This is a genomic window from Pseudenhygromyxa sp. WMMC2535, assembly GCF_011083025.2.
In genome coordinates this window covers 6909124-7023440 of sequence record NZ_JABJWV010000001.1, presented here as the reverse complement: position 1 = coordinate 7023440, position 114317 = coordinate 6909124, and the positions used below count along the sequence as shown (strand labels likewise).

At 69.7% G+C, this 114317-nt stretch carries 100 protein-coding genes and 1 pseudogene (2 of these 101 only partly in view); 28 read left to right on the top strand and 73 right to left on the bottom strand.

The features are described from left to right. The 15 genes from G6O69_RS27325 to rimP all read right to left on the bottom strand — a co-directional run. Window positions 1-1316, bottom strand: the 5' portion of a protein-coding gene (locus tag G6O69_RS27325; RefSeq protein ID WP_172306444.1) for an FtsX-like permease family protein. It extends 961 nt beyond the left edge of the window; 1316 of the gene's 2277 nt are visible here — the first part of the coding sequence; the start codon lies at window positions 1314-1316; the stop codon falls past the left edge of the window. A gap of 44 nt (window positions 1317-1360) precedes the next feature. Then, window positions 1361-2465 (bottom strand): peptide chain release factor 2 gene (gene prfB / locus G6O69_RS27320; protein ID WP_346017155.1). Its coding sequence is split into 2 segments (ribosomal slippage): window positions 1361-2410 and window positions 2412-2465, totalling 1104 coding nucleotides; the frame shifts between segments, so codons are not numbered across the junction. Window positions 2466-2579: 114 nt separating this feature from the next. Continuing rightward, the gene (gene purF / locus G6O69_RS27315; protein ID WP_172306442.1) at window positions 2580-4013 is read right to left on the bottom strand and encodes an amidophosphoribosyltransferase; all 1434 of its coding nucleotides are present in this window, start codon (window positions 4011-4013) and stop codon (window positions 2580-2582) included. A 113-nt stretch (window positions 4014-4126) separates the two neighbouring features. Beyond that, window positions 4127-5107 carry a phosphoribosylaminoimidazolesuccinocarboxamide synthase gene (locus G6O69_RS27310; protein WP_172306441.1) on the bottom strand — a complete coding sequence of 327 codons (981 nt, stop codon included), beginning with the start codon at window positions 5105-5107 and terminating at the stop codon, window positions 4127-4129. Window positions 5108-5137: 30 nt separating this feature from the next. Then, window positions 5138-5476: a hypothetical protein gene (locus G6O69_RS27305; RefSeq protein ID WP_172306440.1), complete on the bottom strand. Its 339-nt coding sequence runs from the start codon at window positions 5474-5476 to the stop codon at window positions 5138-5140. Between the two features lie 30 nt (window positions 5477-5506). After that, window positions 5507-6115, bottom strand: coding sequence for a 30S ribosomal protein S4 (rpsD, locus tag G6O69_RS27300; protein WP_172306439.1), 609 nt, complete (start codon window positions 6113-6115; stop codon window positions 5507-5509). 239 nt (window positions 6116-6354) lie between these two features. After that, window positions 6355-6819: a dUTP diphosphatase gene (gene dut / locus G6O69_RS27295; protein WP_172306438.1), complete on the bottom strand. Its 465-nt coding sequence runs from the start codon at window positions 6817-6819 to the stop codon at window positions 6355-6357. A gap of 33 nt (window positions 6820-6852) precedes the next feature. Further along, window positions 6853-8952 (bottom strand): polyribonucleotide nucleotidyltransferase, encoded by a 2100-nt coding sequence (gene pnp, locus G6O69_RS27290; RefSeq protein ID WP_172306437.1) that lies wholly within the window; start codon window positions 8950-8952, stop codon window positions 6853-6855. A gap of 222 nt (window positions 8953-9174) precedes the next feature. Then, complete coding sequence (gene rpsO / locus G6O69_RS27285) at window positions 9175-9444, bottom strand: 30S ribosomal protein S15 (protein ID WP_172306436.1); 270 nt, start codon at window positions 9442-9444, stop codon at window positions 9175-9177. An 85-nt stretch (window positions 9445-9529) separates the two neighbouring features. Further along, window positions 9530-10840 (bottom strand): tRNA pseudouridine(55) synthase TruB, encoded by a 1311-nt coding sequence (truB, locus tag G6O69_RS27280; RefSeq protein WP_172306435.1) that lies wholly within the window; start codon window positions 10838-10840, stop codon window positions 9530-9532. Continuing rightward, window positions 10821-11255 carry a 30S ribosome-binding factor RbfA gene (rbfA, locus tag G6O69_RS27275; protein ID WP_172306434.1) on the bottom strand — a complete coding sequence of 145 codons (435 nt, stop codon included), beginning with the start codon at window positions 11253-11255 and terminating at the stop codon, window positions 10821-10823. Before rbfA ends, truB begins: the two co-directional genes overlap by 20 nt. A 32-nt stretch (window positions 11256-11287) precedes the next feature. After that, a complete protein-coding gene (infB, locus tag G6O69_RS27270; protein ID WP_172306433.1) occupies window positions 11288-14071 on the bottom strand; it encodes a translation initiation factor IF-2 in 2784 nt (927 codons plus the stop codon). Beyond that, window positions 14064-14489: a YlxR family protein gene (locus tag G6O69_RS27265; RefSeq protein WP_172306432.1), complete on the bottom strand. Its 426-nt coding sequence runs from the start codon at window positions 14487-14489 to the stop codon at window positions 14064-14066. Before G6O69_RS27265 ends, infB begins: the two co-directional genes overlap by 8 nt. 1 nt (window position 14490) lies before the next feature. Beyond that, a complete protein-coding gene (gene nusA / locus G6O69_RS27260) occupies window positions 14491-15879 on the bottom strand; it encodes a transcription termination factor NusA (protein WP_172306431.1) in 1389 nt (462 codons plus the stop codon). A gap of 14 nt (window positions 15880-15893) precedes the next feature. Then, complete coding sequence (gene rimP, locus G6O69_RS27255; protein ID WP_176397122.1) at window positions 15894-16583, bottom strand: ribosome maturation factor RimP; 690 nt, start codon at window positions 16581-16583, stop codon at window positions 15894-15896. A 371-nt stretch (window positions 16584-16954) separates the two neighbouring features. Between rimP and G6O69_RS27250 the strand changes: the two genes are divergently transcribed. Together G6O69_RS27250 and G6O69_RS27245 are read left to right on the top strand one after the other, a co-directional pair. Continuing rightward, entirely contained in the window at window positions 16955-17632 is a 678-nt protein-coding gene (locus G6O69_RS27250) for an RNA polymerase sigma factor (RefSeq protein WP_172306429.1), read from the top strand. Beyond that, complete coding sequence (locus G6O69_RS27245; RefSeq protein ID WP_172306428.1) at window positions 17629-18405, top strand: hypothetical protein; 777 nt, start codon at window positions 17629-17631, stop codon at window positions 18403-18405. Before G6O69_RS27250 ends, G6O69_RS27245 begins: the two co-directional genes overlap by 4 nt. A gap of 74 nt (window positions 18406-18479) precedes the next feature. Here the strand turns inward: G6O69_RS27245 and G6O69_RS27240 are convergent, their stop codons facing one another. Next, entirely contained in the window at window positions 18480-18983 is a 504-nt protein-coding gene (locus G6O69_RS27240) for a hypothetical protein (RefSeq protein ID WP_172306427.1), read from the bottom strand. A gap of 49 nt (window positions 18984-19032) precedes the next feature. On the opposite strand from G6O69_RS27240, the gene G6O69_RS27235 reads away from it, so the two are divergent. After that, window positions 19033-19464: a hypothetical protein gene (locus tag G6O69_RS27235; protein WP_172306426.1), complete on the top strand. Its 432-nt coding sequence runs from the start codon at window positions 19033-19035 to the stop codon at window positions 19462-19464. Window positions 19465-19656: 192 nt separating this feature from the next. Here G6O69_RS27235 and G6O69_RS27230 read toward each other — a convergent pair whose 3' ends face one another. The 3 genes from G6O69_RS27230 to uvrA all read right to left on the bottom strand — a co-directional run bounded on the left by G6O69_RS27230 (window position 19657) and on the right by uvrA (window position 24683). Further along, window positions 19657-20670, bottom strand: a complete 1014-nt coding sequence (locus G6O69_RS27230; RefSeq protein WP_346017088.1) for a hydroxymethylglutaryl-CoA lyase — start codon at window positions 20668-20670, stop codon at window positions 19657-19659. Between the two features lie 122 nt (window positions 20671-20792). Next, complete coding sequence (locus tag G6O69_RS27225; protein ID WP_176397121.1) at window positions 20793-21473, bottom strand: flavin reductase family protein; 681 nt, start codon at window positions 21471-21473, stop codon at window positions 20793-20795. 48 nt (window positions 21474-21521) lie between these two features. Continuing rightward, window positions 21522-24683 carry an excinuclease ABC subunit UvrA gene (gene uvrA, locus G6O69_RS27220; protein ID WP_217909918.1) on the bottom strand — a complete coding sequence of 1054 codons (3162 nt, stop codon included), beginning with the start codon at window positions 24681-24683 and terminating at the stop codon, window positions 21522-21524. 89 nt (window positions 24684-24772) lie between these two features. Here uvrA and G6O69_RS27215 point away from each other — a divergent pair, with 89 nt between their 5' ends. Both G6O69_RS27215 and G6O69_RS42385 read left to right on the top strand, forming a co-directional pair. Then, complete coding sequence (locus G6O69_RS27215) at window positions 24773-25264, top strand: hypothetical protein (RefSeq protein WP_172306423.1); 492 nt, start codon at window positions 24773-24775, stop codon at window positions 25262-25264. Next, complete coding sequence (locus tag G6O69_RS42385) at window positions 25203-26663, top strand: OmpA family protein (RefSeq protein ID WP_176397120.1); 1461 nt, start codon at window positions 25203-25205, stop codon at window positions 26661-26663. The genes G6O69_RS27215 and G6O69_RS42385 overlap by 62 nt, the downstream gene beginning before the upstream one ends. Window positions 26664-26764: 101 nt before the next feature. Here the strand turns inward: G6O69_RS42385 and G6O69_RS27205 are convergent, their stop codons facing one another. The 7 genes from G6O69_RS27205 to G6O69_RS27175 form a co-directional block, all read right to left on the bottom strand. Then, window positions 26765-27916, bottom strand: a complete 1152-nt coding sequence (locus G6O69_RS27205) for an acyl-CoA dehydrogenase family protein (protein ID WP_172306421.1) — start codon at window positions 27914-27916, stop codon at window positions 26765-26767. 8 nt (window positions 27917-27924) lie between these two features. After that, window positions 27925-28485 (bottom strand): hypothetical protein, encoded by a 561-nt coding sequence (locus tag G6O69_RS27200; protein WP_172306420.1) that lies wholly within the window; start codon window positions 28483-28485, stop codon window positions 27925-27927. A 27-nt stretch (window positions 28486-28512) separates the two neighbouring features. After that, entirely contained in the window at window positions 28513-29661 is a 1149-nt protein-coding gene (locus G6O69_RS27195) for an acyl-CoA dehydrogenase family protein (RefSeq protein WP_172306419.1), read from the bottom strand. Between the two features lie 49 nt (window positions 29662-29710). Continuing rightward, entirely contained in the window at window positions 29711-30511 is an 801-nt protein-coding gene (locus G6O69_RS27190) for an enoyl-CoA hydratase-related protein (RefSeq protein ID WP_172306418.1), read from the bottom strand. Between the two features lie 8 nt (window positions 30512-30519). Next, window positions 30520-31374 carry a 3-hydroxybutyryl-CoA dehydrogenase gene (locus tag G6O69_RS27185; RefSeq protein ID WP_172306417.1) on the bottom strand — a complete coding sequence of 285 codons (855 nt, stop codon included), beginning with the start codon at window positions 31372-31374 and terminating at the stop codon, window positions 30520-30522. Window positions 31375-31411: 37 nt separating this feature from the next. Continuing rightward, complete coding sequence (locus G6O69_RS27180) at window positions 31412-32590, bottom strand: acetyl-CoA C-acyltransferase (RefSeq protein ID WP_172306416.1); 1179 nt, start codon at window positions 32588-32590, stop codon at window positions 31412-31414. A gap of 279 nt (window positions 32591-32869) precedes the next feature. Beyond that, window positions 32870-33364, bottom strand: coding sequence for a peptidylprolyl isomerase (locus G6O69_RS27175; protein ID WP_172306415.1), 495 nt, complete (start codon window positions 33362-33364; stop codon window positions 32870-32872). A 99-nt stretch (window positions 33365-33463) separates the two neighbouring features. On the opposite strand from G6O69_RS27175, the gene G6O69_RS27170 reads away from it, so the two are divergent. After that, window positions 33464-33604: a hypothetical protein gene (locus G6O69_RS27170; RefSeq protein WP_176397119.1), complete on the top strand. Its 141-nt coding sequence runs from the start codon at window positions 33464-33466 to the stop codon at window positions 33602-33604. 4 nt (window positions 33605-33608) lie between these two features. On the opposite strand, the gene G6O69_RS27165 is transcribed toward G6O69_RS27170, so the two are convergent. Then, window positions 33609-35216, bottom strand: a complete 1608-nt coding sequence (locus G6O69_RS27165) for a L,D-transpeptidase family protein (RefSeq protein WP_172306414.1) — start codon at window positions 35214-35216, stop codon at window positions 33609-33611. On the opposite strand from G6O69_RS27165, the gene G6O69_RS27160 reads away from it, so the two are divergent. Continuing rightward, the gene (locus G6O69_RS27160; RefSeq protein ID WP_176397118.1) at window positions 35209-36312 is read left to right on the top strand and encodes a hypothetical protein; all 1104 of its coding nucleotides are present in this window, start codon (window positions 35209-35211) and stop codon (window positions 36310-36312) included. The genes G6O69_RS27165 and G6O69_RS27160 overlap by 8 nt on opposite strands. 57 nt (window positions 36313-36369) lie before the next feature. Further along, the gene (locus G6O69_RS27155) at window positions 36370-36942 is read left to right on the top strand and encodes a DUF4215 domain-containing protein (protein WP_176397117.1); all 573 of its coding nucleotides are present in this window, start codon (window positions 36370-36372) and stop codon (window positions 36940-36942) included. Between the two features lie 107 nt (window positions 36943-37049). On the opposite strand, the gene G6O69_RS27150 is transcribed toward G6O69_RS27155, so the two are convergent. The 5 genes and pseudogenes from G6O69_RS27150 to G6O69_RS27130 all read right to left on the bottom strand — a co-directional run bounded on the left by G6O69_RS27150 (window position 37050) and on the right by G6O69_RS27130 (window position 41227). After that, window positions 37050-38141, bottom strand: a complete 1092-nt coding sequence (locus G6O69_RS27150) for an alpha/beta hydrolase (protein ID WP_172306411.1) — start codon at window positions 38139-38141, stop codon at window positions 37050-37052. A gap of 234 nt (window positions 38142-38375) precedes the next feature. Further along, on the bottom strand, window positions 38376-39632 hold the full coding sequence (locus tag G6O69_RS27145) for a hypothetical protein (RefSeq protein WP_172306410.1): 1257 nt from the start codon (window positions 39630-39632) through the stop codon (window positions 38376-38378). Between the two features lie 110 nt (window positions 39633-39742). Further along, window positions 39743-39892 (bottom strand): annotated as a pseudogene (locus G6O69_RS40640) (transposase); the annotation flags it as partial. A 616-nt stretch (window positions 39893-40508) separates the two neighbouring features. After that, window positions 40509-40898, bottom strand: coding sequence for an IS66 family insertion sequence element accessory protein TnpB (gene tnpB / locus G6O69_RS27135; RefSeq protein ID WP_172304584.1), 390 nt, complete (start codon window positions 40896-40898; stop codon window positions 40509-40511). Next, complete coding sequence (locus G6O69_RS27130; RefSeq protein WP_172304585.1) at window positions 40892-41227, bottom strand: hypothetical protein; 336 nt, start codon at window positions 41225-41227, stop codon at window positions 40892-40894. Before G6O69_RS27130 ends, tnpB begins: the two co-directional genes overlap by 7 nt. A gap of 82 nt (window positions 41228-41309) precedes the next feature. Here G6O69_RS27130 and G6O69_RS27125 point away from each other — a divergent pair, with 82 nt between their 5' ends. The 3 genes from G6O69_RS27125 (at window position 41310) to G6O69_RS27115 (ending at window position 43428) form a co-directional block, all read left to right on the top strand. Further along, entirely contained in the window at window positions 41310-41828 is a 519-nt protein-coding gene (locus tag G6O69_RS27125) for a Shedu immune nuclease family protein (protein WP_172306408.1), read from the top strand. 107 nt (window positions 41829-41935) lie between these two features. After that, complete coding sequence (locus G6O69_RS27120; protein ID WP_172306407.1) at window positions 41936-42148, top strand: helix-turn-helix domain-containing protein; 213 nt, start codon at window positions 41936-41938, stop codon at window positions 42146-42148. A 122-nt stretch (window positions 42149-42270) separates the two neighbouring features. After that, a complete protein-coding gene (locus G6O69_RS27115) occupies window positions 42271-43428 on the top strand; it encodes a site-specific integrase (RefSeq protein ID WP_172306406.1) in 1158 nt (385 codons plus the stop codon). 138 nt (window positions 43429-43566) lie between these two features. Here G6O69_RS27115 and G6O69_RS27110 read toward each other — a convergent pair whose 3' ends face one another. Next, the gene (locus G6O69_RS27110) at window positions 43567-44424 is read right to left on the bottom strand and encodes a protein phosphatase 2C domain-containing protein (protein ID WP_172306405.1); all 858 of its coding nucleotides are present in this window, start codon (window positions 44422-44424) and stop codon (window positions 43567-43569) included. Next, window positions 44421-46025 carry an FHA domain-containing protein gene (locus tag G6O69_RS27105; protein ID WP_176397116.1) on the bottom strand — a complete coding sequence of 535 codons (1605 nt, stop codon included), beginning with the start codon at window positions 46023-46025 and terminating at the stop codon, window positions 44421-44423. Before G6O69_RS27105 ends, G6O69_RS27110 begins: the two co-directional genes overlap by 4 nt. 279 nt (window positions 46026-46304) lie before the next feature. Here G6O69_RS27105 and G6O69_RS27100 point away from each other — a divergent pair, with 279 nt between their 5' ends. Together G6O69_RS27100 and G6O69_RS27095 are read left to right on the top strand one after the other, a co-directional pair. Continuing rightward, the gene (locus G6O69_RS27100) at window positions 46305-47660 is read left to right on the top strand and encodes a carboxypeptidase-like regulatory domain-containing protein (RefSeq protein ID WP_172306403.1); all 1356 of its coding nucleotides are present in this window, start codon (window positions 46305-46307) and stop codon (window positions 47658-47660) included. Continuing rightward, window positions 47657-49525, top strand: a complete 1869-nt coding sequence (locus G6O69_RS27095) for a hypothetical protein (protein WP_172301275.1) — start codon at window positions 47657-47659, stop codon at window positions 49523-49525. Before G6O69_RS27100 ends, G6O69_RS27095 begins: the two co-directional genes overlap by 4 nt. Before the next feature lie 205 nt (window positions 49526-49730). On the opposite strand, the gene G6O69_RS27090 is transcribed toward G6O69_RS27095, so the two are convergent. The 6 genes from G6O69_RS27090 to G6O69_RS27070 all read right to left on the bottom strand — a co-directional run bounded on the left by G6O69_RS27090 (window position 49731) and on the right by G6O69_RS27070 (window position 56187). Then, window positions 49731-50963, bottom strand: a complete 1233-nt coding sequence (locus tag G6O69_RS27090) for a hypothetical protein (RefSeq protein WP_172306402.1) — start codon at window positions 50961-50963, stop codon at window positions 49731-49733. A 15-nt stretch (window positions 50964-50978) separates the two neighbouring features. Further along, window positions 50979-52298, bottom strand: coding sequence for a serine/threonine-protein kinase (locus G6O69_RS27085; RefSeq protein WP_172306401.1), 1320 nt, complete (start codon window positions 52296-52298; stop codon window positions 50979-50981). Window positions 52299-52820: 522 nt separating this feature from the next. Beyond that, on the bottom strand, window positions 52821-54569 hold the full coding sequence (locus G6O69_RS27080; protein ID WP_172306400.1) for an FHA domain-containing protein: 1749 nt from the start codon (window positions 54567-54569) through the stop codon (window positions 52821-52823). 190 nt (window positions 54570-54759) lie between these two features. Next, window positions 54760-54867 (bottom strand): hypothetical protein, encoded by a 108-nt coding sequence (locus G6O69_RS42380; RefSeq protein WP_346017087.1) that lies wholly within the window; start codon window positions 54865-54867, stop codon window positions 54760-54762. Window positions 54868-54914: 47 nt separating this feature from the next. Then, window positions 54915-55364, bottom strand: coding sequence for a cytochrome c-type biogenesis protein CcmH (locus tag G6O69_RS40630; RefSeq protein ID WP_255215890.1), 450 nt, complete (start codon window positions 55362-55364; stop codon window positions 54915-54917). Between the two features lie 85 nt (window positions 55365-55449). Continuing rightward, entirely contained in the window at window positions 55450-56187 is a 738-nt protein-coding gene (locus tag G6O69_RS27070) for a hypothetical protein (RefSeq protein ID WP_172306398.1), read from the bottom strand. Window positions 56188-56413: 226 nt separating this feature from the next. Here G6O69_RS27070 and G6O69_RS27065 point away from each other — a divergent pair, with 226 nt between their 5' ends. Next, window positions 56414-58087: a peroxiredoxin gene (locus G6O69_RS27065; protein WP_172306397.1), complete on the top strand. Its 1674-nt coding sequence runs from the start codon at window positions 56414-56416 to the stop codon at window positions 58085-58087. A gap of 5 nt (window positions 58088-58092) precedes the next feature. Next, a complete protein-coding gene (locus G6O69_RS27060) occupies window positions 58093-59133 on the top strand; it encodes a hypothetical protein (protein ID WP_172306396.1) in 1041 nt (346 codons plus the stop codon). A 17-nt stretch (window positions 59134-59150) separates the two neighbouring features. On the opposite strand, the gene G6O69_RS27055 is transcribed toward G6O69_RS27060, so the two are convergent. Next, entirely contained in the window at window positions 59151-60437 is a 1287-nt protein-coding gene (locus G6O69_RS27055; RefSeq protein WP_176397115.1) for a PQQ-binding-like beta-propeller repeat protein, read from the bottom strand. Between the two features lie 4 nt (window positions 60438-60441). Continuing rightward, a complete protein-coding gene (locus G6O69_RS42375) occupies window positions 60442-61395 on the bottom strand; it encodes a tetratricopeptide repeat protein (protein ID WP_172306394.1) in 954 nt (317 codons plus the stop codon). A 30-nt stretch (window positions 61396-61425) separates the two neighbouring features. Between G6O69_RS42375 and G6O69_RS27045 the strand changes: the two genes are divergently transcribed. Further along, window positions 61426-62325 carry a hypothetical protein gene (locus G6O69_RS27045; protein WP_176397114.1) on the top strand — a complete coding sequence of 300 codons (900 nt, stop codon included), beginning with the start codon at window positions 61426-61428 and terminating at the stop codon, window positions 62323-62325. Window positions 62326-62404: 79 nt separating this feature from the next. Here the strand turns inward: G6O69_RS27045 and G6O69_RS27040 are convergent, their stop codons facing one another. From G6O69_RS27040 to era, 3 genes are all read right to left on the bottom strand, one after another. After that, window positions 62405-64099 (bottom strand): VWA domain-containing protein, encoded by a 1695-nt coding sequence (locus G6O69_RS27040; protein WP_172306392.1) that lies wholly within the window; start codon window positions 64097-64099, stop codon window positions 62405-62407. 238 nt (window positions 64100-64337) lie between these two features. Beyond that, window positions 64338-65789: a ribosome biogenesis GTPase Der gene (gene der / locus G6O69_RS27035; RefSeq protein ID WP_172306391.1), complete on the bottom strand. Its 1452-nt coding sequence runs from the start codon at window positions 65787-65789 to the stop codon at window positions 64338-64340. Further along, window positions 65789-66835, bottom strand: a complete 1047-nt coding sequence (gene era, locus G6O69_RS27030; RefSeq protein ID WP_172306390.1) for a GTPase Era — start codon at window positions 66833-66835, stop codon at window positions 65789-65791. Before era ends, der begins: the two co-directional genes overlap by 1 nt. A 78-nt stretch (window positions 66836-66913) precedes the next feature. Between era and G6O69_RS27025 the strand changes: the two genes are divergently transcribed. The 3 genes from G6O69_RS27025 (at window position 66914) to G6O69_RS27015 (ending at window position 69814) form a co-directional block, all read left to right on the top strand. Further along, window positions 66914-67300 carry a hypothetical protein gene (locus tag G6O69_RS27025; protein ID WP_172306389.1) on the top strand — a complete coding sequence of 129 codons (387 nt, stop codon included), beginning with the start codon at window positions 66914-66916 and terminating at the stop codon, window positions 67298-67300. 95 nt (window positions 67301-67395) lie between these two features. Further along, window positions 67396-67734, top strand: coding sequence for a PilZ domain-containing protein (locus G6O69_RS27020; RefSeq protein ID WP_172306388.1), 339 nt, complete (start codon window positions 67396-67398; stop codon window positions 67732-67734). A 229-nt stretch (window positions 67735-67963) separates the two neighbouring features. Further along, window positions 67964-69814, top strand: a complete 1851-nt coding sequence (locus tag G6O69_RS27015) for a hypothetical protein (protein WP_172306387.1) — start codon at window positions 67964-67966, stop codon at window positions 69812-69814. Between the two features lie 73 nt (window positions 69815-69887). Here G6O69_RS27015 and G6O69_RS27010 read toward each other — a convergent pair whose 3' ends face one another. Beyond that, on the bottom strand, window positions 69888-71024 hold the full coding sequence (locus G6O69_RS27010) for a hypothetical protein (protein WP_176397113.1): 1137 nt from the start codon (window positions 71022-71024) through the stop codon (window positions 69888-69890). 104 nt (window positions 71025-71128) lie between these two features. Here G6O69_RS27010 and tmk point away from each other — a divergent pair, with 104 nt between their 5' ends. Beyond that, on the top strand, window positions 71129-71770 hold the full coding sequence (gene tmk / locus G6O69_RS27005) for a dTMP kinase (RefSeq protein ID WP_172306386.1): 642 nt from the start codon (window positions 71129-71131) through the stop codon (window positions 71768-71770). Window positions 71771-71809: 39 nt separating this feature from the next. Further along, entirely contained in the window at window positions 71810-72400 is a 591-nt protein-coding gene (locus G6O69_RS27000) for a PDZ domain-containing protein (RefSeq protein WP_176397112.1), read from the top strand. On the opposite strand, the gene G6O69_RS26995 is transcribed toward G6O69_RS27000, so the two are convergent. From G6O69_RS26995 to G6O69_RS26960, 8 genes are all read right to left on the bottom strand, one after another. Continuing rightward, window positions 72373-73599 carry an oxygenase MpaB family protein gene (locus G6O69_RS26995; protein WP_176397111.1) on the bottom strand — a complete coding sequence of 409 codons (1227 nt, stop codon included), beginning with the start codon at window positions 73597-73599 and terminating at the stop codon, window positions 72373-72375. The two genes, G6O69_RS27000 and G6O69_RS26995, sit on opposite strands and share 28 nt — an antisense overlap. A gap of 174 nt (window positions 73600-73773) precedes the next feature. Further along, a complete protein-coding gene (locus G6O69_RS26990) occupies window positions 73774-76254 on the bottom strand; it encodes a carbohydrate-binding protein (protein ID WP_172306383.1) in 2481 nt (826 codons plus the stop codon). Between the two features lie 513 nt (window positions 76255-76767). Beyond that, window positions 76768-77379, bottom strand: coding sequence for a hypothetical protein (locus G6O69_RS26985; RefSeq protein ID WP_172306382.1), 612 nt, complete (start codon window positions 77377-77379; stop codon window positions 76768-76770). A gap of 85 nt (window positions 77380-77464) precedes the next feature. Further along, complete coding sequence (locus tag G6O69_RS26980; RefSeq protein ID WP_172306381.1) at window positions 77465-79741, bottom strand: hypothetical protein; 2277 nt, start codon at window positions 79739-79741, stop codon at window positions 77465-77467. A gap of 196 nt (window positions 79742-79937) precedes the next feature. Then, window positions 79938-80078: a hypothetical protein gene (locus tag G6O69_RS26975; RefSeq protein ID WP_176397110.1), complete on the bottom strand. Its 141-nt coding sequence runs from the start codon at window positions 80076-80078 to the stop codon at window positions 79938-79940. A gap of 93 nt (window positions 80079-80171) precedes the next feature. After that, window positions 80172-82658 carry an HD domain-containing protein gene (locus G6O69_RS26970; RefSeq protein WP_176397109.1) on the bottom strand — a complete coding sequence of 829 codons (2487 nt, stop codon included), beginning with the start codon at window positions 82656-82658 and terminating at the stop codon, window positions 80172-80174. Then, window positions 82655-83293, bottom strand: coding sequence for a guanylate kinase (gene gmk / locus G6O69_RS26965; protein ID WP_172306378.1), 639 nt, complete (start codon window positions 83291-83293; stop codon window positions 82655-82657). The genes G6O69_RS26970 and gmk overlap by 4 nt, the downstream gene beginning before the upstream one ends. Continuing rightward, window positions 83283-84194: a DUF1732 domain-containing protein gene (locus tag G6O69_RS26960; RefSeq protein ID WP_172306377.1), complete on the bottom strand. Its 912-nt coding sequence runs from the start codon at window positions 84192-84194 to the stop codon at window positions 83283-83285. The genes gmk and G6O69_RS26960 overlap by 11 nt, the downstream gene beginning before the upstream one ends. 336 nt (window positions 84195-84530) lie before the next feature. Here G6O69_RS26960 and G6O69_RS26955 point away from each other — a divergent pair, with 336 nt between their 5' ends. Continuing rightward, window positions 84531-84704: a hypothetical protein gene (locus G6O69_RS26955; RefSeq protein WP_172306376.1), complete on the top strand. Its 174-nt coding sequence runs from the start codon at window positions 84531-84533 to the stop codon at window positions 84702-84704. 111 nt (window positions 84705-84815) lie between these two features. Here the strand turns inward: G6O69_RS26955 and G6O69_RS26950 are convergent, their stop codons facing one another. Then, window positions 84816-86666, bottom strand: coding sequence for an ABC transporter substrate-binding protein (locus G6O69_RS26950; protein ID WP_172306375.1), 1851 nt, complete (start codon window positions 86664-86666; stop codon window positions 84816-84818). Between the two features lie 95 nt (window positions 86667-86761). Between G6O69_RS26950 and G6O69_RS26945 the strand changes: the two genes are divergently transcribed. Next, window positions 86762-87505, top strand: coding sequence for a hypothetical protein (locus G6O69_RS26945; protein ID WP_172306374.1), 744 nt, complete (start codon window positions 86762-86764; stop codon window positions 87503-87505). 106 nt (window positions 87506-87611) lie between these two features. Here the strand turns inward: G6O69_RS26945 and G6O69_RS26940 are convergent, their stop codons facing one another. From G6O69_RS26940 to G6O69_RS26925, 4 genes are all read right to left on the bottom strand, one after another. Next, window positions 87612-89987, bottom strand: coding sequence for a hypothetical protein (locus G6O69_RS26940; protein WP_172306373.1), 2376 nt, complete (start codon window positions 89985-89987; stop codon window positions 87612-87614). After that, window positions 89984-92212, bottom strand: a complete 2229-nt coding sequence (locus tag G6O69_RS26935; protein ID WP_255216596.1) for a Gldg family protein — start codon at window positions 92210-92212, stop codon at window positions 89984-89986. The genes G6O69_RS26940 and G6O69_RS26935 overlap by 4 nt, the downstream gene beginning before the upstream one ends. Before the next feature lie 5 nt (window positions 92213-92217). After that, window positions 92218-93246, bottom strand: coding sequence for an ATP-binding cassette domain-containing protein (locus tag G6O69_RS26930; RefSeq protein WP_172306371.1), 1029 nt, complete (start codon window positions 93244-93246; stop codon window positions 92218-92220). 72 nt (window positions 93247-93318) lie between these two features. Continuing rightward, window positions 93319-94350 carry a HEAT repeat domain-containing protein gene (locus tag G6O69_RS26925; RefSeq protein ID WP_172306370.1) on the bottom strand — a complete coding sequence of 344 codons (1032 nt, stop codon included), beginning with the start codon at window positions 94348-94350 and terminating at the stop codon, window positions 93319-93321. A 183-nt stretch (window positions 94351-94533) separates the two neighbouring features. On the opposite strand from G6O69_RS26925, the gene G6O69_RS26920 reads away from it, so the two are divergent. After that, window positions 94534-96291: a hypothetical protein gene (locus G6O69_RS26920; RefSeq protein ID WP_172306369.1), complete on the top strand. Its 1758-nt coding sequence runs from the start codon at window positions 94534-94536 to the stop codon at window positions 96289-96291. 177 nt (window positions 96292-96468) lie between these two features. Next, window positions 96469-98382, top strand: coding sequence for a hypothetical protein (locus G6O69_RS26915; RefSeq protein ID WP_172306368.1), 1914 nt, complete (start codon window positions 96469-96471; stop codon window positions 98380-98382). A gap of 977 nt (window positions 98383-99359) precedes the next feature. On the opposite strand, the gene G6O69_RS26910 is transcribed toward G6O69_RS26915, so the two are convergent. From G6O69_RS26910 to G6O69_RS26880, 7 genes are all read right to left on the bottom strand, one after another. Next, complete coding sequence (locus G6O69_RS26910; protein WP_172306367.1) at window positions 99360-100955, bottom strand: NAD(P)H-hydrate dehydratase; 1596 nt, start codon at window positions 100953-100955, stop codon at window positions 99360-99362. 59 nt (window positions 100956-101014) lie between these two features. Next, window positions 101015-102376: a phosphoglucosamine mutase gene (gene glmM, locus G6O69_RS26905; RefSeq protein WP_172306366.1), complete on the bottom strand. Its 1362-nt coding sequence runs from the start codon at window positions 102374-102376 to the stop codon at window positions 101015-101017. A gap of 44 nt (window positions 102377-102420) precedes the next feature. Beyond that, window positions 102421-103440, bottom strand: coding sequence for a CdaR family protein (locus G6O69_RS26900; RefSeq protein WP_172306365.1), 1020 nt, complete (start codon window positions 103438-103440; stop codon window positions 102421-102423). Then, entirely contained in the window at window positions 103437-104366 is a 930-nt protein-coding gene (locus G6O69_RS26895) for a diadenylate cyclase (protein WP_217909917.1), read from the bottom strand. The genes G6O69_RS26900 and G6O69_RS26895 overlap by 4 nt, the downstream gene beginning before the upstream one ends. Further along, window positions 104330-105343, bottom strand: a complete 1014-nt coding sequence (gene folP, locus G6O69_RS26890) for a dihydropteroate synthase (protein WP_255215888.1) — start codon at window positions 105341-105343, stop codon at window positions 104330-104332. The genes G6O69_RS26895 and folP overlap by 37 nt, the downstream gene beginning before the upstream one ends. A 13-nt stretch (window positions 105344-105356) precedes the next feature. Then, entirely contained in the window at window positions 105357-106691 is a 1335-nt protein-coding gene (locus tag G6O69_RS26885; protein WP_346017086.1) for a sigma 54-interacting transcriptional regulator, read from the bottom strand. A gap of 226 nt (window positions 106692-106917) precedes the next feature. Continuing rightward, window positions 106918-107100: a hypothetical protein gene (locus G6O69_RS26880; protein ID WP_176397108.1), complete on the bottom strand. Its 183-nt coding sequence runs from the start codon at window positions 107098-107100 to the stop codon at window positions 106918-106920. Here G6O69_RS26880 and G6O69_RS26875 point away from each other — a divergent pair. After that, on the top strand, window positions 107099-107350 hold the full coding sequence (locus G6O69_RS26875; protein WP_176397107.1) for a hypothetical protein: 252 nt from the start codon (window positions 107099-107101) through the stop codon (window positions 107348-107350). The two genes, G6O69_RS26880 and G6O69_RS26875, sit on opposite strands and share 2 nt — an antisense overlap. A gap of 83 nt (window positions 107351-107433) precedes the next feature. Here G6O69_RS26875 and G6O69_RS26870 read toward each other — a convergent pair whose 3' ends face one another. From G6O69_RS26870 to G6O69_RS26850, 5 genes are all read right to left on the bottom strand, one after another. After that, window positions 107434-108072 (bottom strand): hypothetical protein, encoded by a 639-nt coding sequence (locus G6O69_RS26870; RefSeq protein ID WP_176397106.1) that lies wholly within the window; start codon window positions 108070-108072, stop codon window positions 107434-107436. A gap of 19 nt (window positions 108073-108091) precedes the next feature. Next, the gene (fabZ, locus tag G6O69_RS26865; RefSeq protein WP_172306360.1) at window positions 108092-108556 is read right to left on the bottom strand and encodes a 3-hydroxyacyl-ACP dehydratase FabZ; all 465 of its coding nucleotides are present in this window, start codon (window positions 108554-108556) and stop codon (window positions 108092-108094) included. 22 nt (window positions 108557-108578) lie between these two features. Continuing rightward, window positions 108579-109136 carry an OmpH family outer membrane protein gene (locus G6O69_RS26860; protein WP_172306359.1) on the bottom strand — a complete coding sequence of 186 codons (558 nt, stop codon included), beginning with the start codon at window positions 109134-109136 and terminating at the stop codon, window positions 108579-108581. Then, window positions 109133-109693 carry an OmpH family outer membrane protein gene (locus G6O69_RS26855; RefSeq protein ID WP_172306358.1) on the bottom strand — a complete coding sequence of 187 codons (561 nt, stop codon included), beginning with the start codon at window positions 109691-109693 and terminating at the stop codon, window positions 109133-109135. The genes G6O69_RS26860 and G6O69_RS26855 overlap by 4 nt, the downstream gene beginning before the upstream one ends. Before the next feature lie 172 nt (window positions 109694-109865). Continuing rightward, window positions 109866-111371 (bottom strand): replication-associated recombination protein A, encoded by a 1506-nt coding sequence (locus G6O69_RS26850; RefSeq protein ID WP_172306357.1) that lies wholly within the window; start codon window positions 111369-111371, stop codon window positions 109866-109868. Between the two features lie 100 nt (window positions 111372-111471). Between G6O69_RS26850 and G6O69_RS26845 the strand changes: the two genes are divergently transcribed. Next, a complete protein-coding gene (locus tag G6O69_RS26845) occupies window positions 111472-112626 on the top strand; it encodes a hypothetical protein (protein WP_172306356.1) in 1155 nt (384 codons plus the stop codon). 64 nt (window positions 112627-112690) lie between these two features. Here the strand turns inward: G6O69_RS26845 and G6O69_RS26840 are convergent, their stop codons facing one another. Both G6O69_RS26840 and G6O69_RS26835 read right to left on the bottom strand, forming a co-directional pair. Next, the gene (locus tag G6O69_RS26840; protein WP_172306355.1) at window positions 112691-113698 is read right to left on the bottom strand and encodes an alpha/beta hydrolase; all 1008 of its coding nucleotides are present in this window, start codon (window positions 113696-113698) and stop codon (window positions 112691-112693) included. A gap of 17 nt (window positions 113699-113715) precedes the next feature. After that, the gene (locus tag G6O69_RS26835; protein ID WP_172306354.1) at window positions 113716-113928 is read right to left on the bottom strand and encodes a TIGR04563 family protein; all 213 of its coding nucleotides are present in this window, start codon (window positions 113926-113928) and stop codon (window positions 113716-113718) included. A gap of 331 nt (window positions 113929-114259) precedes the next feature. On the opposite strand from G6O69_RS26835, the gene G6O69_RS26830 reads away from it, so the two are divergent. Further along, window positions 114260-114317, top strand: partial view of a TraR/DksA C4-type zinc finger protein gene (locus G6O69_RS26830; protein ID WP_172308336.1) — the beginning only. It continues 308 nt past the right edge of the window; 58 of the gene's 366 nt are visible here — the first part of the coding sequence; the start codon lies at window positions 114260-114262; its stop codon lies off the right edge, out of view.

Below are 114317 nucleotides of genomic sequence, written 5' to 3'. Positions count from 1 at the left end.
TCGTCTTCGCCGGACTCGTCCCCCCCTGCCTCGGAGTCGGCGCCGTCCCCCTGGCCGTCCGGGAGCTCGAGGACATCGCTGGGGTCCTCCCAGCCGTCGCCCCCCTCGCCCCAGTCGTCCTCTCCCTGGGGATCGCCGGCCCGAGCCTTCGTGCCGCTCCCATTCTCGATCCCGAGGGCCTCGACCGGGTCCTCCCAGCCCTCGTCGTCCCCGTCGTCGTCGTCGTTGTCCTTCAGTGAGGGCAGACCGCTGGGGCCGAAGGGACCCGGGAGGCCGCCGCCGGGGCGACCGAAGAGCTCGGCCGGCGGAGGCGGCGGCAAGCTGACACCCGAGAGGCCCTTTGCCTCGCTGCCACCAACATCGCCATCGCTGTCACCGGCGTCGCCGTCCTCGTCCTCGTCCTCGTCACTGTCACTGTCACTGTCGAGGTCGAGCGAAGGAGAGAGCCCGCGGCGCTGGCCGAGCGAAGAGCCCGATCCCGTGGTCTCGGTCTTCTTCGTCTCGGTCTTCTTCGTCTCGGTCTTCTTCGTCTCGGGCTGCGTCTTGGCCGGGGTCTTGTCGTCCGCGCTGTCCGATCCCTTATCCAGATGGCGCAGGCGCCACGGCGTCTCGGTGTTCGACAGCCCAAAGGGGTCGGGATCGGGGATGTCCTCGGGGTGCTCGAGGGACTCGAAGCTGCCCTCGCGCATGATCTCGGCCAGGCTCGAGACCGAGAGCAGGCGCTCGGGCTGGACGCCGAGGAGCACCGCGCCCTGACGGTTGATCCCGCTGCGGACCATGATCTCGGCCTCGAGGTAGGGGTTGGCCCCCGCGACCTCGTCGAGGGCCGAGATGGCCTCGACGAGCTCCTCGTAGTCCGTGAAGCGGTTGCCCGTGGCCCCGGAGACCCGCATGTGGGCCTTTTGGGCGAGGATCTTGTCGCGCAGGTCGACCTCGAGGCCGCTCATCAGCGAGAGCACCACGACCAGGGCCATGCAGCCCAGGAGCACGGACATCGTGATGAGCGTGGCCAGGAGGTTGAAGAAGCGGGCCAGGGCCGCGAGCACCAGGAGCATGCCCCCCAGCGCGATGCTCGCTCCGCCAAACACGCCAAACTGGCGCTGCTGCGCGGTGGCGACCGCCGCGGAGAAGAGCTGCTCCCCCGGCTCGGGCGCGGGGCCGAGGTGCGCGGCCCAGAACACGAAGCCCAGGCCGATGAGGATGATGAACACGGCGACCCCGGTGAGCGCGTCGACCCAGGCAGGGTGACGCTCGCCAGCACGTAGGTGCCGCCAGGCGATGCGCCACTCGAGGGCGTGCATACGTGGGCCGGCCATGATCTGCTGTTCCTTGAGGGGGGGTGACCGAGAGTTGGGGGCCGCTAGTTGGCCGACCCCTTGCCCCCCTGCATCAGCAAGAAGGCCTCCATGAACGAGTCCAGGTCACCGTCGAGCACGGCGTCGACGTTGGACTGCTTGAGCTCCGTGCGGTGGTCGTTGACCTGCTGATAGGGGTGGATGACGTAGGAGCGAATCTGGCTGCCCCACTCGATGGCCTTCTTGTCGCCCTCGAGCGCCGAGATCTCTTGCTCGCGCTTTTGCTGCTCGAGGTCCCAGAGCTTGGCCTTGAGCATGCGCATGGCCGTGGCCATGTTCTTGTGCTGCGAGCGCTCCATCTGGCAGGCGACGACGATGTTGGTGGGCAGGTGGGTCAGGCGAACGGCCGACTCCGTCTTGTTGACGTGCTGGCCGCCGGCGCCCGACGAGCGGTACTTGTCGATGCGCAGGTCCGCCGGGTTGACCTCGATGTCGAAGTCCGAGTCCTCGCCGAGGTCCGGGAGGACCATGACGCTGGCGAAGCTGGTCTGGCGCCGGGCCTGGGAGTCGAAGGGCGAGATCCGGACCAGGCGGTGCACGCCGATCTCGGAGCGCAGCCAGCCGTAGGCGTACTCGCCCTCGATCGACAGATCCGCGCCGCGGATGCCCGCCTGCTCGCCCTCTTGCACGTCGAGGATCTTGACCTCGAAGCCGTGGCGCTCACCCCAGCGCTGGTACATGCGCAGGAGCATCTCGGCCCAGTCCTGGCTGTCGACGCCGCCAGCGCCGGCGTTGATCGACAGCAGCGCGCTGTCCTGATCGTGGGCGCCGCCCAGCATGCGCCGGAACTCGAGCTTGCCGACCAGCGCGTCGGCCTGCTCCAGGCCCGTCCACGCCTCGCGCAGGCTCTCGTCGTCGCTCTCCTCGCGGGCGAGCTCGTAGAGGTCCCGGCTATCGCTCAGGGCGGACTGGGCCTCGTCGATCTGCTCGACGAGCTTCTTGAGCGTGGCCTGCTCGCGAAGGATCTTTTGGGCGCGATCGTTGTCGCCCCAAAACTCCGGATCCGCCGTGGCGATCTCGTACTCCTCGAGGAGCTCTAGCTTCGCTTCGTAGTCAAAGATGCCTCCGCAACTCGCCGATGCGGTCGTCCAGCCGGGAGACCAGATCCATCACCTTGGCGTGCTCGGGGGTATGTAGGTCGCTCATGGCCGGCGAACGCTAGCCGCAACCGCGGTCGTGTGCAATCCGGCCCGTGTCCACGTGGCGGGCCGGACATGCACCCTCTCAGACCTCGATCAGCCGCAGCTGCCGCCGACCCGCGGAGGCCGGAAGCTCGACGGGGTAGCGACCCGTGAAGCAGGCCGAGCAGTAGCCCTCGTCGACGTCGCCGCTCTCTGCTTCGCCCGACTCGCGGCGCACGGCATCCAGCAGGCCCTCGGGGCTGAGGTAGCCGAGGCTGTCGGCCTCGATGAAGCGCGCGGTCTCGTCCACGGAGTAGCTCGAGGCGATCAGCTCGGCGCGCGTCGGCGTGTCGATGCCGTAGTAGCAGGGCCCCGAGACCGGCGGCGAGGAGATGCGCACGTGGACCTCGCTGGCTCCGGCGGCGCGGATCATCTTGACGATCTTGCGCGAGGTCGTGCCGCGAACGATGGAGTCGTCGACGACGACCACGCGCTTGCCCGCGAGCAGCGCAGGCAAGGCGTTGAGCTTGAGCTTGACCCCGAAGTGGCGGATCGAGTCCTTGGGCTCGATGAAGGTCCGGCCCACGTAGTGGTTGCGGATCAGCCCCATCTCGAAGGGCAGCCCGGCCTCCTTGGCGTAGCCCAGGGCCGCGACCACGCCCGAGTCGGGCACGGGGATGACCACGTCGGCCTCGGCCGGGGCCTCGCGGGCCAGCGCGCGACCCATGGCCACGCGGGCCTCGTAGACGGCGACGTCGTCGAGGGCGCTGTCGGGTCGGGCGAAGTAGACGTGCTCGAACACGCAAAAGCGCCGCGGCTGCGGCTTGAGCCGGCTGCTGTGCAGGCCGTCGCCGTCGATCACCAGGAGCTCGCCGGGCTCGATGTCGCGGACCTTCTCGGCGTCGATCAGATCGAAGGCACAGGTCTCCGAGGCGACCACCCAGGCGTCCTTGCCGTAGCGCGGGTGCGAGTGCTGGCCGCGGATCCGCCCGAGGATCAGCGGGCGAAAGCCGTGGGGGTCGCGGGCGGCGACCAGGCGATCGCCGGCGCTCACGACCAAACTGAACGCCCCCCGCAGCTGCGCCAGCGCGGCGAAGAGGTTGTCGACCCAGTCGCGCTCGTGGCTGCGAGCCATGAGCTGGAGGATCACCTCGGTGTCCGAGTTCGTGTAGAAGATCGAGCCTTCGTGCTCGAGGCGATCGCGGATCTCGTCAGCGTTGACGAGGTTGCCGTTGTGCGCGATGGCGACCGATCCGCTGTGATACTCGACCGTCAGCGGCTGGATGTTCTTGGGCAGCGAGCCGCCCGCCGTGGTGTAGCGGACGTGGCCGACGGCGATCCGCCCGGGCAGCAGCGCCAGGCGCCGAGCGTCGAAGACGTCCGCCACCAGGCCCATCTGACGCACGGCGTGCAGGGTGCCGCTGTCGTTGCTGACCACCCCGGCCGACTCCTGCCCGCGGTGTTGGAGGGCGTGGAGCCCGAGGTAGGCGAGGTTCGCGGCCTCGGCGTGGTTGAAGATGCCAAAGACGCCACACATGGGCGACACGGGGGTAGCACGATTCCGCTGCCGCCGGACGCGCGGGACCCCTAGCGTGCAGGGCGTGCGCTCACAGCCGACACGCTTGCCCGCGGCGAGCGCGAGCCGGCGCCTCAGCCCAGCTTCAGCGCCTCGCGCAGCCGCGGCAGCGGCGGGCGGAGGTCGGGCTCGAAGGTCTTCCCGGTCACGCGCTCGTAGGCCTCCACGTAGCGCATCGCCGCCTCGATGCGGACCTCGTCGGGCAGGCTCGGCGGCACGCCCTCGCCGTCGAAGCCCTGCTCGATCAGCCAGGTGCGCACGTACTCCTTGTCGAGGGCGCGCGGGCTCTCACCGCGTGACATCGCCCGCTCGTAGCTCTCGGCGTACCAGTAGCGCGAGCTGTCGGGGGTGTGGATCTCGTCGATGAGTACGATCTCGCCGTCGGGGCGGCGGCCGAGCTCGTACTTGGTGTCGGCGAGGATCAGCCCGCGCTCGGCCGCGAGGCGCTGGCCCTCGGCGAAGAGCGCCAGGCAGCGGCGCTCGAGCTCGTTGTAGAGCTCGAGCTCGATCACCTTGGTCCTGACCAGCGCCTGCTTGCTGGTGTTGAGGTCGTGCTCGCCCTTCCTGGCCTTGGTCGTGGGTGTGACGATGTTGAAGCGCAGCTTCTCGTGGCGGCGCATCCTCCCGGGGAGCTCGTGACCGCAAAACTCGCGATACCCGCGCTCGTAGGCCCGCCAGATGCTCGTCGAGCTCGAGCCGGTGAGGTAGCCGCGGACCACCATCTCGATGGGGATCGGGCGGCACTCCACAGCCCTGATCGCTGCCGGGTCGGCGACCTCGATCAGGTGGTTGGGGAAGAGCGCCGCGGTGGCCTCGAACCAGTGCGCGGCGAGGGCGTTGAGCACCTGGCCCTTGAAGGGGATCGTCCCCAGCACGCAGTCGAAGGCGCTGACGCGATCGCTGACCACGATGATCCGCTCGCCGCCGTGGGTGCTGAAGTTCTCGCGGACCTTGCCGCTGTAGCGCTCGCCGAGGCGATCGAAGTCTTCGGGGAGCGCGTCGAGGACCAGGCCCTCGTCGATGACGTGTTGCAGGAGCTCGCGGGTGACGGGCATGGCGGACGCGACGCTAGCAAAAGCGCGACCTCAGGCCCACTCCTGCCGGGGTGTCACGCTCTCGACGCCCGCCCGGTAGCCGTCCTGATAGGCCTCCCAGATCACGCCGGCGATCCGGAAGCTGTCGAGGACCACGTAGCGGACCACCTGCTCGTCGATGCCCGAGTCGATCAGCTCTCGAACCAGATCATAGAGGGTCTTCGACGCCCTCCCCTGCCCCCGTAGCGGCTGGCCGTCGAGCGCCGAGAGCATCGCCCGCTGAAGCCTCGGCGTCGGCCCAAAGCGCGCCACTGTCGCCCACATCGCCTGCTCAGCCCGCTCGAGGCGCTCGCGCGCTCCCGCGTCGATGTTCCACATGGTCTCGTTCATCGCTGCGACCTCACCTTCATCCAGCAACCCTCAACGGGAGTAAAATTCGACCACCAGCTGCACGTCGACGTCGAGCGGGCTCGAGCTCGCTCGTGGCTCGCCGACCACCGTGGCGCTCGGCTTTTGTGTGTCGACGGTCAACCACTCGGGCGCCGGCAAGCTCGGCGACGCCAGGTTCTCACGCACCAGCGCGAGGATCTTTCGCCGGTCACGCGGCGCGATGATCTGACCAGGCGACACTCGGTAGGACGCGATATCCACCCAGTCCCCGTCCACGGTGATGTGCCGATGGTTCACCAGTTGGCGCGCCGCGGGGATCGTGGGCGCGAAGCCGGCGCGGAAGACCACGTTGTCCAGGCGACTCTCGAGCAGCTCCAGCAAGCGCTCCCCCGTGACCTTGCGGCTGCGCTTGGCCTCCTCGACCAGGCGCGCCAGCTGCCGCTCTCGCAGCCCGTAGTTGAACAGCAGCTTCTGCTTCTCGTTGAGCTGGTGGGCGAATTCGCTTGGCCGCCTCCGGCGCTTTTGGCCGTGCTGCCCCGGCGGATAGGGTCGACGCTCATAGGACTTCCGGGTGAGCCCCGGAAGTTCGGCGTCGACGCGGCGGCATTTACGGAGCCTGGGACCTCGATAGCGACTCATTTGGCGTTCTCGAGACCAATCTAAGGAAATTGATAATTAAAATCAATTTCATAAACAGAGATATTTTTCACGCCTTTCACCGCAGCGGCCCCACTGCGGCACCACGACACCGAGCGACACGAATCAACCAATATCAGACGCTCGATCCAGCGGTGCACCTCGGCTGGCACACCATCGGAAGCGTCGTCGGCCTCGGCCGCAGAGACTATCGTTCGATATGGGCGTCGCGCGGCGGCGACTCAGACCCCGGTGCTCCCGAAGCCAGCGGCGCCCCGCTCCCCACCATCCGGCAGCGCCTCGACCTCCTCGACCCCGCACATCGAGACCGCGGCGATCACCAGCTGCGCCACCCGATCTTCGTGGGAGAGCACCACGGGCTCCTGGCCGAAGTTGACCAGCAGCACCCGCAGCTCCCCGCGGTAGTCGGCGTCGATGGTCCCGGGTGCGTTGAGCACCGTGAGCCCCTGACGCAGGGCGAGGCCCGAGCGCGGGCGGACCTGGCCCTCGTAGCCCATGGGGATCGCCAGCGCCCAGCCCGTGGGCACCAGGCCGCGCTCCCCCGGCTCGAGGCGCAGCGGGCCCTCGGGCAGGCAGGCGAAAAGATCGAGGCCCGCCGCCCCGGCGCTCATGCGGCGAGGCAGGCGGGCCTGCGGGTGCAAGCGGCGAAGCTGCACCGGCGGGGCGTGGTCACCGTGGTGGGTCATGGTGGTGCGCCCCTCGTTGCTCGAGCCCGTGGCTCAGCGCAGGTTCAGGACCTCGTCGGGGTCGACCCCGAAGGCCTGCTTGCGACTCAGGCGGATGCGCCCGGTGTCGTCGACGTTGATGACCTTGACGACCACGTCATCGCCCTCGGAGAGGACGTCGGTGACCTGGTCGACGCGGCGGTTCTCGAGCTCCGAGATGTGCACGAGGCCGTCGGTCCCGGGCATGATCTCCACGAAGGCGCCGAAGTCGACGATCCGCTTGACCACGCCGTTGTAGAACTGGCCGGGCTCGGCCTCGAAGGTCAGACCCTCGATGATCGCCTTGGCGCGCTCGATGGCGTCGATGTCGGCGGAGGCCAGGGTCACCCGGCCGTCGTCGTTGATGTTGATGACGACGCCGGTCTGCTCCGTGATCCCACGGATGACCTTGCCGCCGGGGCCGATGATCGAGCGGATCTTGTCGATCTTGACCCACATGCTCTCGACGCGCGGGGCGTAGCGACTGATCTCCTCGCGGGGCTTCTCGATCTTGGCGAGCATGGCCTCGAGGATGTGCAGGCGGCCGAGGCGAGCCTGCTCGAGGGCGCGCTCGAGGATCTCGCGGGTCAGCCCGTGGATCTTGATGTCCATCTGCAGGGCGGTGATGCCCTTGGCGGTGCCGCAGCACTTGAAGTCCATGTCGCCGAGGTGGTCCTCGTCGCCCAGGATGTCCGAGAGCACGACGATGTCCTCGCCCTCCTGGATCAGGCCCATGGCGATGCCCGCGACCGGGGCCTCGATGGGCACACCGGCGTCCATCAGGCTCAGGCAGCCGCCGCAGACGGCGGCCATGGAGCTCGAGCCGTTGGACTCGGTCGTGTCCGAGACCACGCGGATCGTGTAGGGGAACGCCTCGCTGTCGGGCAGCAGCGTCTCGATGGCGCGATGCGCCAGGGCGCCGTGGCCGATCTCGCGGCGCGACGTGCCGCGCATCGGGCGGGCCTCGCCGACGCTGTAGGGCGGGAAGTTGTAGTGCAGCAAGAAGGTGTTGTTGATGTCGCCACGGATGGTGTCGAGGCGCTGTGCGTCGCGCTCGGTGCCCAAGGTAGTGGTGACGATCGCCTGGGTCTCGCCGCGCTGGAAGAGCGCCGAGCCGTGGGGGCGCTCGAAGGGGTGGATCTCGATGAAGAGATCGCGGATGTCCGCGGGGCCGCGGCCGCCGAGGCGCTTGCCAGCGACGATGTTCTTGCGGACGATCTGCTTCTCGAGCTTGCCGAGAGCGGCGCCGACCTCATCGCGGCGGGCGATCCCGTCCTCGCCGAGCTCGGCGATGATCGTGCCCTTGAGGGCGCTGATCGCCTCGTGGCGCTCGTGCTTCCCGAAGATCTCGAGGGCCGCGACCATGCGCTCGCGGGCCTTGCCCATGACGGCGTCGCGGAAGGCCGTGTCGACCTCGGGCTCGACCCACTCGAGCTTGGTCTTGCCGGCGCGCTCGCGCAGGCGCTCCTGGGCCTCGATCAGCGGCAGCGACTGCTCCTTGGCGAACATCAGCGCGTCGATCATCTCGGCCTCGGAGACCTGCTCGGCCCCGGCCTCGACCATCACGATGGCGTCGCGGCTGCAGGAGACGATCAAGTTGAGGTCCGAGCGGCCGATCTCGTCGAAGGTCGGGAAGGCGATCAGCTCGCCGTCGACGCGGGCGACGCGGATGCCCGCGACCGGCCCGGCCCAGGGCGCGGGGCTGAGCATCAGGCCCGCGGAGGCGCCGGTCATCGCCAGCACGTCGGGCTCGTTTTGCAGGTCGTGGCTGAGCACGTGGGCGATGACCTGCGTGTCGTAGCGGTAGCCCTTGGGGAAGAGCGGGCGGATCGGCCGGTCGGTGAGCCGACAGGTCAGGATCTCCTTCTCGGTCGGACGACCCTCGCGCTTGAAGTAGCCCCCGGGGATCTTGCCCGCGGCCGCGTTCGCCTCGCGGAACTCCACGGTCAGGGGCATGAAGGGAAGATCCTTGGGCTCGCGGCTCATCGTCACCGCGACGAGCACCGCCGTATCACCCAAGGTCAGGATGACGGAGTTGGCCTGCTTGGCGATCTTGCCGGTCTCGAGGGTGATCTCGCGATCGCCGATCTTTGCGACTTCTCGAATGACTTCCATTTTTCTAGCTCCAACGCTGCCGGTGCCTGGCACGGACGCAGCGCGGGCCTCGACAGCGGTCGGCCCGGGCGCCCGTCAGCCTCGACTTGGCGCGCTCGGGCCCTCGCGTGCGTGTGCGCTCCAGGCTCCGCAGAGCCGAGCGTGCACATGCACCGAAACGCTGCCGGCTTCCACGATTGATTCGGGAGCCGACAGCGTCCGAGGCCGAACGACGCCTCGTGGCTACTTGCGGATGTTGAGCTCCCCGATCAGCGACCGGTAGCGATCGAAGTCGCGCGAGCGAAGATAATCGAGCAGGCGCCGGCGCTGGCCGACGAGTTTGAGCAGACCGCGGCGACCGTGGTGGTCTTTCTTGTGCGTGCGGAAGTGCTCCGTCAGGTGGTTGATGCGCTCGGTCAGCAGGGCGATCTGAACCTCGGGGGAGGCAGTGTCGCCGTCATGCCGCTTGAACTTACCGATGATCTCGGACTTGCGATCAGCTGAAAGGGACATTTTCGTTCTCTCTTCCGGGGACCTCCCCCGGCAAAATTCGTTCGGTCGATTCGAATGCGGAGCATCGTGGCCCCGCGTTGCGCTGTCAACTGTCGTCGACGACGCGGCTAGGAGGTGAATCACGCTTGGGGAGGGCGTCGAGGCGGAGCAGCCGGCGGGGGGTGAGCTGGCCATGGGACGCCTCGACGAGGATCATTCGCGCCACCGAGGGCTCCACGAGGGCACAGGGCCCCTCGGGCGCGCAGGAGCTCTGAGCGGCGTCATCTGGCCGCGAGAGGCCCAGGCGCCCGCACAGCGCGTCGTCGAGGTCGAGGGCCTGACCGCGAGTGAGGCGCTCGAAGTCCGCCAGGTGCGCGCCGCCGCGCAACACGACGGCGGGAAATGGCAGCCAGACCCAGGGGGCCTCGAGGTGAGCCAGGATTGCCGCAGCCGCCCGAGATCGCGCGTCGTGGCCCGAACCGCGGCTGGCGCCCTGCTCGGGATCTCCAACAATCTGCGCCCCGACAATCTGAGCCCCGACAATCTGTGCCCCGACAGCGGGCTCACCGGGCTCGCTCGCCGAGTCGAACATCGACTCCGAGCGGCCTTCATGTCCGGCTCCCTGCTCGGGGCCGGATTCGGGACGGTCCTCGGCGTTGTCCCCGGATCCCTCCTGGCGCTCGTCCCTGGCGATCTCGACGCGCCAGCGCGGGCGCCCGCCCACTTCCGGGTCGTCGAGGCGGCGCCCGGTGAGACCACCGAGGGCGTCCTCGACCCGCAGCGCGCCGCAGCTGAGCCGTCGAAGGGCCCCCAAGTGCGCGGGGACCCCCAGGCGACGCCCGAGCTCCTCGGCCAGCGAGCGCACGTAGGTGCCCTTGGAGACCTCGAGCTCGGCCTCGATCCACCCGCGCTCCTCGTCGAGGCCGCTGTCCCCCACGCGCACCTGGCGGATCGCCATGGGCCGCGGCGCGAGCTTGGGGTCCTCCCCTGCCCTGGCCATGGTGTGGGCGCGCCGGCCGTCGACGCGCACGGCCGAGTAGGCCGGCGGGGGCAGCTCGAGCTCGCCGCACATCTCCTCGAGGACCTCGGCGGCCCGCTCGAGGGTGCCCGCGGGGAGCGGAGCCTCTGCGAGGATCTCGCCCACGGCGTCGGCGGTGGTCGTGGAGCAGCCGAGCACGAAGCGGGCGTGGTAGCGCTTGTCGACCCCGGTGAAATTCTCGACCAGCTTGGTCGCCTCGCCCACGCACAGGATCAGCAGGCCGCTGGCCGCTGGATCCAGGGTCCCGCAGTGTCCGACCGCGCGCTCGCGCAGCGCCCAACGCACCCAGCTGACGACGTCGTGGGAGGTCGGACCCAGGGGCTTGTCGACGAGCAGGACCCCCGTGAAGCGCGGGCTCCTAGCCTTGCCCCTGCCCATTGTCTTCGCCGCCCTCCCCTTCGCCTGCGGCCTCCACTGCCCCCTCCGAAACGGGGACGGCGGCAGAGTCACGCAGCTCGCTGAGGATGGCCTCTACCCGGTTGCCGCGCTCGATGCTCTGATCGTGGAGGAAGCGCAGCTCGGGCATGCGCCGCAGCTGCACGCGATCGGCGAGCTTGCTGCGGATCAACCCCGCCCCCGACTGTAGCGCCGAGATGACGGCGTCGATGCGCAGCGCCTCGGTGAGCACGTCGACGTAGATCTTGGCCACGCCGAGGTCACCGCTGACCTCGACGCCGGTGATCCCGACCGCGCTGGTCGGGTGCAGCCGAGGGTCACGCAGCTCGCCGTGGATCAGCATCTGAGCGAGCTCGCGGCGGAGCAGCTCCTCGACTCGATGTTGACGACGAGACATGCGTGTCCTCGCTGTGCCTGGTCAGCCCGAGCTCAGAGCTCCGGGCGGATGGTCTCCAGCTCGAAGGCCTCGAGCACGTCCTCGGGCTGCACGTCGCCGAAGTCGTCGACCACGATGCCGCACTCCTGGCCTTCCTTGACCTCGCGGACGTCGTCCTTGAACACGCGCAGCGAGCCGATCTTGCCGACGTGGATGATCTTCTTCTCGCGGCGCACGCGGACGTGGCTGTTGCGGGTGACCTTGCCCTTGATCACGCGGCAACCGGCGACGACGCCGAGACGCGGGATGGGGAAGAGCGCCCGGACCTCGGCCTCGCCGAGCTCGACCTCGCGGTACTCCGGCTCGAGCAGGTCGATCATCCGCTCGCGGATGCGATCGGTGGCCTCGTAGATGACCGAGAAGGTCTCGATTGGGATCTTCTCGTGCTCGGCCAGCGGCGCGGCCTTGCCCACGGTCTTGACGTTGAAGCCGATGATCAGCGGGTTGTCGGCGGCGATCGCCAGCTTGACGTCGGTCTCGTTGATGGCGCCGACGCCCGCGTGGATGACCTCGACGCGGACCTTGTCCACGGACAGGGTCTCGAGGGTCTCCTTGAGCGCCTCGGCCGAGCCCTGGACGTCGGCCTTGAGCACGATCTTGAGCGCGGGGACCTTCTTGCTCTTGATGCGCTCGAGCAGCGAGGGCCCGGAGAGCACGCTCTCCTTGCGGCGTCGGACCTCGCGGCGGTGGGCCACGAGCTGACGAGCGTCGCGCTCCGACTCGACCACGTGGAAGCGCTCACCGGCCGGTGGCGCCCCGTCGAGGCCGAGGATCTCCACCGGGGTGGAGGGCGTGGCCGACTTGACCTTCTTGCCCGTGGGCGTGAACAGGCTGCGGACCTTGCCGCTGCACTCGTTGGCGACGACGATGTCGCCCTTCTTGAGCTTGCCGGCCTGGACCAGCACGGTGGCCACGGTGCCGCGCCCCTTGTCGACGCGAGACTCGATCACCGTACCGGCGGCGGCGCCATCGTAGGGCGCGCGCAGCTCGAGGACCTCGGCCTGCACCGCGAGCAGCTCGAGCAGGGCCTCGACGCCGTCACCCTTCTTGGCGGAGATGTGGCAGATCGCCGTCTCGCCGCCGTAGTTCTCACCGACGAGGCCCTCCTTCATGAGCATCTGCTCGACGCGGCCGACGTTGGCCTCGGGCTTGTCGATCTTGTTGATGGCCACGATGATCGGCACGCCGGCTTCGTTGGCGTGCTTGATGGCCTCCTGAGTCGTGGGCATCACGCCGTCGTCGGCGGCGACGATCAACACGATGATGTCGGTGACGGCCGCGCCGCGCTCACGCATGGCGGTGAAGGCCTCGTGACCGGGGGTGTCGATGAACACCACCGGACCCTGGTCGGTCTCGACCCGGTAGGCCCCGATGTGCTGGGTGATGCCGCCAGCCTCGCCCGAGGCCACGCTGGCGTCGCGCACGTAGTCGAGCAGCGTCGTCTTACCGTGGTCGACGTGGCCCATGATGGTGACCACCGGCGCACGCAGCTCGCCCTCGCCCTCGCCGTAGTCGGCGAGCAGGTCGTCCTCCTGGAAGGAGACGTTCTCGATGGTGTAGCCGAACTCGGCCGCGACCAGCTCGGCCATCTCGACGTCGATGGCGGAGTTGATGGTCACGTTGCGCATGCCCATCCCCCACAGGGTCCGGACCAGGCGCGAGGCCTTGGCGCCCATCTGGTGGGCCATGTCGGACAGCTGGATGACCTCGTCGACGCGGATGCGCTTCTTGGCCTCGCTCATCTCGACGGTCGAGACTTGCTTGACCCCGCCGCGATCACGGCGCGGACGCGCCCGCGAGCGGCGGCCGCGAGCCTGAGCCCGCTCCTCGCGCATCTTGCGAGCCGTGGCCCGGCCCGCGGTGCGGCCCTTGTTGGCCTCGGTGATGATCACTTCGCGGCGACGCGAGGTGTTCTGAAGCGGGATGAAGCCGAGGATCTTCGGCTCCGAGCGCTTGGGCGCGGCGGCGACGATGACCCCGTCCTCGTTGCGGACCACGGCGCCAGAGCGACCATCGTCACGCGTGGCCGCGGCCTCGCGCTTCTTGGCCTCGGCGTCGGCGCGCTTCTTGGCCTCGGCCTCCTCGCGGGCGCGATGGCGGGCGGCCTCTTCCTCCACGCGCCGACGCTGCTCCTCGGCCTCCTCGCGGGCCTCGATCTTGGCAGCGAGGCCGTCGCGGAAGCGGCGGGTCCCCGGCGGAAGCGCGATGCGCTGACCGACCTGCGGCACCGCGCGCTTCTCCTCGACGGGCTCCTCCTCGGACGCGGCGGTGTCCGCGTCCTCGCGCTGCGTCATCGGCTGTGTCCCCGCGTCGCGGGCCGCGGGGTCGCGGCGCTCGCCCTGGCTCGACTCGCCCTGGGCGGCCTCGGCCTCGTCGGCGCGACGCGTCCGACGGATCACGGGCGTGGACGCGGGGGTCGGAGCGGGCGCAGGCTCGGCGGCCCGCTGGGCCTCCTCGCGCTCGCGCTCTTTCTCGCGCTCCTTGACCGCCGGTCGCGGACCTGCGGCCTTGCGACGGATGACCTTGGGTCCCCTCCGCTTGCCTGGGGCCTCGCCACCGCCACCGCCACCGCTGCTGGCGCTGTTAGCGCTGCCAGCGCTGTTGCTGCCACCGCCGGACTGGCCGTGGTGACGACGGACGCGATCGGCCTGCTCGTCGGTGAGCGTGCTCATCACGCTCTTGCACTCGATGCCGAGGCCACGAACCTCGGCCACGAGGTCTTTGTTGTTTTCGATGCCCAGCTCGCGGGCGAGCTCGTAGATACGGATCTTAGCCATGGTTGGGGCCTCCCTCCGTCACCGCGGACCCAGCTTCGAGGCCGTCGGCGGAAAGGTTGTCCAGGAGCGCTTCGAGTCGTCGCCGCCGTGGATGCGTGGCGGGCTCGGGGGTTGTGCGCGCGAGCAACTCGAGCTCGCTACGCAACTCGTCGGCGGCCGCCGACCACAAAACCTCCCAGACAGCGTCGGCCTGGGGATCGAGGCGCACCGCGCCACTACGGGCGAAGGCACGCGGGAATGCTCGGCGCTTGCGAGCCTGCGAGAGGCAGGCACGGCTCGGGCACAGGTAGGCGCTACGGCCCCGACGCCGGCGATCGATGGTCGACGGGACGATGTCGCCGTCATCCCGGCGACGAAAGCGGAGCATGTCCACCTGCGCACGACGTGCGCGACAGCCAATGCAGGTTCGCTCCGGCATATCAGGCGTCACCCCCCTGTTCGAGCTCCTCGTCCTCTTCCTCCTCCGCGTCGTAGACCACCTCGAGCTCGATGTTGCCCGACGCCGCGTCGTTCGCGGTGTCGATGATCCGCTCGGCCTCGTCGCCCGAGCCGACCACCTGGGCGAGCTCGTCGATGTTGGCGACGGCGAGGTCACGCAAGGACCGCCAGCCGAGTTCGAATAGTTGCAGGGCCATGTCCCGACCGACGCCGGGGATCGCGGCCATCTCGGCGCGGCTGCGCCGCTCCATCTCGCGGATCTTGCTCTGCGAGTGGATGTCGATGCGCCAGCCGGTCAGCCGCGAGGCCAGGCGCACGTTCTGGCCCTTTTTGCCGATGGCCAGGCTGAGCTTGTCGTCGGGGACGACCAGCTCCATGGTGTGGCGCTCGGCGTCGATCAGCACGCGCGAGACCTGGGCCGGCTGGATCGCGTTGCACACGAAGCGGGCCGGGTCGTCGTCGAAGGGCACGATGTCGATCTTCTCGCCGCGCAGCTCCTGGACCACGGCCTGGACCCGGCTGCCGCGCATACCCACGCAGGCGCCGACCGGGTCGACGTCGCGGTCGCGGCTGGACACGGCGATCTTCGAGCGCGCCCCGGGCTCGCGGGCGCAGGCCTCGATGCGCACGATGCCCTCGAAGATCTCGGGGACCTCGTGCTCGAAGAGCTTCTCGACCAGGCCCTTGTGCGTGCGCGAGAGGATGATCTGCGGGCCGCGGGCCGACTTGTCGACGTCCTTGACGTAGGCGACGATGCGGTCGCCCGGGCGCAGGGACTCGCGGGGGACCTGGTCGCGCGAGGGCAAGATCGCCTCGGCGCGGCCGTTGTCGACCTCGACGATGATCGAGCCGCGCTCGAAGCGACGGACGATGCCGGTCATCAGCTCGCCCTTCTTGTCCTTGTAGCGGTCGTAGAGGTTCTCCCGCTCGGCCTCGCGGACGCGCTGGATGATGACCTGCTTGGCGGTCTGCGCAGCGATCCGACCGAAGGCGGTGTTGACCTTCTGGAGCGCCGGGATCTCCGGGTACTGCTTGGCCTGGGCCTCGGCCTGCTTCTGGTCTTCCTCGAGGTAGAAGATCTGGAAGAGCAGCTCGTCGCCAACCTCCGCCTCGAGGCCCGAGCGCCGCGCCTGCTCGACGCTGATCTCGCGCATCGACAGCTCGACGTTCTCGACCACGTAGAGCACCTGGAAGAGGTTCACGTTGCCAGTCTCCGGGTCGAAGCTGGCCTCGATCTCGCGGTCGACGAAGACCCGCTTGGCCGCCGTGGCGACCGCCTGTTCGACGGTGTCGATCAGGACATCGCGGGAGATGTTCTTCTCTTGGCAGACCGCGTCTAGGACCGTGCTGAGGTTGACGTTCTCTTCCATTCGTTTCTCGGGGCTCAGCCCTCCCAGACCAGATTGGCCCGGCGGATGAGGGGCAAGGGGATGTCGAGCGTGCGGCCGCGCTCGTCATCGTGGATGGTCACGACGCCGCGACGCGGGTCGTCGGGGGCCGCCTCGTCGGCGGTGACCGCGAGCAATCGACCGTGGAAGTTGCGCTCGTTGCTCTCGGCCTCGAGCGGCTCGAGGGTCTTGATCTTGACCCGGGCGCCAATCTGCGCGGCGAAGTGCGAGCGCTTTGCCAGGGGACGATCGACCCCCGGCGAGGAGACCTCGAGCGTGTAGGCCCGGGACAGGAGCGCGGCCAGAGCAGGGTCGACGTCGCCCTCCCCCGCCGTCGCGTTGGCTTCGACCGCGTCGAGGCCGTCGCCGATGATCCTGGCCATGCGCGTGCAGTCCGCGACCGTCACGCCAGTGCCCTGGTCAGCGTGGTCGAGGAAGATGCGCAACACCCGGCGCTTGCCGGATCCGAGCCACTCGAGGAGCAGCAACTCGAAGCCCATGTCGACGACCATCGGATCGATGGCGGCCTCGAGCAGTTCGGCTGCGCTCTTGCCACCCATGGGCGCCCCTTCCGCATCCCGACCCGCGCTCTCACGGCGCTCCCCGGCGCCACCGTCCATGCCAGAGCTGGCAGGATCGGCGGCAGGAGATCGCCCGTTGGCGCTGCTGTTGGGAGGTGGGGTCATAGGAGCTCGCTCTTCCCCCGACATGTTCCGCAGCTGGCTAGGGTGGGCCCTTTGCCAATCGAGACAAAAAGAGAGCGGAGGTGATCCCCCGCTCTCCGTCGAGTTAGGAGCTTGTGGCGCATCGGTATCACAAGCACCGGACGCCCGCAAGCCCGTTCAGCGCAGGCTCAGGGCCGCTCTCGGGGCGACCACGCCGGGCGCGCGAAGCGATCAAAGTCACGCCAGGCGGCGCTCCGGCGCCCGGGGTTGCGGGGGCGCGCGAGCGCGTGCGAAACCGCGAGCGCGTGCGAAACATCGACGCCCGGGGGGCCGTAGCCAAGGGTGCAGGCCGCGTGAATCGAGCGACGCAAACCAAGGGCCTGTACGAATGGATGGATCGCTACGTAGACGGCGATCCACAGGCCTTCTCGGCGCTCCACGGCGCCCTCAGCCCACGCTTGCGAGGCTTCTTGATGAAGCTCGTGCGCGACGACGCGACGGTGGACGATCTGATCCAGCTGACCTTCCTCAAGGCCCACCTGGCTCGGGAGCGCTTCACCCTGCGTGGAGACGATCCCGATGGATCCGTTCAGGGCTGGTACTTCGCCATCGCCCGCAACGTCGCCCTGGATCACCTCCGCCAGCGTGGTCGCCGGGAGCGCCGCCGAGTCGATCTCGAGGCCAGCCCCAACGCAGAGCTCCCCGACGACACCGGCACCATCGAAGAGGCCATCGGTGAGCGAGAGCGCGCCGAGGAGATCGTCGCCCGCGTCCGCGAGGCGATCGCCGCCCTCCCCCAGGGCCAGCGCGAGGTCGTCGAGCTCCACAAGCTGCGCGGGATGAGCATGGCCGAGGTCGCCGAGCGCCTGCAGATCCGCGAGGGGGCCGCCAGGGTGCGAGCCCACCGCGGCTACAAGACCCTCGCGCGCATCCTTGGCGCGGGCACACCGGCCTTCTTGGGCTTGCACGCCCCTGCCAGTGCCCACAACCTCGAATTCAGCCCGGACATGCAACGCGCCCTCGAGCTCCTGCACACGATCGCCTCCCACTGGGGAGGAGGGCCGTCGTGAGCGAGTCGCCCTCCGCCTCGCGCTCGGGCATCGACGCGGCCAAGCTGATCCTCGCGGATCTCGACTCGCTTCAGCGGGAGCGCCGGCGCCACTTCCTGCCCGCCTTGGGGGTCATCCTGATCGCCGTCGTCGGCGGCCTGCTGCTCGTCGGCCTGCGCCCCGACCTCTTCGATCAGCCGTGGTGGAAGCTGCTCGTGCAGGCCCTGATCTGGCTGATGTGCCTGCTGGTCTTCCCGGCCATCGGTCTCGGGCTGATCTTCCCCAGCCGCGGCGCCCGCGTGGCCCTGGCTGCCGTCGTGGTTGGGCTCACCCCCCTGGCGACCCTGGGCCTGCCCGGCGAGTTCAGCCTCGGCGACGACTGCACCTTGACCGGCTGCGGGATGATGCTGACCGCCTACGCCCTGCTCGTGATGCTCATGGGCCTGTTCAGCGGGGCCTTCCTCCAGCGCAGGAGCGCCTCGGCGGTGTTTTGGATCGCCGCTGGCGTCAGCCTGACCGCGCTGTCGGCCGTGACCTGGCACTGCCCCATGGACGAGACCAGTCACATCCTCCACAGCCATCTGGGTGTGGCCCTGCTGCTGATGGCCGCGACCTCGGGGGTGGGCGCGCTGGTTCGCAGGCGCGCCGGCAAGCAGCGCGACGCCGAGCTTGGCGCGAGGGCGGCCGCGAACTCCGCCGAGCTTTCCGACGCCGAGCTGTCCGCGGTCGATCTCTCGGACGCCGAGCTGTCCGAGGTCGAGCTACCCGAGTCCGACGAACCCGACGATCCGTGAGCCCGACACGCCCTCGGGCCCGACACGCCCTCGGGCCCGACACGCCCTCGGGCTCGGCCCGACACAATCGCGGCTCAGCGCGCCGTCCGCTCGGCTCGCCGACGCGCCCGGAGCTTGGCTCGCCTGACCCGGCGGGCCACGACCGCGTAGATCCGCTGCGACCCCTCCCAGTCCACGGGGCACAGATCGTAGACCCCGCCATCATCGAGCTCGATGATGAAGACCTCGCCGTCCGGCATGGGCCGCTCCTCCACGTCGATGGTCGTGATCGCCGAGGTCCGCACGCGGATCCGGTGGCCGCGGTGGCGAAACCACAGCCGCCTGCCAAAGAGGATCACCGCCCGCGGCAGCAAGGTGTAGGCGAAGGCGCGCAGCCAGCTCAGGAGGTACAGGACCACCAAGGCGAGGATCGCCCGGGTCAGGACCTCGATGCCCGCGCCGATGACCCACCAAGACGGGGGGATCCGCCCGATGGCCACGATCAGCATGGCGACGAAGTACACCGGCCACAGGCCGAAGCGCGCCAGGGTCCCCGTCCAGTCGTCCGGACGTGCGACTCGCAACCAGGGGCGGAACACGGCGGGAGTATAGCCGCCTGCGGACCACCGCGTGGTAGAGCTACGAACGATGCGCCACCTACTCCTCAGCTGCACCCTGCTCGCGCTCATCGCCAACCTCGGCTGCGGCGGGACGCAGTGCACCGAGATCGACTGTGACTCGACCCTGGAGGTCGACTACGGCGAGGTCGTCGTCAACGAGCCCTACGAGCTGACCATCAACCCGGGGGGCACCAGCGTCACCGTGACCTGCCTGGCCAACAGCCCCGACGCCGAGCCGCTCCCCGACTGGCTCGACTGCGACGCCGGCGGCTTCGTGATCACCGGCGAGCTCGCCGACACGACCACCACCATGAACGTGGCCGTGGTCCCCCTGTCCACCGAAGAGGCCGTGATCCCCAACGCCCTCGTGGCCCTGAACGTCGACGAGCTCATCGAGCCCAACGGCCCGGACTGCGACCCCCGCTGCGTCGTCCGCCGCGGGAGCGTCGAGGACTCCTAGGAGCCCGTGGTGAAACCCAACACGACACCTCGCTTGGTCTTTTCGCCGAGGGCTTTGTCGCCAAAACTGGCAGTACGCCCGGTACAGCGGCGTTTTGGCTTCGCGCCCTCGACGAAAAACCCGGCGCCAGGAGCCGCGCTGGGTTCCACCACGGGCTCCTAGGAGCCCACGGACACGGGTACGGGATCGGGATCAGACGGGGACGCCACGGTTGGCGCAAGACGCCACGTGGGCCTTGAGGTACTTGCTCGGCAGCTCGTGGCCGAGCTTGGTGGCGATGTCCGTGGAGATCCGCGGCAGCGCCCCGAGGTCGATGCCCGTGTCCACACCCATGCCGTCGAGCAGGAAGACCACGTCCTCCGTGGCCACGTTGCCCGAGGCCCCCGGAGCGTAGGGGCAGCCACCGAGGCCGCCCAGCGAGCTGTCGACGGTCGGGATCCCGAGCTGGAGGGCCACGGTCACGTTGGCCAGGGCCGTGCCCCGGGTGTCGTGGAAGTGCACGGCCATCTGATCGCGGCGCACGCCCGAGTCGATCAGCCCGCGGAGGATCGTGGCGACCTGCCGAGGCGTGCCCACGCCGATGGTGTCGCCCAAGCTGAGCTCGTAGACCCCGAGCTCGAGCAGCATCTTGGACACCCACTCGACGTTCTCGTAGGGCACCTGGCCCTCGTAGGGGCAGCCGTAGACGCAAGAGACGTAGCCGCGCACCTTCATGCCGCGGTCGAGGGCCTCGCGCACGACCTCTTCGTAGGTCTCGATCGCCTTGCGCGTGGTCTTGTTGATGTTCTTGCGGTTGTGGCTCTCGCTCGCCGCCAAGAAGATCGCTACCTCGTCCATGCCCGCGCGCGAGGCCGAGTCGAGGCCGCGCATGTTCGGGACCAGGGCGCTGTAGCGCACGTCCTCGCGACGCTGGAGGCGAGTGGCCAGCTCCATGTGATCGGCCAGGGCCGGGATCCAGCGCGGGTTGACGAAGCTGGTGATCTCGATGCGCCGCACGCCGGCGTCGACGAGGCCCTCGATCATCGCCAGCTTGGTCTCGACCGAGAGCACGGTCTTCTCGTTTTGCAGGCCGTCGCGCGGCCCGACCTCGTAGACGTCGACGTGCTCGGGCAGCGCCTCGAACATGTGGCCTGACCACCGCCCGTCGCTGGGCGCTGCGCCAGCTTCGCCGCCTCGCCCCTCGGACGATTCGGCCGCTGGCTGCACCCCTTCCGGGGCTCGATTCGTCGGTTGCGGTCCTGCTTCGTTCACGGTCGCCTTCGAAGTGTACTGCGAATGGGTCTCGGGGGTTTCGTGGTCGGGAGATGGGCCGGAGCGCGTGTGTCGGGTCACGATGGGCGCTCGAGCTCGAGGACCTCGCGGACCGGCGCGTAGGCGACCCCGCCGAGGCGGCTCAGGGCAGCCAGGGCGGCCGGATCCATGGGCAACAAGCTCCCCCGCTCGTCGCGTTGGAGCAGCCCGGCGGCGACCCAAAAGTGCTGGACCTCGGCGATCAGCAAGGTCGACGAGGGGGTCCCCCTGGCGGTCTGGCCCAGGGGGATGGCCTGGGTCAAGCGGCACTCGAGGCCCGCGATGGCCCCCGCCACCCGCGGGGGCGCCACGCTGTGGGCGGGGCTGGCCGCGATGTCGTAGCGCGCCCACTCGCTCTCGCCCCGGGGCAGGCTCGCCGAGGTCGCGTTCATCGCCTCGGCGAAGGGCTCGCTGACATGGCTGATCGTCAGCTCTCGGGTCTCGAGGATGTTGGCCAGGGTGTCCTTGGGGCGCCCGTCCCCCAGCCAGCCCACGCTGATCACGATGGTCGGGGGCAGCGAGCACACCGCCTGGTAGTAGGAGAAGGGCGCGAGGTTGCCCCGGCCGTCGGCGCTCAGCGTGGACACCCAGGCGATCGGCCGCGGCGCGACCAGATCGGTCATCAGCCGGTAGCAGTCCCGGGCGCGCAGCTCGGACGCGGACAGCTCCTCGGCGGGTTCCTGGCGGCTCTCGTCGGTCATGGGCGCGTGCCGAGCCATCTACCAGGAATTCTCCCCGCCGTCAGCGCGACGCGGGCCCCAAGAGACTCAGAGCACGTCTCGCAAGAACTGGCCCGTGTGCGAGGCCTCGACCTCGGCGAGCTCCTCGGGGGTGCCCTCGGCGACCAGCAGACCGCCGCCCGCGCCCCCCTCGGGGCCGAGGTCGATGACCCAGTCGGCGCACTTGATCACGTCGAGGTTGTGCTCGATCACGACCACCGTGTTGCCGGCCTCGACGAGGCGCTGGAGCACCCCGAGCAGCCGAGCGATGTCCTCGAAGTGCAGCCCCGTGGTCGGCTCGTCGAGGACGTAGAGCGTGCGCCCGGTCTGGACCTTGCCGAGCTCGCGGCTGAGCTTGACGCGCTGGGCCTCGCCGCCCGACATGGTCGTCGCCGTCTGGCCGATCTTCATGTAGCCCAGGCCCACGTCCTGGAGCGTCCTCAGGATCCGCGACAGCTTGCGGTGGTTGGCGAAGAGCTCGGCACACTCGTCGATGCTCAGATCGAGGACCTCGGTGATCGTGTGCCCGCGGTAGCGCACCGCCAGGGTCTGCTGGTTGTAGCGCTTGCCGCCACAGACCTCGCAGGGCACGTAGACGTCGGCCAGGAAGTGCATCTCGACCTTGACCACGCCGTCGCCGGAGCAGGCCTCACAGCGCCCGCCCTTCACGTTGAAGGAGAAGCGCCCGGCCTTCCAGCCGCGCGCCCGCGACTCGGGCAGCTGCGCGAAGATCGAGCGGATCTCGTCGAAGGCCTTGGTGTAGGTGCCCGGGTTGGACCGCGGCGTGCGACCGATCGGGCGCTGGTCGATGGCGATGACCTTGTCGAGGGCGTCGAGCCCGTCGATGCTCCGGTGGCTGCCGACGCGCGCGCTCGAGTCGTGGAGCTTGCGCGAGAGCGCCGGGAGCAAGATCCCGTTGACCAGCGAGCTCTTGCCCGCGCCGCTGACCCCGGTCACGGCCACGAGCTGGCCGAGGGGGAAGCACACGTCGATCTCGTGGAGGTTGTGCTCGGCGGCCCCGCGCACCCAGATCTCGCCCTTCGCCTCGCGGCGCTGCGCGGGGACCTCGATGCGCCGCTTGCCCGAGAGGTACTGGCCGGTGATCGAGTCCTTGCAGCGCGCCAGGCCGGTCGCCGAGCCCGAGTAGACGACCTCGCCGCCGAGGTGCCCAGCCCCGGGGCCAAAGTCGACCACGTGATCGGCCGCGCGGATCGTGTCCTCGTCGTGCTCGACCACGAGCACCGTGTTGCCGAGGTCGCGCAGGCGCTGGAGCGTGGCGATCAGCCGCTGGTTGTCGCGCTGGTGCAGGCCGATGCTCGGCTCGTCGAGGACGTACATGACCCCCGAGAGCTCCGATCCCAGCTGGCTGGCCAGGCGGATGCGCTGGGCCTCACCGCCGGAGAGCGTGGGCCCCGAGCGATCGAGGGTCAGGTAGTCGAGGCCGACGTTGAGCAAGAAGCCGAGCCGGCCGACGATCTCGCGCAGCGCCCCCTCGGCGATGATCTTCTGGGCGCCGGTCAGCTCGAGCTCGGCGACCCAGGCCTGGGCGTCGCCCACGGTCATCGACGTGACCTCGGAGATGTTGCAGCCGCGGATGCGCACCCCGAGGCTCTCCTCGCGCAGGCGCCGGCCGCCGCAGCTCTCGCAGGACTGCTCCCTGAAGTACTTGCCGTAGTGCTCGCGCGCTGACTCCGAGGCGGTCTGGGCGTAGCGGCGCTCGAGGCTGTGGATCACCCCCTCGAAGCGCATGCCCCACTCGCCGTGGCTGCCCCCGTCGTCTTCGCTGCCCCACTTGACCCGCAGGCGCTTGCCCTGGGATCCGTAGAGCACCAGCCCGCGCTTGCGCTTGCCGAGCTTGTTCCACGGCTTGTCGAGGTCGACGTCGTAGGTCTCGGACAGGGCCTCGATGATCCGCCACGTCCAGCCCGACTCGCGGTCGGCGGCCGAAGACCACGGGGCGATGGCGCCGTCGCGGATCGACAAGCTGGGATCGGGGACCACCAGCTCCGGGTCGACCTCCATGCGCGTGCCCAGGCCGTTGCAGTCGGGGCACATGCCCAAAGGCGAGTTGAACGAGAAGCTCTGCGGGCTGAGCTCGGGGAAGGCGTGGCCGCAGCAGGTGCGGTCCTGCGAGAAGGCCATCTCGACGCGCTCGCCCTCCCCTGCCCCACCCTCGGAGGGCGCGAGATCGGCGATGACCTCGAGCTCGCCCTTGCCCTCGCGCAGCGCCAGCTCGACGCTCTCGGTGATCCGCATGCGGTCCTGCTTGCGGACCTTGATGCGGTCGACGACCAGGCTGATCGAGTGCTTGAATTTCTTGTCGAGCTTGGGCGGCTCCTCGAGGCGGTAGAGCTCGCCGTCGACCTTCACGCGCACGAAGCCGCGCCCGCGCAGCTCCTCGAAGAGCTCGCGGAACTCCCCCTTGCGGTGGACCACCAGCGGGGCCATGAGCGTGGCCTTGCTGTCCTCGGGCAGGTTGAGCAGCTCGCCGACGATCTGCTCGGCGGTCTGGGACTGGACCGGGTTGCCGCAGATATGGCAGTGCTGGACGCCGACTCGGGCGAAGAGCACGCGCAGGTAGTCGTAGATCTCGGTGATCGTCCCGACCGTGGACCGCGGGTTGGAGGACGCCGCCTTCTGCTCGATGGCGATGGTCGGCGACAGCCCCGTGAGGTGCTCGACCTTGGGGCGCTCGAGCTGACCGAGGAACTGGCGCGCGTAGGACGAGAGGCTCTCGATGTAGCGGCGCTGGCCCTCGGCGTAGAGCGTGTCGAAGGCCAGGCTCGACTTGCCTGATCCGCTGACCCCCGTGAACACCACCAGCTCGCGCTTGGGCACGCGCAGGGCCTCGATCTTGAGGTTGTGCTCGGCGGCGCCGCGGACCTCGATCCAGTCGGGCTCCTGAGCGGGGCTGCGCCGGGGCTGCGCGGCCTTCGGTGCCACCTGCGTCGACTGCTTCTTGGTCGTCGACTTCTTCTTGGTCGTCGACTGCTTCTTGGTCGCCGACTTCTTCTTGGCCGTCGACTTCTTCTTGGTCGTCGACTTCTTCTTGGTCGTCGACTTCTTCTTGGTCGTCGACTTCTTCTTGGTCGCCGACTTCTTCTTGGCGGTCTTCTTCCTGGCCCCGCCTGCCGGCCGGGATTGGGCGCTCTCACCGGCGGCGCGTTTGCGGGTAGAGGCGCGAGAAGAGGCAGCACGGTCGCTGGGCATGGCGGGCGGAGGATAACTGAGTCTTCGTTCAGTGCAAGCCACAGGGCTGGGTTCGGCAGATTTCACGCAGCGGTTGCTAGTTTGGCTGCGTGAGTCTCGAAGCCCGTCATGACTGGTTGCTCGCCCAGATCGAGGAGATCGCAGACATGGCGCGCAAGGTCGCCCTGCTCGTCGATGGACGAGCGGCCGACGCCGAGACCGCGGCCCTTCGAGCCGAGACCGAAGCCGAAGCCGCGGCGGTCGAGGCCGAGCTCGAGGCGCTGCTCGAGTCACGCTACGAGCACAGCCACGTCGCCATGGTCGACCCCCGCACGGCCGCCCGGATCCTCCGCCCGCCCCAGCGCATCTGCGCTTATGCCCGGCTACTCGCCGCCCGCGCGGAGCTCCTCGCCGCCCGCGGGGACGAGCCCGCGGCCCGGCGCAGCGAGGGGCGGGCCCTGGCCCTGATGCTCGAGGCCTCGACACTCGAGGACGACCCCGAGCGCGTCGACCGGGCGTTCATCGCTGCCCTCGCAGGGCGTGAGCCTCCGCTGGCCACCGGCGGACGCCAGCGCGCCCTGCTGCGTGCGTTGGGCCTGTAGCCGCGGCCACCCCTTGGGCGAGCGCCTCGCTGTGCGCTCGCGGGATCCCGCAGGCCCCCACGAGCGGCCTATACTCTTCGGACCCCTCGAGAGCACCACCGTGACCGCCTCGCGTCTCCCCTGCCCCATCGCCCCTGCCCTCGCCGCCTTCGCCTTCGTCCTCCTCGCCGCCAACCCAGCGCAGGCCGAGGAGCCCGCGAGCGCGGACGATGGCGGTGAGGCCGGCGTGAGCACCACGGCCTCGATCTCCCTGGGCGAGGGATCCAACGCCGAAGCCAACACCGACGCCGAGGGCCAGCGCTGGATCGACAAATTTCCCCCCGAGCCGATGATGCTCGAGCTCGGCATCTACGGCGGCGTGTTCTTCCCCTCGCCGATCATCGAGCTCTTCGAGCCCGACCTCGCGCTCCCCGACCAGGGCCGCAAGCAGTTCAGCCTCGTCGCCCCCGACATCGGCCTGCGCGCGGGCTTTTATCCCCTGCGTCACTTTGGCGTCGAAGCCGAGGGCGGGGCGATGTTCGGCAAGCTGCGCGAGGGCGGCTCCGCCCAGATGTGGCACGCCCGCGGCCACCTCGTCGGGCAGATCGGCCTGTGGCGGCTGACCCCCTTCGTCGTCGCCGGCGCCGGGGCGATCGGCGTGGCCAGCCCCCGCGACGCCGTGGGCAGCGAGGCCGACATCGCGGTCCACTTCGGCGCCGGCCTCAAGTTCTTCATCAACTACTGGCTGCTCCTGCGCCTCGATCTGCGCGACAACCTGACCAACAAGATCGGCGTCGGCGAGGGCGTGACCCACAGCCCCGAGATCCTCCTCGGCCTGTCCGTGACCCTCAACCGCCACGAGGACCGCCCGCTGCGCGACCGCGACGGCGACGGCATCCCCGACCGCGACGACATGTGCCCGCGCGAGCCCGGGCCCGCGCCCACGGGCTGCCCGCCCGACGCCGACAAGGACGCGATCCCCGACGAGGACGACGCCTGCCCCGACCAACCCGAGACCCGCAACGGCTACGACGACGACGACGGCTGCCCCGACGTCGTGCCCGAGGAGTTCGCGAGCTTGGCCGGCATCCTCGAGGGCATCAACTTCGACACCGATAAGGACATCATCAAGCGCGACTCCAAGCCGATCCTGGACGCGGCCGTCGAGACGCTCGAGAAGTTCCCCCAGGTCCACATCGAGATCAGCGGACACACCGACTCGCGCGGCGGCTACGAGCACAACATGGACCTCTCCCAGCGCCGGGCCGAGTCCGTGCGCAACTACCTGGTCGAGGCTGGCATCGACGAGGCGCGGATCGAGACGCGCGGGGCCGGGCCCAACGAGCCGATCGACACCAACGACACCAGCGAGGGCCGGGCCAACAACCGGCGCATCGAGGTCAAGATCCTCACCCACTGACCGCGCCGCGCACGATCGAAAAGGGCGAACTCGGCACGCGAGCTCGCCCTTCTTCGTGGCAAATCGTGACGGGTCGCGGCCGTCCGGGCGCGGCCTGGGCCTCAGCTCCCGAACTGGCGGACGACGTCGCGGCCGATGACCAGGCGCTGAATCTCGCTGGTCCCCTCGTAGATCATCGTCACGCGCACGTCCCGGAGGTAGCGCTCGATCGGGAAGTCGGCGGTGTAGCCGTAGCCGCCGAGCATCTGCAGCGCGCGGTTGCAGGCCGTGAACGCGCGCTCGCTGGCGAAGAGCTTGGCCATGGAGGCCTCGCGGGTGAAGGGCTTGCCCTGCTCCTTGAGCCAGGCGGCGCGCAGGGCCAGCAGGCGGGCCGCGGACAGCTCCGTGGCGCTGTCGGCCATGTACCACTGGAGGGCCTGGAAGGAGGCGATCGGCCGGCCGAACTGCTTGCGCTCCGTGGCGTAGCGGTTGGCGAACTCGCTGGCCGCCAGGCCCACGCCCAGGGCCAAGCTGGCGATCCCCACGCGCCCGCCGTCGAGGGCCATCATCGCGATCGGGAAGCCGCGCTCGAGCTCGCCGAGCAGGGCCTCGTCGCCGACCTCGACGCCCGAGAACTCGAGCGCCGTGGTCGGGCTGCCGCGCTGGCCGAGCTTCTCCTCGGGCTTGCCCGCCGTCAGCCCCGGGGCGTCGCCGGGGACCAGGAAGCAAGACACGCCCTTGGTGCCCGGGGCGTCGCTGGTCCGCGCCCAGACCACGAACAGCCCGGCGTCGGTGCCCGAGGTGATCCACAGCTTGGAGCCGTCGATGACCCAGCCCTTGTCGGTCTTGCGCGCTCGCGTGGCCATGCCGCCCGGATCGCTGCCGGCCCCGGCCTCGGACAGGGCGAAGCCGCCGACGACGTAGTCGCCGCTGCACAGCTTCTCGACGTGCTCGCTGCGCTGATCCGAATTGCCGAAGGCCGTGACGACCTCGGCGACCATGTTGGACACGCACAGCGCCACGGTCGTCGCCGCGCAGGCCCGCGCGAGCTCGGTGACCGCGAGGCTGTAGGCCACCGCCCCGGCCTCGACCCCGCCGTACTCCGCGGGCACGTTGATGCCCAGGAGCCCGAGCTCCGCGGCCTCGGCCAGCGCAGCCCGGGGGAAGCGGTGCTCACGATCGAGCTCGGCCGCCGCCGGGGCGAGGGTCCGCTCGGCGAACTGCCGAGCGGTGTTGCGGATCATCTCCTGGGTCTCGTTGAGCTCGAATTCCATGAACTCGGCTACCAGGCCTCGCCGACGCTGCCGTTGTAGGTGTGGGTGTAGGTCACCTCGGGCGCGGGATCGAATTCCCACTTGTAGGCCTTCTCCTCCACACAAGACGCGAACTCCTCGGCCTTGCGCGGCTCGGCCCCGCCCTCGCTCACGTACTCACCCTCGGCGTTTGGCGTCCGCCGCTCCATGATGTCGTGCTCGAGCACCGTGGCCGCGCTGACCATGCCCGAGGGCTCGATGGTGAACTCGATCGAGAACTCGCCGGCGAGCCAGCGGTTCTCGAGGCGCGACATCTCTTTTTCGAGGCAGTTCTCGAAGTCCGTGACCCACACGGTGCTGATCGCGTCCTGGATCGACGCCTGGGTGCGCGGGTCGATCGAGTCGCCCTGATCCTCGACGGTCTCGTAGTCCGCCGCGACCATGTCCTGGGAGTACTTGTCGCCCGAGTACTCGGCGAGCAGGTCCTCGTTGGTGGGCTTCTTGCGGTTCGCGCAGCCGGTCGCGTTGACGCTGGTGGCCAGCAGCCCGAGGACGGCGAGGCTCGTGGGGAGGGTGAAGTTCATGCGCATCTGCTTGCTCCTGTAGGCGGGTCGCGTTCAGCCCAGCGCCCGGATGAGGTTCGAGGCTATCACCACGCGCTGAGTCTCGCTGGTGCCCTCGTAGATCTCGGTGATCTTGGCGTCGCGATAGAAGCGCTCGGCCGGATACTCGCTGACGTAGCCGTTGCCGCCGAAGATCTGCACGCCGTTCTTGGCGACCTTGTTGGCGACCTCCGAGGCCATCAGCTTGCACATCGCGGACTCGGTGCTGTGGCGCTTGCCCGCGGCCTTGAGCGCGGCGGCGCGGTAGGTCAGCAGCCGGGCGGCGTCGATCTCCATGGCCATGTCGGCGAGCATGAAGCTGATCGCCTGGTGGTCGGCGATCGCCTTGCCGAAGGTCTTGCGCTCGGTGGCGTAGCGCGCCGCGGCCTCGAAGGCTCCGCGGGCGATGCCCAGGGCCTGGGCGGCGATGCCGATGCGTCCGCAGTCGAGGGTGCTCATCGCGACCTTGAAGCCCTGGCCGACCTCGCCGATCAGCCGCTCGGGGCCGACGTAGTGATCGGTGAAGAAGATCTGGCACGAGTGGCTGGCGCGGATGCCCAGCTTGTCGTCCTTGGGCCCGCGGCTGACCCCCTCGCCGTTCATGTCGATGATGAAGGCCGAGATCCCGCGGTGGCCCTTGGCCTTGTCGGTCATGCACATCAAGATGCCGGTGTCCGCCTGCGGGCCGTTGGTGATCCAGTTCTTGACCCCGTTGATCACGAAGCCCTCGCCCTTGGGCTCGGCCACGGTCTTCTGCGCCGCGGCGTCGGAGCCGGCCTCGGGCTCGCTGAGCATGAAGCAGCCCAGCTTCTCACCGGTGGCCAGGGGCTCGAGCCAGCGCTGCTTTTGCTCCTCGCTCGCCCACTTGCGCAGCGGGTCGCAGACCAGCGAGTTGTTGACCGACATGATCACGCCGGTCGAGGCACAGACCGCGCAGATCTCCTCCATGGCGATCACGTAGGCGATCGGATCGAAGCCGGAGCCGCCGTACTCGGGCTCGACCTCGATGCCCATGAAGCCGAGCTCGCCGAGCTCCTCGACGAGCTCCTTGGGGAAGCGCGCCTGCTTGTCGATCTCCGCGGCGATCGGCGCCACGCTGCGCTGGGCAAACTCTCGGGCCGTGCGACGGACCGCCTCGTGCTCTTCGCTGAACTCGAAATCCATGATCTTGATGGCTCCTGCTTGCTGCTTGATGCGGGCTGCTTGCTGCGGGCTACTCGCCCTCGAACTCGGCCGAGCGCTTGTCGAGGAAGGCGCGCATGCCCTCGCTCTGATCCGCGCTGTCGAACAGCCCGGCGAAGGCCTCGACCTCGAGCTGGTTGGCGGCCGCCAGGGGCAGCTCGGCGCCCTGGTGGACCACGCGTTTGGCCTCGGCGACGGCCAGCGGGCCCATCTGGGCCACGGTCGCGACGATGCCCAGGCAGGTGTCGAGGAGCGCCTCGGGGGCGACCACGCGGTTGACCAGGCCGATGCGCAGGGCCTCGTCGGCGCGGATCATCTCGCCGCTGACGCACAGCTCGATGGCCCGGGCCACGCCCACGCGCCGGCTCAGGCGCTGGGTCCCGCCGAAGCCGGGGATGACCCCGAGCTTGACCTCGGGCTGGCCGAACTTGGCCTTCTCGCTGGCGATGATGAAGTCACAGGCCAGCGCGAGCTCGCAGCCGCCGCCGAGGGCGAAGCCGTTGACGGCCGCGATCACCGGGACGCCGAGGTTGGCGAGCATCTCGCCCACGGCGTGGCCCTGGCTGGCGAAGGTCATGGCCGCGTCGCGGTCCATGTCGACCATGGCGGCGATGTCGGCTCCGGCCACGAAGGCCTTGTCGCCGCCGCCGGTGATGATCACGCCACGCACCGAGCGGTCGCCGGCCTCGAGCGCCTGGCTCAGGGCCTCGATCGCCCGGGACAGCTCGGCGATCACCTGGGGGTTGAGGGCGTTGAGCGCCTTGGGGCGGTCGACGGTGATGATCCGCGCGGCGCCGCGGTCTTCGATCTTCAGGGTCTCGAATTCAGCCATGGCTGCGCTCACTTGCTGTAGTCGTAAAAGCCCCGCCCGACCTTGCGGCCGAGCCAGCCCGCGGCCACGTGCATGCGCAGCACGTTGGCCGCCCGGTACTTGTCGTCGCCGAGCTCGCGGTGGAGCACGTCGGCGATCGCCAGGCAGGTGTCGAGGCCGATCAGATCGGCGAGGGCCAGCGGGCCCATGGGGTGGTTGAGGCCGAGCTTGATGCCCGTGTCGATGTCCTCGGCCGAGCCCAGGCCCTCCTGGAGCGCGAAGCAGGCCTCGTTGATCAGCGGGATCAGGATGCGGTTGACGATGAAGCCCGGCGAGTCCTTGGAGGTGATCACCGTCTTGCCGAGCTTCTCGGCCAGCGCGCGGGTCGCCTCGTAGGTGGCGTCGTCCGTGGGCAGGCCGCGGATCAGCTCGACCAGCTTCATGATCGGCACCGGGTTCATGAAGTGCATGCCGACGACCTTGGTCGGGCGGCTGGTCTGCGCGCCGATCATCGTGATCGAGATCGACGAGGTGTTGGTCGCGAGGATCGCGTCGGGCCCGAGGACCTCGTCGAGCTGGCGAAAGAGCTTCTTCTTGAGCTCGATGTTCTCGGTCGCCGCCTCGATGGCGAAGTCGGCCTTGGCCAGGCCGGGGATGCCGTCGACGCAGGTGATGCGCTCGAGCGCGGCCTGCTTGTCGGCCTCGGCCAGCTTGCCCTTGGCCACGGCCTTGCTCATGAACTTGTCGATCCCGGCCTTGCCGGCCTCGGCGCGGGCGAGATCGACGTCGGCGAGGAGGACCTGGTAGCCGGCCTGTGCGGCGACCTGGGCGATGCCGCCGCCCATCTGGCCGGCGCCCAACACTGCGATGGTCTGAATGCTCATGGGGTGTTCTCTGGGGGGATTCGTGCGTGTCGCCGGCTCAGCGCTCGACCATCAGGGCCACGGCCTCACCGCCGCCGAGGCACAGCGACGCGACACCGCACTTCTTGTCGAGCTGCTTCATGGCGTAGAGCAGCGTGACGAGGATGCGCGCGCCCGAGCAGCCGATCGGGTGGCCGAGGGCGACCGCGCCGCCGCGCACGTTGATGCGCTCGCCGGGGATCGAGAGCTTGTCTTGGTTGGCCAGGGCGACCACCGAGAAGGCCTCGTTGATCTCCCAAAGATCGACGTCGGCGACGGACTTGCCGGTCTTGTCGAGCAGGGTCTTCATCGCGCCGGCCGGGGCGGTGGTGAACCACTCGGGGGCCTGAGCGTGGCCGGCGTAGCCGGTGATCGTGGCCAGGGGGGTGAGCCCGCGGGCGTCGGCCTGTTCCTTGGACATGACCACCAAGGCCGCGGCGCCGTCGTTGATCGCGGGCGCGTTGCCGGCGGTCACGGTCCCGTCCTTCTTGAAGGCCGCGCGCAGCTTGGGCAGCTTCTCGATGTTGCCGCGGAAGGGCTCCTCGTCGTCCTCGACGACGACCGGATCCCCCTTGCGCTGGGGGACCTCGACGGGGACGATCTCCTCGGCGAAGAAGCCCTCCTTGATCGAGTTTTGCGCGCGGCGGTAGCTGTCGGCGGCGAACTCGTCCTGGCGCTCGCGGTCGATCCCGCACTCCTCGGCGCACAGCTCCCCGGCGTTGCCCATGTGGAAGTCGTTGTAGGGGTCCCACAGCCCGTCGTAGACCATGCCGTCGACGAGCTCCTTGTTGAACATGCGCAGGCCCGTGCGCGCGCCGGGCAGCAGGTAGGGCACGTTCGACATCGACTCCATGCCGCCGGCCACGAAGACCTCGCCGTCGCCGGCCTTGATGGCCTGGGCCGCGAGCATCACGGCCTTGAGGCCCGAGCCGCACACCTTGTTGAGGGTGACCGCGCCCACGGAGTCGGGCAGGCCTGCGCCCTTGGCGGCCTGACGCGCGGGGGCCTGACCGGCGCCGGCGGGGAGCACCATGCCCATGAGGACCTCGTCGATGTCCTTGCCCTCGACCTTCGCGCGCTCGAGGGCGGCGGCGATGGCGATGGAGCCTAGCTGGGTGCCTTTGAGCGGGGCCAAGGAGCCCTGGAAGCTACCGATGGGAGTGCGGGCGGCGCTGACGATGACGACTTCGCGGGACATTGGATACTCACCTCTCCTGGCGAGCCCCCGAGCAGCGTCGGAGCACCACGGAGGTGAGCGGCGCGGGAGCGCCCCGGGGCACGGCCATGTGCGGGTTACCACGGGGCCGACGGGCTTCAAAGGGGGTTTTGAGGGGTGTAGACGTGCGTTTGCGCGAACGCTCCGTGAGGAGCACTCGCGCAAACACGCCCGCCAAACCCTGCGAGCAATGGCTCGGCGTCGAGATGGATTGCACCACCCCGACGCACCTGTCGCCAAGGCTGAACGCTGCCGCGGCGATCACTTCTTGGGCGGAGGCGGCGGCGGAGAGGTCATGGCCTTGCCGGCCTCCTTCTCCTTGCCCGTCGCCGCGCGCACGCTGACGACCTTCACGCCCATGTTGATCGTCTTGCCCGCCAGCGGGTGGATCATCGCCACGGTCACGCTCTCATCGGTGACCTCGCGGACGGCGAGGTGCAGCGGTTGGCCGTTGGGCATCTTGGCGACGAACTTCGAGCCGACCTCGAACTTGGTGTCCTCGGGGAACTCGCTGCGCGCCATGACGTTGGTCGGCGCGTCGTCCTCGGTGCCGAAGGCCTCCTCCGGCGGGATCTCGAAGGTCTCCTCGGCGCCCGCCTCGAGGCCGACGAGGTGCTTGTCGAGGCCGGGGATCAACGACTGGCTGCCAACGAGGATCGCGATGGGTCCGGAGATGTCCGAGCTCTCGACGATCTCACCTTCTGCCGTGGTGATGTCGTAGCTGATCGTTGCGACGGTGCCTTGCTCGATCTTCACATCGACAGTGTAGGCGCCCGAGTCGCCGCGAAGCTAGGGCCGGGGGCGGCAAAAAGCGTCTTTGCCCTCACCTGCCCGCGCGTCACCATTGGCACCGAAATGGGCTCCAGCCCCGCGCAGGGGAGCTCCTGCGCGGCCCTCGTCCGCCTCGTCCTCGCTCGAGTCCGCAGCGAGATCGGCGAGCCAGATCCACAGGCTGGACCGCGCTCGGCTGTTCGCGCTCGCCGGCGCGCGGCGTGATCGCCTACTCGGTGACGACCACGGCGCTGGGCTCGGCCCCCATCACGCCGGGCATGGCCGCCGCCCACCCCTCGGGCAGCTTGGGCTCCGTGAAGCCGAAGAGCCAGCGCGCGTCGGCCGGCGAGAGGTTCACGCAGCCGTGACTTCGGACCAGGCCAAAGCCCCCGTGCCAAAAGGCGCCGTGGAGCGCGACGCTGTTGGAGAAGTACTGCGTCCAGGGCACGTCCTCGATGGAGTAGGCCTCCTCCTCCACGGGCTGATCGCGCATGGAGGTGACGATGAACTTGCTCTGCACCCGGTGAACCCCGACTGGGGTCATGCCGGGCTCCTTGCCCGTGGACACGATCGTCGCGAACACCGGGGTGTCGCCGATGTAGGCGACCAGGGTCTGCTCGGAGAGATCGACGTGGATCCAGCGCTCGTCGGCGCTCAGGCCCGTGGGGCGCTTGATCTTCTCGGCCGCGGCCACGGCGTAGGCGCGCATCAGGTTGCCCTCGTCGTCCTCGTAGTAGTCGTAGTCGCCGATTCGGACCTTGCGCGAGAAGGGGTGCGTGGTCCGGCGCTCGGGCTTGACCCCCGTGCTCTCGAGCAGGCCGCTGTCGCCCACGCGAGACATGAGCTCGAGCTCGCGGACGATGAAGTACACCGGCAGGTTCTGCTCCGGGCCGAGCACCTGACCGCGGAAGTCCGAGCCGTCCTTCTTGCCCAGCTGGTACTTGCGCACGTAGACGCCGCGGTTGGTCTTGAGGAAGTGACGCTTGGCGTGGACGTGCTCCGAGGTGACCGTCACGTAGTAGCCAGCGTTGAGGTACTCCTTGACCACCGCGGGCACGTCGTCGGGTCGCTGCGAGCGATCCGTGGGCATCGGCTCGCGCCCGTGCGCGGCCAGCCAGGCGTTGGCCGCGGCGTCGGCCTGATCTTGCTCGGTGTAGCTGGGCAGGCGGTGAAAGAAGGGCGTCCCATCGTGATTGACGCGCCAGTAATCGAGGGGCATGGACTCCCCCACGTTGGGCTGCGCGATGTCGATGGTCCCGTCGTCCGGGGGCGTGTCGCTGACCTCGAGGCCCGCGCCCACGCAGATCCAGCCCTCGGGAAAGATCTCGTGCCAGCCGCTCGAGCAGCCCCCGCCAAAGGAGCGCTCGGCGTCGACCCGGACCCGGGTGCCTGCGCGCAGCATGCCGATGCGGTTCGACTCGAGATCCGCCCGCTCGCGGACGATCACCGCGCCCGCCGTGACCAGGCCGTGCTTGGGGAACTCGGCCTCGTGCTCGTCGGTGAACGCGACGGGGTCGTAGTAGGCCTTGGTGAACTCGCTGTAGTGGCCGTCCGCGTCCGGGGCGAAGGGCCCCGTGGGCGCGCCGACCTCTGCGTCCTCGGCCGCGCGCTGCTTGGCGCCGGCCGCCGCCATCTCCTCGACCGCGGGCCCGCGGGTCTTCTCGGGCGTAGCCCCGGCCTGAGCCAGGGTCGCCTCGTCGCCCGCTTCTTCGTCCTCACTCGCCGCGACCTCCTGTGATGCCGGCGCACGGGGGCCCGCGAGCTCATAGCCCGCGACCGTCACGCCTGCGCCGATCAGGAAGCCGCCGAAGATCTCCAGTGCTCGCTGGGTGTCCATGCCGCCTCGGGCCGCCGACCATAGTCACGGGTCCGTGCGCCGGCAAGCCGGTGCGAGGACGCACGGGCTGTGGGGTGCATTCCGCGGCCAGGGCTTGCGCCCCTTCCTCGCTTCGGTCCATCCTCGCTGCGTGACCTTTGCGGTCCCTGCGCCGAGCCGAAGGCTGACGATCACGACGCTGAGCATCGGGTTGAGCCTCGCGCTCGGCTCGCTGGTCAGCGCAGACGCCCTCGCGGCCCCGAGCCCCGCGGCCCAGCCCGAAGCGCTCGACGACCCAGACGCGCCCGAGGCAGCCCCAGAAGCGGACTCGGCCGACGCAGACAGTTCAGCCCCCGAGACCCCTGCGCCCGCGGCAGATGGCGATCCGGCGAACCCCGACGCCAGCGACGGAGACCTCGGGGCCATCGACGACGTCAGCGCGGACCCAGACCCCGAGGCCGAAGTCGCCGAAGTCGCCGAAGTCGACGAAGTCGACGACGATCAAGCCAGCGTCGAGGACGAGACCTTCGAGCCCGAGGCGCCGCCTCCCGAAGAAGACCCGGATCCAGCGGTCATCCGCCCGCCGCGGATCGACGGCCCCTACGTCGGCGGCGTCGCCTTTGGCAGCGTGAGCTTCGCCTCGGTCCTCAACCTCGACACCCCCTCCCCCTTTGGCGGCGGCGGCGTGTTCGTGCAGGCCGGCGACGCCGTGTTCCCGTGGATGAGCGTCGGCATCGCCGTCGGCGGTCAGGTCGGCCTGGTCTCCCAGCGCCCACGCCAGCGCCTCGTCGGCGGCTCGCTCCTCGTCGAGCTCGGCTTCATGCCCCTGCACAAACTCCACAGGCCGCTGTCGATCCGCGTGGGCTTTGGCTTTGGCGGCGGGACGATCCGCGAGGCAGGCGCCGAAGACCGCTCGGGCTTTGGCGGCGCGAGCTTCAAGGGCTCGCTGCGCTACGAGTTCTTCCCCCTGGCCGAGCGCAAGCGGCCCGATCGCGGCGGCGGCTGGGCCATCGGTCCCGAGCTCGGCTGGCTGGGCGCGACGCCGGCGGCCAAGGGCCAGCCCTTCGTGAACACGATCCTGCTCGGGCTCTCGACGAGCCTCTACTTTGGGAGCTGACCAAACGGCCCAACTCGGGCTCCCCGCTGTCCGTCGAGATCCTCGAAGATGGCGGGCATGTGGCAACACGGCAAGACTCCACTGACCTTCCCTCCTCTTCTGGCGGTGCTCCTCACCGCGCCCACGTGGGCCTGCACGGCTGCTCACTGCGAGCTCTTCCCGCATAGATGCGTCGCTGGTGATGAGACCGAGACCAGCGAGAGCTCGGGGCCCGAGGAGACCAGCGACGGCGACAGCGAGAGCGGGACTGAGGGCGCCGAGACCAGCTCCGACGCCACGGAGGTGACCGAAGACTCTGGCTCCGAGGAGAGCTCTGGCTCTGAAGAGGAGTCCAGCTCCGAAGAGGAGTCCAGCTCCGAAGAGGGCGCGGGCACCATCGAGGACTCTGGCACCATCGAGGACTCTGGCTCCACCGAGGACTCTGGCTCCACCGAGGACTCCGGCTCCAGCGAAGACTCTGGCGACAGCGAAGACTCCTGCGAAGAGGAAGACTGCCTCGAGGAAGACAGCAGCGAAGAACCAGTATGTGGCAATGGCGTGGTCGAGGGCGAGGAGCAGTGCGACGACGGCAACATGATCGACGACGACGGCTGCGACAACGACTGCACCTTCTCCTCCACCCCCGCCTGAAGGCAGAGACGACACCGGCACGCCATCTTGCCTCCCGGCCCCTGCCGGCCCTTTGCCTGGCGAGCGGCGCCGGCAGGGTGTTTAGGGGCGTGAGGCGTGAGGACGCCTCAATCCGTCGCGTAGCTACATCCCTGCGCCCCCGCGATCGCGTCGACGAGCTCCTGCGGGTGGGTGAACTGATAGACGTGGATCGCCTCGGCCCCGTAGACCGGCACGAAGCAGCTCGAGCCCGTGTCACCGCTGAGGTGCTGATAGAGCACCTCGCTCTCCCCCAGCTGGACGTAGACGTCCTCCTGGTAGGCGACGACCCGCAGCCGAGTGTCGTCGACGAAGAGCCCCGCGCTCGCCGAGGGTCGCCCGCTGTAGTCCCCCGTGCCGTTGAGCTGCTCGATCGCGCGTAGCGGCTCGCCCAGGGCGTTGAAGCCGGCGGCCTCGATCTCCGCCGCGCTCGGGGCGTTGGGCACGACCCCGCCCTGCGTGTCCGTGAAGTAGAAGGCCGGCCACAGCGACACGGGGATCTCGAAGAGCATGCCGTGCACGGGGTCGTCGACGGCGTAGGCCGCGAGCAGCCCGCTCAAGTCGCCGCTATCCCCCAGCGCCCAGGGCACCTCGGCCGGGAGGTCGGAGGCCACCAAGATGGCCTCGTCGATGTCGTAGCGCTGCTCGAGGCTGCTGCCCTCGTCGACGAGGCGCTGCTGGAGCATCTGCACCAAGGTCCCGCCCATGCTGTGGCCGAGGATGGTCTTGGGCTCGACGTCCATGGCGTCGAGCCGCGAGAGGATCTGCTCCATGGCGGTGACGTAGTCGAAGAGATCGAGGTCCCCAAACTGCGCGCCCTCGGGCACGCCGCTGTTGCCACGCAGGGGCATGTCGGGCGCGAGCACGCAGCCGCCCAGGGCCTCGGCGTAAGGTCGCCACGAGGCCGCCGCGAACACGCCGCCATGAAAGGCGATCTGGCAGTGCTTGGCGTCGAGGTCGCCGTAGACGTTGACGAAGATGTCCACGCTGACGCCCGGCCGCAGCGCGACGTCCTCGAGCATGATCCCTGGCGTGCCGTCGGCTCCAATGGTCAGGGGGACATGACCGCAGCGCAGCGTGAGGGCGTCGTCATCGTCGGCAGGCTCGACACACGAGGCACAGGCCAGCGCAGCGAGGGTCACCAGTGAGGCGGCATGGAGGCGATGTTGGGAGTGCTTCACCCCCTCAGTCTGACAGCCGGCGGCCGTGGCCCCAGGTGACGATTCGGGGTTCGTTGCGCGCTCGGGCACAAACCCTGTCGGCGTCGCACTCCAACCCCGCGAGATCGTACGTCTTTTTGGTGTAGGTGGGCGGGATCGTTTGGGAATTTTGGAGACGGGAAGTCCTCGGGAGTCCTCGAGAGTCCTCGGGGATCCGCCCTGGTTTTGGAGACGATTTGGAGACGGTGGCGTTGGCTAGGGCTCGGGTTTTTTTGGAGGATCTTGCTCGGGGTCTTGCCTCCAGCGTTTAGCAAACTCAAGGCTTTTCTTTGCGACGTTCACAAGTTTTTGCAGACTATCTTCTTTCATCGTGAGTTCTGCTTGCTCCTGATAAAGTCGCGTCATCTGCTTATTCCAACTTGCAACATGTCGCTCAAAGGGTTCAAAATGATCACCAAACAGCGTTGAACACCTGCCACTCATAGGCCCGTGGCAGTGAGAGCCACTCGCCGCAGTCCATTGGCCTCGAATAGCAAAAGGCTCGGCACTGAAAGCCATCTTTTCCACTACCTCAATTTCAGTCTCAGTCTCAGTCTGTAGCCTATGGTCGCGGTCAGGCCTCTCGCAATCCCTGCTGGGGCTGGAGCCAATCGCGTAGAATTTGTCTTTTGGTGTTTCGAGAAAAAACGAGTGCCCTGGTACACGCCGTACCAGGGCATAGCAAGAGACCGTTGAAGCGTAGGAGCATCGACCACTCGTCCAGCCGAAGCCACGCCAGACACTAACCTGGCGAGTCCCCGGCTTCAGTTCGCGGTGTTTCTTTTGTATTGCTGACTTAATGCGGACAAGGTCGGACTTAACTTCAGCAAGACGCTTGTCTAGAGAGCCAGGTTTGCCATTAACGGAAAACTTAAAATAATCGACATAGGCTTCAAATACCGTTTTCCTGGCTGCCAGTGGGGTCTTGTTGAAGAAAAAAAGATCATGGTGAGTCATAAGGGCTTTCGCCATAAGCGTCACATACTGAAGTCCATTTTGCTCAACCATATACGCAGTGTTATCGAGGGACTGCAAGAGATGGTGTGTGCGGTCTTTCGTCCATTCCTCATCGTGAAAGCCGGGGTAGCTTCGAAGGTAACTCTTGATCGACGCCACTAGTGCGGTTGCATCTTGGCGCTCCCGCTCTTCTGAAACTCGACGTGATATGTAGGGTTTAAGCCCTTTGATCTCCTCAAGGATATCGATGAGTTTTTTCTCAATTCGACTTAGGCGTTTTAGGACTAATCCCCACTGGCGATCGCCGCCGTCTGCCTCAAATCGATCAAACATGAAACTCAGAACGCTGGCGACAGCTCCGATCGCGGTCCAGGGAACAGCGGACTCTACTCCGTTCGCATCCACAAAAATTACAAAGGGTAGCTCCTGATCTATAAAGTGCTCATCGTTTAGAATGGTTCGCTCCTCGCCGTTGTAGAACACGAACTGGCCGTGAGTCTTGCTGTCGTCGCTCATTTTACTACTGTACCAATATAGGTCGTGGATTGCAACCACGATCCGAGGCCGACATCTACACGCAACACATGCTAGCCAGTGACCGTAATGTGGTTCACAGATGAGTCCTTCACTCCTGCCCGCGCGAAGATCTTCACCAGTCGATTCAGCGGGAGGTGGTCACCGTACTTGCTGACGATCACGTGGGCGAGAAGCCCGGCCTCCGCCAGGCCGCGGATGATCACCTGCGGTGGCGGTGGAGCGATGACCACCGGACCGTCACCGTCACGCGGCGCGTACTTGCGGCGCTCGGTGTGGACGTGGATGAAGTGGCCGGGTCGCCAGTCGAGGGTGTGCGCGTCCACGCTGCCGATGCAGACCATCTCGCGTCCTTCGTAGTCCGACAGATCGGGCTCGATGATCCGCTTCTCGACTGGTAGGTGTTCGGGAGGACGTCGGCGTCCTCGCGTCTTCGGGGCCTCGGGCTCCGCTTCAGCGCTCGGTGGGTCGTCACATTGGTCCGCGGCCTCGATTTCTTCCTCCGAGGCCCTGTCGAGTTCGGCATCGATCCGGCCGTCGTAGGGCGCCGCAGCCTCGGCCCCGTCTTCACTTTCTCCCTCTTCGTCTCCCTCGGGCGCCTTGTCTTCCTTGGCGACGAGCCGGAGAAAGAGGTCGAGCTGGTCCGCGTCGAGCCGCTCCGACTTGCGTCCCTGCGCCGACTTGCGCAGGCGCATGAGCTCGAATTCCAGGTTCGCGGTCCGTCGCCCCAGGGTCTCGAGCAAGGCCAGCACCTCGACGACGAGCGCCTCGTGCTCGCCCTTGGCGAGTCGCTCGACCAGTCGCTCGCGGACGATGTCGAGGTTGAGGTCGTCGCCCTTGCCCACCTCTTGGGGATAGTCACGAAGTGGCTGTCGTGCAAGCGCGACTCGTCGACTTCTTCGCCTGCCAGCGAGGTTGTCGACGCGCGCCCTCGAGATCGATGCCTTCGAGGATCAGCAAGAGCTCCGCGGCCTCGAGCTCGACCTTGCCCTCACCGAGCTCGCTGCGTCGCCGCAGACGAAAGCGACCTCGCTCGAGGCGCTTGTAGTAGATGCACCAGCCCGAGCGATCCCAAAACAGGATCTTCGCCCGGTTGCCGCGACGGTTGAGGAAGACGAAGAGGTGACCCGACAGCGGGTTCTCGGCGAGTACTGTGCGGGCGACGTTGGCGAGGCCGTCGAAGCCCTTGCGCAGATCCACGGGCTCGAGCGCCACGAAGATGCGCACCGTCGGCGGCAGGCTCAGCACGTCGACCCCACGACGCGCAGCACTCGGGCGAGGTGGGCGTCGTCGACGTCGGCATCGACGAGGACCCGTGCATCGCCGAGTTCGATGACGATGGTCGAGGTCTTCGACTCGTGTTGGCCACCGGCCACGACGACCTCGGCAAAGGCGGGACTCGCAGGCAGAAGCTTCGCCCAGCGAGCGAGGCGCTGGACGTCGAGGTCGTGGTCATCGCAGAAGTCCCGCTGACGCTGGCCGCTGCGACGCCAGTGCGAGACCACTGCGGCCGCCTCTGCTCGCGTCCAGCGGCGTTTGTCGAGGATCTTGGCCAGGTTCGTGGGGGTGCTACGCATCCCCCGATCGTGGCCTGGGCTCTGCTCTGGCGGCAGATGCAGTTCACTGACCGCTTACTCCTCATCTCATGCAACCAGGGGGTTGAGTGGCAAGAAGCTTGAGCAGGTTGTTGCGGGAAGGTCAGTGGCAACAGGGGGAGGGAAGCGGGTCGACGCACTACTCAAGACTCTTGGCGTTATCAACTCGCTCTGCTTTGTTGAAATAAAAAGGCATGACACGGCTCTTTTGGAGAAGCGTGAGTACGGCGGCCGGAGCGATGTCTACTCGCCTTCACGCGAATTGACGGGCGCGGTGGCGCAGATTCAGATAACGACTCAGAAGGCCACAGTTCAGGTGAAGGAGAGGTTTGCGCCTGTAGGAGAGGACGGCGTCGAGACAGGCGAGATTCTGTACGCCATTGCACCGAAATCGCTTGTCGTTTGCGGCTCTCTCTCGGAGTTTCGTCGAGAGGGGAAGGGTCATCCCGCTAAGATACGTGCGTTCGAGCTGTATCGACGGAGCCTAAATAACCCTGAAATCATAACGTTTGATGAGTTATACGAGCGGGCTAGGTTCATTGCTGTTCCGACAGGGGTAGATGGGGATCGAGGTCCATCTTAATATATAGTTGTGTGCATGATGGGTCTAGGCACGGTAGAGGGGTGTGGGTAGTTGCAAGCCGATAGGCTGGCTTGTAACAGGTACGTTTTTCTGCCAGGTTCATCCAAGTGAATGGGCGACCAGAGCCGCATGATGGAGCGGCGCTTCCCTATCTCCTACGCGCAGACGAGGTCGCCGAACTCCTCCGTGTAAGCCGCAAAGCCGTCTACTGCATGGTCGACCGCGGCGAGATCCCCGGCGTGACCAAGATCGGCCGCCGCATCCGCTTCCACCGAGACGACCTCCTCGCCTGGCTCGAGGACCAACGCCTCGCCCACTGACCCACCTTCAGGTCAGCAACCCCCCTCCAAACCCCAACGAACCGACCACCCTCGCCCCCTCGGGCCCCACCTGTTAGACTGGGCCCGAAGACGTGCGGTGTTGCGAGCAAGCGAAGCAAGCAATGACCGTGAAAGTCAGGCCCTACCGCCGAGGCGGCTGGGAGGTCGACATCGTGCTCACCCTCGACAACGGACAAACCCTCCGCAGGCGCGTCAAATCGCCCGTGGCGTCCAAGTCAGGCTCCCTCCGCTGGGGCCGCGAGCGCGAGCGTCACCTCATCAAACACGGGCCCGATTCCAAACCAACCCCGCGACCCAAGCGCCAGCGGCCCTCGGCGCCCACGTCCAACACCCAACCGCAGGGCCAACCCGCCACGGAGGTCCCGACGCTCGCCGCGTTCGCCCCCCGCTACATCGAGGGCTACGCCCGAGCCAACCGCGAGAAACCCAGCTCGATCGACTCGAAGGAATCGATCCTGCGCAACCACCTGATCCCCGCGTTCGGAGACACCCGCCTGGACGAGCTCGTCCAGGAGGACGTCCAGCTGCTCAAGGCCAAGATGAGCGAGCTGAGCAACAAAACCGTCAACAACACGCTGACGGTGCTCAACACGCTCCTCAAGTGCGCCGTCGAGTGGGACGTGATCGCCGAGCACCCGGTCAAGATCCGGCTGCTCAAGGTCACGCAGCCTCGCGTCGTGTTCTACGACTTCGAGGACTTCGAGCGCCTGGTCACCGCGGCCGGCAAGCACGATGATCGTGCGCTGCTGGTCGTCCTCCTCGGAGGCGAGGCCGGTCTACGCCGCGGCGAGATCATGGCCCTCGAGTGGACCAGGGTGGACTTTCGTCGGCGCCAGCTGACGATCGATCAAGCCGAGTGGAAGGGTCACGTGGGTCTGCCCAAGGGCAACAAGATCCGCGTGATCCCGATGACCTCGCGCTTGTGTGCAGCGCTCCAGGCTCACCGCCACCTTCGAGGTTCACGCGTGCTCGTCCGAGACGACGGCCAGACTGCGACAGCCAAGGTGATCGAGAAGTGGCTCCACGCCGCCCAGCGGATCGCCAGCTTGCCCGACAAGGGGCCGCATACGTTAAGGCACAGCTTCTGCAGTCACCTCGCCATGCGCGGCGTCCCTGCGCGCGCGATCCAGGAGCTCGCCGGCCACGTGAACCTGTCGACGACGCAACGCTACATGCACCTGTCCCCGGCCGCACTCGACCGGGCGATAAGGGCACTCGAGGAGCCACCGCCGACCCCGGCGCGAAGCTCCAACGAGTAGCGCCCGCTCTCCAAACGTCCCCTTATTTTGGAGACATTCTGGAGACGGGCTCTCCCCGATCAGAATTCCTGAACAATTCCGATCACTTGAACCATGGAGGCGCCGGGAGTCGAACCCGAGCCCAGCGCGGCCAGCTCGCTACTGGAGCGTATGCGAGCTGCGCCGCGGCTGAACGGGATCGCGCTCGTCGGCGATCGGCAAGCCCTCGCCCAGGAAGCGCGCGACCGCGACGGTCACGTTGTCGGGGCCCCCGTTGGCGCACGCGGCCTCGGTCAGCGCACGGCAGCAGCGCACCGGGTCGTCGAAGCGCAGCATGATCTCGAGGATGCCGTCGTCGTCGAGGGGGCCCGTGAGCCCGTCGCTGCACATCAAGAGCACGTCGCCGGCGCAGACCGGCGCGACCACGATCTCGGGCTGGATCACCGCCTGGACACCGAGGGCCTGGAGCAGCACGTTGCGGTGCTCGTAGCTGCGGGCTTCTTCGGGGGTCAGCTGTCCGGTGGCGACCATCTGGCCGACGATGCTGTGGTCCGTGGTCAACTGATGCAGCGTCCGACCGCGGCGGAGGTAGGCCCGGGAGTCGCCCACGTGGACGATGTGGACCTCGTGGCCGTAGGTCAGCGCGCCGGTCATGGTCGTGCCCATGCCGCGCTTGCCGGGGTGCGTGTGGGCGTAGTCGGCGATCGCCCGGTTGGCCCCAACCACCGCCGAGAGCAAGGCCTCCTGCACGCTGCTGACCTCGTGCAGGGCCGTGGCCATCATCAGCTGATCGTAGAGGGTCTCGGACGCGATCTTGGACGCGATGTCCCCCGCCGCGGCGCCGCCCATGCCGTCGCAGACGCCGATCAGGCCGACGCTCTCGTCGAGCTGTTGGATGGTCGTCCCTGGCCGAAGACCGCGCTCACCAGTGGTGATGTTCGCAACGACGAAGGAGTCTTCGTTGCGCTCGCGGACGCAGCCGATCTCGGTGCGGGCGAAGAGTTCGACGCGGCTCACGGGTCCTGCCTCAGGCGAAAGATCTGGTCTCCGACTCGGAACATGCCCCCCACGGGCACGCTGACCGGGCCGCGGATGCGCAGGTAGGTGCCGTTGGCCGAGTCGAGGTCCTCGAGCAGCACCGTCATGTTGTTGTCTTGTACGGCCATGCGCAGCCGGGCGTGTGCGCGGCTCAGGAAGCTGTCGCTGGGGAAGACGATCTGGCCTTCCTCGCGGCCGATGATCATCTCCTTGCCGCGCAGGTGGTAGCGATCGTCGTCGATCTCCCCCACGCAGATCCGCACGAGGATCGCCCACGGCGGCTTGACCGGGGTGCCGAAACCGCGGACCTGGTGGCTGTCGAGGGAGCTCTCCTGCCACGCGCCGTCGAGACGATCGAGGCGCAGCAGCTGGTTGCCGAGCAGGAAGTGATCTCCGGGGTAGACCGCGGCCGGCTCGGTCAGGCGCAGGTAGACGCCGTTGCGCGAGCCGAGGTCGACGAGGTGGACCCCGCCGCCCTCGAGGGGCGTGAGCTGAGCGTGACGCGGCGAGACGAAGGGATCCCCCGGGAAGGCGATGGAGGAATTCCGGCCGATCTCGACGCCGTGGCTGGGCACCGGGAAGCTCTCGCCCTCCTGGCCGTCGCGGCCCACGAGCACGACGCGCAGCCCGGTCCCCGTCGACTGCGCGACGGCACCCGAGGGCCCCCAGCTCTGCACCGGCGCGCCGCCGTAGTTGCTGTAGCCCTGGGCGTAGGCCTGATGGGGCGGCGACTGGGGCGGCGACTGGGGCGACGACTGGGGCGGCTGGGGCGAAGACGGAGGCTGCTGGGGCAAAGACCCGAAGTCCGGCCCCGGCTCGTAACCCTGGGGCAGCGAGACCGATCCGCTGTCGTAGGTCCCCACGCTCCCGCTGACGAGCGCGGCGTCTTCTGGCGCGATCGGCTCGGCGTGGGCCTCCGCATGAAAGCGGGGCCGCGGCGCGTTGTCTGCGCTCGCGCTGGGGTCGAGGTTCGGGTAGCCGCCGGGCCGCGGCTTGGGAGGCGCGGCCTTGCGGGTGCCCTGCTGCGGGGGCTGCTGCGACTTTTTCTGGGTGTAGGGGGCAGCGGCGGCCGCTGCCACGGCTGCCGCCGCCGCTGGAGCCGGCTGCCCGCCGCCGCTCGAGTCCCCGGCGTCGAAGCCCGAGTAGACCGGCCGAGGCCGAGGCGCTGGGCGACGTCGTCCCCGCGGCACGGGGTTGTCGGGCTCGTCGGGTGGCGGCGCCTCGGGGCGGACGGGCTGCGGCGGGACGAAGGGCTGGAGCTGCGGTCGCGCGGCCGCCGGAGCGAGCTCGGTGCGCTCGCGGATCGGCATGCGCCGCGGGGCGTCGCTCTGGTCGCCAAAGAGCGTGTGCACGCTCAGCGATCCCGTGGACGGCCTAGGTAAACGCTGATCCTGCGACTGACCGCAGACCTGGCAAAAAGTGCCTGCGCCCGCGATGTGGGAGCCGCAGCGCGAACACTTGCGGCCACCGCGGGATGGACCAGGAAGCTGCACGCGCAGCTCATAGTCACACACGAGGCAGTGCGGCACGTCGGCGGGATTTTCGGTCCCGCAGGCCGGGCATGGGAGCGTGTCGGGCATCGGTCCGGATCCGATTGGGCTTCGCGCTGTCGGGGCTTTGCCGTCCTCGGCCTGCATGCGAGCCGGCTTCGCCGGACCCGCGGACGGGATGGGCCTTGAAAGGCCCCGCGGGCTGGGATAGACCGCGTTGCCAGGCTGCCGAGGTTATCGACCACCCCCGAGCCCGTCAATCATCGACAGCTCGCCCCGGAGACTGCTCTGCCCGACCACGAGAACGCCTCGCAGGACTCGACCCCAAGCCCAAGCCGGGTGAGGGTCGCGTTCGCGCGTCTGCCAGCCATGTCGGTCCTGCTCCTCGGGACCCTGGCCGCCTGTGCACCGATCGTTCGGCCGGCTCCTTTCGAGGGCGCGCGATCTCAGGTCACCGACACCAGCTTGCTCGGGCCCTTCGACGGACAGATCGTCGACGAGTCCACGGGCGAGCCCGTCCAGGACGCGGTCGTCGTCGGGGTCTGGTCCTACGATCGCGGCGACGGCTTCATCGCCCCCGACGGCTCCGAGGTCGTCTCGGTCCAGACCGACGAGGCGGGGCGCTACCGCATCGGCAAGGCGCCCCTCGACAAGCGCGGCGCCAGCTTGCGCCTCGTGTCCTTCCACCTGCTCGTCTACAAGCGCGGCTACGCGGGCTACCGCTCCGACACCCTGCGCGCGGGCGGAGCTCGGCGGGACTTCACCGGGCGGCACAATCGCATCGAGCTCAGCAAGTGGCGCGAGCGCGACTCCCACGCCGAGCACCTGCTCTTCATGGCCCCGCCCAGGGAGATCCGCCGGGTGTCCGGGTGGGAGCAGCGTGAGGCCAACCTCGACCTCTACGAGGCGCTGGGCGGCCGCCTGCCAGGCGCCGGGCCCGACCCCGACAGCGCCTCCGATCCCGGCCAGACCCCCGACGAAGCCACCGAGCGCGAGATGTGGCTCGAGGCCACGGGTCTGATCTCGCCCGAGGACATCAGCATGCGCACCGGCTTCGACGGCGAGTTCGCCATCGAGGACGTCGGCGACTTCCCGCGCAGCAACTTCTATCACGGCGTGCTCTTCCGCGCCCTGGATCTCGGCATCGAGTACGACTTCTCCTTCCGGATCTGGCAGGCCCCTCCCGGCGGCCTCGATCCCGTGGTCGAGATCTTCCGCGACAACCTCCCGGTCGAGACCAGCCCCGAGGTCACTCCCGAGACCTGGATCTACGAGGAGCCGAGCACGAACTACCGCGGCGTCGCCTTCATCGATCGCGAGCAGGACACTGGCGTCCTCGTCAGCTGCGGTCCCGCGCAGTGCATCGACATGGAAACGGCGATCATCCTGGCCAAGTTCATCCACGGCCGCCTCGATCGCCTCGAGCTCCTGCCCGCCCCCGAGCCGACCGAAGCGGAGACAGAGGGCGAGACCGAGACTGGGATCGAAGCTGGGACCGAGACTGGGACCGAGACTGGGACCGAGACTGGGACCGAGACCGAAGACGCCGGCTCCGACGACGCGCCCGACTCAGACGCCGACGATCCCGAGGCGGACCCCGACTCCGACGAGCCCGACCCCGACGCGGCCGACTCCGACGAGCCCGACTCCGACGAGCCCGACTCGGACGCGGCCGATCCCGACGAGACCGAGCCCGAGACCGACCCCGAGGAGCCCTCGCCATGATCCGCACCCTGCGACGCCGCGGCCCGATCACCATGGTGGCTGCCGCCTTGCTCGCCGGGCTCCTCGGCGCCTCGCCTGCGGCCGCCTGGGATCCCTCCACCACGCACCAGGGCCTGCTCGAGGCCGCCGTCACCCGCAGCGCCATGCACTTGCGCTGGATGGACGCCAGCGAGCTCGAGCGTGGGCTGTTCAGCGACCTGCGCGTCGACCCCGACTCGCTCGCGCCCGAGCAGCGCCGGCTCCTCGCCCTCGCCCTGCGTCAGGCTCATGTCGACGTCGGCGCCCGCCCCCTGGGTGGTCCCGGCAGCTGCCCGCGCGCCGACGCCCCGCCGGAGACCCAGCGTTTTTGTGTCGACCGCGACCTGTGGCAGCAGCCCGCCCTGGGCTGGCTGCGCCTGGGCATGGTCGCCGAGGTCAGCCCGCCGAGCCGGCACCTGCACCACTTCGTCGACCGCGAGTCGCCCGAGGCCCTGCGCTGGTCCGACCCGGAGCTGCCCGCCTCCACCCTGCGCGCGCGCCAAGCCAGGAGCAACGGCGAGCCCGCCGCCGGCATCTTCACCCGCACCAACTTCTCGGGTGAGGCCGCCTCGGCCATCGCCTGGCTCGGAGACACCAAGGATCTCCTCGCGCCGCCCCAGACCTTCGCCCACCTCGAGCTGGCCAGCACCGCCCCGAGCCAGGACGAGCGCGACCAGCACCTGGCCCTCGCCCTCGTCGGCGTCGGCGCCCTCCTCCACGTGCTCCAGGACCTCACGGTCCCGGCCCACGCCCGCGGCGACGCCACCGCCTTCTTCAGCCCCCTCTCCCCCGCGGCCGGCGACCGTGGCCTGCCTCTCCAGGAGTTCGTGCGCTACGAGTACGGGCGGCGAGATCTCCCTGGGCTCCCGCCTCTGCCCAGCGCGCCGCCCACCGGCGAGCCCCTCGCCACCACCCTCATCGGCCACGTCCTCGGCGAGGGCAGCTACGTCGGCGTCGTCAGCCTGTCTGCGCGGCGCTACTTCTCCGAGTCCAGCGTGCCCGCGCCGCGCTTCCTCGACGACACCCTGAGCGCCTCCGAGGCCGCCTCGGTGCTGCTCGGCGACGACCATGGTCTGGCCGCCGCCGAGGTCGACGGCGCCGTGCTCTCGCCCTGGCCGGCCCAGCGCGGCTACCTGCTCAGCCCCACCGGCCGCGCCCTGGCGGCCTTCGACCTCGACCTCGAGGGCCGCGTCCGCCCCTACCTCGACGAGACCTGCTACCGCGATCAAGCCGCCAGGCTGATCCCCGCAGCCGCCGAGGTCTCGCGCTCGCTCCTCGATCTGCTGTGGCCCGACTGGCCGCAGACCCAGCGCAGCGGCGGCAGCTTGACCCTCACCCTCCCCGCGTGGACCAGCGCCTCGCTGTCGATCTACGTCGAGGATGAGCACGGCGAGCGTCGGCTCTCGAGCGAGCACCCGCTGACCCCCGGTGGTGCGACCCAGGTCGCTCTTGGTGAGGCTGGCGGCGAGCAGGCCAAGGGCTCCCGGGTCGTGCTCGTCCTCGTGGCCGACCGCAGCCCCGGGCCGCCGCTGATCCTCGAGCGGGTCCTCGGCGACGCAGAGAGCTTTGGGAGCACCCCGAGCCCCACGGCTGCCGAGTCCGAGGCTTTGGACGAGAGCAAGCCCAGCCTCGACGAGAACGAGCTGGAGACCGAGGACGAGTCGGGCCTCGAGAGCGAGGCCGACCCCGACGCCGAGCTAGATCCCGAGGCTGCCGAGCCCGACACTGCCGAGCCCGAGGCTGCCGAGCCCGACGCTGCCGAGCCCGACGCTGCCGAGCCCGACGCTGCCGAGCCCGACGCCGACGCTGAGCCGGGCCCCGCTCCGATCGCCCCCGTCCCGCTCTAGAGCGGCGACCAGTTTGGAGGCGCGCTCTCAGGTGCGTCTGGGCGGTCTCGTGGCGAGGAGCGAGGCCGAAGCTGTGGTGGACCCACTGCGAGCGCCGAGCGACAACGACCACGGGACCGCCCAGATGTGCCTGAGAGTGTGAATTCAAACCGGTCGCCGCTCTAGGAGCAGTAGCGCGGGCTCAGCAGCAGCGCGGGCTCTCGGCTCAACGGCGGCGTGGGCTCTTCTTCTTGCCCTGCGCGCGGCCGCTCTTCTTGCGCTGGCCGCCCTGCCCCTTGCCGCGCGAACCGCTGCCCCGGGCTCGCTGTGGCTTGGCCTGCGACTGCTTGGCCTGCGACTGCTTGGCCTGCGACTGCTTGGTCTGCGCTGGGGGAGGCTCGGCGGCCTCGTCCTCGCTCGCCTCCTCCGGCTCGAGCGGCTCGGGCTCGGGGAGCGCGTCCACGGCCGCGCGCAGAGAGAGCAGGCCCAGGTGCCGAGGCGCGACGGCCAGGCCGAGGGCCAGCAGCTCCCTGGCCCTCGCGGTGTCCTCGTCCTCCACGGCCTCGCGCAGCCCGGCCTCGCGAGCACCGACGAAGCCGGGATCGAGGGCCAATATCTGCTCGGCCAGGGCCTCGCGCGAGGCGCTGTCCTCGGGCGCGCAGGCGAGCAGCTGCCAGGCGAGGAAGAGCGCCCGCAGGTGCGGGTCGTCGCAGCGCTCGGCGGCGGCGGCGAAGCTCGAGGCAGCCTCCTCCCCTTCACCGAGCTCGAGGGCCACGCGGCCGAGCTCCCAGTGCGCCCACTCGAACTCGGGCGCGCAGCGGAGCACCCGGCGCAGCTCCGCCCGAGCGCCGCGCAGCTCCCCTGCTCGGCGCAGCAGCTGACCGAGGCGAAAGCGAGGCAGGGGCGCGTCCTCGTCGAAGTCGAGGCGCCGGCGCAGCAGCTTGCGCTCGGCTCGGTGGCTGAGCTCGCCGTGCTCCTCGAACAGGCCCTCGCGGTACTCTCCCTCGTCGTCGTAGAGCAGGCTCATCTCGGCGACGAGGCCCAAGGCGAGCTTGATCACGCTCGAGGCGTAGGGCGCCCGCTGGCCGTCGTCTTCCACGAGCACGACCTCGCCGCCCTCTTGCCAGGGGTCCGCGGGCACGACCAGGAGCGCGAGCCCGAGCTCGCCGATCACCCGGTCCTCGGCCGCGAGCATGCCGGCCTCGCTGGCCTCCCGCGTGGCCGCGACCTGCTCGATCAAGCTGAAGATCCGCGCCTCGCCGCTAGCGAGGTCGAAGCCGTCCCAGCGTCGCCACAAGACGAGCGCCTCGTCTGGCAACGCGGGAAGCTGCGCCTGCTCGGCCACGGCCTGCTCGGAGGCCGGCTCACCGACCTCGTGCAGGCCGATGGGCGCGTCGATCAGGCGGTCTTCAATTCGGTCGAGGATCGCCTCGATGCTGCGCTCTCGTCGTCGGCTCACCAGCCGCGGAGAGTATCACGGCACGCCCTCGCTTTCGGCGACGATCTCGGCGGGATCCGGGGTGTGCTCCGCCCCCACGGCGCTCGCGGACAGCCACAGCGTGGCCAGCGCGCCGACCGTCGCCGCCAGCGCGCCGACGAAGACGAAGAACAAGGAGCGCACGTACATGTGCCGAGCGCTGAGGGCCCGCGGCGCCGCGCCGCGAAGCCCTTGGGCCTGCGGCAGCTCCCGGGCTTCGCACGCGTGCGACGACTCCGCTGGCGGGGTCTGCGAGAGATCCGCGTCGAGGCTCACCGCGGCCAGGGCCTCGGCCAGCGCCTCGACGCTCTGAAAGCGCTGCGCGGGGTTCTTGGCCAGCGCTCGGGCGTAGATCGCCGCGAGCGTGGCATCGACGGGGCGCCCAGCGAGGGCCTCCAGGCTGACGGGCGCCACCTTCATCTGCGCCTTGATCACCGCTGCCCGCGACTTGCCCGTGAAGGGCACCTTGCCCGTGAGCAACTCGCCGAGGAGCACGCCCAGCGCATAGATGTCGCTGCGCGCGTCGACGCCTCCGCAGGCCTGCTCTGGGGCCATGTATTCCGGCGTCCCCACGATCACCCCGTCTTCGGAGATCCGCTCGGAGTCCTCTGCGCCCCCCTTCCCCTCGCCCTTGCTCCCCACCCTCGCCGCCACGCCGAGGTCGACGATCTTCACCGCCTCGCGGCCGCGCTCGTCGAGGGTGACGTAGCAGTTCTCCGGCTTGATGTCGCGATGCACGACGCCCGCGGCGTGGATCGCCGCCACGCCTCGACAGACCTGGAGGATCAACCCGCGGACCACCGCCCAGGGCAAGCCCTCGGGGTTTTGGGTGATCTTTGCCCGCAGGTCTCCGCCCTCGAGCAGCTCCATGACCAAGAAGAGCACCCCCTCCGGCGTGCTCCCGAAGTCGAACACCTCGACGACGTTTCGGTGGCGAATGCGGGCGCTCAGCCGCGCCTCTCGCATGAAGCGTGCCGTGGCGTGGTGGCGATCGCTGAAGAGCTCTCCGAGCACCTTGACCGCGACCCGCCGCCCGAGGCCCACGTGCTCCGCCAAGAACACCGCCGCCATCCCCCCCTCGCCGAGGCGACGCTCGAGGCGGTAGCGCTGCGCGAGGATCAACGGCGGCGCCCCCTCTCCCAGCTCGAGGATCTCGTCCATGCTCGGGCCGCGCTCCCGGTGCTCGCGCAGTGGGCTGGTGTCGTCGCTCTCATCATCGATCCGCGACGGGACCCCTGCCTCTTTCTCGACCTTCAGGTCCACAATATCGACGGGGACCTGCCTCCGACCAAAGCGATATTCGGACCCCTCGTTCACGCCTTCGCGTGCACGTTCAAACGGCACCGTCATGCACCCATCATGAGGCCGAGTGCCGGCACCTGGTCACGCAATAAATGCCTCTCTGACCAGACTGGTCTAGGTCACGAAGTCGCCACCGAGACCAAGCCGATTCCCGCTCGCAACACCTGCGCGAACGACAGGCTCCAGGGCTGCAGTCGCTCGGGAGACACCCACGGGTGTGCCTACGCCGCTATCGGAAAAATTCGTTGGAGGAATCTACAGATCCACTCGAGGAGACTCTTGGACTCAGCGCTTCGCAGCCAACGAACAGGCACGGCCACCAAGAACGGTCACCAGGGACCGACTCGCGCAGGTGTATCTCGCGGACCCAGACAAGAGGTTGGGGCGGGACCGGCTATCGAACACCTCGGGACCTGCCGCAAAGACCGTTGCCAGACATGGACAATCTCCGCGATGTCGACCCAGGCATAGGCACAACCATCCCCTCCCTCCATCAAACCAACGCGCCGTCAGGCGCGGGCAGGAGGTGGGGGCGGTTCAGGACTCCAGCTTGAACACGGACTTGGGCACGCTGATGCCCTTCTCGGTGATCTCGGCGATGAACGCAGGCACCGTCCCCGTCGGCCGGAATTCCGTGCTCCCGTCGGAGGTCTTCATCGCCCGGAAGATCGGCATGTGCACGATCTGGTTACCCTCCTTGACGCGGGGCTCGACCAGTTCGATGACCTGCATCGCCTCGCCGTTGACGCCCACGCTGACGCGGACCAGGAGGTCCACGGAACGGGCCAGGGCCACCGTCAGCGCCTGGATGGCGCCGCTGGCGACGGTGCTCAGCGCGGCCAGGCGACTCAGCGCGTGGGCCGAGTCGATCCCCCACAAGGAGATGACCGCCCCCGCCGTCGCCCCGGAGAAGGCGTCGATCACCGCGGCCGCGTCCTCGTGGCGACAGCGCTGGGAGACCAGGAGATCGACCCCGCCCCGCAAGAGCACACCGAGGGCGTCGGAGAGGTGGACAGTGTCGGAGGGATCGGTGATCCGCCGGACCTGGACCCAGCTCGGCCGGCTCGCGCCGAGGCGGCCCGTGTCCGAGATGCAGACCACCCGCATGTCGTCGGGGACCTCGCCCGCGAGGGCGTGCATGAAGCGATCGAGGTTGACGCCGCCCGAGGCCGAGATCAGCAGGCGCCGAGATCCGCGGATCGCCGCGCGCAGGACCTCGCGCATGTCGTCGCTGAGCACCTGCTCCTGAACCAGCGCCGACAGGTTGTTGGCGTCGGTGCGGATCCGCCGGAGGTTGAGCACCGGGGTCTCGACCTGCGTCGGCGGCAGCAGGGCGTACATGTAGAAGCCGTCGGAGACCTTGCCCTCGAGGATCTGCGCGCCCTCGACAAGAAAGCCCCACTGCCTGGCCATGCGCCGACAGGCCAGGACCAGGGCGCGCTCCCCCGAGAAGCGGCGCTGCACGAGCTCGGCGCGGCTGGTCTTGGAGCTCCCGCCCTCGCGGACGATGCGGATCCCTCCCCCGCCGACGACCTGGATCTCGACGACCTCGTCGTCTTGCATCAGCTCGGTCAGCGGCCCGAGTTCGAGGAGCTCGCGAGTGATCCGCCCCTTGAGCGGCTCGATCTCGATCTCGGCCTCGATCTCTCCGCTGCGCTGGAGCTCGGCGATCATCGAGTCGATCAGCGCCTCCGCGCTCTTGCGATCGCTGTCGGAGACGGCCGCGGCCTTGAGTGGATCGAGGCCCTCGATGTTGACCAGCGCCGTCTGCAGCACCCGGCTGGTGATGCGATCGAGGTAGACGCTCTCGACCCCCGGCGCGGCCACGCGGCGCGCCGAGGTGAACAAGGTGCTGTCGTCTTCCTCATCCTCGCCCGCGGGCAGGGCCTCGCCGCGATCGCGCTCCTCCGGCGGGACCGCCACGGGCGTGCGCCGGGTCTTGCCGTCGGGGCCAGCGATGGGCAGCTCGGTGCGCTCCCGCGGGGCGATCGCCGCGTCGTCGCCCTCGAGCATCAGGATGTAGTCGCCGACGTAGATGCGATCCGAGCGGCGGACCCGGCGCGGCTGCACGATCCGTCGCCCGTTTACGTAGGTGCCGTTGGTGCTCTCGAGATCGAGGACCTCGACGGTGCCGTCGACCCGTCGAAAGCGCAGGTGGTGCTTGGACACGTTCGCGCGGTCGAGCAGGAGGTTGTTGTCCTCCTCACGGCCGACCGTGAACTGATCACCTTCGAAAGCGAAGCGCTGCGTCCGGCCGCCCTTTTCGTGAACCACGATCGAGAGCACGAAGGTGGAGTACCCCGAGGGACCCCTCTCACTCAAGCGCCCTCATCGCCGATCATTCGAGTCAGGCCGCCCCGGGCGTCCCTCGGAGGACTCCTCGGGTCCACCTCGCCAAACGCGCACCCTTTTCGGAGTCTCTTGTCTCACGGTGTATTTGGCCAAACTCGGGCGGCCTCGCCCCCCACCACACCCGTCACGCCATCGCAGGGGTCGGTCCGGCGAGATTCCGCTCGAAGAGCGCGAGCACGCGCGCCCATTGACGCTGTGCCGCGGTCTCGTCGTAGGCGGGCAGATCCCTCACCGCGAAACCGTGGCCAGCTCCCGGGTAGCGCTCGAGCTGGTAGTTCGCTACAGCTCGTCGAGATCGTCGAGTTCGTCCTCGAGACGATCGAGCTCGTCTGCGCTGACCTTCGCCAGGGGCGCCGAGCGCTTCTCGACGCTCGCTCCCTCTGCTGGCACTGGCTGCGGCGCCGGGCGGATCCACCGGCGCGCGGCGTAGACCACCGCCACCAGGGCCAGGATCGCCCCGAGGATCACCGCCACCAGGATCTCGCTTTGCTGGGCCTTGCCCATCTTCTCCTCGCCAAAGCGCGAGACCAAGGCGGTCTCGATCTCCTTGCGGTCCATGCCCTCCTTGGCGAGGCCGACGATGTCGTCCTCGAGGTCGCGGGCGGCCTGTGAGGGGCAGCTGGCGATGGAGCGCCCCGGGCAGTAGGGCGAGGGCATGTCGTTGGCGACCTCGCGCGCGACGGCCTCGGCCTGTAGGTCTGCGGGATCTGGCTGAGCGGGTGAGCTCATCGGAGCGCAAACGTATCAGCCCGTGGCGCGACGCACCACGGGCTGATGGACGGTCAGGTGTCGCGCCGCGCGCGGCTTGCCTGCCCTACTTCTTCTTCTTGGGCGGCTTGAGCACCGGATCGCAGAATTTCTCCCACTTCTTGGCTTCCTTCTCGTTCGAGAGGTCAGGGAGCTCCATGGGGGCGCCGATCTGATCGGAGTAGCTCACGACCTTGCCCTCGGCCACGGTCCACAGCGCGTCCTGACGCTTGATCTCCTTCTCGTCACCGTCGTTGTAGGCCACCGGATAGCCGTTCATGACCAGCTCGTGGGCCTCGATGATGTTGGAGATGTACTTGGACTTGCTGAGGATCTCCTGGCCCTCGGCCGCGAACAGGCGCTGCTGCCAGCCGTCGACGTGGGGGATGAAGGCGCGCTTGAACTGATCCCAGTTCTCGGCCTCGGGACTACCGGGCTCCGCACCCACGGCCTTGTCACCCTCGGACTTCATCTTGTCGCGGAGGCAGCGCAGCTCCTTCCAGTAGGTCTGCATCTGCTTGGAGTGCTTCTTGTCCCACTTGTAGAGGTGCTTTTCGCCCTCTGGGTCCTTGCGGTTCCAGGCCGCGAGCTCCTCCGCCGTGGGCGGCGGCAGCTCCGAGGTGGGGATCTCCGTCTTCTTCTTGCCGTCTTCCTTCTTGGAGTCGGTCTTCTCCTCATCCTCGTCGGCCTTTTGCATGGCCGAGACGACGTCCTTGCTCTCTCCGCTGGAGCAGGCCAGCAGGGCCAGAGACAAAATCCCGGCGAGGCCGAGGGTGCCGTGGGGGAGCTTGGGACGGGACAGCATGCGGTTCTCCTTTGGGGCCCTCGCGCAGGGTGCGGACCCATGCGCTGGCGCGGCTCACTGTAGCGAGGCTGCGGCGACGCTGTAAAGCATTCACTGCGGAGGCCTGAGGCCTCGTCCAGATAGCGAATTCGCGGGCCTCGGCGCATGTGCTCGCCGGTGTTTTTGAACGTCGTGCTTGGGTTGAAGGCACGCGAGCGCCTATCCTCGACGCAGGAGGATCCAAAACATGGCCAAGAGCAAGAAGGCTGCTGCCAAGAAAAAGACCGCGAAGAAGAAGGCTTCCAAGAAGAAAGCCGCTTCCAAGAAGAAAGCCGCTTCCAAGAAGAAGGCCGCTTCCAAGAAGAAGCCCGCTTCCAAGAAGAAGCCCGCTTCCAAGAAGAAGCCCGCTTCCAAGAAGAAGGCCGCTTCCAAGAAGAAGGCCGCTTCCAAGAAGAAGGCCGCTTCCAAGAAGAAGCCCGCTTCCAAGAAGAAGCCCGCTTCCAAGAAGAAGGCCGCTTCCAAGAAGAAGGCTGCTTCCAAGAAGAAGGCTGCTTCCAAGAAGAAGGCCGCTTCCAAGAAGAAGGCCGCTTCCAAGAAGAAGGCCGCTTCCAAGAAGAAGGCCGCTTCCAAGAAGAAGGCTGCTTCCAAGAAGAAGGCTGCTTCCAAGAAGAAGGCCGCTTCCAAGAAGAAGCCCGCTTCCAAGAAGAAGCCCGCTTCCAAGAAGAAGACCGCGGCCAAGAAGAAGACCGCGGCCAAGAAGAAGCCCGCCGCCAAGAAAAAGGCTGCGGCCAAGAAGAAGACCGCGGCCAAGAAGAAGACCGCCGCCAAGAAGAAGACCGCGGCCAAGAAGAAGACCGCCGCCAAGAAGAAGACCGCGGCCAAGAAGAAGACCGCGGCCAAGAAAAAGGCTGCGGCCAAGAAGAAGACCGCGGCCAAGAAGAAGACCGCGGCCAAGAAGAAGACCGCGGCCAAGAAGAAGACCGCGGCCAAGAAGAAGACCGCCGCCAAGAAGAAGACCGCGGCCAAGAAGAAGACCGCGGCCAAGAAGCCCGCGGCCAAGAAGAAGACCGCGGCCAAGAAGCCCGCCGCCAAGAAAGCAGAGAAGCCCCCCGCGAGCACCGTCGTGCTCGAGGTCGGCGACGCGGCGCCGGCTTTCGATCTGCCCGCGGACGACGGCGAGCGCTACTCGCTGGAGTCCCTCGCAGGCAAGCGCTTCGTGCTCTACTTCTACCCGCGGGACAACACCCCGGGTTGCACGACGGAGGCCAAGGAGTTCACCGAGCTCCTCGCCAGCTTCGAGGCCCTCGGCGTCGAGGTCTTCGGCGTGAGCACCGACAGCGTCGAGTCCCACGCCAAGTTCCGCACCAAGCACGACCTGGGGATCACCCTGCTCGCGGACACGGACTACGCAGCGTCCCTGGCCTACGGCGCCTGGGGTGAGAAGTCGATGTACGGCAAGCCCGTCGTCGGGATGATCCGCTCGACCTTCGTCGTCGGGCCCACAGGTGCCATCGAGCACGAGTACGTGGTCCGCAAGGCCGCGGGGCACGCCCCTGCCGTGCTCTCCGACCTCCAGGAGATGCTGGCGAACGCCATCGAGGGCGACCCCGTCGAAGAAGACGACGCCCCGGTCGAAGACGACGCCCCCGCTGAGGACGCTCCCGTCGAGGACGCCCCCGCCGAGGACGACGACGCGGACGAGGACGCCCCCGCTGAGGACGGCGACTCGGACGAGGATGACGCCCCCGCTGGTTCGGACGACGACGACGACGATTCGGACGACGACGACGATTCGGACGACGACGACGACGACGACGATTCGGACGACGACGACGACGACGACGACGACGACGACGACGACGACGACGACGACGACGACGACGACGACGACGACGACGACGACGACGACGACGACGACTGAGCACCATGGGCTACTCGAGCGCGATCCCTCGGGCGCTGGACGTAGCCCTGTGCACACTGGTCTCGGTCCTGGCGCTGGCTCCGGCCAGCGCCTCGCCACCGGCCCAGCCGGAGACGCCCCCACCATCGATCCCTCGGCTGATCGATGAAGGGGGCGGCTTTTGGCTCAGCGTCGAGCTGATCGGTCCCCGCGGGGCCCAGCTCGAGGCCGCCAAGAGCTTGATCGAGGATCCCGTGGAGGACGGCCTCCCCCGTGGCGGCCGTCCCCCTCCAGGAGAGCTCGTCGGCCGCGTCGAGAGCCTCGACCAGGCCCTGGCCTGGGTGCACCGCCACGCCTTCGACTCCCCTCCCCTGGGCTTCGAGGAGCCCGGGCGCGATGGACCTGCCCCTCTCCCCGGGGGCGCGCTCCTCGAGTCCCACGGCCTGCACCTCACGGCGCTGGTCGTGACCGCGGGCGCGCCCAGCGGAGGCACCCGCGACTACCCCTGGCCGGGCGCGAGCGCGACCTTGCTACCCGAGGGCCTGGACTGGCGCCCGGCCACCTTGGCCGTCGCCCGCACGCCGCTCTTCGCGGCCCCGGCCCCCGCCCTTCCCCCGGCCTCCGAGCGCTACCTCGAGGTCAGCCGCGACCACGATCTGTGGCAAGTCGGCGTCCTCGATCGCTGCGACGACACGGGGCGAAGCTGCCTACGCTGGGCCCAGGTGATCACCCGCGAAGGCTCCCGCTTTCACGCCGGCTGGCTCCCGAACTGGCTGCTCGTCCCCGACGCGGCCTGGGTCGTGGATCCCGACAACCCCCGGGCCTTCGCCCTGCGAGCGGCCCACCACGAGCTCGACCGCGCCGGCTTCGTGCTCATCGAGCGCCAGACCGACGCCGAGGGCGAGCGCCACTTCTCCCGCGAGGGCCTGGCCATCGAGCACATCGGCTCGAGCTGGCCCGCGGCCAGCGCGAGCGTCCTCGAAGACACCCTCACCGTTCAGGTCGGGCCACACCAGCTGCTCTCGCGCCCGCTCGAGCCGCTCCCGACCCTGCCCAGCCCGCCCTGAGCTCGGTGCCCCGGCCGCTACTCGGGGAGCAGGCCCAGGGCGTAGAGCACCCCGCGATCCGAGCTCGCGTAGACGCGCTCGAGCACGGGGTCGTAGATGGGCTGACCGCTGCTCCCGCTGCCGTTGAAGAAGCGCAGCAACATCTCGCCGCTGTCGGCGGAGTAGGCCAGCAGGCCCGCGTCGGAGTGGGCGACCAAGACGGTGTCGCCGATCACGAGCGGAGCCGCGATCGCGCCCGGGTCGAGCTGCTCGCGCCAGCGGATCCGCCCGTCCTGCTCGAGGCCGTAGAGCCCCTCGAGGGAGCTCGCTGCGAGGTAGATCCCCGGCCCCTCGACGATGCTGCCGACGGCGCGGATCTCCGTGTTCCAGCGCCTGGCGCCGTCGCTGAGGTCGAGCGAGTAGACCCCGCTGGTCTGGTTGGCGACGATCAGCTCGCCGCGCTCGGGGACGAGCACCGGCGTGGTGTCGACGTCGACGAAGAGCTTGGCGTCGGGGGGCGCGAGGGGCTGAACCCAGCGCGCCTCGCCGCTCGTCGCGTCGAGGGCCACGACGCGGCCGTCGGCGAAGCCCGTGAAGAGCTGGCCGACGTCGCCGGCGGCGGCCTCCACCGGGGGCAGATAGGCCAGCCCCGCGCGGCCGAAGACCGTGAAGTCCTTCTGGAACTCGCCGGAGTACTGCCAGACCCAGTCGCCGCTGCGAACGTCGACGGTGATGATCTCGTCGCGCGAGTTCGCGAAGTGCACGACGGCCTCGCCGAGCACGGCGGGCGTGCGCACGAGGCCCGAAGTGCGGTAGCGCCAGCGAACCTCACGGGTCTCGAGGTCGAGGGCGACCAGCGCACCGTCGTCCGTCCCGACCAGCATCCAGTCCGGACGATCCCCCGGCAGGGCCACGTGGGCGTGGAGGTGGCCGCTCTCGTCGGCGCCCTCTTCGACGACCGCGAGCACCGGCGGTGAGCTCAGCCCACCGCCGAGGTCGAGCTCCCACACGAACTCGCCGTGCACGTCGTCGATGGCCAGCAAGGTGCCGTCGCGGCTGCCCACGTAGATCAGCCCGCGGGCAGGATCCGCGGCCGCCGAGCCGTACTCCTCGGTGCGGTAACGGAAGTTCTCGGGGATGGTGAACTCGACGGTGAAGTCGACGTTCCACAGCGCCCGCGCGGCGTCGGACTCTTCCGGGTGCAAGACGATCGTCTTGCCTCCGCTGCTTCCAAGGCCGCAGCCGACACCAAGGATCGACGCAGCGACAGCCAGCGAGAGCCCAAGCCCCAGCAGCCCGTGTCCTCGCTCGCTCGCCCGCGACATGGCGCTAGAGCCCACCCATCAGACCCTCGAGACCCGAGGGCGGCGCAGACAGGCGCGCCGCGAACTCGGGATCGAGCTCCTCGATGCGCGCGCGGACCATGGGGGTCGCCATGGTCTCCTTGTCGGGGAATTCGCTGAAGAACTGCTGGTAGATGGCGATCGCCTCGTCCTCGCGCTCGAGCGCCTCGAGCACCCTGCCCTGGTGATAGAGCGCCATCTCGCGATAGTAGTCCGCGGGATCGGGTGCGATGGACTCGAAGGTGGTCAGCGCGGCCTCGAGCTCGCCTTGGCCCTCGAGCGCCACGCCCTTGCCCTCGAGCGCCAGGAAGCGCAGCGGGTGGTCGTCGCGGGCCTCGACCAGGAAGGCGTCGTAGCTGGCGACGGCGGCCTCGAACTCGCCCTTGCGGACGGCGTAGGCGCCCTCGACGAGGATCGCGTCGAGGGCCACGGCGTCGTGCTCGCCCTTGGCCGCGGCGATGGCCTCGACCACGGCAGCGTCGCGCTCTTCCGCGCTCGCGTAGACCGGGAAGGGAGCGGCGGCGATCTGCTCTTCTCGCCCCTCTCGCTCCTCCATGGGGATGACCTGGGCGCGATAGATGCTCTCGGTCGCCCCGGCCAGGATCCGCGCTGCCTCGGCGTTGGTCTGCGTCCGGCTGGTCTGCAGCGCCACGCCCCCAGCGATCGCCCCGATCACGATGACGATCGCCCCGATCACGAGCTTGGGGGTGTCGATGACCTGCCGCCCCGCCTTGCGGACGCCCCGTTGGAAGGCGTCGTCTTGCTCGGCGGCCTTGACGTTGGCCTTGCGCTTGCGACGAGCGCGATTCCAAGTCGGCAGCTCGACGCGTTCGCCCTCCTCGCGGTCCTCGCCGCCAGACTTGGACTTCGACCCGGGTTCGTCACCCGCGTCCTGGTCCTCGCGCGGATCGGCCGGCATGAAGTCGAGGTCGTCGCTCACGGCTGGCCTGTCTACAAAACCCCCCGGGTCATGTCCACCGCAGCCCCCCTGCCTCGGCTATGCTCGGGCGCGGTGGCTTCCTCGCACCTCCCCCGCGGCCTCGCCCTCGCGCTCGCCGCCCTGGCCTGCGCCGGCTGGGCGCCGGAGGAAGATGCGCCAACTCCGCCCGACTCCTCGTCGCCCACGGGAGGCCAACAGCAGCCCGCGCAGGCCGATCCATTCGAGGATCCGGCCCCGCGAGATCCCGACGACACCCCCTTCATGCCCGCGCCCAACAACCAGCTCGGGCAGTGGAGCGTGGGTCGCGAGCGTCCCCTCACCCGGGGCTTCGATGACGATCACTGGGTCCAACTCGGCGTCGTGCCGACCTACGCCGCGTTCCACCTGCCCTTCACCGGCCGCGGCGAGGGCCCCTTCCGCGGCGGCGGCCTCAGCCTCGAGCTCGACTTCCGCGTGGTCCGCTGGCTGTTCTTGCGCGCCTTCGTCAGCCACACGGTCCACCCCGTGTTCGCCGAGAGCAGCTACGACGAGGAGAGCGACACCACCACGCAGCTCGCACGTGGTGGGCTGATCCAGGCGACCAACACCGGCGCCTCGGCGGTCTACGCCCTCGACCTCGGGCGCTTCGTGCCGCGGGTCGACGTCGGCGCAGGCCTGCTCTTCGTGCGCTCTCCCGAGGGCCCCCTCGACGGCCAGTGGGGCGGCCAGTGTGGAGAGAGCGACGCCTGCGATCCCGGGCTGAGCTGCGCGAGCGATGGCGTCTGTCGGCCCACCCCCGTGCTCGAGGGCCACATCGGCGTGGCCGTCGACGTCCTCCTGGGCTCGCACTGGTCCGTGGGCATCGGCGTCCGCTACTACGCCCTGTTCTCGGCGCTCTCGGAGCTGCCCGTGTACCTGACCGGCAGCGTGCGCCTCGGCGCACGCTTTTGAGCCGAGCTGGGAGACGCCAAAAAAGAAAACGGGCGGGTCGCCGAAGCGCCCGCCCCTTCTCGCGTGAGCGATGAGCCGCTCAGCCCGCGGAGCCGAGGTTCGGGCAGTCGACCGCCTGGAAGTCGGACACCGAGCAGGTCGCCGAGATGGCGGTGCCGCCGGGCGCCGGGAAGCCCTGGCGACGCGCGATCTTGAACTCGAGGTTGTAGTTGAGGTCGATGCACTCTTGCGACATGTCGTCGGCGGTGTCCGCGGTCAGACCCGAGTCGTCCACGAGCAGCGCGTAGCAGACGTTCACGTCATCGGAGGGCATCGAGTAGTCGTTGGTGTTCGCGTCGATGACGTAGCCGTTGGCGTCCGTGAGGCACTCGTCGATGCGCTGCGTGTCGACGCCCGGGGACTTCTCCTCGACGGTGCACTCGGGATCCATGATCTCCGTCGAGTCGTCGGTGTCCTTCACGCACTGGGCGTAGCAGGCCGGCTGGATCTGGTCGCGGATGCGCTCGGCGATGGCCTCGAGAGCCGGCGAGTAGTCGGCGTTGCAGACCGAGAACAGGTTGTCCTGGGTGAAGGCGTTGGTGAAGTCGCGCAGACGCACCGGCGGGACGGCCTGAGTGCCGTCGGCGTCGCAGCCCGGTCCGATACCGAAGTCGGTCTGGAAGTCGGGGTCGGTCGAGGTGACGTCGCTGTAGAAGACCGAGCCGTCGTTGGCCACGCCGCCGATGGTGGCGACGATGACTTCCTGATCGGGGTTGAGCTCCTTCTTGGTCTCCTCGAGGCCCTGGACGAAGCCGATGTAGCGGCTCATCGGGTGGAGCACGGCGTTGTCGGCGGCCTGGTCGGTGGCGACGGCGTTGCCGTCGACGTCCTTGTCGGTGGCGTCGCAGCTGTCGTAGCCGCTGGGGTCACCGGAGCAGGTGACGCCCGCGTTCCAGCACACCGCCGAGGTCGGGAAGGACTCGTCGGGGTTCGACCAGAACACCCGGTTGCCGTCCTGCTCGAAGATCTCGGCCCAGTTCTTGTTGTAGGAGCAGTCGGCCTCGTCGGTCACGTGGACGATGGCCAAGATGGCGCTCGAACGCAGGAAGCCGTAGCTCTCCTCGCCCTGCGTGGTGGCGCGGATGAGCGCCAGGTACATCGACTCGAGCTGCGACTCGAAGCCGCAGCCGTTGACGCCCTGGGGACCGAAGCACTGGAAGGCCTCGACGGTGCTCGTGCCCTCGGGGATGTTGGTCTTGCCCTCGATGTTCTCGAGCCAGGGGCGGGCGATCTCGTTGGCGTCCTCGTCCGTGGTCGTGGGCTGAATCTCGAGCTGGTCTGCGGTCAGGTTGCAGATGTCGTTGCAGGCGAGGTCCTGGACGTCGACAGAGTCGCCGAACAGGAACTCGTCCAGACGCGTGGTGCAGGAGCTGAGCACCAGCTTACCGGCCTCGGGCGTGGTCGTGCCCGCCGCACACCACGGGTTGCCGTTGTCGGAGGTGGTGACGCCGATGCGGTAGTTGGCCTCGACGTCCTCGGCCTCGAGGACCTCGATGAAGGAGCCGAAGTTCGCGGCGAGGTTGGCCTGCTCCTCACCCATCGAGCCGGAGTTGTCGATGACGAAGAGGACGTCGACGTCCTTGTTGACCGTCAGCTGGAGCTGCTTTTCATCCTCCTGCTCCTTCTCGAGCTCGACGGGCTTGAGGGGGTGGCTGAGGCAGCCGGTCAGCGAGCCGATGGCCATCGCGGCGCCGGCGAGGAGGGCGAACTTGGATCCAAGCTTGATTCGGGACATGGGGGACTCGGTCTCCGCGGGGGGATTTGGGGGCGTCGCGGTAATGCGCCCTCCCCGGCGAGTTGAGCAAGGTTGGTGCCAAGAAGTTCTCACAGTGATCAGAGGGCGTAAAGGGGGAAGCGCCCGAACACCCACGTCAATCTTGTTGGCACGATGGCAACACATTGCCAACGATGTTGGCTACATCCCTGCCACGGCCGCCCGCGGCAAGGGTTGCGCAAGACACGCAACGGCCGCCTCAGCCGCCCTTGCGGTCTTTGTTTCCACGCCCGCGCCCACGCACGACCAGGCGCACGGGGACCCCCCGCAGGTGCCAGCGCCTGCGGATCCGGCCGAGCAAGAAGCGCTCGTAGGCCGGATTCAAGCAGCGCCCGTGGTTCGCCGAGATCACGATCAGCGGCGGCGAATTCTCGGCCTGCGTGGCGAAGTACAGGCGCACGGGCTTGTTGCGGAAGATCGGCGGGCTGTGGGCCGCGACCGCGGCCTGGAGCTCCTCGTTGAGGGCCGAGGTCGGGATCCGCTTGTTGAGGGCGGCCGCCGTGCTCAGGCAGGCGTCGAGCAGCTCGTCGAGGTTGTAGCTGCGCCCTGCCCCCTCGTCCCGGCCGCTGCCAACCACCGACGACTTGATCACGTGGGGGTGCTCCAGGAAGGAGAGCGACTCCAGGGTGTGCTCGAGGCGATCTCGGGCGAGCTTGCCGTCGAAGCGGACGAGATCCCACTTGTGCAGGGCCACGACCACACCCTTGCCGCGTTCGAAGGCCATGCGCGCGATCCGCTGATCCTGGTCGGTGACGCCCTCGCTGGCGTCGATCACCAGGACCACGACCTCCGTGCGCTCCATCGTGCGGATCGACTTGATGGCCGCGAGCTTCTCCATGGCCCGCGCGACCTGCTTGCGCCGACGAAGGCCCGCCGTGTCCGTGAGCACGATGTCGCGCTCGCGGAAGCGGAAGGGCAGGTAGATCGGGTCGCGGGTGGTCCCCGGCTCGTCCGAGACGATCACCCGCTGCTGCCGGAGCAGGCTGTTGATCAGCGTGGACTTGCCCGCGTTGGGCCGGCCCAGGAAGGCGATCCGCGTGCCCGGCGGGATGGTCTCGGGCTTGGCCTCGGTGGCCGCGGGCAGCAGCTCGAGCAACGCGTCACAAAAGTCGCCGACGGCCCGGCCGTGAGCGGCCGAGATCGCGTGCACGGTCCCGAGCCCGAGCTCGTTCATGGCCGCGGCCTCGAGCTCGCGCTTGGGGCTGTCGGCCTTGTTGGCGGCGACGATCACCGGCTTGCCGCTGCGCCGCAGGTGCTCGGCGATCTCCACGTCGACGGCCGTCGGGCCCTCGGAGGCGTCGACCACGAAGAGGATCACGTCGGCCTCCTCGATCGCGACCTCGGCCTGGCTGCGGATGTGCTTGGGCAGCCCGGTGTCGAGGCTGGGATCGACGCCGCCGGTGTCGACGATCAAGAAGTGCCGGCCCTCCCAGGACGCGACGCCGTAGAGGCGGTCGCGGGTCACCCCGGGGCGGTCCTCGACGATCGCCTCGCGGCGACCGACCAGGCGGTTGAAGAGCGTCGACTTGCCGACGTTCGGCCGGCCGATGATCGCCACCAGGGGCGCGCCCGCGGCGTCCTCGATCCCGAGCTCGTCTTGGATCCCCTCGAGCAGCGCCTGGCTGTCGTGCGTCATGCTTTCCTCGCCCATCAGCGGCGCTCCTCTCGTTCAAAGTCGGCTTCTGGGCCGTCCGAGTCCCCCGCGTCACCCGAGTCGCCACCCACGGCCTCGGCGACGCGGTAGCCCAGGGCCTCGAGCTTGCGCGGGTCCTTGGTCCAGCGCTCGCTGACCCGGACCTCCAAGAAGAGCTCGCAGGGCCGGCCGGTGAGCTGCTCGATGCGCCGGCGCGCGCCGATCGAGATCGCCTTGACCGTGCGCCCCTTGGCCCCGATCACGATCCCCTTTTGACTCTTGCGCTCGACGTGGATCGTCGCGTCCACGCGGTCGCGCTCGCGCAGCTCCTTATAGTCCTCGATGGTGACCGCCGAGCTATAGGGAAGCTCGGCGCCGAGGCGCTCGAAGAGCTCGGCGCGGATCAGCTCCGCGGCGTGCCAGCGCATGGTCCGGTCGCTGAGCTGATCGTCTGCGTAGAGGGCCGGGCCCTCGGGCAGGTGGGCGGCGAACTCGGCCCGCAGCGCCTCGAGGCCACGGCTGCGCACGGCCGAGACCGGGACGACCCCGGCGAAGGCGTGCACCGCCTGCCAGCGCTCGATGATCGGCAGCAGGTGATCGCGCTCGGCCAGGAGATCGCTCTTGGTGAGCACGAGGATCATCGGCTTGCCCAGGGGCGCGAGCAGCTCGACGGCGGCCCGGGCCCCGGGCCCCGGCTCCCACTTGTCGAGCAGCGCGAGGCCGTCGGCGCCCCGGGGCAGACGCGGGACCTCGGCGAGCATGGCGATCACGTCGACGTCTCGAGCCCCGCGCACGGCCTCGTCGACCATGTACTCGTTGAGCGCCGACTTGGGCCGGTGGATCCCTGGCGTATCGACGAGCACGGCCTGGAATTCGGGCGTGGTCCAGATCCCCAGCATGCGCTCGCGCGTGGTCTGGGGCAGCGCCGTGGCGACCGCGAGCTCTTCGCCGAGCAGCGCGTTGAGCAGCGTCGACTTGCCGACGTTGGGCCGCCCGCACAGCGCCACGAAGCCGGCGCGAAAGCGCGGCGCGTCTTCGGGGGATTGGGTGTTGGAGTCGGCCATAGGGCTCTCGTGAGCCCGGGATATTCGTCAATTGTGCGCAGCTGACAAGTCGGGTCCCGCGGCCCTACACTCCCGCCGGTGAGCGGCGAGCGCGGAGCAAGGACCCGAGGCGAGGGCGACGCCGAGTCGAGCTCGGCCCGCGGCGGGCGGTCGGGAGAGGCATCCGAGCGCGGAGAGTCCGCAGATCCGGCGGCCGCCAGCGACCTCGGCTGGCTGACCCTGATCCTCGGCCTCGCCAGCGCGACCTGGGCCGTGCTGATCCTCCTCCCCGCCAGCGGCGACTGGGTCGAGGGCGGACTCCCCGCGTGGCCGGCCGCCAGCGTCGGCATCTTCGCCCTGGCCTTCGCCCGCATGCCCGGCCGCCCCCTGTCCCGAGGGATCGGCGCGTTCTTGGCGGTGCTCGGGCTGATCGTCGGCCTCGCCAAGATCCTCGCGGCCTGGGGCCTGCTCATGCTCCTGGACTGAACAGCCGACGCTCATGCCAGACATAGCTGCTCATTAGAGCATGTGCTACATGTAGTATTTTTGATTTCATCCACATACCATCGGAAGATTTGTCCATGCAGGAGCGACGCACAGCCACACGCATCGACAAGATCTTCCGGGTGCTGATCTCCACCGAGGAGCTCGGGGATCAGTGGCACGTCGCCCGCAACATCTCGGCCACGGGCATGTTCGTCGAGATGGCCGAGCCCATGCCCCTGCGCACCAAGGTGATCGTGCGCTTCTCCCTGCCCGACGACGACGCTGCGATCTGCGCCATCGCCCGGGTCCAGAACCACTACTACGTGCACTACGCCGAGGGTGATGAGCTGCGCGGGCTGACCGGGGTGGGGCTTCGCTTCTTGCGCTTCGTCCCCGAGGTCGGCGCGCCGGTGCCCCGGGACCGCCTGCACTGATCGACGGCCCGACGAGGGCGCCAGCACCCTCATCAATAGCTTTCATAATCCAACCCAAGACTTTGATTTAAAACAATAAAAATAGCTCTGAGATCCAACATCCAAGAGCGCCTCAGGGGGCGGCCCGCGAGCAGCGAGGCCGCCTCTTTGGCGTTGGGCTGCCAGCCGAGACAGGCCAAAACCAAGCCGAAAATTTCCCCCACGCCTCGCCCTGCGCTAGCGCGAGGGGGTGCGCCGCTGGCCGATCGATACGCTCCTCGCCCTGAGCCTGATCGGGTGCGCCGATGCCCCCGCGGAGGTGGTCATCGATACGCGCGTGGGCGAGAGCTTCCGAGCGAAGCAGGAGGCGCCCTCCCCTGCCGCGATCGCCGAGCGGGCGGCGCTCTATGTCGAGATCGTCGAGACCTGGTGGGCCGAGCGCGAGGACTTCGCACCCGCTCGGCGCGCGACCGACGAGCAGGCCACGGACAAGGCCCCCGAGCTCCCCATCGACTTCGAGCCCAAGCCGCCCCGGGACCAGAAGGCCTTCTCGGCCCTGGTCCACGCCGTGCGCGAGGGCGCCATCGACGAGCTGGGCGTGCCCGTGCGCAACCTCGCCGAGGCCGGCCCGGAATTGTGGCCCGAGATCCAGGCCATCTTGTCGACCGAGCGCGAGCGTCCAAAGCGCGAGTACAAGCATGTCCTGGGGGTCATCGGCGGCGACGTCCCCAACCGCTACGGCTACTTCGACCTCCACTGGAAGAAGGCCCACGGCTACAGCGTGCGCCTGTCCGAGGACTGGTACGAGGACCTCCTCGGCCTGCCCACGGCGCGGATCTCCAAGGCCCTGCGCCCGGTCTACCGCGACGTGCTGCTGACCGCCGCCCTGCTGCGCGCGTCCGCCAAGATCGCCGCGGAGCAGCCCGCCCTCGTCGACGAGATCGTCGTCACCTTGCTCGACGCCGCCTACGTCCACGACGGCACCTTCCGCGACGAGGTCGGCCGGGCCGTCGACGCCCTGGGTGACCCCGCGATCCCGGCGCTCCTGCGCGAGTCCTTTCCGCCCGAAGACGCCAAGGAGGGCTCCACGCCCGAGCGCCGGGCCGAGTACGCGACGGTCTGCCTCGACCGCATGGACCGCCTCCACCCGCAGCGGGCCATCGACGCCGTATCCGACGACCGCCGGCTGCTCGCCGCGGTGCTCTCGGCCTACGGCGTGGTCCGTGAGGGTGAAGCCGCGCCCCTGCTCCTCGACTTCGTCGACGCCGACCAGCCGGGGATCCGCGCCGCCGCCCGCGAGGCCTTCGAGGCCTACGTGGTCGGACCGCTGCCCCGCGCCCGACGAAAGTCGATCCGCCTGCTCGGCGGCCAGACCACCGAGCGCAAGGCCGAGCTCAGCTACCGCGAGCACGCTCGCCTGGCGATCCGCGAGCGCCTCGCCGCCGAGGCCCCGGAGCTGCTCGAGGACGAGTGTGATCTCTACATGGCTGGGGGCGTCGTCGATCCAAAGTGCGAGGCCCAGCCCGAGCGCCTGTTTGGCGTCTACCTCGAGCGCCTCGACGAGCGCCGCTCGGCGCGGCGCGACCAGCTGATCGGCCAGGCGCTCTCGAGTCAGGACCGCGCGGCCGGGGCCGCCACCCTCGACACCTTGCTGACCACGGGCGAGGCCCCGACGGCCGAGGAGGCCCGGCTCTTCGCCCCGCACTACATCGCCGTGGCCGAGGAGGCCGCCGCAGCCGGCGAGCCCGCCCGCGCGGCCCAGCTCCTGCGCAAGAGCGCCATGCTCCTCGCCGACGACGAGCCCGAGCAGGCCAGCGCGCTGACCGTGGACGCCCTGCTGCTCGAGGCCAGCGTCACCGGCATGGATCTGCGCGGGCGCGGGATGCTGCTCGCCACCGCCGAGGACCTCTCGCCCGACGATCCCGAGGTCGCGGGCGCCCTCGCGCAGCTCGAGCTCGATCGCGCCGTGAGCGGAGGGACGCTGCGCAAGCGCCTGGGCCTCGGCGTGCTCGCCCTGCTCGCGAGCCTCGGCGTGCTCAGCTTCGCCGCCAATCGGATCCGCCGCTCGCTGAGCCCCGCGGCGGCCGAGCGCGCGAGCTGAGCGTACGCGAAGGGCCCGAGTCATCGACTCGAGCCCTCGTTTTTCGGCGCGGCGCCGGTCGGATCAGCTTGGATCAGTCGGGCGCCGGGAGGTTCGAGATCCCACCGGAGCGCGGCGGCTTGCTCGGCGAGATCGAGGGCGTGGTCTTCTTCGTGGTGCTCTTCTTCTTGGTCGAAGACGAGGAAGACTTTTTCTTGGTCGTAGTCTTCTTGGCCGGCTCCTCGGCGGGCGCGGGCTCTTCGGCGGGCGGCTCGGCCGCTGCCGCTGCCGCATCGCCGCCAGTCCCGTCGGCGGTGCCCGTCTCGGTCCCGGTCTCGTCGCCGGTCTCGGTGGTCCCGTCGGCGGCGACCTCGGCCGCAGCAGCGTCCGCTGCTGCTGCCGCTGCCGCTGCGTCTTGGGCCTGCTCCTCGGCGGCCGCGTCCGCCTCGGCCGCGTCTTCTTCGCCCTCGTCCTTGCCGAAGACCAGGAAGAAGGTCAGCAGGCCACCGACGATGACCACGACCAGGCCACCGATCACCCAGCTCATCGCGCCGCCGCTCTCGAGGTTGCTCTCCTGGCGGTCCGAGGCCGAGGTGTCGAGGGTCGCCAGGTCGTTGGCGTCTGCGTAGAAGGTGCGGTGGCGGCCGCCGGAGCGCGCCTCCTCGGAGAAGTCGCCGCGGAACTCGTAGACGGTCTTGCCTGCGCCGGCGATCAGCTCGTCGCTGCGGCCTGCAGGCGCGGGGGCCTGCTGCGGCGCCTGGGCCTGCTGCGGCGCCTGGGCCTGCTGCGGCGCCTGGGCCTGCTGCGGCACGGGGGCCTGCTGCGGCGCCTGGGCCTGCTGCGGCGGGTACTGGGGCTGCCCTTGCTGCGGCGGATACTGGGGCTGCCCTTGCTGCGGCGGGTACTGGGGCTGCCCTTGCTGCGGCGGGTACTGGGGCTGCCCTTGCTGCGGCGGGTACTGGGGCTGCCCTTGCTGCGGCGGGTACTGGGGCTGACCCTGCTGCGGCGGGTACTGGCCTTGCTGCGGAGGATACTGAGGCTGACCAGGCTGCTGCGCCTGACCCTGACCGACCGGATACGCCGGCGGTGCCCCCGAACCCGGCAGCTGCACCGCGACCCCCGGGGGCGCAGCTGCCACGTACTGCGGCTGCGGCTGCTGTGGCTGTCCACCATGGGGCTGCAGTTGAGTCTGGCCGTTCGGCGGCTGATTCGAGTTCGGTGGCTGGCTCACGGTGTTCCTCGGCGCGCGCGCCGGTCGATAGTGTGCCACGGCACGCGAGCCTCGTCTCCCCCACCCCACCGGCCCGCCAGTGATGCAAACTACGGCGCAGCACCGTGACCGAACCTCTCCCACGTTTTTTGGTCTTCGAAGGCATCGACGGCAGCGGGACCACCACCCAATGCCGGCTCATCGCCGAGCGCTTGCGCGCCCGCGGACACCGGGTCGTCGAGACCCGAGAGCCCTCGCCGGGGGCGGTCGGCCGCCTGACCCGCGAGCTCCTCGCCGACGATCCCGAGCGCCCGCGCAGCGTCGACCCCGCCTGCCTCGCGCTGCTCTTCGCCGCCGACCGCCTCGAGCACCTCCGCCGCGAGATCCTGCCCGCCCTCGACGACGGCCAGATCGTCCTTTGCGATCGCTACGTCGTGTCCTCCTGGGTCTACCAGTCCCTCGACTGTGACCCCCAGTGGGTGCGGGCGATCAACCGAGAGGCGCGCTGGCCCGACCTGACCTTCGTCTTCGATCTCCCGGCCGAGGTCGGCCTCGCCCGGGTCGCCTCGCGCCGGGCGCAGACCGACGAGGCCGTCGAGCGCTTCGACCTCCCCGCCACCCAGCGCCGCCTGGCCGCGGGCTACGCCGAGGTCCTCGCGCGCGGGCCGAGCGAGGGGCTGCGCGACCTGGTGCGGGTGGACGCGAGCGCCAGCATCGAGGCCGTCGGCGAGGCGATCTTCGCCGAGCTCCTGCGCCGCGGACTCTAGAAACTTGCGAGATCCCCCCTCGCCCTCGATGGTACGGCCATGGCCATGCGCCCGCGTCCAGGAGCGAAGCTTGCAACCCGAGGGCTCACCCCGAGCATGGAGGGCGCCCGACGACGCTCGGGTCGACGGCGCGCGGTGGCCAGCCTCGGGCTGATCTCTGCGACGCTCGCCTGTCGCCCGCAGCCCTCGCCCGGCGGCGCCTCCGACGAGCCCTCGTACACCGCCGAAGACCCCGGCGAGGCCGCCTCCCCCGAGGGCACCAGCGAGGTCGAGGCGCCCCCCCGCCCCGAGGGCGTCATCTATCGCAGCGAGCTGCACCGCGCGACCCAAGACGGGAGCCCCGCCTACCTCACCGGCGCCCTCAGCCCCGAGCCCTACCGACCCCAAGGCCGCTTCGAAGGCTGGGTGATCACCCGGCTGTGGCCCCAAGATCCCGAGCTGTGCGCCCCCGGCTGCGACCTCCAGCCCGGCGACATCATCCTCTCGGTCAACGGCTCGACGCTCCAGACCCCCGAGGACCTCAGCAACCTGCTCGCGCGCATCGACGAGATCGAGAGCGTGGACGTCCGGGGGATCCGCGAGGGCGAGTACTACGAGCGCAGCTACCCCGTGGTCGCGGATCCCGGATAGGGCTGGTAGCTCGGCGCGACCCCGGCCAACGAGCGCTCGACGACCCGCCGGACCTGCGCTCGCCGCTGCCGCGCGATGACCTCCCCCGCGCCGGGGATCGTCAGCCGCAGCGCCTCCGTCGCGGCGTTGCCCAGCGCGCTGAGCAGCACCGCCCACTTCATGCCGCCATGCGGCAGGCCGAGCTCGTCACACTCGCGCTCGCCGAGCATCAACCGTGAGAAGCTCGCCCGCCACGCGAGCTCGAGGCGCTGGCCCGAGGCTCCGAGGCCCGGCGAGAGCGGCACCGAGAGCAGCGCCTGGGCGAGCGCGCGGCTGTCCTCGTCGCTGGGCGGCTGCGTGGCCAGGGACAGGCAGACCAGCTGACAGGCCGCGTCGAAGTCCTCGGGCAGCAGGTCCTCGCGGATCCCCATCAGGTAGCCCACGTAGCGCCAAAAGTGCACGAGCGCGTCGGCCTCGCGACCCGTGATCACGTGGCCCAGGGCGCGCAGGCCGAGCACGAAGACCGTGGAGAAGAGCATGTTGGTGCCGAGCATGTCCGCCTGGTTGATCGGCAGCCCCCAGTCCTCGGCGCGCCAGCGTGGGTCGGCCCTGAGCCGGGCGCGGACCAGGGCATGCAGCGCGCGGACCATCACCGCGGCTCGAAAGCCCGCGGAGTCGCGGGCGAGGGTCGGCGAGTCGTAGAGCTCGAGCACGAACTTCGAGGTCTCGGCGAGGCGCCGGTAGGCCATGGACTCGAGCGCCCCGGTCAGCGCGATCGGCTTGTTGGCCGCCGAGGATCGGTAGCCCCCCGTGAGCGACACGCAGCTGAGCACCTGCAGCCCGCTCATGCCCACGCGCCCGGCGACCTCGGTGGCGAGCTCGAGCTTGGCGTCGTCGACCCACGCCGGTCGGCGATCGAGCGCGGCAAAGAGCGCCACGAGGGGCTCGGGCGCCTCCGGGACCCGCTCGATGCCATCTTCGATGGCCCGCGTCAGCAGCCTCCTCCCCTGCGCGGCCCCGATCGCCTCGAAGCGCTCCGCGAGCGCGTCGGCCAGCGGGTCGCCCTCACATAGGGTGTCGCGCACCCGAGACAGCTGCTCGCTCGTCGGCGGCGGGAGCCGCAGCAACCTGCGGACCGCCCTCAGCCGCCAGCTGTCTCCCTCCAGCGGCTCTCTGAAGCGACTCGGGATGAAAGGCTGTGAATCGAACGAGCTAGACATTGGACTTCGACCACCATAATCCGAGCGACAACGCCGAACTACTCGGTTTTGAATGGCGCGCGCTGACACGCCATGACGCATGCCAGCCATGGCGACGAATCACGGCGAATCATGGTTCTGCGCCGCACGAGCCAAGCGCGAGCCCCGGTGACCCGAGCGCCGCGAGCCCGGTCGCTACTGCTCGCGGATGCCCACGGCCTCCACGTAGCCGGTCAGCTCGCTCCCGGCGGCCATGCTCGAGGACACGCCGATCTCGCCCGGGTCGTCGCCAGTGGTGAACGACACGAACTCGGGCTCGCTCCAGCTCGCGGCGCCGATCGAGGCGCTCGCCACCGAGTCCGCCCCGTCGAAGCCCGTCACGCGCAGCGTGACCTTGGATGAGGCGCCGGTGTCGATCAGCCGGATGCGATCGATGTGCGAGGTGCTCGTGGCCGCGTTGACCACGAGATAGAGCGCGTGGGTCCCGGTCGTGTCCGCGAGCGGCGACTTGATCATGTGCCAGCGGACCGCGTCGACGTTGGCCACGTGCGAGCCGCTGGCGATCAGCGCGCCCGCGGGGTCGTCGAGGCGAAACTCCACGCTGATGTCCGAGTCGTGGCTGACCCCGAGCTGGAGCTCGTCGTAGCGGGGCGTGTCCGCGCCGAAGTCGACCTCATCGAAGCGAAACCACTGCCCCGCGCTCAGGCCGTAGTAGCTGTACTCGCTGCCGAAGTGCTCGGCCTCGTAGCCGGCCGAGGACTCGCTCGCGCTCTCCATCTGGATGTCCGGGCCCACCACCCGGGCGCGGGCGCGCAGCTGATAGTCCTGGTTGGGGCGCAGGCCCGTGACCACCTGAGTGAGCTCGTCCCCGGCGTCGAGCCGAAGCGCGCGCGAGCCCGAGATGCCCAGGGCCTCGTCCTTGTAGTTCCAGACGTTGACCGTCGCCGCGAGCGGCTCGCCGGCGGCGACCTCCCAGTAGGCGAGCTCGTTTTCGAAGCTCCCGTTGGCTACGGGGTTGGCGTGGGGCAGCAGCGTCCAGCTGTACTCGGGCTGCGGCGGGTCGTCGAAGTCGTGGCCGTAGACCCACATGCTCTCGCCGCGCTCGAGCGCGCCGGCGTCCGGGGCCGCGCCCGTGAAGCCGTCGGTGATCCCCGGGAGCTCGACGCCGATGTCGATGGCCTCCGCGTCATCGCGCAGGCGAAAATCGAGGTTGGTCGCGTCCACGTAGGGCGCGTCGTCTGGGACCACCAAATTGCCCTCGACGAAGGCCCCCCCGTCGACCAGGCGCGTCGACATGTGCGAGTAGATGTTGTTGTAAAAGTAGGTCTCGTCCGCGCTCAGGTTCTCCGTGGACGAGGCCGCGTCGATGGTCCCGACCCCGTAGATCGTGTTGCTGTAGACGAGGATGTTGGTGTTCGGCAGGTTGATCTTCAGGCCCCACGCCGCGCTGTCGTACATGAGGTTGTGGTGGATCACGATGTCAGCGCTGAGCGCGTCCATGTAGACCCCCGCGCTCATCGCCGGCATGGCGTGGAACACGTTGTGGTGGACGACGCTGTTGTTGTAGGAGCTGTTGCCGAAGCCCACGGCGCCCACGTCCGCGGTCAGCTGACAGGCCGCCTCGAACTCGTTGTACTGGATCACGAAGTGGTAGCCGGCCCCGCCCGAGATCACCGAGTGGGCGAAGTTCCGAAAGCTGTTGTGGCTGATCAGGTTGCCCTCGTCGCAGGCGTCGAGGACGATCGCCGCGCCGTCGGTGTTGTTGTAGCCGCCGTCGTGGAAGAGGTTGTTGATCACCCGGTTGTCGGCGCCGCGCGAGGTGATCAGCTGCTCGCAGATGCCCTCGATCTCGCTGTCGCGCAGCAGGTTGTCCGAGCCGTCGAAGACCAGGCTGGGCGAGACCAGGCCATCGCCGCCGACGCCGTAATTCCAGTCCGGGAAGCGGATCTTCACGCCCTCGATGCTCACGTGGCTCGAGCCGCCCATGTCGAGGTCGCCGCCGCGCAGCTCGAAGCCGCGGAATTCGATGTAGTCGTGGCCGCCAAGCACGAAGCAGTCGCTGCGCGTCTTGATCTCGACCGCGGCCGTCGCCAGGTCCTTGCCCGCGGGCGCCATCATGAACAGCTCGCGGCTGTCCTCGTCGAAGTACCACTCGCCCGGCGCGTCGAGGACATCGAGGGCGGCGTAGATGATGTAGTTCTTGTCCTCGACCGCGGAGAAGTCGACTGCCTCGTCGAAGGTCACGGTCCCCGTCGCGGCGTCGAAGTCGACGATGGTCCGAAAGCGCAGGCTCCAGCTGTTCGCCTGGACCCCGATCTGCGCGCCGACGATGTCGAGCTCGAGGCCGACCAGCGCCGCATCGGTGATCGTCGTCGCCGTGTAGGCGTCGATGGTCGGGAACTCGGCGCTGCGCAGCAGGCTGACGTTCTCGCCCATGGGCGACCAATGGGCCTCGTTGACCCACTCGCCGTCCACGAAGATCGTCATGGTCCGCCGCGTCGCCTCGGGGTCGTCGAGGGTGGCGACCTGGAGATCGCCGTCCACGGGCGCCCAGCCGCCGACGAGCTCGGTCGTGGTCACGACGACCTCGTCGTCTTCGTAGACGGCGAAGGTGATCGGCGCGCCGGCCTCCCCCGAGCGCGGCAGCTCGACCTGCTCGCGATAGACGCCGGCCATCAAGAACACCGTCTGCCCGGGCTGGGCGACATCGGCGGCCCGCTGGATGGTCGCAAAGGGATCGCTGGGGTCCGTGCCCGAGTTCGCGTCGTCGCCGTCCGGCGAGACGAAGATGCAAGCGTCTGCCTCCAGGCAAGGATCCCCCCGTGGTCCCGCTGTCGGTGTCCGAGCCGTCGTCGGTCTCCGGCTGTGTCCCCGTCCCCTCGCCGCCCGTCCCCTCGCTCCCCGAGCTGGCCCCCACGTCGTCGTCTGCAGCGCCCTCGCCTCCGGGGCAGCCCAACGAGATCGTGCAGGACGCGAGCAGGACGAGGTTGGTGACGGTCCGACGCTGTGACATGCGGTCGGAGTGTACAGAGGCCAACAACACGCCTCTGTGACGCAATTGAGCGCGCCCCAGCGAATGCACGGCATGCCAGCGGAGAGCAGACCTGCGACGACCCCGGCGCACCAGCTCGTGGCGTCGTCGAGGTCGATGGGATCCGTGGATCCGGCTCGGCGATTCGCGCCGGGCGATCAGTGCTGGTTGGTCTCGTCGTCGTCGTCTTCGTACTGACCCTCGACGTAGGCCTGACCCTCCGCCGCGTACTCCTGACCCTCCGCCGCGTACTCCTGACCCTCCGCCGCGTACTCCTGGCCCTCGGCGTACTGGCCCTCGGCCGCGTACTCCTGGCCTTCCGCCGCATACTCCTGGCCTTCCGCCGCATACTCCTGGCCCTCGGCCGCGTACTCCTGGCCCTCGGCGTACTGGCCCTCGGCCGCGTACTCCTGGCCCTCGGCGTACTGGCCCTCGGCCGCGTACTCCTGACCCTCGGCGTACTGGCCCTCGGCCGCGTACTCTTGGCCCTCCACCGCGTACTCCTGACCTTCGGCCGCGTACTCCTGACCTTCGGCCGCGTACTCCTGACCTTCGGCGTACTGGGCTTCCGCCGCGTACTCCTGGCCGTCCGCGTACTCCTCGTAGGCCTGCTCTTCCTCGACCTCGGCCTCGTCGATGTCGACGAAGCCAGAGTCGACCTCTGCCACGACCTCGGGGATCGAAGAGGGGATCGGCGGGTTGGGGGCCACCGGAGTGGCGCCGGCCTTCCACGCGTCGATGGTCTGGACGAGGACCTCGTAGGCGATCATCGCGGCGAGGATATCAGGCCGGCCTGGGCCAAGCCATCCCCGCGCGACGCGACGAGATCACCACGCAGCCGCGGCTGCGGCCTGCTCAGAGCAACACGACCAGCAAGATGATGACGATCACCACGACGACGCCCACCGCGATGTAGGCGCCCGGCCCCTTGCCCTGCGGCTGGATCTCCGCCGTGGGCGTGGGCGCAGGCATCGGCCGGTGCTGCTCGACCGGCGGGCGCGTGGCCTCGACGGCCGCCATCGCAGGCACGGATGCGGGCACGTCGACCTCGGCCTCGGCGACGGCCGCAGGCTGCTCGACCACGGGCTCGGGGGCCGCCGCGGCGACAGCTTGCTCGTGGGCCGCCGCAGCGACGGGCTGCTCGGCCACGGGCTGCTCGGGCTCGTAGGCCTCGATGGTCCGCCCCGTCCGCACCGGCTGCTCCTCGGGCTCGTAGGCCTCGACAGTTCGTCCCGTCTGCACCGGCGGCTCCGCCTGAGCGGGCGCCTCCGCCCGAGGCGGCGCGACCTCGCCGGGCGTCGGCTCCGACTGGTGCTCCATGAACACGGTCCAGCCCTTGGCGTCCGAGGCCCCCACCGAGGGCGAGGGCGAGGGCTGCTCCGGTGCCGCCGGCTGCTCCGGGGCCGCGTCCGAGCTGCCGTCCGCGGGCAGCTGAGCCTCCATGAACATGGTCCAGCCGCGCGTGCTCGGGGCGTTGCTCGTCCCCGCGGGCGCCGCGGGGGCGGCCGGCTGCGCGGGCTCTGGCGCAGCCACCTGAGGCTCGGGGGCCTGCTCGCTGGGGGCAGCCTCGCCGCCCTCCTCGGCCTCCATGAACATGGTCCAGCCGCGCGTCGACGGCTTGGATCCCGCGGGCGCGGGCGCAGACACGGGGGCGGCGGGGGTGGGCGCGATGGGGGTGGGCGCCGGCGCGGGCACGCTCCCCGGCGCAGGCACGGGCGTGGGCGCCAGACCGACTGGGGTGGGCGCCGGCGCGGGCGTGGACGCAGGCGCCGAGTCGCCCTCTTCGGCCTCCATGAACATGGTCCAGCCGCGCGTCGAGGGCTTCGCCCCAGCAGGTGCGGGTGCCGGCGCAGACGGGGCGCTGGGCGCTGGAGCGCTGGGGACCGGGGCGCTCGGAGCAGGCGCGCTCGCGCCGGGAGCGGGCGCCCCTGCCGGGGCGTCGCCCTCCTGGGCCTCCATGAACATGGTCCAGCCGCGCGTCGAAGGCTTCGCCCCAGCGGGTGCGGCCGCCGGCGCGGGCGTGGATGCAGGTGCAGGTGCAGGTGCAGGTGCAGGCGTGGACGCAGGCGCCGAGTCGCCCTCTTCGGCCTCCATGAACATGGTCCAGCCGCGCGTCGAGGGCTTCGCCCCAGCAGGTGCGGGCGCCGGCGCAGGTGCGGATGACGGCGCAGGTGCGGGCACCGGCGCAGGTGCGGGCACCGGCGCAGCGGCGGCAGGTGTCGGCGCAGGTGCGGGCGCGGACGCAGGCGCGGCGCCGGCCTCCTGGGCCTCCATGAACATGGTCCAGCCGCGCGTCGAAGGCTTCGCGCCGCCAGCAGCCGGCGCACTCGGGCCTGCACCCGAGACGATGCCGGCGCCAGTCGCCGCACCGCCGGCCAGCTTGCCGAGCTCGCCCAGGAACTGCTTGAGCATCATCGGACGCATGCGCGCGTCCTTGCTCAGCGCCCGCTTGAGCGCGGGATCGATGCCGGCCGCCTCGCGGTTGGCGTGCAAGTCGAGCTTCTCCTCCGGGCTGCCCGGAAAGAGCGGCGCGCCGGTGAGCAGCTGGTGGGTGATCGCGGCGAGGTTGTAGATCAGCGTGCGCTGGTCGACGACCTTGCCCGTGACCTGCTCCGGCGCGATGGCGTCGAGAGGGCCAAAGGCGGCGCCGCCCTGGGGCTCACCCACGGCGAAGCCCACGACCTTGAGGCCCTGGTCCGTGCCGAAGATCATGTGCGCGCCGAGGTTGCGGTGCATGACCCCGACCTTCTGCGCCGCGGTCAGGGCGTTGCCGACGTGGGTCATCGTCGCGGCGACGACCTCGCGGCTGAGCTGGCCGGCCTCGGACAGGGGCGCGCCGCTGACGATCTCGGCGACCTCGTAGATGCCCCCGTCCTCGAGCTTCCCGCAGGCGAAGACGCGGGCGACCTCGGGCGTATCGACGCCCTGAAGCTGGCGGAGCTCCCTCAAGGAGCGCTCGCGGACCAGGGACGAGGGGAAGCACTGCGCCGCGTGAGCGGTGAGGTGATAGGCGGCCCCGCCGCTGTCGCTAGCCTCGTAGGTCGAGGCCCCCGATCGCGCCCGAACCTTGGCGCCGATGGAGTAGCCGTCGATTTGCGTTCCAGGAGAGAGCTCGGGCCCAGCGATCGTCATGATTGCTCCACATCCGGCGGCTGCGCCGGCGGTTGCGCGAGCAGACTACGCGCTCGCGCGCCGGCCGATCAAGCCACAGAAACGAGAAGACCCGCCGTAGCGGGTCTGTTCATTCCTGATTCCTATAAACAGCGGCCGAGGCGCTCACATCTCGCCTCGACCGTCGCCCTCCAGGGAGGGTCAGCTCGCCGAGGGCTCAGCCCTCGTCGCCGGCCTTGGCCTGCGGTGCAGGTTGCCCGGGATCCCCGCAGCTTGCGAAGAGCTCGTCATAGCTCTGCGTGCTCTTCTTGCTCTGGGCCAGCTTCCGCTGGTGACCCTGGTTTTTGTGCCGGCGCACGCGCTTACGCGTGGTGATTTGCGTGAAAGAGGCCATGTCTCGTCGAGCTCCCGGAGTTTGGAGGCGGGTTCGTATCGTCCACCCGACTCGGTGTCAAGGCGTCCCGCCCTGGTCACCGTCGAACACGCGGTCGACGCTGATCACGCCCGGGATGTCGCGCAGGTGATCGAAGAGCTGGTCGAGGTGCTCGAGCGAACCCACCGTTGCGTGGAAGGTGTTGAGGGCAAAGCGCCCATCCTCGTAGGCACGACAGTTGGCCTGCTTGATGTTCAGGCCGGTCGAAGAGAACGCGCGGCTCATCTCCGCGAGCAGCCCCACGGTGTTAGCCGTGCGCACACGCACGGTGACTGGACGCTCCAGGTCGATCTCGTCGCTCCAGCACAAGAACACCCGCTCGGTCACCCGCTCCACCGCCACGGGGCAGCCCTCGACGTGGGCCTCGACGCCGCGGCCGGGCACGCGAAAGCCGACCACGGGGTCACCCGGGAGCGGCGAGCAGCAAGGCGCGAGGTGGACCACGCCGGCCTCGATGCGCGCCTGGGTGATCTCGAAGGGGGCCCCGGCCTCCCCCTCCCCTGGCGCGCGCTCGGCCGAGCTGTCGCGCCTACGGAAGGGCCGGAGCAGCCGGCCGAACATGCTCTGGCTGGGGTCAGGCTGAGGATCGAGGACGCGCAGGACCTGGCGGATGCGCAGGTCGCCGTCCCCCAGGAGCTCGTAGAGGCGATCCACGCCGCGCTCCTTGGAGATCCCCACCTCGTCGAGGCGATCTCGAAGCACGCCGCGCTCCTCGAGCTGCTCGAGTGCCAGCCCGCGGCTCTCGAGCTGCGTGCGCAGCAGCTCGCGCCCGGTCTCGATGGCCAGGCTGCGCCCGCGCTGGCGCAGGAAGTGCTTGATCCGCGCCCGCGCCCGCGAGCTCTGCACGAGATCCAGCCACTCCTCACGCGGCTCGACCTTGGGATCGGTGAGGATCTCGACCGTGTCACCCTGGCGCAGGCGATAGCGCAGCGGGACGACCTGCCCGTTGACCCGCGCCCCGGCGGCGTGAAGGCCCACGTCGGAGTGGACCGAGAACGCGAAGTCGATGGAGGTGGCGCCCTTGGGGAAGGTCTTGAGATCGCCCCCCGGCGTGAACACGAACACCTGGTCCGCGAACAGCTCGCGCTTGACCGCCTCGATGAACTCGTTGGGATCCTCGACCTGCTCCTGCCAGCCCATCATCTCGCGCAGCCAGCCGAACTCGCTGGCCTGTAGCCCGCGCTGGAGCTCGACCACGACGCCTCGCTCGGCGATCGCGTCCATGGCTTGGGAGCGGATCTCCACGTAGAGGCGCACGCCTTTGCGGTCGAGCACCTGAGTGTGCAGGCCCTGATAGCGGTTGGCCCGGGGCAGCGCGATGTAGTCGCGGATCGACCCGGGGACGGGCTTGAAGTAGGCGTGGATGTGGCCCATCGCCAGGTAGCAGGCGTTTCGGTCGGCGGTGATCACCTGGTAGGTGACCATGTCGCGCAAGGTCTCGACGTTGCGCCCGCGGTTGCGGATCTCGTGGACCTCCTGGGGCGTGAGCACGTTGGCCCGCAGCCGAACCTCGCCGAAGGTCGCCTCGCACCAGGCCGGGAGCGCCTCGACGCCGAGGGCGAGCTCGCTGTCCTCGCGCGCCTCGCCGAGGCTGGGCTCATCTCCCCCAATGAACACGTCGCGGAGCAGCTCGATGCCGCGATCGATGTTCTGCGGGTCATCGATCAGCATCTTCGTCATCTCGGCCCGGATGTCCCGGGAGGCGACGGGCTCGAGGTAGCGAAAGGCGAGATCGGCGAGTTCGCGGCGCAGCCAGTCCACGCCCAGCAGGCGCGCGAGCGGGGCGAAGATGTCGGCGGTCTCCTGGGCGATGCGCCGCTGACTCGAGGCCGACATCGCCTCGAGGGTGCGCATGTTGTCGAGGCGATCGCAGAGCTTGACGAGCAGCACCCGGATGTCGCGGCTCATCGCGACCAGCATCTTGCGGAAGCTCTGGGCCTGGTTCTCGCGCCGCGAGAGGTAGGGCACCTTGCCGAGCTTGGTGACGCCGTCGACGAGCAGCGCGACCTCGCGGCCAAAGCGGTCGGTGAGGTCGACGACGGTCAGCTCCGAGTCCTCGACGGTGTCGTGGAGGATCCCCGCGATCACGCTGGACACGTCGACGCCCAGGCCCGCGAGGGTGCGAGCGACCCGCAGCGGGTGGACCAGGTAGGGGTCGCCGCTCTTGCGCATCTGCCCGGCGTGGCAGCTCTCGGCGAGCTCGTAGGCCTGGCGCACGGCGTCGGCGGCGTCGTCTCCGAGGCGCCGTTGGACCTCCTCGAGGAGCAGCTGATACTCGCGGACCAGCAGGACCTCGGCGAAGCCCTCGGCCACGTGGGGGTCGGCGGCGGCTCGACCGTGCTCGGCGAGCTCGCTGACGGCGGCGGCCTCGGCAGCCTCGGCCTCGAGGTGCCCGACGTCGAGCACGTCGATCTCCCGCGAGCCGCTGGTCTCGGCGCGGCCCAGCCCCGAGTCGTGGGGCCGTAAGCCGCGGGCGGAGTCGGAGGCGCTCACCTCCCCGCTCACCAGGGCAGCGCCTCCTGGCCCTCGATCAGCTGCTGCGCGATAGACGCCTGACGCTGCGCGCGATGCAGCGCCGCAACGTAGACCGCCCGCAGGGCGTCGTAGGCCGTGTCCAGGTCGTCGTTCACGATCAGGAAGTCGTACTCATCGTAGTGGGCGAGCTCGGAGCGAGCCACTTTGAGACGCCTGGCGATGACCTCGTCGGCGTCGGTGGCCCGCCTGCGCAGACGCTGCTCGAGTTCGCGCAGCGAGGGCGGGAGGATGAAGACCAGGACCACCGACTCGGGGAAGCGGTTCCGCAGCTGGCGCCCACCCTGGAAGTCGATGTCGAAGAGCAGGTCCTGACCGCAGCCCAGGGCCTCGCCCACCTGCCGGGCCGAGGTCCCGTACATGTTGCCGTGGACCATGGCGTACTCGGCAAACTCGTCGGCGGCCGCCATGTCCTGGAAGCGCTCGGGGCTGACGAAGTGATACTCGACGCCGTTGGTCTCGCCGGGCCGCGGCGAGCGGGTGGTGTAGCTGACGGAGAAGCCGATGTTTGGGAACTCCTCCCGCAGCCGGTTGCACAAGGTGGTCTTGCCCGCCCCCGAGGGGGAGCTGACGACCAGCAGAATTCCGCTGGGGCGCTCACTCGACATTTTGAACCTGCTCGCGAAGCCGCTCGATGGTGCGCTTGGCCGCGATGACCGTGGCGCTGCCCTGGTGGCTGGTGATCTTGCTGCCGATCGTGGTCACCTCGCGCAAGAGCTCCTGGGCGATGAAGTCCAGGGTCTTGCCCTGGCCGACCTCGGCCTGGGCGGCGAGCACCCCACGGGCCTGCTCGAGGTGGCTGGTGATCCTCGCCAGCTCCTCGCTGACGTCGCCGCGCTGGACCAAGATGGCCAGCTCTGCGACGAGGCGCTCGCGCTCCACGGTGCCGGCGTCGACACGCGCGAGCAGGGCCTCGGTCCGCTCGACCAGCCCGGCGAGCAGGCGCTCGTCCTCGCCGACGAGGGCCTGCTCGAGCGCGTCACGCTGGGCCTCGAGCTCGTCGAAGAAGCCCCCGAGCACGCTGGCCAGAGACGCCCCCTCTTGCTCGCGCATGGCCGCGAGCTTGTCCAGGGCCTCGTCGACGAGCGCCTCGAGGAAGTCCGGGGCGCCGCGCTCGGGCGCCGAGCTGGCCGGCGAGGCGCCGCGCGAGGTCAAAAAGCGCAGCAATTCCAGAGACGTCGGGTGCGAGACCTGAAAGCTCGCGCGATAGGCTTGATCGGCGAGGATCGAGAGCGCCGCGAGGGCCTCCTCGACGCGCGCGGGCTCGACACCCAGCGCCTGCAAGGGATCGCCCTCGCTGCCGACGCTGCCCTCGACGCGGACCGAGAGGTCCACCCGACCGCGACCCAGCCGCGCCTCCACGCGCTTGCGCAGCGCGTGCTCGACCGCGGCGTCGAAGGGCTGGCGGATCTTGATCTCGAGGAAGCGAGCGTTGACCGAGCGCAGCTCGACACGGACGGTGGCGCCGCGCTCGCTCCACCCGCGCTCCGCGAGGCCGAAGCCCGTCATGCTTCGAATTGGCACAGCAAATGGGTATCCCGTTTGCGGTCGCTGAGCAATCGCCGGGGGCACCGCGCGACCCCGCTCTCGCCCGCTTTTCTCGCCCTCCCCGCGGCTCCGCGCGCGCCCCAATCGAAGGCCCCAGCGGGCGGCCGCCGTCGCGGGCCGATCGCCGGCCGATCGCCGGCCGAGCCCGCGCCCACGCTGCGCGTCCGCGACCCCTGCTCATCCGTGTCCAGGCGAACTTGCGGCTTTCTTTCGGACGTGCAGCCCCCCTCGTACAAGCCAAGGAGCAGCGAGCTGCCGCCTTCGACCCGGGCGGCCCAACGCGAGAGGAAAAGACCCATGGCAAGCGTGATCCTGTTGTTCTCTCTGTTCACCCCCAGCCAGCTCCAGAGCTTCGCTCAAGCAGCGGAGGCGCCGGACTCCACCGAGCCGCGCTGCCCCGCCCTCGAGCGCATGCTGGCCAAGCTCGACTTCGAGTACGAGGCAGAGCAGATCATCCAAGACATCTTTTGAGCGCCCGACTTCAGCGCTCGAGACCCGACGAGCGGCGGCCGCCAGATCGACCGCCCTCGCGCGGGTCTGCGTAATTGTCTGCGTAATTGGGCCCGCCCGCGCCCCGAGCTCTCAGCCCCCGCCCCAGTCGATGTCGCCGGGGACGAGCGCGAGGGTGTCGAGGCGCGGGAGGTCATCGACGAATTCGACGCCCGTGAGCCGCCGCGAGGCGAGCAACACGTGGGCCGGCGCGTAGAGCACCGAGACCACGCGCAGCTCGGCGATGCGCTGGGCGACGCGCTGCTTGGCGGCGTCCCGGGCCGCGCGATCCGGCGCGCCACGGTAGTCGCTCAAGGCGGTGTCGAGCTGCTCGTCGGCGACGCCGGCGAGGTTGAGGGCGCCGCGCGAGTGGAACAGGTGAAAGAGGTCCTCGTCGCTGTAGCCGGCCAAGTGCAGCATCGCGACGCGGTACTCCCCCTTACGCAAGGTCCCGGTCATGAAGCGCCAGGGCACGGCGCCGTGGGGAGCCCGCACGCCGATGGACTCCCAGGCACCGCGGACCATGGCGCTGAGCTGGGCCGCGCGGCCATCTTGACCGTCGTTGGTGAGGATCACCCGCAGCGGGCCGTTTGGGCGGCGCCGGTAGCCCTGGACCTCCGGCGGCCAGCCGAGCGCGTCCAGGGCTGCGGCCGCGCCCAGGGCCGCGCGCGCGTCGTCGTCGAGCGCGGGCATCTCGAGCAGGCCGCCGCGCACGGCCTCCCCGGCCTTGATGTCGGCGAGGGCGTCGAGGTCGATGGGCGTGGGCTCGTGGAGATCCACCGGCGCCTCCACGGGCAGCCCGGGCGCGCGATAGACGTTGCGCGCGATGGCCGAGTAAGGCACGGCGTCATGGAGCGCCGAGCGGATCCCCAGCTCGCCCGAGAGCCCCTTGCCCACGTTCCACATCAGCAGGTCGTAGCGCGCCGGGCTGACCAGCCAGGCCTGGAAGCGCCCGGCCATGCCCGGCTTGCCCAGCTCCACCGGTACGTGGACCGGCGCGACCTCGGGCAGCAGCTGGATCTCGCCGCGGCGCAGGGCCGTCAGCGCCTCCGCGCCGTCGTCGATGGCCCGGAAGATCAGCTTGCCCGAGGGCACCGCGCGCGCGGGCTCGTGGAAGTCCTCGAAGCGCTCGAGGATCACGCGATCGGCCTCGAGGGTGGTGATCGCCATCGGCCCGGTGCCGACGGGATCCTGGGCGAAGCGCGACTCTCGACCGCGGTGCGCGGACACCGGGACGATCTTGATCGCCGCCAGAGCCTCGAGGGCCAGCGGCTCGCGCTTGTCGAAGCCCAGTTGGACCCAGCGACCGGGATCCCGCTCGCTGGCTGGCGCGCCCCGGGGCCCGTCGACGATCTCCACACGATCGAAAGTTGGCAGCCCGTTGCGCTCGCGCGACCAGCTGCGCCGCGGGTCGAGCCAGTAGTCCAGCGAGTACTCGACGTCCGCCATCGTCAGCTCGCTGCCGTCGTGAAAGCGGATCCCCGCGGGCACGTGACAGGTGACCGTGGCGACCGCGTACTCGCGATCGACCTCGCAGCGATCGGCGATCGCCGGCTCCACCCAGGGGTAGCGGTCGCCGCTGCGCCGAACCAGGCCCTCGAAGACCAGGTCGTCGGCGATGCGCATGGCCCAGGGCTCCATGTCACCGAGGGGATCGAATTTCCGCGGCAGCTGGGCCAGACCCACGGTGATCGGCTCATTCAGCGCGGGATCCGCGGCTCGCTCTGCCTCGCGCTCGACATCTTCGTCGGCGCCCTCACCAGCATTTTCGGCCGCGTTCGCCTCGCTGCCAGCATCGGCGCCCTCGCCAGCGCTCTCGACCGCGTCCTCGGCAGCGCTCTCGCCCGCGCCCGCGCCCGATCCACAGGCAAGTGCGCCCCGAGCGAGCACCCCACAGGCGATCAGCGTGCGCACCCGAGTCCCCACCTCGCTTTGTTCGGCCATGCTGCCCCGGCAGTCAACTCTCAGCCATGGACTTTTCGCTCCATGGCGTGATAAACGAGCCTTCGCGGTCACATTGGCCCGGAGGCACCCCCTCGATGAAGCTCCTCAAGACGTCTGCCACGCTCGCACACGCTCCGCTCCTCGCCCTGCTGCTCGCGGCCCCGCTCGGCGCCTGCACCGACAAGCAAGAGCAGGCCGCCGGCCCCGAGGAGGAGGTCCTCCCCAACATCCAAGTCGAGCTCCCCGGCTCCCCCGACTTCGACGAGGCCCGCGCGCCCGTTCGCTACGAAGACGAGACCTACTCGATCTTCGGCCTGCGCAAGGACATCGACGAGAACCTCAAGCGTGGCGAGAGCGGCGAAGAGGTGATCGTCAAGGGCTGGGTCCAGGAGATCTACGTGCCCCCCGAGTGCCCCGAGGGCGAGCTGTGCCCCCCCGGCAAGCAGCCCCACTTCTGGATCACCGACAAGGCCGACTCCAAGGGCAAGAAGCGGGCGATGATGGTCGTCAACTACTACTTCCCGATCCCCGAGTGGGACGAGGACACCCAGAAGCTCTGGGAGGAAGAGCCCCTCGTCGTCGTCGAGCTCGGCAAGGAGTACACCATCAAGGGCAAGTTCAAGCGCTTCTCCGACTCCGGCTTCGCCCACGACAACGGCCTGCTCGAGTTCGTGTCCTACAAGGTCACGGACCCCGAGAGCGGCGAAGAGACCTGGATCTCCCCGCCCAACTCCAGCTGGCACCCCAAGACGGTCGCCATGGAGGAGGAGCAGAACCGCGAGATGCAAGATCGCATGCGCGAAGAGGCCGAGAAGCTCAAGAAGAAGAAGGGCGACTGAGCCCTCCCCTGCTCTGGCCACCGCTCTCACCACGACGCTGGCGATATCGAGAACCCGCCCCTGGCAGCTGCCGGCGGCGGGTTCTTCAATTTCCGGGCCCGAGCCCTCAGTCGATCTCGATCGCGCCCGGATCGAAGCTCGGCGAGGCGTCCTCACCCTCGAGCCCATCGCCGCCCGCCGGCTCGCCCTCGCCCTCGCCCTCGCCCTCGGGGCGCTCGAGGTAGTACCAGTCGGCGTCGGCCAGGCGCAGCCAACCATCGCCGAGCTCGACCTGCACCCGCGTGCCGGCGTCGCGGCGGATGTCCAGCTGGGTGTGGGCCGAGCCGGGCGGGTCGCCTGCGCGCAGGCCCGCGGAGCGCCAGTCGATCCACGCCGCGAGCTGCTCGGAGAGCGCCTCGTCGTCGAGCTCGCCGCCGTCTTGGGCCAAGAAACGATCGCGCTCGCGGACCAGGAACACCCGCGCGTCCCCCTGGGCGATCTCCACGCTGCGCGCCCGCTCGAGCCAAAAGCGCAGCGGATCGTCGAAGAGCAGGTCCTCCGAGAGGGCCTCGCAGGCCGCCGCGCTGATCTGCGCGGGGCGGTGGCCGTCGATCTCGACCACGCAGCCGGGATAGAGCGTGAGCGCGGCGGTGTGTCGCTCGCCCCGCTCGGGCAGGACCTCGGCGATCACCTGGCGAAGCGGGGCCTCGACCGGCGCCTCGACCCACCGAGCCGCGCGCAGCCGACCCAGGGCCCACAGCACGGTCTCGAGGCGGACCTCGTCGATGGCCGCGCTGCCGTCGACGTGCACGGGCGAGTCGAGCTGCCACACGCCCATGTCGAGGTGGGCGCTCTGACGCACGCTGCGTCCGCCGGCGCCCGGCAGGATCTCCACGCCTCGGACCTCGCCGGGCTCGACGTGGACCAAGGTCCGCTCGGCGAAGGTCTCCGCGTCGAAGACCAGGCCCTCGGGCAGCTCGCCGAGCACCCGCAGCATCGGCCCGTCGTCGCGGACGCAGACCACCGGCTCGGAGCTCGTCGCGCAGCGCACCCGCAGGCGCTCGTTGGTGTCGGCGTGGATCACCAGGCTCAGGTCGGGGCTGAAGCTCGGCGCGTCCGCTGGATCGCCCTCCCCCGGCTTGCCCGGCTTGCCCGACTTGCCCGGCTTGCCCGGAGGCTCGACGCCGTCCGCGTCCGCGTCCGCGCCCTCGCCCTGGCCCGCGCCCTCGGCGAGCGCGGCCACCTCGACGCGAGCGAGCGCGCCGTACCAGCGCCGGACCTCGTCGCGCGAGACCTCTTCGCTGGCCGCGTCCTCGACCAGCGTCCACTCCCCCGCTCGCCGAACCAGCGTGCGCTCGACGGGGCCCTCGAGGTCGATCTGCACCACGCGGCCGTACTCGTGGGGCACCAGCCGCGGCTCGAGCAGGCTCCCGCCTTCGTCCGCCCGGGCCTCGCCGGGCAGCGGCCAGCGCTCGATCTCCTCGGCGGGCAGGCAGCCAAAGAGCCCCGGGCCGCGATCGACCAGGCGGCGATCGGGGTGACCTGGGCAGGCGCCGCCGACCAGCAAGGTCCGCGTGCGCCCCTCGCCCTCGGTGACCGCCAGCCACGGGCGCAGCGACTCGGCCGGGACCACGTCGCGCTCGAGGAAGGGATCGAGCTGAGCCCGGAGCAGCCGCTCGAGGCGGAAGTCCACGGCCTCGCTGGACAAAAGCGCCGGCGCGCCGCCGGCCCGCACCCGCCAAAAGCCGTCCGCCCCGCGGGCGAGCATCGCCGAGCCCTCGCCGTCTCCCCCGCCCCAGGCCAAGCCCGTGACCCGCTCGGGCTCGAGGTCCAAGAGCCGCTCGGTCAGCCAGGCCTGGGCCGGCTGCTCGACGAGCCAGGCCAGAGACTGCTCGACCACCCAGGGCTCGGCCTCGCCGTCGAGCTGGGCATAGACGCCGCCGTTGGCGACCACGGCCCCGAGCGCGAGGGTGAAGCTCTCATCGGGCAGGCTGATGCGCACGACCCCCTGGCGGCCGATCTTGCGGGCCTCGGGATCGAGGTCGGCCCGCCCGAGCTTGCGCAGGATCGTGGCCATGCGCAGCGTCGACCACAAAAGCTCGAAGTCGTCGTGATCCACGGCCCCGAGCAGGACCTCGTCGCGCAGGACCTGGTGCCCGCCCTCGGGCCCGGGGACCAGGCGAACCAGGGGGCGATCGGGGCCCTGGAGCTCGACGGTGGCCTTGGCCGGATCGGCGTCGACCAGGGTCGGGAACAGGCGCCGGGCGCCCGTCTTGTTGGACACGACCAGCGCGCGGTCCTCGGGCTCGTGGAAGGGATCCGCCCAGGCCAAGAACACGCCGGCGAGGGCGGCCGCCAGGGTCACGAGGGTCGCCGGCCGCGGTCGCAGCCCGCGGATCAGCTCACTGCCCACATCGCGGGCCGCCTCGTGGGCTGCCTCGTGGGCTGCCTCGTGAGCCGCGTCGTCCTCGCGCGCACGCTCCCCGCTGCGTTCGTCGCTCACTTGCGGCGCCTCCACAGCACCAGCAGGCCCACACCGATCGCGAAGCCCGGCAGCCCAAACAGGCACATCCAGGTCATGCGACGCAGCTGCTCGGGCAAGAGCACCAGCTTGACGTGTTCGCGGTCTCGGGGGCGGATGCCCAGCAGGACCTCGCGCTGGGTCAGCCAGCCGATCAGGTTGAGGATCAAGTCTCGCCCTCGGGAGTAGCCCACGTCCTCGCGCAGCCAGGCGTTGAGGGCGAGCTCGTCGGATCCGACCACCACCACCCGGGTGTTTGTCGCCGCGCGCTCGGCCGCGGCGATCACCGGGATCGGGCCGCGGTGGTCGAGCGCTTCGTCGTAGGACACCAGCCCACCCTGCTGGAGGTCCTCGATGCCGGCCTCGGCCCAGCCGCGCGCGCTGGTCGCGAGCAGCACCTCCGCGTCACGGTCGACCCGCAGCTCGCGGGCGTTGAAGAAGGCCACCGGCTCGAAGGCCAGGCTGCGCACCGCGGGGTGGTCGGCCCAGCCGTCTTGGAGGGTGAAGGAGAGCAGGTCCGAGGCCCCGGGCACGGGCGTGGTGTCGACGACAACGCGATCGCCGAAGTGAATCCCGAGCTCGGCGCACAGCGGCTCGAGGCCGTGGGTGACCAGCGCCGGCTTGCCGCGGGCGAACACGGCCCCCGCGAGGATCAGCAGGTCGCCGCCCTGCTCGGCGTAGCGGCGCACGGCCTCGACGTGGGTCTGGGGAAGCGCGCCCTGGGGTCCGGCGACGAGCAGCAGGTCGCAGCCGTCGAGGCCGCGCTCGCCGTCGAGATCGGCGACCCGCGTGTCGAGGTTGGCGTCGCGCAGCAGGTCGCGCAGGTGGGCGTAGCCGTTGAAGGGCTGGAGGTCGTCGAAGGCCGGCTCGCCGTGGCCCTGCGTGTAGCAGACCGTGACCTTGCGGGGATCCGAGACCTCGAGGAACTTGCCGAGCAGGGCCTCCTCGCCGCGGAAGGACTTGACCCGCGGGCCGTTGGCCTGGACCTCGGGGCCCGTGGCGTAGGTGACGAGGTCGCCGGGCAGCAGGTGGGCGCGGCGCAGCTCGGTGCCCTGGCCGGCGCGGATCAGCACCACGCCGTCGGGGAGCTCGCGGCCGCTGAGCCCAAAGTCGTCGACCAGGCGCTCGGCCTCCTGGCGCTCGACGTCGGGGTCGACCAGGGTCACGCGCAGCGCCGGGGACACGGCGGCCATGCGCGCGAGCACCTCGCGCAGCTCGCCGCGGACGGGGTTTTGACGCCCGCCGCCGATCGTCGCGGGCGCCAGCACGATCACGTCGATGGGGCCCTGGAGCTGGACGAGCACGTCCTTGGCCCGCTCCGAGAGCGTGTAGACCTGGTCCCGCGTCCAGTCCCCGCGCTCGCTGTGGTTGCCAGCGAAGACCGCGAGGTGCCCGGCGGCCACGCAGGTCAGCGCTGCCTGGGTGAAGGACTGCCAGTCGCGCCGCGGGTTGACCGCGACGATCGCCAGGGCGATGGCCGCGACCACCACCGCGAGGTGCAGCCAGATCCAGTGGCCGTCGACGATGCCCTGGGCGAGCTCCTGCATCATCGCCAGCAGCGAAGTCCGGCCGATGATCTTCGACAGCCACAGCTCGACCTGATCGGTGAGCAGCCCGGCGAGCAGCACGATCGTGCAGCTGACGAACGTCCCGATCGCCGCCGCGAGCTGGTTGCGGGCGAAGGCCGAGAACACCAGACCCACGGCCAGGAAGCTCGCGCCGCAGAGCATCGCGCCCAGGTAGCCCGAGAGGATCGGCCCGATGTCCGGGGCCATGGTCGGGCCGGCGGCCCCGCGCAGCAGCAGGTAGAAGCTGCCCGTGGGCAGCCACAGCGCGGCGTAGAAGGCCAGCGCCCCCAGGTACTTGCCGATGATCACTTGCGAGGGCTCGAGGGGCGCGGTGAGCAGGGCCTCGAGGGTGCCCTGGCGGCGCTCCTCGGCGACCAGGCGCATGCTGATCGCCGAGCAGATGAAGACCACCGGCAGCCAGAAGATGAAGAAGCTGCCGCCGAAGTAGAACTGCATCACCGGGCCGCGGGCGGCCAGGGGATCGTTGAGCACCTGGAGCAGCAGCGAGAAGTTCCAGCCCTGGTTGAGCAGGAAGAGCGTGCCGACCAGGTAGGCCAGCGGCGTGACGAAGAGCGAGAGCAGCTCCCGGCGACAGACCGCCGCCGTGCCCCGCAGCCAGGCGACCACGCGTCGGATCATCGCGCTCACGCGCCGCCCTCCCGCAGGCCGCTGTCTCGCAGGCCGTCTTCGCGGAAGCCCGTGACCCGGGCGAAGCGCTGCTCGAGGCGCCGGCGCCCGGGCTCGAGGCGCGTCACCGCCAGGCCCGCCGCCAAGCTGGCCTTGCCGACCGCCGCGGCCAGGGCGTCGATGATCGGGCCGTCGGCGATCACCGTGGCCCGGACCATGCCCTCGCGCGGCTCGAGCTCGAGGCGGAGCGGGTCGGCGACGCCCAGCTGGGCCCAGGCCGACTCCACGCAGGCGCGCGGACCGGACGCCCCGCCCTCCGTGGCCCACTCGATCACCAGGGTGTTCCCCGACAGCGCCTCGCGCACGCTCTCGTCGGCCACGACCTCGCCGCGCGAGAGGATCACGATGCGGTCGCACAGCGCCTCGACCTCGGCCAGGATGTGCGAGGAGAAGATCAGCGTCTGGGCGCCCCCGAGGTTCTTGAGCATGGTGCGGATCCCCTGGACCTGGTTGGGGTCGAGGCCGACCGTGGGCTCGTCGAGGACGACCAGCGGCGGCGCGCCCAGGAGCGCGTCGGCGATGCCCACGCGCTGGCGATAGCCGCGGCTGAGCCGCCCGATCGGGGTCTCGAGCATGCCCTCGAGGCCCGAGAGCGCGACCACCTGCTCCACGGCGTCACGGCGTGCGCGACGCCGGATCCCTTTGACGCTCGCGCGAAACTCCAGGTGCTCTCGGACCCGGAGCTCCTGATAGAGCGGCACCTGCTCCGGCAGGTAGCCGACGATCTCGCGCACGGCCAGGGAGTCCGTGGCCACGTCGAGGTCGCCGACGCGGACCACGGTGCCCCGCCGCCGGGGCACGGGCAGGTAGCCGCAGAGGATCCGCATCAGCGTGGACTTGCCGGCGCCGTTTGGGCCGAGCAGCCCGAGGCGCTCGCCCGGGTTCACGCGAAAGCCGACCTCGCGCAGCGCCGGATCCTGGGATCCGGGGTAGCGGAAGGTCAGCCCGCTGACCTCGAGGGAGGCTGGCGATGATCCGATGGTCATGGTCGGCCCGAGCGCCCCGAGGTGTACCGCGAAGCCCAGCTGCGAGTAAGGGCCCGCGGCGCGTTCGTGGCGCTAGCCGGCCTGTCCGGCCGCTTCGCCGTCCACCTTGCCCTCTCCGGCCGCCTTGCCCTCCCCGGCCGCCTGCGCCTCGGCCAGAGCCTTCTCCTCGGCCTCGACCTGCGCGCGGATCGCCTCCGGAGCCGCCCCGGGTGAGGTGTCGACGGGATCTCGCTCGATCTCCGCGATGGCCCAGGTCATCGCCTCCTCGACCTCCTCGTCCTCCTCCACGGCCAGGCGCTTCTTCAAATTATCCAGGTAGCCCGCGAGGCGCTGCTCACCCATGAGCGAAGCGATCGCCCCGCGCACGCGAGGATCGGGATCGGTCTCGAGGGCGTAGAGCAGCGCGAGCGCGGTGCCATTGTCCACGGCCGGAGCCAGGGCCATCACGCAGCCGACTCGGTGCTCCGGGTCCTCGACGTAGGCGCCGTCTTGCTTGGCGGTCAGCCCCTCGAGCAGACCGTGACGGCGCAGCTCGTAGGCGCCGTAGACCTTGGCGGCCTCGTCGAGCTGCTCTCCCTTGACGTGGAGCTCGCCGAGGATCAGCCAGGCCTCGAGGTCGTCCGGGGCCAGCTCCACGACCTTCCACTGCGCCGCGATCGCGTCCTCCCACTGACCCGCATCGGCCAGGGTCAGGGCCAAGACGGCGTGGGTGCTCGGCTCCTCCGGGAGGAGCTCCTGGGCCTGGCGATAAAACGAGATCGCCGAGCGACGGTCGCCCTTCTCCTCGTGGATGGCACCGAGCAACAAGCTCGCGTTGGCTCGCAAATGCGCGTCCTCGGCTTCCTCGGCGACGCGCCGGAGATCCGCCGCGGCCGCGTCGAAGCCCTCCTTGGTGCCAGCCTCCCCGCCCTCGATGCGGGCCTTGGCGCCGCGGTAGAGCGCCTCGAGAGCCTCCGCGCTGAGCGGCGCCGGCTTCTCCGTCGCAGCAGCAGCTGCCTTCTCATCTCCCGTGGGTGTGCCCTGTTCCGCTTGGGACTCGCCAGATTTTGCGGAACCACCGCCGCACGCTCCGAGCACCAGGGTCGCAACCAGGCACGAGAGCACGGCCCTCCCCAGACGAGGGCGCGGGTCGGAGCAGGAACGAAGACGAGGGGGGTTCAGTGGCTCGTGCAAGGTGGGCATCACGGTCTGGCTAGGCGACATCGCGCGGGGGGGAAGGTTGCCACACTCCGAAAGAATTGGTGTACCGTAGCCTCAGTGGGTTTCTTCGGGTCGAGGGTCAGCATTTTGGGTATTGCGGCGGTCACGTCGCTCGCCCCGAGTGCCTGCTCCCTGGACGCCGAGCCCAGCGATCCCTGCGGCGCCATCGACTTCACGCCGACCACGGCCCGCTCCCTCGAGGACGCCAGCACGGTCATGACCCTCAGCCGCGGGGACGGGTGGATCACGATCCTCCGCGCCTGCCCCGAGCTCCTCGGCTGCGCCGCCGAGCTCCGCGTGCAACGGCTCTACGTGGGCGCCGAGCCCGACCAGCTGCTGCTCTCGGGCTCCGGGCGCTGGCTGAGCTACCGCGTCGGCGCCAGCCTCTTTCGCGTCGACCTCGAGGCCGACTCGATCACCCCCCAAGGTGGACCCGGCGACGTCGGCGAGCTGGTCGGCTCCCTGCGCGGCGGCGACTGGATCGTCTACCGCAGCTGGGGCGAGGCCGGCCCCGCGGGCGGCACCGACGAGAGCGAGCTGTGGGCCTACTACCTCGGCGAGCTCCCCGACACCGAGGACCTCACCGAGCGCCCCCACTTTCGCCTCGACGCCGGCCTGGACCTGCGCGTCGCGGCCCTCGGCCACCGCCACGTCGTCGCCCGCCGCCTGCTCGGCGACGGCCGCGAGGAGCTCTACCTGATCCGCGTGGCCCCGGCCCGCAACCACGACGTGCTCGGCGGCACCGAGATCGGCGTCCCCCTCGAGCTCGCCAGCGGCCAGCGCTTCTCTCGGATCCTGATCACCGAGGGCCCCTCCCCGCGCGAGCTCGGTGAGAGCGAAGAATTCCTCGACGAGCTCCCCCTCGACGTCGAGGTCGTCGCGACCTCCGGCGGACGCGTGGGCACCAACGGCCCCGGCACCCCCATCACCCGCGTGTTTCGGGTCTCCGACCGCCAGCTCGTCGACACCATCCACGGCGCCGACGTGCGCACCTCGATGGCCGCCCTCGAGGACGTCCAGGGGCTCAGCGCCGTCTCCCCCGACGGCAGCCACCTGATCTACCTGACCGAGCGCGGCTCGCTGGCGCTGCACGACCTCGAAGACCAGCGCTCGTGCATGCTCCGCCCGGCCGCCAGCGGCTTCGAGCACGTGCTCGCCGGCTTCGGTGCCGACGGCACCATCTACTTCGAGAGCATCGAGGGCTCGGGCAAGGATCAGGTCTACGCCTACGACGCCGCGACCCGCGAGCTCACCCCCCTGACCCACGACGAGGACGACTTTTGGCGGCTCTACGCCGTGCCGCCGGCCCCCCACGTCGACGAGGACGGGCGCGTCTCACCCTGGGTCGTCGTCGCCAACGCCGGCCTCTACGCCGCCCAGGCCCTGGCCCCCCCGCGCAAGCTCGACTACGGCGAGGCCGGCTTCCTGCCCCGGGGAGACGCCGGCCTGTGGCTGCTCGAGGCCGCCGACACCGACACGGCCCACCGCCTGAGCCTGCGCCGCATTCAGCCACAAAGCGGCCCCAGCCTCGCCCTGACCTTCGACACCCAGAGCGCCGACCCCAGCGTCGAATTCGTCGAGCTCCCCGATCCCAACGACCCCAACGACCCCAACGGGGGACAGATGCTCGGCGCGCGCGCCCTCGAGGGCACCCTCGACGAGGAGCAAGACGATCCCGTGCTCGGCGAGCGCTTCACCATGACCTACGGCAGCAGCCACCAGGTCTGCGTGTCCGCCTCGCAGGCGACCAACGCGACCACGCCCTGGTCGGGGCGCTGCTCCAACGAAGATCGCCAGACCCTCTATCTCGACACCGGCCTGCCCGAGGGCGAGCAGCCCCGCTGAGGCTGCGTTCACCGTCCTGAACGGCGCCCCCGGAACGCGTCCGGCGTCCTCCCACGCACCGCGCGTAATCCTCTGAACGGCCCTCGGTTTTCTGCCTTCTGCGTGGCCCCGTTCACACGCCAGTCCCCGGCCGAGGCCGCGCCCGTCAACGGTGAGCGCGGGCGTTAGGCTTGGCCGATGTACAGCCCTCGGCCGCCCTCTCTTCGCGCGCTGCTCCCCGTCCCGCTCGCGGCCGCGCTCGCCCTCGCCTGCGGCGGCGACGATGGCCAGGCCGGGGAGTCCGGCGGCAGCGAAGAAGCCGAGGCGGACATCGGCGCGTCCGAAAGCGAGTCCGAGTCCTCCGGCAGCGAGTCCGAGTCCGGCGAGTCCGAAGCCGATAGCTCGGCGTCCAGCGAGTCCGACAGCGAGTCCGAGTCCGGCGGCGTCGAGCTCGGCCCCGCGGTCTTGCGCGTCAACGTCGGCGGCCCCGCCGTGGGCGACTTCATCGCCGACGACGCCCAGGGCTCGGCCTACCTCGCCAGCCCCGACACGCAGCCTTTCACCCTCGACAGCGTCTCCCCCGACGCCTCGGTCCCCGAGGACCTCCCCCTCGACGTCCTGCTCTCCGGGCGGCGCGAACCCGCGGCGCTCGAGGGCGGCACCGGCCAGCTGCGCTACGCGTTCCCCGTCGAGCCGGGGACCTACCAGCTGCGCCTGCACTTCTCCGGCGAGGCCCCCGAGGGCGCCGCGGCCCAGCTCGTCGTCGATGGCCTCGCCGTGGGCGATCCGCTGTCACTGACGGCGCTGACCGCCGGAGGCTCGGCGGCGACCGTGGTCCACGAGATCACGGCCGAGGCGTGGCTGGACATCGAGCTGATCCGCACGCCCTACGCCGCGATGCCCCAGCTCTCGGCCATCGAGCTGTTTGGCGAGGGGAGCTTGCGCGATGGCCCTGCCGGCGCGCGCTTCCACATCACGACGGCCGGCGGCGGCGACGGGAGCAGCCTCGACAGCCCGGCCAGCCTCGCCCAGCTCCCCAGCCTGCTCGCCGCGGCCGCCCCCGGAGACGAGATCTGGATCCACGCCGGCGACGAGGACTACGCCGTCTCGAGCGAGCTGAGCCTCAGCGGCGCGGGGACCCAGGACCTCCCCGTGGTCATCCGCGGCGTCGGCCCGAGCGGCTGGCACGACCCCGGCCGCCCGCGCATCGTGGGCACCCGCGCCGATCCCTGGACCCCGGAGGGCGACACCGGCAACACGATCTTTCGCGTGCAGGCCGGGGCCGATCACCTGCACTTCGCGAACCTCGAGCTGCAAAACGCGGGCAACGGCGCGTGGCGTGTCGCCGGCCCCGTCGCCGGCCTGCACATCGAGCGCGTGATCGCGACCAATGTCCACCGCCTGCTCGAGGACTACGCTGGCGGCGGCAACGAGGACGCGTCGATGACCGGCCTGGTGCTCGAGGACATCAGCGTGCGCGGCTACGCCCGGGCGGTCGCGCGGATCACCGATGACTCGAGCCAGATCCTGATCGAGGACGTGTTCGGCGACTCCCAGGCCCAGCAGTACAGCGCCTTCTCCACGGGGCTGACCTTCTACGAGACGGCCCACGACGCCACCGTGCGGCGCGCCGTGATGCTCAACCACCAACAGCTCGACGTCGACGGCTACTGGAACGCAGACGGCTTCTCGAGCGAGTCGGGCAACTATGGGCTGCACTTCGAGGACACCTACGCCGCGGGCAACACGGACGGGGGCTACGATCTCAAGTCGATCGAGACGCTGCTGACGCGGGCGGTGGCCGCGGACAACAAGCGGAACTTTCGCTTCTGGGGCGAGGGGGAATTCGTCGACTGCCTGGGCTTGGATCCGAACAAGCGCGGGGGGTCGGGGACGCAGGCGCAGGTTCATGTCAACCCGGGGGCTTCGTTGGTGGTGACGGGGTCTCGCTTCGTCGATGCTTCGGCGGGGACGATCGTGTTCGATGTGGATGGGGATGGGGTTGGGGTGGTCGAGGGGGGGTGTGTGGAGTTTGTTGGGGAGTTGCAGACTGTGGAGGAAGGGGGGAGTTTGATGTTGGTTGGAGTGGATGAGGGGTGTTCTTCTTTTTGATGGGGGTCTCGATCTCTTGATTGGGGGGTCTCGATCTCTTGATTGGGGGGTGTCTCGGTCTTCTGCGGGGAGTGTCTTGCCCGGCGGGCACGCGCACGGGGCAGCAGGGGACCCTCTGTGCTCGGACAGGCTTGCTGACTTCGGCCGAATTCGCTGGGGCGATTGCCTTCCTCTTCGAAGGCCTTTGCGTCGAAGTCGCTGTACGTTCGCAAAACTCGCTCAGAGGGTCCCCTGCTGCCCCTTTTGTGCGCGTCTTTGGCGGGGAGAGGCTCCGCCCCGGTCTGGGGAAGAGTCGGGCTTCTCTTCCCCAGGAGTAGGCGCGCGCTCTTGGTGAAGAGGTGCCACGCCGCTGTCCGAGGGCTCCTCGGCTTGGTCTAGGCGCGCCGTCGTTGGTTGAGAAACCACGCTCGTGTGCCTCATCAGCTTGAAGAAAACACGCCGCTTTTTGGTGGAGAGACCACCTTCGCGGGCCCCCTCTGTTGAAGGAAACACGCCCTCTTGCTGGAGCGAGCACGTTCGAGCTCGACTTCGAACAAACTCGCCGTCTTTGGCGGAGAAGCGCCCTGCCCTCTCGGCGCTATCCTTCTCTTCGAACAGACTCGCCGTCTCTGGCGGAGAAGCGCCCTGCCCTCTCGGCGCTATCCTTCTCTTCGAACAGACTCGCCGTCTCTGGCGGAGAGACTCTCCCGCCCTCGCGGGCCTCCTCTGTTGGTACAGACACGCCGTCCTTGCTGGAGGCCCAAGCGGGGGTTCCTCCGCTTGGTGCAGGCGCGCCGTCTCGAGGGAAGAGGTGCTTCGCTCTCTCCGGGGGCACCTCGGCGTGGTGGAGGCACCTCGGCTTGGTGGAGACACCTCGGCTTGGGGCGAAGAGGTGCTCCGCTCGACGTCGTGTTTCTGCGAAGGCTCGCGCGGCTCGATCAGAGCCCCGGCCGGCTGCTCATCGCATCTTTGACGGGAGAGGTCGAAGGTCCCCCACACTAGCCGCGGCGCAGGCGTGGCCAGGCTGGTGTCGGGAGGTGCTGGCGGGCGGCTGCGAGGGCGCTGGGGAGGGCGTCGGCGATGTCCATGGCGATGGTGCCGTCGGGGGCGGTGAGGTCGCCGGCCAGGCCGTGGATGTGGACGCCAGCGCAGGCGGCCGTCCAGGGGTCGAGGCCGCGGGCGAGCAGGGCTGCGATGGTGCCGGCGAGGACGTCTCCGGAGCCGGCGGTGGCGAGGGCTGGGCCGCCGGTGGTGCAGACTGCGAGGGTCTGTCGGCTGGTGGGGCTGGTGGGACTGGTGGGGCTGGCGACGAGGGTGCCGGCGCCCTTGAGGACGACGATGGTCTGTGTGCGCTCGGCGAGGCGCTCGGCGGCGCTGCGGCGGTCTGCCTGGACGCGGGCGTTGGTCCAGGTGTCGTCGTCTTCGAGGCGGGCGAGCAGGCGGGCGGCTTCGCCGGGGTGTGGGGTGAGGACCCTGGGCCCGGCGGCGGCTCCGGGGGTGAGGAGGTCGAGGGCGCCGGCGTCCCAGACCATGGGGCGCGCGTCTTCGCGGTTCATGGCCTGGATGTCGGCGCGGGCAGCTTCGCTGGGGTCGGTGAGACCGGGGCCGACGACGAGCACGCTGGCTGCGGGGACGCGGGCGGCGTCGGGGCCCTGGGCGATCATCAGCTCGGGGCGACGCTCGATCAGCATCGCGCGCAGCTCGGGGGTGTCGACGCCCAAGGTCGCGAGGCCGGCGCCTGCGCGCAGCGCTGCGGCGCCGGCGAGGATGGCCGCGCCAGGGGTGCCGCCGGTGCCTCCGAGCACGCCCACGTGGCCGCGCCGGCCCTTGTGTGCGGCCTCGGGCAAGGTCGCTAGGGCGGCGGCGACGGCCCGGGGTTCAATCAGCGCGAGCGTCGAGGGCGGGTGATCGGGATCGGCGACCAGCTGGATGTCTGCGACGACCACGGCGCCGGCGTGGTCGCGGGCGGGGGTGAGGTGCAGGCCGGGCTTGCTGCGCTGGAAGGTGACCGTGCGCGCGGCGGTGACGGCTCGGCCCGCCACGGCGCCGGTGTCCACGTCGATCCCGCTGGGCAAGTCCACGGCGACGACCACGAAGCGCGCGGGGTCGAGGGTCGAAAGCCACTCGACGGCCTCCGCGATGGCGCCACGCGGCGCGCCGTGGCTGCCGGTGCCCAGCATGGCGTCGACGATGACGCCGAGGGTGAGGCCCTCGGGCTGCGTGGGCCAGCGCGGCGCACAGGGGACGCCGTGGGCCGCGGCGAGGGTCCGCTGGGCCTCGGCGGCGGGGTTGCGTGACTCGGTGACCAACACGGCGCGCGCGTCCCAGCCACGCCCGTGCAGCTGCCTGGCCACGGCGAAGCCGTCGCCGCCGTTGTTGCCGGGGCCGCACAGGGCCAGCACGGGGATCCTGCGGGGGTCTACGCCGTGAGCGCGGGCCAGCGCGCGCGCGCTGGCCTCGACCTCCGCGCTCACGCACAGGGCGGCGCGCTCCATGAGCACCGGCGAGGGCATGCCCAGCGTGTCCATGGTGTGGCGATCGGCCGCCGCCGCGGCTGCGGCCGTCCACAGCTCGCCAGCCGCGGCCTCTCCCATTGGCTCGTCTGCACCCGCGCCGCCCCTACTCGCACCAGCGCGGTCGCCCTCCCCCGCGCTCACCCGACCTTGCTCGCGATCTCGACCAGCGCCTGATCGGCGATCTCATCGACGATCGCGGCGATCGCCCGCTCATCCTCGCCCTCGACCATCACCCGGAGCTTGGACTCGGTGCCCGAGTAGCGCACCACCACGCGCCCGGCGTCCGCGAGCCGAGCCTCCGCGGAGGCGATCGCGGCGCGGGTGTCGTCGAGCTCGGCCAGCGGGATCTTCTTGGGCACGACCACGCTGCGCGAGAGCTGGGGGTAGCGAGTCATGACCGCGGCGAGCTCCGCCAGCGACTTTTGCTCGCGGATCATCACGGCGAGCAAGAGCAGCGCCGAGACCAGGCCATCGCCGGTGGTCGAGTGATCCAGGCAGACGATGTGCCCGGACTGCTCGCCGCCGAGGTTGCAGCCGCGCTCGCGCATGGCCTCGACGACATAGCGGTCCCCGACCGGGGTGCGGTGCAGGCCGACGCCGACCTCGGCGAGGCTGCGCTCGAGGCCGATGTTGGACATGACGGTGGCGACCACGGTGCTGCCGCCCAGGGCCTCGCGGCGGGCCATGTCGCGGCCGACGATGGCCAGCAGCGCGTCACCGTCGACGATCTCGCCGCGGGCGTCGCAGACCACGGCCCGGTCGGCGTCGCCGTCGAGGGCGATGCCGATGTCCGCCCGGTACTCGCGGACCACGTGCGAGAGGTGCTCGGGGTGCATGGCCCCGACGCCGGCGTTGATGTTGGTGCCGTCGGGGGCGACCCCCGTGCGGACCACGTCGGCGCCGAGCTCGGCGAACACGGCCGGGGCGATCTTGTAGGCCGCCCCGTGGGCACAGTCGACGACCACGCGCAGACCGTCGAGCTCGAACTCCGCGGGCAGCACGTGCTTGACGTGGGTGATGTAGCGCCCGCCCGCGTCCTCGAGGCGGAAGGCCTTGCCGATGCTCTCGCCGTGGACCAGGCGCTCGTCGACGGCCCCGGGCTCCATCAGGGCCTCGATGTGGCTCTCGACGGCGTCGGGGAGCTTGAAGCCGTCGTTGGCGAAGAGCTTGAAGCCGTTGTCCTCGAAGGGGTTGTGGCTCGCCGAGATGACCACGCCGGCGTCGGCGCGCATGGACTTGGCGAGGTAGGCGACCCCGGGGGTGGGCAGCGGACCGGTGAGCATCACGTCGACCCCGAGGGCGCACAGGCCCGAGGCCAGGGCGTGCTCAAGCATGTAGCCGCTGCGCCGCGTGTCCTTGCCGACGACGACCTTGCCCTCGCGGCCAAAGTGCGCGGCCACGGCCATGCCGAAGCGCATCGCGACCTCGGGGGTCATGGGGTGGACGTTGGCGCGGCCGCGGATGCCGTCGGTCCCGAAGAGCTTGCGTGACTTGGCCACGAGCCCGACTATGCCCCACCGGCGCGGGCGGCCGAAAGTCGCGCTCAGCCCTTGCCGTCGGGGTCCAAGACCCCCTGGGGAGACACGCGCAGGCGGATCAGCGGCGGCTCCACGCTCACCCGCCGGCGCAGGGCCTCGGGCACCTCGTCCACCCAGGTGAAGCGCAGGCTCACGGGGATCGGCGCGCCGCGCCTGCGCGCCTCACCGACCTCGACCTCGACCTGCAGCGGCTCCTCGATCTCGGCGAGCTCGCGGATCGCCGAGCGCGGGCCGCGGAGGGTCAGGGCCTCTTGCTCGGGCAGGGCCAGGGCCTCGGCGAGCTCGGGCAGGGCCTCGCGCAGGGCCGGGCCGGTCTCGAGCTCGAGCGCGCGCTCGTCTTGGAGCAGCTCGAGCTCGACCTCGACCTGGACCACGGGATCCTCGTCGGTCGCCACCCCAACGAAGCCCAGGCCAGGGCCCGGGTCGAGCAGGGCCACCGAGGCGCTGAGATCGCTGCGCGCGCCGTCGAGGTCGACGACCTCGGTGTCGAGGGTCTCGATCGCCTCGAGCTTGGACAGGGGGCCGCGCACCGGCCAGCGCTCGGGGTCCACGCGCAGGCGCACGAGTTCGTAGTCGTCGTCGACCTCGCCCACGAAGGCGACCCGGACCGGCACCCGGCGCACGACCACCTCCTCGAAGCGCAGATCCACGGGGTCGTAGTCGAGATCGTCGAGGACCACGCCCTGAGGCATGACGATCGCCGCGGGATCGAGGGCCATGGGCCCGGGGTTGACCTCGCGCAGGTCGAGGAGCGCTGCGCCGAGGTCCTTGGCGTCGAGCTGGTTGATGTTCGCCCAGGGGCCGCGCAGGCTGACCTCGACCTTCTCGGGCAGCTGCGTGAGCAGCACGCGATCTGGGTCCTCGATCGCCCGCAGGGGGACGGTGAAGGTGCGCTCGATCTCGCCGCGGGTGACCACGAAGACGATCACGGCCAGGAAGAAGGCCATGATCTTCGTGCCCCAGTTCTCGGTGGCCGCGGCGACCAGCAGGCCGAAGACACGCGAGAGCGCGCTGGTCTCCTTCATGCCCGGCCGACCTCCGCGGGGCGCTTGCCCTCGGCGTGGCTGGCCGCGGGACCCTCGGCGCCCCCTGCCCCGACCGCCCCGACCGCCCCGACCTGGCTGGTGGCCGCGCGCGGCTCCTCCTTGCCCGCTGGCGGCTGCTCGATCCACGCCTCGATGTGCTCGGCGAGGCCGGCCGCGTCGAGCGGCTCGCTGATCACCCCCGCCTGGGCCACGCGGATCTCTCCGCGCTCCTCGGACAGGACGATCACCAGGGCGTCGCTGTCCTCGCTGACGCCGATCGCCCCGCGATGGCGGGTGCCAAAGCGAGGATCGAGGACCTGCTCGGTCAGCGGGCAGATCACCCCGGCGCGGTCGATGCGAAAGTCGCGGATCAGCACCGCGCCGTCGTGGGCCGTGTTGATCGAGTGCGGCACCATCAAGGCGATCAGTGTCTCGACCTCGAGGGGTGCGTCGATCTCCTTGCCGACGTCGCTGCAGATCTGGAGCACGTCGAACTCGCCCTCGAGGATGAAGAGCGCGCCGATCCGCGCCCGGGCCAGGCGCTCGCAGCCGAGCACCAGCTTCTCGACGGCGCTCGCGGCCGCGTCGTGGCTCGAGCCCGGCAAGAAGCGCTGGCCCATGCGGACCAGCATCCTGCGCAGCTCCTGGTGGAAGCCGACGATCAAGATGATGATCACGTACTCGAGGAAGTAGCGCAGCAGCAGGCCGGTGCCGACGATGTCGAGCTCCCGCGCGACCCAGCCTGCGGCGGCGAGCAGGGCCACGGAGACCAGCACCGGCACGGCCCGGGTACCCTTGAGCAGGCGCAAGATCGCGTAGGCGATGCCGTAGAGCAGGACGAAGTCGACGACGTCCCGCCAGGTCATCGCCGCCAGCAGGTCCGTGAAGTTCACCGCGCCCTCCCCTGCCCGTGCTCGGCCCAGCACGCAGCCACGGCCTCGCGCAGGCGCAGGGCCTCGATGGTCGCCTCGACGTCGTGGACCCGGACCAGGCCAGCGCCGCGCTCGGCCGCGAGCAAGGCCGCGGCCACGCTCAGCTGGCCGCGCTCTCGCGGCGCCTGCGAGGCCCCCGGGCACAGCCGCCCGAGGAAGCTCTTGCGGCTCGCGCCGATCAGCACGGGGCAGCCGGTGCGCGCGGCCAGCTCGGCGCTCGAGACCAGCAAGGCGGCGCTGTGCTCGGCCAGCTTGCCGAAGCCGAGGCCGGGATCCACGACGATCTGCCCGCGCTCGACGCCCGCCGCCTCGGCCGCGGCGACCGCCTCGGCGAGCTCCTCGGCGACCTCGCTGACCAGCGCCTCGAAGCGGATCGCGTGCTGCATCGTCGCTGGATCGCCGCCGCGCAGGTGGCTGATCACCAGGCCGGCCCCGGCCTCGGCGACGACCCCCGCCATCTCGGGATCCGCCAGGGTGCTGACGTCGTTGACGATCGCCGCGCCGGCTTCGAGGGCCGCCCGCGCCACGGCGGCGTGGCGGGTGTCGACGCTGATCGCCACCTCGGCCAGATCGGGCTGCGCGCGCAAGGCCGCGATCACCGGGACCACCCGCTCGATCTCTACGCCGACCTCGACCGGCGCCGAGCCAGGCCGCGTCGACTCCCCGCCGACATCGAGCACGTCCACCCCCGCCTCGACCCAGCGCCGACACTGCTCGACCACGGCCGCGAGCGCAGGGCGCTCGTTGCCCTGCTCGAGCCAGCGCCCGCCGTCGGAGAAGGAGTCCGGCGTGAGGTTGACGATCGCCATCACGCGGCAGCGATCGATGTCCAGGCTGCCCCTGGCGTGACGCCAGCGTCCGGCTCCGGCGGGTGCCCAGGAGCCCCCTGCCCCACCCTCGGTTTTCGCCCCCTCCGCGCCCGGCCGGCCGGCGTCCGCTGACCCCTCGGAGGACGCCAGCGACGCTGCCAAGCCGCGCTCGGAGCTACTTTGCATACTGCTTGGCGTCGATCCCGTAGCGACGCAGGAGCTTGTGCAGGTACTTGCGGTCCATGTCGACCTCGCGCGCGGCCCTGGAGATGTTGCCCCCAGCGCGGTCGAGGAGCCAGTGCAGATAGGCCTCCTCGAAGCGCTCGATGACCCGCTCTTTTTGCTCGCGGAAGGTCAGCGTCGGGTCGAAGGCCAGCGGACGCTGCGGCTCGTCGACGCTGCGCTGCTCGGCGGTGACCAGATCGATGACCCCGTCGGGGCTCAGGTAGGCGCTGCGCTCGACGACGTTGCGCAGCTCGCGGACATTGCCAGGCCAGTCGTAGCCGACGAGCCGCGCCATCGCGTCGGAGTTCGGCGCACGCCACATCCCCGGGGGCAGGCGCCGCGAGAACACCTCGATCAGCAGGGGGATGTCGTCACGACGCTCGCGCAGCGGCGGCAGCTCGCAGGCGACCACCGAGAGCCGAAAGTAGAGGTCCTCGCGGAAGTCGCCCGCGCTGACCATCTCGGTGAGATCGCGGCGGGTCGCGGCGATCACCCGGACGTCGACGTGGTGCTCCTCGGCGCCCCGACGAAAGCGTCGGTCCTCGATCACGCGCAGCAGCTTGGGCTGCACGTCGAGGGGGAGCTCGTCGATCTCGTGCAGGCAGAGCGTCCCGCCAGCCGCGAGCTCGAAGGCGCCGCGGCGTCGCGCCCCGTCCTCGGGCAGCTCACCAAAGAGCTCGACCTCGAGCTGCTCACCGCTCACGGCGCCGCAGTCGACGACCACGTAGGGCCGCATGCTCCGCAACGACGCGTCGTGGATCGCCCGCGCGAGCAGGTCCTTGCCAGTGCCGGTCTCGCCGCGCAGGAGCACCGTGACGTCCTTGTCAGCCACGCGCTCGAGCACGCCAAAGACCCGGCGCATGGCCAGGCTGCGCCCGATCACCGGGCCGAAGCGATCGGCCTCGCTGGGCAGCAGCTCGGCCCGCCGCTCGCGCGGTACGAAGCGCAGCTCGATCTTGCCCAGGCCGATCACGTCTCCGGGGGACAGCCACGCGTCGCTGATCTGCGCGCCGCCCACGAAGGTCCCGTTGGTCGAGCCCTTGTCGACGATGCGATAGCGCCCGTCCTCGCGGCGAATCTCCGCGTGGATACGGCTGACCGAGTCGTCCGGGAGCACGACCTCGCACTGCCGCGACTTGCCCAAGCTGATCGGGTCGTGGACCACGTCGACCTCGCGGCCGCGCAGCTCCCCCGACATGATCAGCAGACGAAAGCCACGATGACTCAGATCGGGCCCGTCATCGGCCACGACCGTCGAAGGAACTTGCTCATCGCTGCGCACCACCTCGGCGAAGCTAGCAAGGATGGCCGGGCTTCGAAACGCGAAGAGGGCCGACTCGACGTCGACCCTCCTCTCTTTCGATCGGCCCCTGTGGGCCTGTCTCACCCTCCCGAGCCCGGATCCCACTGTGCTCGACCGTGAGCGACGCTCACGGACGGCTTTTGCGTAGCCCACCACGGCTACTGGGAGACCGTCGTCGACTGGCGCGACGACGCCGGGCTGCTCGCGGTCAGATATAAAAATCGATGACCGCGACTCCTCGCTGGTCTTTGCCCTCATCGGAGCCAGCCCCCGGACGGGCGGGCTCCCGCCACTGCGGTGACTCGAGGGGGAGTTGAAGAACCGGCCGCTGCTCCTCGAAGCGCGGCAGGGGGTGGTGATCTCGGCGTCGGGTGGTGTTGGACCGGGCCATGGTGTCGGCTTCTTTGCTGCGGTCAGGTGTGACCACGCTGACTTTAGATGCAACTCCTAAACCAGTCGTGCGCTCGCTCGCTCGCGCGCTGGAGGGTGGGAATTCTCGCCCACTTGCGTGCGACGAAAAAATTCCCGACAGCGGCGAGCACGACATCGCTGTCGTGATCGAGGTGCGAGAACCGTCAGGCGTCGTGCTCATCAGCTGGCGAATTCATGCTAATCCGGCCAGCAGAAGCCGCAACCGTTGATTTTTCAGGTCACCGAGTGTTCTACATATCCCACAACGTAGTGGGAACCCTCACCCGGAATCGCGGCCATGTCCGCGAGATCATTAGAAATCGACGACGACCCAGCGATCTTTTTCGCGTTCTAGCCGCGCGAATTCACCGTCGCCGAGATCGAGAATAGCCTGGTGGGCATCCTGGCGGATGGTACCAGACAGATGCGCAGCGAGGCGATCTCGGGCCTCTTGTAGCACCTTGGCTTGCTCGCCATCTGTCCAGGCCTTCTCCAGATCTTCGGTCGAAAGACCCATGCGATAGCGGCGAGGCGCCAGGTCGAGCATCACGTCCCAACGCCCCTCACGACTCGCACGCACCAAGCTACGCAGGGCCTCGCGCGGCGTCGATTGTCCAAAGTAGACCGTGGGGTCGCTCGCAAAGCGCCAGCCCTTGTCGGTCCAGATGACCTCCAGGACCTCGTCGTTGCCCAGGTAGAGCAGCGCCTCGGGTCGGGCGCCGGTCGGCGAAGACAGACGCTCCCCCCACTCGGCCTCGTCGGCGAGCAGGGTCTCGTAGTCGAGGCGCGAGCGACTCGCCGGCAAGACCTTGGCCTCGATGTCCTCGTGCTCTTGGCGGCGGACCGCTTTGCCGAGGTCATCACAACTACGTACGAGCGCGCGCGCCTGACCGCCGCAGCCGGAGACTAGCCATGAAGCGGCAAGTAGGGTGGCCACGACCTTGGGGCTCATACGTAGATCCAAGCTCACTTCAGCCGTCCCCCTCGCCCGCATCTTCCTTGGGCTTGTCCTGGACGACCGCCGTGAACTTCGCCGAGCTGCGCACCGCTCCCTCGCACTCCACCCTACCCGAGAACTTGCCGATGCGACCAATCCGCTCGGCCTGGATGTGAATGTCGAGGACATCCCCGGGGACCACCGGCGCGCGGAATTTGGCCTCCTGGATGCCCATGAACAGGCACAGTTGGGTCTCGGGGTCGAAGGCGTCGGAGAGCTGCGCGAGCAGCACCGCGGCCTGGGCCATGGCCTCGACCTGGACCACCCCCGGGAGGATGGGCGTGCCGGGGAAGTGCCCCTGCAAGATCGGGTCGCTCATCGAGACCAGCTTGCGCGCGTGCAGGGTCTCCGAGGGTGTCCAGCTCACGACCCGATCAATGAACAAGAAGGGGTAGCGATGCGGGAGCATCGTCTGAATCTGAGTGATGTCGAGGGCCATCGCGCTGGCCCGGGAGCATACCCTACTTGTACTTCTTGTCGTAGCGCTTGATGACTTCGTTGGTCAGGTCGACGCCGTCGGCCACGTAGAGCACCGTGGTCTGATCGCGGATCAGCACCAGGTCGAGCTTGAAGTCCTTGGCCATCTCCTTGGCCAGGGACTGGCAGTTGGCGTACATCACCTCGAGGGTGCGGGCCTCCTGCTCGGCGAGCTCCTGCTGGAGCGTCATGTACATGCTCTGGAGCTCGTAGTAGTCGCGCTGGAGCTTCTCTTGGGCCTGGGCCAGCGCGTCCCCCTGGAGCTGGGCGAGCTTGGTCTGGTCCTGCTCGAGCTTCTGGCGGCGCTTGTCGAGCTTCTTTTGCTTCGAGGTCGACGCCGACTCGAGCTTCTGGCGGGCGCTCTTGCCCGCGGAGGTCTCGTTGAGGATCCGCTGCATGTCGACCACGGCGACCTTGCCGACGTCGGGGACCGCAGCCTCGGCGGTGCTGGACTCGACGAGCGCGGCGCCGGTGAACAGGGAGGTCGAGAGCAGGGCCACCCCGAGCAGGCGGCGGAGCTTGGCGGTGCGTACGTGGCTCATTTGAACTTCTTGTCGTAAGCGACGATCACCTTGTTGGTGACGTCGAGCTGGGGGTTGGCGTAGAGGACCGTGAGCTCCGAGCGCACCATGACAATCTGGATGCCCTCTTCCTTGGCCATGGCCTTCACGATCGCCGCCGTGTTCTTGTAGATCTTCTCCATCAGCAGCTCTTCCTTCTTGAGCAGGTCTTCCTGCTCCTCCTGGTAGAGCTGCTGAAGCTCGAGCTCGGCCGCCTGGAGCTCCTGAGAGCGGCGCATGAGCTCGGCCTCCGAGAGCATCGCGGCCTTGGCTTGGAGGTCGTCGAACTTGCTCTGGAGGTCCTTGGCCTTGCGCTCGAGCTTGGCCCCGCTCTTGGCGATGGCCGACTCGAGGTTCTTCTTGGCCTTCTTGCCCTGGGTGGTCTCGAGCAGCACGCGCTGGAGATCGACCAGGGCGATCTTCTTGGTTTGCGGGACCGCAGCCGCTGCGGTGACCGGGGCCAGCATGGTCGCGCTCACGCCCAGGGCGGAGACAGCGAGGGTGCTGGCCAGGAGCAAGGACCGGGTTCGCAGACGCATGATCGGAGCGGACATACCTGGGGTCGCTGGTTCGGGCAAGCCGACGCGCTCTACGACGGGCGAGGCACGACCTCGATTCAAGGTCACGGTCGGCGGCCGAGAGCAAACTTCGTGCGCTGGTTCCGCTTTCGCCCCAGTCGCCAGAACAGCTCTGCCCGCGCCGTGAGCCAGCTCAGGGCTCTTCGCCCTCTGCCTCGGTCCCGGTCGTGGCCTGGGGCGCGGCCCGGGGCTCACGGCGATGCGCGAGCGCAGCTTCTGCCGCGGCCTCCCAGCCTTGCGCGCTCGACTGCACGTAGCGCCGCCTCGGCAGGTGGTCGCGCAGCGGCTCGGGGAGGTAGCTGTGATGGCGCGAATCCACGTTTCCCTCGAGATCGTGGGGGTAGCGGTAGCCCTGGCCGTAGCCCGACTGCTTCATCAGCTTGCTGACGGCGTTGCGGATCTCCAGAGGCACCGGCAGCGGGCCGCGCCGGCGGATCTCCTTGCGCGCGGCGAAGTAGGCCTTGATCGTGGCGTTACTCTTGGCCGCCAAGGACAGATAGACCGCGGCCTGGGTCAAGGGCAGCACGGCCTCGGGCATGCCCACGAAGCGCGCCGAATCGGCGGCGGCCTGGGCGACCACCAAGCCCTGCGGATCGGCGTTCCCCACGTCCTCGGCCGCGAAGATCACCAGCCGCCTGGCGACGAACTCGAGCGGCTCGCCGGCCTCGAGCATGCGCGCCATCCAGTAGACCGCGGCGTCGGGGTCGCTAGCTCGCATGCTCTTGATGAACGCGGAGGTCACGTTGTAGTGCTCCTCGCCGTCGCGGTCGTAGCGGAGCGTGGACTGGCCCAGGGCCTCGGCGACGAGCTCGGGGGTCAGCGCGGGGCCACGGGGCGCTTCGTCTGCTGCCTGACCATCTTGCTCCTCCCCTTCCCCTTCTTCCCCCTCGACGTCGGGGTCGGCGGGCGCGTCTTCGTCTTCTTCGAGCTCGGGATCCTCCTCGAGATCCGGCACCAGATCGACGGCCAGCTCGAGGCTGTTGAGGGCCCGGCGCGCGTCGCCCTGAGACGCCAGGGCGATCGCCCCCAAGAGCCGATCTTCGGCCTGCACCCCGCGCGCCCCCAGGCCACGATCGGGATCTTCGAGGGCCCGGCGCAGCAGCGCGACGAGCTGCCCCAGGCCCAGAGGACGCAGCTGCAAGACGCGGGCGCGGCTGAGCAGGGCGGCGTTGACCTCGAAGCTGGGGTTCTCCGTGGTCGCGCCGATCAGCCGGCACACCCCGGCCTCGACATGAGGCAAGAGCGCGTCTTGCTGGGCCTTGTTGAAGCGGTGGATCTCGTCGACGAAGAGCAGCGTGGCCCGGGACTCGTAGTCGCGGCGGCGACGGGCTCGCTCGATGATCGCCCGCAGCTCGCGGACCCCAGCTTCGGTCGCCGACACGGTCTCGAACACCGCTCCGGTGCCCGCGGCGATCACCCGCGCGAGGGTCGTCTTGCCGGTCCCCGGCGGGCCCCAGAAGATCATGCTCGGCACTCGGTCGCTCTCGACCACGCGGCGAAGCAGCCGACCGGGCGCGGTGAGGTGCTCTTGGCCCACGCACTCGTCGAGGCTCCGCGGACGCATGCGCTCCGCCAGAGGGGCGAACGCGGGGTCGCTCGCCCGTGCACGAGCGAACAGGTCTTCGTCTTCGACGGCCATGGACGCGAGCGGATCGATAGCAGATCACCGCGCCCGCGCCGACTGGGGGGCGAGCGCCCCTCCCTTGTCTGCCCTTTGGGCCGCCGCTACCCTCCGCCCCATGTTCCGCGCCAGGTGGCTCCGCACGCTCACGCTCTCCTCGCTCCTGCTCGGCGCCGCCCTCCCCCTCGGCGCCTGCAACAAGGGTGATCTCGTTGCGACCAGCGTCCCGGCCGAGGGCGTCTCGCTGCGCTACGACCTCGCCCCCGGCGCGACCCTCGACGGCACCGTCAGCCGCCGCGAGACGCTCAGCTCGCGCGGCGCGCAGATGACCCGCTCTCTGGCCTTCACCGTCCAGCTAGTCGTGCAGAGCCTCGACGAGAAGGGCAACGCCCTGGTCGCGGCGACCATCGACAACATCGAGATCGACTGGAACATGCCCAACATGCCGATCTCCATGGCGGAGTTCAACGCCCAGTCCAAGCAGCGGCTCGAGGGCGCGACGATCCGCTTCTTCGTCGATCCCAGCGGCCGGGTCTTCGACGTCCCCGCGCCCCCGCCCGACCTCCAGGAGGCCGAGGCCCAGGTGCTCGAGGGCGTGCTCGAGGGCCTGACCTCCGCCTTCTTCGTGGTCCCCGAGGACCAGCTCGGCGCCGGCGAGACGTGGGAGAACGACGACACCCGTGGCCGCGAGGGCAAGCTCGGCAAGTACATCGTCGACAACGTCCGCGGCCAGCTCGAGGGTCTCTACCAGCACCGCGAGACCAACCAGCGCCTCGCCAAGCTGATCATCGACCGCGACCGCACCGAGACCACCACCACCAAGGACGGCTCGAGCGAGATCCGCGTGCGCGAGGCGACCAGCGTGCTCTTCGACGTCGACGCCAAGTACATGAGCGCGATCGAGAGCAAGATGACCCGCAGCCAGGGCGCGACGACCACCAGCGTGCGCTTCCAGGCCGACTGGACGCGCTCGGTGGCGGGCAAGAGCCCCGGCGGCGCTGCGGTGGCCCCCGCCGAGGGCGCCGACGTCCAACAGATCGCGGATCCTTGCAGCGACGACTACGTCGGGCCCGAGGACTGCGCGGATCCTTGCAGCGTCAACTACATGGGTGACGAGGCCTGCGACGAGGGCGAAGGCGACGCGGCCAGCACCGATGAGGCCGGTGGGGCCGGTGAGGCCGGTGAGGCCGCCGAAGACGACGCTGGCGAGGACAGCGACGCCGCTGCCGAAGACGACGCTGGCGAGGACAGCGACGCCGCCGCGGGCGGCTGAGCGACGCGCCCAACCTGCGCGCCCCTGCCTCGACGCGGGGGCGCTCCACTCGTCTGGCGGCCGCTCAGCGCTCTCGCTCGCGCTCGTCGATCTCCGCCAAGAACCCCCCCAGACGCCGCGTGAGCTCGTCGGGATACTCGGCAGGCAAGGCGTGGGTCGCCTCGTCGAGGACCTCCCAGCGCGCCCCGGGGATCGCAAAGGCCATCTCGCGCAGGCGATCCACCGGCACGAAGTCATCGCGGGCCCCCGCGACCACCATGGTCGGGACGTCGATCTCTGCGAGCACGTCGTCCCCACAGTGGCGCTGGGCCTGCTCGAGCATCGCCAGGAAGAGCTCGGGGTTGATCGCCGCCATGCCGCGCAGATAGAGCTCGAAGTCGCGGCTGTCGATGCGATCGCGGTTGACCTCGAAGCGCAGGCCAAAGTCGAAGGCCTGGCGACTGGGCAGGATCGAGCGCCACAACCTGGTGGTGGCCTCGCTGGCGATCGACGCCGCGGCGACCACCAGAGGCAGCGCGAACCCAAAGGCGTTGGTCCCCCGGAAGGAATTCAGCGGCTGCCCCGGCGGCCCCGCCAGGGAGATCAGCCCAGCGGTGCGCAGGTGGTGGCGCCTGTAGAACTCCACGGACACCTGAAAGCCCATGGAGAAGCCCAGCACGACCACGCGGTCGAGGCCGAGCTGATCACAGCAGGCCGCCGCGTCGTCGGCGAGCACGTGCATGCCCAAGCGCCACGGCCGCGGCGGGCTCGGGGACTTGCCATGACCGCGGTAGTGCATCAGCACGACCTGGCGGTCTGCCGCCAGCTTTGGCGCCAGGCGACGGAAGGCCCAGCCCGCGCAGCCGATCCCGTCGAGGATCAGCAGCGGAGGCCCGACCGCCTCCCCCTCCGCACGGCGGGCACGCAGCGAGCGGACGTAGAGCCGCGCGCCGTCGTCGCGCAGGATCCAATGGCGCTCGACCAGCGGTCGGCGAGCCCGGCCCTGGCCGTCGATTTCCGCGCTTTTCAGGGTTCGAGCCGCTGGCTCGGTCTGCGCGGTGTCAGAGACGGAGCCGGCCTTGGGACCGGACACGCGCGCCTCCGTGCCCCTCAGTCGTCGTTCTTACCGCGGACGTCATCTTCCATGTCGTCCTCGATATCATTGACGCTGGGGAACTTCATGATCTCACGCCGGGCCAGCTTCCAGGCCTTCTGGACGATCCACGAGAGAGAGCGATCCTGTCGGGTCGCCTCGTGCTGAATCTCTTTCAGCATCTCTTCGGGGAAGTAGAGGCTCTGCTTGCGCTTATCGGAGCTGGCCATCCGTCAAATATCTCCCGTGTCTGGGATGAGACGCGAAACGGTAGGATAAGGTGGGATCACAGTCAACCGTTTACCACGATGTCGTGCGAATCGGCCCATGTGGGGCCATGACCGGAGGATCTGCGACCCCTACGAAGAGGTGGGTACGCGTCCAAGCTGAAACCTCCGCGCTGACTCGGCGAATACTCGGCACCGGCGACGTTCTACCGACACGCGACCACATGGGGGACGTATTTCCCTTGTCTGTCGAGCGCTCGACCGGCTACTCTCCCGCCCCCGGGTCTCTCGGGCAAGGCCGAAAGGACGGTTTTCGCCGATGACGTCCTCCCATTTGAGCGACAAGCAACTCCTGAAGTTCAAGGGCCTCCTGCTCGAGAAGCGCCAGCGCC

What these genes read in the sequence shown, in the direction of transcription:
- purF (WP_172306442.1), bottom strand. Translation starts at nt 4,013, where the DNA reads ATGTGTGGCGTCTTTGGCATCTTCAACCACGCCGAGGCCGCGAACCTC.
- G6O69_RS27310 (WP_172306441.1), bottom strand. Translation starts at nt 5,107, where the DNA reads ATGCCCGTCACCCGCGAGCTCCTGCAACACGTCATCGACGAGGGCCTG.
- G6O69_RS27305 (WP_172306440.1), bottom strand. Translation starts at nt 5,476, where the DNA reads ATGAACGAGACCATGTGGAACATCGACGCGGGAGCGCGCGAGCGCCTC.
- rpsD (WP_172306439.1), bottom strand. Translation starts at nt 6,115, where the DNA reads ATGAGTCGCTATCGAGGTCCCAGGCTCCGTAAATGCCGCCGCGTCGAC.
- dut (WP_172306438.1), bottom strand. Translation starts at nt 6,819, where the DNA reads ATGACCCACCACGGTGACCACGCCCCGCCGGTGCAGCTTCGCCGCTTG.
- pnp (WP_172306437.1), bottom strand. Translation starts at nt 8,952, where the DNA reads ATGGAAGTCATTCGAGAAGTCGCAAAGATCGGCGATCGCGAGATCACC.
- rpsO (WP_172306436.1), bottom strand. Translation starts at nt 9,444, where the DNA reads ATGTCCCTTTCAGCTGATCGCAAGTCCGAGATCATCGGTAAGTTCAAG.
- truB (WP_172306435.1), bottom strand. Translation starts at nt 10,840, where the DNA reads ATGGGCAGGGGCAAGGCTAGGAGCCCGCGCTTCACGGGGGTCCTGCTC.
- rbfA (WP_172306434.1), bottom strand. Translation starts at nt 11,255, where the DNA reads ATGTCTCGTCGTCAACATCGAGTCGAGGAGCTGCTCCGCCGCGAGCTC.
- infB (WP_172306433.1), bottom strand. Translation starts at nt 14,071, where the DNA reads ATGGCTAAGATCCGTATCTACGAGCTCGCCCGCGAGCTGGGCATCGAA.
- G6O69_RS27265 (WP_172306432.1), bottom strand. Translation starts at nt 14,489, where the DNA reads ATGCCGGAGCGAACCTGCATTGGCTGTCGCGCACGTCGTGCGCAGGTG.
- nusA (WP_172306431.1), bottom strand. Translation starts at nt 15,879, where the DNA reads ATGGAAGAGAACGTCAACCTCAGCACGGTCCTAGACGCGGTCTGCCAA.
- rimP (WP_176397122.1), bottom strand. Translation starts at nt 16,583, where the DNA reads ATGACCCCACCTCCCAACAGCAGCGCCAACGGGCGATCTCCTGCCGCC.
- G6O69_RS27250 (WP_172306429.1), top strand. Translation starts at nt 16,955, where the DNA reads ATGGATCGCTACGTAGACGGCGATCCACAGGCCTTCTCGGCGCTCCAC.
- G6O69_RS27235 (WP_172306426.1), top strand. Translation starts at nt 19,033, where the DNA reads ATGCGCCACCTACTCCTCAGCTGCACCCTGCTCGCGCTCATCGCCAAC.
- G6O69_RS27225 (WP_176397121.1), bottom strand. Translation starts at nt 21,473, where the DNA reads ATGGCTCGGCACGCGCCCATGACCGACGAGAGCCGCCAGGAACCCGCC.
- uvrA (WP_217909918.1), bottom strand. Translation starts at nt 24,683, where the DNA reads ATGCCCAGCGACCGTGCTGCCTCTTCTCGCGCCTCTACCCGCAAACGC.
- G6O69_RS27205 (WP_172306421.1), bottom strand. Translation starts at nt 27,916, where the DNA reads ATGGAATTCGAGCTCAACGAGACCCAGGAGATGATCCGCAACACCGCT.
- G6O69_RS27200 (WP_172306420.1), bottom strand. Translation starts at nt 28,485, where the DNA reads ATGCGCATGAACTTCACCCTCCCCACGAGCCTCGCCGTCCTCGGGCTG.
- G6O69_RS27195 (WP_172306419.1), bottom strand. Translation starts at nt 29,661, where the DNA reads ATGGATTTCGAGTTCAGCGAAGAGCACGAGGCGGTCCGTCGCACGGCC.
- G6O69_RS27190 (WP_172306418.1), bottom strand. Translation starts at nt 30,511, where the DNA reads ATGGCTGAATTCGAGACCCTGAAGATCGAAGACCGCGGCGCCGCGCGG.
- G6O69_RS27185 (WP_172306417.1), bottom strand. Translation starts at nt 31,374, where the DNA reads ATGAGCATTCAGACCATCGCAGTGTTGGGCGCCGGCCAGATGGGCGGC.
- G6O69_RS27180 (WP_172306416.1), bottom strand. Translation starts at nt 32,590, where the DNA reads ATGTCCCGCGAAGTCGTCATCGTCAGCGCCGCCCGCACTCCCATCGGT.
- G6O69_RS27170 (WP_176397119.1), top strand. Translation starts at nt 33,464, where the DNA reads ATGGGCTCCAGCCCCGCGCAGGGGAGCTCCTGCGCGGCCCTCGTCCGC.
- G6O69_RS27165 (WP_172306414.1), bottom strand. Translation starts at nt 35,216, where the DNA reads ATGGACACCCAGCGAGCACTGGAGATCTTCGGCGGCTTCCTGATCGGC.
- G6O69_RS27155 (WP_176397117.1), top strand. Translation starts at nt 36,370, where the DNA reads ATGTGGCAACACGGCAAGACTCCACTGACCTTCCCTCCTCTTCTGGCG.
- G6O69_RS27145 (WP_172306410.1), bottom strand. Translation starts at nt 39,632, where the DNA reads ATGAGCGACGACAGCAAGACTCACGGCCAGTTCGTGTTCTACAACGGC.
- G6O69_RS27130 (WP_172304585.1), bottom strand. Translation starts at nt 41,227, where the DNA reads ATGCGTAGCACCCCCACGAACCTGGCCAAGATCCTCGACAAACGCCGC.
- G6O69_RS27115 (WP_172306406.1), top strand. Translation starts at nt 42,271, where the DNA reads ATGACCGTGAAAGTCAGGCCCTACCGCCGAGGCGGCTGGGAGGTCGAC.
- G6O69_RS27105 (WP_176397116.1), bottom strand. Translation starts at nt 46,025, where the DNA reads ATGCCCGACACGCTCCCATGCCCGGCCTGCGGGACCGAAAATCCCGCC.
- G6O69_RS27100 (WP_172306403.1), top strand. Translation starts at nt 46,305, where the DNA reads ATGTCGGTCCTGCTCCTCGGGACCCTGGCCGCCTGTGCACCGATCGTT.
- G6O69_RS27095 (WP_172301275.1), top strand. Translation starts at nt 47,657, where the DNA reads ATGATCCGCACCCTGCGACGCCGCGGCCCGATCACCATGGTGGCTGCC.
- G6O69_RS40630 (WP_255215890.1), bottom strand. Translation starts at nt 55,364, where the DNA reads ATGAGCTCACCCGCTCAGCCAGATCCCGCAGACCTACAGGCCGAGGCC.
- G6O69_RS27070 (WP_172306398.1), bottom strand. Translation starts at nt 56,187, where the DNA reads ATGCTGTCCCGTCCCAAGCTCCCCCACGGCACCCTCGGCCTCGCCGGG.
- G6O69_RS27065 (WP_172306397.1), top strand. Translation starts at nt 56,414, where the DNA reads ATGGCCAAGAGCAAGAAGGCTGCTGCCAAGAAAAAGACCGCGAAGAAG.
- G6O69_RS27060 (WP_172306396.1), top strand. Translation starts at nt 58,093, where the DNA reads ATGGGCTACTCGAGCGCGATCCCTCGGGCGCTGGACGTAGCCCTGTGC.
- G6O69_RS27055 (WP_176397115.1), bottom strand. Translation starts at nt 60,437, where the DNA reads ATGTCGCGGGCGAGCGAGCGAGGACACGGGCTGCTGGGGCTTGGGCTC.
- G6O69_RS27045 (WP_176397114.1), top strand. Translation starts at nt 61,426, where the DNA reads ATGTCCACCGCAGCCCCCCTGCCTCGGCTATGCTCGGGCGCGGTGGCT.
- G6O69_RS27040 (WP_172306392.1), bottom strand. Translation starts at nt 64,099, where the DNA reads ATGTCCCGAATCAAGCTTGGATCCAAGTTCGCCCTCCTCGCCGGCGCC.
- der (WP_172306391.1), bottom strand. Translation starts at nt 65,789, where the DNA reads ATGGGCGAGGAAAGCATGACGCACGACAGCCAGGCGCTGCTCGAGGGG.
- era (WP_172306390.1), bottom strand. Translation starts at nt 66,835, where the DNA reads ATGGCCGACTCCAACACCCAATCCCCCGAAGACGCGCCGCGCTTTCGC.
- G6O69_RS27020 (WP_172306388.1), top strand. Translation starts at nt 67,396, where the DNA reads ATGCAGGAGCGACGCACAGCCACACGCATCGACAAGATCTTCCGGGTG.
- G6O69_RS27000 (WP_176397112.1), top strand. Translation starts at nt 71,810, where the DNA reads ATGGCCATGCGCCCGCGTCCAGGAGCGAAGCTTGCAACCCGAGGGCTC.
- G6O69_RS26995 (WP_176397111.1), bottom strand. Translation starts at nt 73,599, where the DNA reads ATGTCTAGCTCGTTCGATTCACAGCCTTTCATCCCGAGTCGCTTCAGA.
- G6O69_RS26990 (WP_172306383.1), bottom strand. Translation starts at nt 76,254, where the DNA reads ATGGCCGGCGTCTATCGCGAGCAGGTCGAGCTGCCGCGCTCGGGGGAG.
- G6O69_RS26985 (WP_172306382.1), bottom strand. Translation starts at nt 77,379, where the DNA reads ATGATCGCCTACGAGGTCCTCGTCCAGACCATCGACGCGTGGAAGGCC.
- G6O69_RS26980 (WP_172306381.1), bottom strand. Translation starts at nt 79,741, where the DNA reads ATGACGATCGCTGGGCCCGAGCTCTCTCCTGGAACGCAAATCGACGGC.
- gmk (WP_172306378.1), bottom strand. Translation starts at nt 83,293, where the DNA reads ATGTCGAGTGAGCGCCCCAGCGGAATTCTGCTGGTCGTCAGCTCCCCC.
- G6O69_RS26960 (WP_172306377.1), bottom strand. Translation starts at nt 84,194, where the DNA reads ATGACGGGCTTCGGCCTCGCGGAGCGCGGGTGGAGCGAGCGCGGCGCC.
- G6O69_RS26955 (WP_172306376.1), top strand. Translation starts at nt 84,531, where the DNA reads ATGGCAAGCGTGATCCTGTTGTTCTCTCTGTTCACCCCCAGCCAGCTC.
- G6O69_RS26950 (WP_172306375.1), bottom strand. Translation starts at nt 86,666, where the DNA reads ATGGCCGAACAAAGCGAGGTGGGGACTCGGGTGCGCACGCTGATCGCC.
- G6O69_RS26945 (WP_172306374.1), top strand. Translation starts at nt 86,762, where the DNA reads ATGAAGCTCCTCAAGACGTCTGCCACGCTCGCACACGCTCCGCTCCTC.
- G6O69_RS26935 (WP_255216596.1), bottom strand. Translation starts at nt 92,212, where the DNA reads ATGATCCGACGCGTGGTCGCCTGGCTGCGGGGCACGGCGGCGGTCTGT.
- G6O69_RS26930 (WP_172306371.1), bottom strand. Translation starts at nt 93,246, where the DNA reads ATGACCATCGGATCATCGCCAGCCTCCCTCGAGGTCAGCGGGCTGACC.
- G6O69_RS26915 (WP_172306368.1), top strand. Translation starts at nt 96,469, where the DNA reads ATGTACAGCCCTCGGCCGCCCTCTCTTCGCGCGCTGCTCCCCGTCCCG.
- G6O69_RS26910 (WP_172306367.1), bottom strand. Translation starts at nt 100,955, where the DNA reads ATGGGAGAGGCCGCGGCTGGCGAGCTGTGGACGGCCGCAGCCGCGGCG.
- G6O69_RS26900 (WP_172306365.1), bottom strand. Translation starts at nt 103,440, where the DNA reads ATGAAGGAGACCAGCGCGCTCTCGCGTGTCTTCGGCCTGCTGGTCGCC.
- G6O69_RS26875 (WP_176397107.1), top strand. Translation starts at nt 107,099, where the DNA reads ATGGTGTCGGCTTCTTTGCTGCGGTCAGGTGTGACCACGCTGACTTTA.
- G6O69_RS26880 (WP_176397108.1), bottom strand. Translation starts at nt 107,100, where the DNA reads ATGGCCCGGTCCAACACCACCCGACGCCGAGATCACCACCCCCTGCCG.
- G6O69_RS26870 (WP_176397106.1), bottom strand. Translation starts at nt 108,072, where the DNA reads ATGAGCCCCAAGGTCGTGGCCACCCTACTTGCCGCTTCATGGCTAGTC.
- fabZ (WP_172306360.1), bottom strand. Translation starts at nt 108,556, where the DNA reads ATGGCCCTCGACATCACTCAGATTCAGACGATGCTCCCGCATCGCTAC.
- G6O69_RS26860 (WP_172306359.1), bottom strand. Translation starts at nt 109,136, where the DNA reads ATGAGCCACGTACGCACCGCCAAGCTCCGCCGCCTGCTCGGGGTGGCC.
- G6O69_RS26855 (WP_172306358.1), bottom strand. Translation starts at nt 109,693, where the DNA reads ATGCGTCTGCGAACCCGGTCCTTGCTCCTGGCCAGCACCCTCGCTGTC.
- G6O69_RS26850 (WP_172306357.1), bottom strand. Translation starts at nt 111,371, where the DNA reads ATGGCCGTCGAAGACGAAGACCTGTTCGCTCGTGCACGGGCGAGCGAC.
- G6O69_RS26845 (WP_172306356.1), top strand. Translation starts at nt 111,472, where the DNA reads ATGTTCCGCGCCAGGTGGCTCCGCACGCTCACGCTCTCCTCGCTCCTG.
- G6O69_RS26835 (WP_172306354.1), bottom strand. Translation starts at nt 113,928, where the DNA reads ATGGCCAGCTCCGATAAGCGCAAGCAGAGCCTCTACTTCCCCGAAGAG.